123 protein-coding genes, 1 tRNA gene and 1 pseudogene (2 of these 125 running past the window's edge) are annotated in these 108797 nt (G+C 56.1%); 52 read left to right on the forward strand and 73 right to left on the reverse strand.

Translation table 11 applies throughout. The annotated features are described in order from the left end of the window. The 3 genes from TAM4_RS03335 to TAM4_RS03345 all read right to left on the reverse strand — a co-directional run. Positions 1-746: the 5' portion of a glycoside hydrolase family 5 protein gene (locus TAM4_RS03335; RefSeq protein WP_014121827.1), read on the reverse strand. The gene continues 298 nt to the left of window position 1, outside the view; only the first 746 of its 1044 coding nucleotides appear in the window; it begins with the start codon at positions 744-746; the stop codon falls past the left edge of the window. A gap of 155 nt (positions 747-901) precedes the next feature. After that, positions 902-1009: transfer RNA gene (locus TAM4_RS03340), tRNA-Met, on the reverse strand. A gap of 57 nt (positions 1010-1066) precedes the next feature. Then, on the reverse strand, positions 1067-1813 hold the full coding sequence (locus TAM4_RS03345; RefSeq protein ID WP_014121828.1) for a cytochrome c biogenesis CcdA family protein: 747 nt from the start codon (positions 1811-1813) through the stop codon (positions 1067-1069). Between the two features lie 131 nt (positions 1814-1944). Between TAM4_RS03345 and TAM4_RS03350 the strand changes: the two genes are divergently transcribed. Further along, the gene (locus TAM4_RS03350) at positions 1945-2238 is read left to right on the forward strand and encodes a hypothetical protein (RefSeq protein WP_014121829.1); all 294 of its coding nucleotides are present in this window, start codon (positions 1945-1947) and stop codon (positions 2236-2238) included. After that, a complete protein-coding gene (locus TAM4_RS03355; RefSeq protein WP_014121830.1) occupies positions 2235-3434 on the forward strand; it encodes an aminotransferase class V-fold PLP-dependent enzyme in 1200 nt (399 codons plus the stop codon). The genes TAM4_RS03350 and TAM4_RS03355 overlap by 4 nt, the downstream gene beginning before the upstream one ends. On the opposite strand, the gene TAM4_RS03360 is transcribed toward TAM4_RS03355, so the two are convergent. Genes TAM4_RS03360 through TAM4_RS03370 form a run of 3 tightly spaced genes read right to left on the reverse strand, consistent with a single transcriptional unit; the run spans position 3431 to position 6661 of the window. Next, a complete protein-coding gene (locus TAM4_RS03360; RefSeq protein ID WP_014121831.1) occupies positions 3431-4327 on the reverse strand; it encodes a hypothetical protein in 897 nt (298 codons plus the stop codon). The genes TAM4_RS03355 and TAM4_RS03360 overlap by 4 nt on opposite strands. A 47-nt stretch (positions 4328-4374) precedes the next feature. Further along, positions 4375-5502, reverse strand: coding sequence for an ATP-NAD kinase family protein (locus TAM4_RS03365; protein ID WP_014121832.1), 1128 nt, complete (start codon positions 5500-5502; stop codon positions 4375-4377). 4 nt (positions 5503-5506) lie between these two features. Continuing rightward, the gene (locus TAM4_RS03370; RefSeq protein ID WP_014121833.1) at positions 5507-6661 is read right to left on the reverse strand and encodes a potassium channel family protein; all 1155 of its coding nucleotides are present in this window, start codon (positions 6659-6661) and stop codon (positions 5507-5509) included. A 42-nt stretch (positions 6662-6703) separates the two neighbouring features. Between TAM4_RS03370 and TAM4_RS11870 the strand changes: the two genes are divergently transcribed. Further along, positions 6704-6916: a hypothetical protein gene (locus TAM4_RS11870; protein WP_083820407.1), complete on the forward strand. Its 213-nt coding sequence runs from the start codon at positions 6704-6706 to the stop codon at positions 6914-6916. A 41-nt stretch (positions 6917-6957) separates the two neighbouring features. On the opposite strand, the gene TAM4_RS03375 is transcribed toward TAM4_RS11870, so the two are convergent. Beyond that, positions 6958-7491 carry a GNAT family N-acetyltransferase gene (locus tag TAM4_RS03375; protein ID WP_014121834.1) on the reverse strand — a complete coding sequence of 178 codons (534 nt, stop codon included), beginning with the start codon at positions 7489-7491 and terminating at the stop codon, positions 6958-6960. 46 nt (positions 7492-7537) lie between these two features. Between TAM4_RS03375 and TAM4_RS03380 the strand changes: the two genes are divergently transcribed. Further along, positions 7538-8491 carry a transcriptional regulator gene (locus TAM4_RS03380; RefSeq protein WP_014121835.1) on the forward strand — a complete coding sequence of 318 codons (954 nt, stop codon included), beginning with the start codon at positions 7538-7540 and terminating at the stop codon, positions 8489-8491. On the opposite strand, the gene TAM4_RS03385 is transcribed toward TAM4_RS03380, so the two are convergent. Together TAM4_RS03385 and TAM4_RS03390 are read right to left on the reverse strand one after the other, a co-directional pair. After that, positions 8488-9729 (reverse strand): HD domain-containing protein, encoded by a 1242-nt coding sequence (locus tag TAM4_RS03385; protein ID WP_014121836.1) that lies wholly within the window; start codon positions 9727-9729, stop codon positions 8488-8490. The genes TAM4_RS03380 and TAM4_RS03385 overlap by 4 nt on opposite strands. Positions 9730-9814: 85 nt before the next feature. Beyond that, complete coding sequence (locus tag TAM4_RS03390) at positions 9815-11938, reverse strand: restriction endonuclease (protein WP_014121837.1); 2124 nt, start codon at positions 11936-11938, stop codon at positions 9815-9817. A gap of 139 nt (positions 11939-12077) precedes the next feature. Here TAM4_RS03390 and TAM4_RS03395 point away from each other — a divergent pair, with 139 nt between their 5' ends. Continuing rightward, complete coding sequence (locus TAM4_RS03395) at positions 12078-13301, forward strand: phosphoglycerate kinase (protein ID WP_048150861.1); 1224 nt, start codon at positions 12078-12080, stop codon at positions 13299-13301. Here the strand turns inward: TAM4_RS03395 and TAM4_RS03400 are convergent. Beyond that, positions 13291-13683 (reverse strand): DUF3783 domain-containing protein, encoded by a 393-nt coding sequence (locus TAM4_RS03400; RefSeq protein ID WP_014121839.1) that lies wholly within the window; start codon positions 13681-13683, stop codon positions 13291-13293. The two genes, TAM4_RS03395 and TAM4_RS03400, sit on opposite strands and share 11 nt — an antisense overlap. Further along, entirely contained in the window at positions 13649-14437 is a 789-nt protein-coding gene (gene cobB / locus TAM4_RS03405) for an NAD-dependent protein deacetylase (RefSeq protein WP_014121840.1), read from the reverse strand. The genes TAM4_RS03400 and cobB overlap by 35 nt, the downstream gene beginning before the upstream one ends. 67 nt (positions 14438-14504) lie before the next feature. Between cobB and TAM4_RS11715 the strand changes: the two genes are divergently transcribed. The 4 genes from TAM4_RS11715 (at position 14505) to glyA (ending at position 18594) form a co-directional block, all read left to right on the forward strand. Continuing rightward, positions 14505-14681 carry a hypothetical protein gene (locus tag TAM4_RS11715; protein ID WP_014121841.1) on the forward strand — a complete coding sequence of 59 codons (177 nt, stop codon included), beginning with the start codon at positions 14505-14507 and terminating at the stop codon, positions 14679-14681. Continuing rightward, a complete protein-coding gene (gene lysA / locus TAM4_RS03410) occupies positions 14682-15920 on the forward strand; it encodes a diaminopimelate decarboxylase (RefSeq protein WP_014121842.1) in 1239 nt (412 codons plus the stop codon). It begins immediately after the preceding gene. A gap of 116 nt (positions 15921-16036) precedes the next feature. Then, positions 16037-17233: an aromatic amino acid transport family protein gene (locus TAM4_RS03415; protein WP_014121843.1), complete on the forward strand. Its 1197-nt coding sequence runs from the start codon at positions 16037-16039 to the stop codon at positions 17231-17233. Between the two features lie 77 nt (positions 17234-17310). Beyond that, a complete protein-coding gene (glyA, locus tag TAM4_RS03420; protein ID WP_014121844.1) occupies positions 17311-18594 on the forward strand; it encodes a serine hydroxymethyltransferase in 1284 nt (427 codons plus the stop codon). 134 nt (positions 18595-18728) lie between these two features. Here glyA and TAM4_RS03425 read toward each other — a convergent pair whose 3' ends face one another. The 6 genes from TAM4_RS03425 to TAM4_RS03450 all read right to left on the reverse strand — a co-directional run bounded on the left by TAM4_RS03425 (position 18729) and on the right by TAM4_RS03450 (position 22700). Continuing rightward, positions 18729-19376 (reverse strand): DUF257 family protein, encoded by a 648-nt coding sequence (locus TAM4_RS03425; protein ID WP_083820409.1) that lies wholly within the window; start codon positions 19374-19376, stop codon positions 18729-18731. 38 nt (positions 19377-19414) lie between these two features. Then, complete coding sequence (locus tag TAM4_RS03430) at positions 19415-20416, reverse strand: TIGR01177 family methyltransferase (RefSeq protein WP_014121846.1); 1002 nt, start codon at positions 20414-20416, stop codon at positions 19415-19417. A gap of 10 nt (positions 20417-20426) precedes the next feature. Continuing rightward, entirely contained in the window at positions 20427-21188 is a 762-nt protein-coding gene (locus TAM4_RS03435; RefSeq protein ID WP_014121847.1) for a 7-carboxy-7-deazaguanine synthase QueE, read from the reverse strand. Between the two features lie 95 nt (positions 21189-21283). Beyond that, complete coding sequence (locus tag TAM4_RS03440; RefSeq protein ID WP_014121848.1) at positions 21284-21793, reverse strand: hypothetical protein; 510 nt, start codon at positions 21791-21793, stop codon at positions 21284-21286. A gap of 96 nt (positions 21794-21889) precedes the next feature. Continuing rightward, on the reverse strand, positions 21890-22141 hold the full coding sequence (locus TAM4_RS03445) for a hypothetical protein (protein ID WP_014121849.1): 252 nt from the start codon (positions 22139-22141) through the stop codon (positions 21890-21892). A 58-nt stretch (positions 22142-22199) separates the two neighbouring features. Then, positions 22200-22700 (reverse strand): hypothetical protein, encoded by a 501-nt coding sequence (locus TAM4_RS03450; RefSeq protein ID WP_048149852.1) that lies wholly within the window; start codon positions 22698-22700, stop codon positions 22200-22202. A gap of 187 nt (positions 22701-22887) precedes the next feature. Between TAM4_RS03450 and TAM4_RS03455 the strand changes: the two genes are divergently transcribed. The 4 genes from TAM4_RS03455 to TAM4_RS03470 all read left to right on the forward strand — a co-directional run bounded on the left by TAM4_RS03455 (position 22888) and on the right by TAM4_RS03470 (position 26048). Beyond that, complete coding sequence (locus TAM4_RS03455; RefSeq protein WP_048149854.1) at positions 22888-23349, forward strand: DUF2284 domain-containing protein; 462 nt, start codon at positions 22888-22890, stop codon at positions 23347-23349. An 8-nt stretch (positions 23350-23357) separates the two neighbouring features. Next, a complete protein-coding gene (locus tag TAM4_RS03460; RefSeq protein WP_014121852.1) occupies positions 23358-23834 on the forward strand; it encodes a hypothetical protein in 477 nt (158 codons plus the stop codon). Beyond that, positions 23815-24789 carry a hypothetical protein gene (locus TAM4_RS03465; RefSeq protein WP_014121853.1) on the forward strand — a complete coding sequence of 325 codons (975 nt, stop codon included), beginning with the start codon at positions 23815-23817 and terminating at the stop codon, positions 24787-24789. Before TAM4_RS03460 ends, TAM4_RS03465 begins: the two co-directional genes overlap by 20 nt. An 89-nt stretch (positions 24790-24878) precedes the next feature. Then, entirely contained in the window at positions 24879-26048 is a 1170-nt protein-coding gene (locus tag TAM4_RS03470) for a pyridoxal phosphate-dependent aminotransferase (protein ID WP_014121854.1), read from the forward strand. Here TAM4_RS03470 and TAM4_RS03475 read toward each other — a convergent pair. The 6 genes from TAM4_RS03475 to TAM4_RS03500 all read right to left on the reverse strand — a co-directional run bounded on the left by TAM4_RS03475 (position 26045) and on the right by TAM4_RS03500 (position 32662). After that, positions 26045-26440, reverse strand: a complete 396-nt coding sequence (locus TAM4_RS03475) for a PaaI family thioesterase (protein ID WP_014121855.1) — start codon at positions 26438-26440, stop codon at positions 26045-26047. The genes TAM4_RS03470 and TAM4_RS03475 overlap by 4 nt on opposite strands. Positions 26441-26452: 12 nt before the next feature. Further along, complete coding sequence (locus TAM4_RS03480) at positions 26453-28198, reverse strand: radical SAM protein (RefSeq protein ID WP_014121856.1); 1746 nt, start codon at positions 28196-28198, stop codon at positions 26453-26455. A 38-nt stretch (positions 28199-28236) separates the two neighbouring features. Then, a complete protein-coding gene (locus TAM4_RS03485; RefSeq protein WP_014121857.1) occupies positions 28237-29163 on the reverse strand; it encodes a calcium/sodium antiporter in 927 nt (308 codons plus the stop codon). A 5-nt stretch (positions 29164-29168) separates the two neighbouring features. Then, positions 29169-29666, reverse strand: coding sequence for a TIGR00288 family NYN domain-containing protein (locus TAM4_RS03490; RefSeq protein WP_014121858.1), 498 nt, complete (start codon positions 29664-29666; stop codon positions 29169-29171). Further along, positions 29656-30165: a TIGR00288 family NYN domain-containing protein gene (locus TAM4_RS03495; protein ID WP_014121859.1), complete on the reverse strand. Its 510-nt coding sequence runs from the start codon at positions 30163-30165 to the stop codon at positions 29656-29658. Before TAM4_RS03495 ends, TAM4_RS03490 begins: the two co-directional genes overlap by 11 nt. A gap of 61 nt (positions 30166-30226) precedes the next feature. After that, positions 30227-32662 (reverse strand): tRNA(Met) cytidine acetyltransferase TmcA, encoded by a 2436-nt coding sequence (locus TAM4_RS03500; RefSeq protein WP_014121860.1) that lies wholly within the window; start codon positions 32660-32662, stop codon positions 30227-30229. 80 nt (positions 32663-32742) lie between these two features. Here TAM4_RS03500 and TAM4_RS03505 point away from each other — a divergent pair, with 80 nt between their 5' ends. Further along, positions 32743-33084, forward strand: a complete 342-nt coding sequence (locus TAM4_RS03505; RefSeq protein ID WP_014121861.1) for a cupin domain-containing protein — start codon at positions 32743-32745, stop codon at positions 33082-33084. On the opposite strand, the gene TAM4_RS03510 is transcribed toward TAM4_RS03505, so the two are convergent. Next, positions 33081-33362, reverse strand: coding sequence for a type II toxin-antitoxin system RelE/ParE family toxin (locus tag TAM4_RS03510; RefSeq protein ID WP_014121862.1), 282 nt, complete (start codon positions 33360-33362; stop codon positions 33081-33083). The two genes, TAM4_RS03505 and TAM4_RS03510, sit on opposite strands and share 4 nt — an antisense overlap. A gap of 9 nt (positions 33363-33371) precedes the next feature. Next, positions 33372-33593, reverse strand: coding sequence for a hypothetical protein (locus TAM4_RS03515; protein WP_048149865.1), 222 nt, complete (start codon positions 33591-33593; stop codon positions 33372-33374). Positions 33594-33683: 90 nt separating this feature from the next. On the opposite strand from TAM4_RS03515, the gene TAM4_RS03520 reads away from it, so the two are divergent. Further along, complete coding sequence (locus TAM4_RS03520) at positions 33684-34388, forward strand: aspartate racemase (RefSeq protein WP_014121864.1); 705 nt, start codon at positions 33684-33686, stop codon at positions 34386-34388. On the opposite strand, the gene TAM4_RS03525 is transcribed toward TAM4_RS03520, so the two are convergent. Genes TAM4_RS03525 through TAM4_RS03540 form a run of 4 tightly spaced genes read right to left on the reverse strand, consistent with a single transcriptional unit; the run spans position 34375 to position 37463 of the window. Further along, complete coding sequence (locus TAM4_RS03525; protein WP_014121865.1) at positions 34375-35193, reverse strand: MBL fold metallo-hydrolase; 819 nt, start codon at positions 35191-35193, stop codon at positions 34375-34377. The genes TAM4_RS03520 and TAM4_RS03525 overlap by 14 nt on opposite strands. A gap of 39 nt (positions 35194-35232) precedes the next feature. Next, a complete protein-coding gene (locus TAM4_RS03530) occupies positions 35233-36741 on the reverse strand; it encodes an amylopullulanase (protein ID WP_237702130.1) in 1509 nt (502 codons plus the stop codon). Between the two features lie 38 nt (positions 36742-36779). Then, the gene (locus TAM4_RS03535; RefSeq protein ID WP_014121867.1) at positions 36780-37166 is read right to left on the reverse strand and encodes a DUF555 domain-containing protein; all 387 of its coding nucleotides are present in this window, start codon (positions 37164-37166) and stop codon (positions 36780-36782) included. A gap of 9 nt (positions 37167-37175) precedes the next feature. After that, positions 37176-37463 (reverse strand): DUF357 domain-containing protein, encoded by a 288-nt coding sequence (locus tag TAM4_RS03540; protein ID WP_014121868.1) that lies wholly within the window; start codon positions 37461-37463, stop codon positions 37176-37178. A 96-nt stretch (positions 37464-37559) separates the two neighbouring features. On the opposite strand from TAM4_RS03540, the gene TAM4_RS03545 reads away from it, so the two are divergent. From TAM4_RS03545 to TAM4_RS03560, 4 genes are read left to right on the forward strand one after another with little or no spacing between them, the layout of a single operon-like run. After that, positions 37560-38288, forward strand: a complete 729-nt coding sequence (locus tag TAM4_RS03545; protein WP_048149869.1) for a TIGR02253 family HAD-type hydrolase — start codon at positions 37560-37562, stop codon at positions 38286-38288. Next, positions 38245-38826 carry an ASCH domain-containing protein gene (locus TAM4_RS03550; protein WP_048149872.1) on the forward strand — a complete coding sequence of 194 codons (582 nt, stop codon included), beginning with the start codon at positions 38245-38247 and terminating at the stop codon, positions 38824-38826. Before TAM4_RS03545 ends, TAM4_RS03550 begins: the two co-directional genes overlap by 44 nt. A 34-nt stretch (positions 38827-38860) precedes the next feature. Then, positions 38861-39439 (forward strand): phosphatase PAP2 family protein, encoded by a 579-nt coding sequence (locus tag TAM4_RS03555; protein WP_014121871.1) that lies wholly within the window; start codon positions 38861-38863, stop codon positions 39437-39439. Beyond that, the gene (locus tag TAM4_RS03560) at positions 39436-39897 is read left to right on the forward strand and encodes a COG2426 family protein (RefSeq protein ID WP_048149876.1); all 462 of its coding nucleotides are present in this window, start codon (positions 39436-39438) and stop codon (positions 39895-39897) included. Before TAM4_RS03555 ends, TAM4_RS03560 begins: the two co-directional genes overlap by 4 nt. Here the strand turns inward: TAM4_RS03560 and TAM4_RS03565 are convergent. Further along, a complete protein-coding gene (locus TAM4_RS03565) occupies positions 39832-41286 on the reverse strand; it encodes an ATP-binding protein (RefSeq protein WP_014121872.1) in 1455 nt (484 codons plus the stop codon). The genes TAM4_RS03560 and TAM4_RS03565 overlap by 66 nt on opposite strands. Positions 41287-41332: 46 nt before the next feature. Beyond that, positions 41333-42677 (reverse strand): annotated as a pseudogene (locus TAM4_RS03570) (ATP-binding protein). A gap of 113 nt (positions 42678-42790) precedes the next feature. Between TAM4_RS03570 and TAM4_RS03575 the strand changes: the two are divergent. Together TAM4_RS03575 and TAM4_RS03580 are read left to right on the forward strand one after the other, a co-directional pair. Further along, the gene (locus TAM4_RS03575; RefSeq protein WP_014121875.1) at positions 42791-42979 is read left to right on the forward strand and encodes a hypothetical protein; all 189 of its coding nucleotides are present in this window, start codon (positions 42791-42793) and stop codon (positions 42977-42979) included. Positions 42980-43034: 55 nt separating this feature from the next. Continuing rightward, the gene (locus TAM4_RS03580) at positions 43035-44897 is read left to right on the forward strand and encodes a hypothetical protein (RefSeq protein WP_014121876.1); all 1863 of its coding nucleotides are present in this window, start codon (positions 43035-43037) and stop codon (positions 44895-44897) included. Positions 44898-45045: 148 nt separating this feature from the next. Here the strand turns inward: TAM4_RS03580 and TAM4_RS03585 are convergent, their stop codons facing one another. The 4 genes from TAM4_RS03585 to TAM4_RS03600 all read right to left on the reverse strand — a co-directional run bounded on the left by TAM4_RS03585 (position 45046) and on the right by TAM4_RS03600 (position 49087). Next, entirely contained in the window at positions 45046-46368 is a 1323-nt protein-coding gene (locus TAM4_RS03585; RefSeq protein ID WP_014121877.1) for a TldD/PmbA family protein, read from the reverse strand. Positions 46369-46378: 10 nt separating this feature from the next. Beyond that, a complete protein-coding gene (locus TAM4_RS03590; RefSeq protein ID WP_014121878.1) occupies positions 46379-47797 on the reverse strand; it encodes a TldD/PmbA family protein in 1419 nt (472 codons plus the stop codon). A 276-nt stretch (positions 47798-48073) separates the two neighbouring features. Next, positions 48074-48367, reverse strand: coding sequence for a MazG nucleotide pyrophosphohydrolase domain-containing protein (locus TAM4_RS03595; RefSeq protein ID WP_014121879.1), 294 nt, complete (start codon positions 48365-48367; stop codon positions 48074-48076). 39 nt (positions 48368-48406) lie between these two features. Next, positions 48407-49087 carry an aspartate/glutamate racemase family protein gene (locus TAM4_RS03600; protein WP_014121880.1) on the reverse strand — a complete coding sequence of 227 codons (681 nt, stop codon included), beginning with the start codon at positions 49085-49087 and terminating at the stop codon, positions 48407-48409. Between the two features lie 130 nt (positions 49088-49217). Here TAM4_RS03600 and TAM4_RS03605 point away from each other — a divergent pair, with 130 nt between their 5' ends. Continuing rightward, entirely contained in the window at positions 49218-49733 is a 516-nt protein-coding gene (locus TAM4_RS03605) for a cob(I)yrinic acid a,c-diamide adenosyltransferase (protein ID WP_014121881.1), read from the forward strand. Here TAM4_RS03605 and TAM4_RS03610 read toward each other — a convergent pair. The 8 genes from TAM4_RS03610 to TAM4_RS03645 form a co-directional block, all read right to left on the reverse strand. After that, complete coding sequence (locus tag TAM4_RS03610; RefSeq protein ID WP_014121882.1) at positions 49726-50085, reverse strand: hypothetical protein; 360 nt, start codon at positions 50083-50085, stop codon at positions 49726-49728. The genes TAM4_RS03605 and TAM4_RS03610 overlap by 8 nt on opposite strands. A gap of 10 nt (positions 50086-50095) precedes the next feature. Beyond that, a complete protein-coding gene (locus TAM4_RS03615; protein ID WP_014121883.1) occupies positions 50096-50464 on the reverse strand; it encodes a roadblock/LC7 domain-containing protein in 369 nt (122 codons plus the stop codon). A gap of 53 nt (positions 50465-50517) precedes the next feature. Next, positions 50518-51780: an MFS transporter gene (locus tag TAM4_RS03620; protein WP_014121884.1), complete on the reverse strand. Its 1263-nt coding sequence runs from the start codon at positions 51778-51780 to the stop codon at positions 50518-50520. 61 nt (positions 51781-51841) lie between these two features. Then, positions 51842-52498, reverse strand: coding sequence for a DUF4097 family beta strand repeat-containing protein (locus TAM4_RS03625; protein WP_048149881.1), 657 nt, complete (start codon positions 52496-52498; stop codon positions 51842-51844). Beyond that, complete coding sequence (locus tag TAM4_RS03630; protein ID WP_148258598.1) at positions 52488-52895, reverse strand: hypothetical protein; 408 nt, start codon at positions 52893-52895, stop codon at positions 52488-52490. The genes TAM4_RS03625 and TAM4_RS03630 overlap by 11 nt, the downstream gene beginning before the upstream one ends. Before the next feature lie 363 nt (positions 52896-53258). Beyond that, entirely contained in the window at positions 53259-54545 is a 1287-nt protein-coding gene (locus tag TAM4_RS03635) for a hypothetical protein (RefSeq protein WP_014121889.1), read from the reverse strand. Then, positions 54542-54952 carry a helix-turn-helix transcriptional regulator gene (locus TAM4_RS03640; protein ID WP_014121890.1) on the reverse strand — a complete coding sequence of 137 codons (411 nt, stop codon included), beginning with the start codon at positions 54950-54952 and terminating at the stop codon, positions 54542-54544. The genes TAM4_RS03635 and TAM4_RS03640 overlap by 4 nt, the downstream gene beginning before the upstream one ends. A gap of 101 nt (positions 54953-55053) precedes the next feature. Beyond that, complete coding sequence (locus TAM4_RS03645) at positions 55054-55548, reverse strand: PadR family transcriptional regulator (RefSeq protein ID WP_048149889.1); 495 nt, start codon at positions 55546-55548, stop codon at positions 55054-55056. 100 nt (positions 55549-55648) lie between these two features. On the opposite strand from TAM4_RS03645, the gene TAM4_RS03650 reads away from it, so the two are divergent. The 8 genes from TAM4_RS03650 (at position 55649) to TAM4_RS03685 (ending at position 66964) form a co-directional block, all read left to right on the forward strand. Then, entirely contained in the window at positions 55649-59704 is a 4056-nt protein-coding gene (locus tag TAM4_RS03650) for an MMPL family transporter (RefSeq protein ID WP_014121892.1), read from the forward strand. A 115-nt stretch (positions 59705-59819) separates the two neighbouring features. Next, positions 59820-59993, forward strand: a complete 174-nt coding sequence (locus tag TAM4_RS11720) for a hypothetical protein (protein ID WP_014121893.1) — start codon at positions 59820-59822, stop codon at positions 59991-59993. A 78-nt stretch (positions 59994-60071) separates the two neighbouring features. Further along, a complete protein-coding gene (locus TAM4_RS03660; protein WP_014121894.1) occupies positions 60072-60959 on the forward strand; it encodes an AEC family transporter in 888 nt (295 codons plus the stop codon). Positions 60960-61134: 175 nt separating this feature from the next. Further along, positions 61135-63594 (forward strand): hypothetical protein, encoded by a 2460-nt coding sequence (locus tag TAM4_RS03665; protein WP_014121895.1) that lies wholly within the window; start codon positions 61135-61137, stop codon positions 63592-63594. Between the two features lie 36 nt (positions 63595-63630). Then, a complete protein-coding gene (locus tag TAM4_RS03670) occupies positions 63631-64080 on the forward strand; it encodes a hypothetical protein (protein WP_014121896.1) in 450 nt (149 codons plus the stop codon). A gap of 18 nt (positions 64081-64098) precedes the next feature. Further along, positions 64099-65544 (forward strand): hypothetical protein, encoded by a 1446-nt coding sequence (locus TAM4_RS03675; protein WP_014121897.1) that lies wholly within the window; start codon positions 64099-64101, stop codon positions 65542-65544. A gap of 50 nt (positions 65545-65594) precedes the next feature. After that, positions 65595-66611: a M42 family metallopeptidase gene (locus TAM4_RS03680; RefSeq protein ID WP_014121898.1), complete on the forward strand. Its 1017-nt coding sequence runs from the start codon at positions 65595-65597 to the stop codon at positions 66609-66611. Positions 66612-66616: 5 nt separating this feature from the next. Beyond that, a complete protein-coding gene (locus TAM4_RS03685) occupies positions 66617-66964 on the forward strand; it encodes a 6-carboxytetrahydropterin synthase (protein WP_014121899.1) in 348 nt (115 codons plus the stop codon). On the opposite strand, the gene TAM4_RS03690 is transcribed toward TAM4_RS03685, so the two are convergent. The 4 genes from TAM4_RS03690 to TAM4_RS03705 form a co-directional block, all read right to left on the reverse strand. After that, complete coding sequence (locus tag TAM4_RS03690) at positions 66961-67569, reverse strand: ATP-binding cassette domain-containing protein (RefSeq protein WP_014121900.1); 609 nt, start codon at positions 67567-67569, stop codon at positions 66961-66963. The genes TAM4_RS03685 and TAM4_RS03690 overlap by 4 nt on opposite strands. After that, positions 67554-68594, reverse strand: coding sequence for an ABC transporter permease (locus TAM4_RS03695; protein WP_014121901.1), 1041 nt, complete (start codon positions 68592-68594; stop codon positions 67554-67556). The genes TAM4_RS03690 and TAM4_RS03695 overlap by 16 nt, the downstream gene beginning before the upstream one ends. Before the next feature lie 4 nt (positions 68595-68598). Then, positions 68599-69576, reverse strand: coding sequence for a hypothetical protein (locus tag TAM4_RS03700; RefSeq protein WP_048149897.1), 978 nt, complete (start codon positions 69574-69576; stop codon positions 68599-68601). 62 nt (positions 69577-69638) lie between these two features. Then, positions 69639-70112: a DUF192 domain-containing protein gene (locus TAM4_RS03705; RefSeq protein ID WP_014121903.1), complete on the reverse strand. Its 474-nt coding sequence runs from the start codon at positions 70110-70112 to the stop codon at positions 69639-69641. Positions 70113-70212: 100 nt separating this feature from the next. On the opposite strand from TAM4_RS03705, the gene pfdA reads away from it, so the two are divergent. Both pfdA and TAM4_RS03715 read left to right on the forward strand, forming a co-directional pair. Further along, on the forward strand, positions 70213-70644 hold the full coding sequence (gene pfdA, locus TAM4_RS03710) for a prefoldin subunit alpha (protein WP_237702122.1): 432 nt from the start codon (positions 70213-70215) through the stop codon (positions 70642-70644). Positions 70645-70681: 37 nt separating this feature from the next. Further along, on the forward strand, positions 70682-70972 hold the full coding sequence (locus TAM4_RS03715; protein ID WP_014121905.1) for a prefoldin subunit: 291 nt from the start codon (positions 70682-70684) through the stop codon (positions 70970-70972). Here the strand turns inward: TAM4_RS03715 and TAM4_RS03720 are convergent. The 12 genes from TAM4_RS03720 to TAM4_RS03775 all read right to left on the reverse strand — a co-directional run bounded on the left by TAM4_RS03720 (position 70962) and on the right by TAM4_RS03775 (position 78617). Further along, positions 70962-71513: a 2-oxoacid:ferredoxin oxidoreductase subunit gamma gene (locus TAM4_RS03720; RefSeq protein ID WP_014121906.1), complete on the reverse strand. Its 552-nt coding sequence runs from the start codon at positions 71511-71513 to the stop codon at positions 70962-70964. The two genes, TAM4_RS03715 and TAM4_RS03720, sit on opposite strands and share 11 nt — an antisense overlap. Then, a complete protein-coding gene (locus TAM4_RS03725) occupies positions 71510-72355 on the reverse strand; it encodes a 2-oxoacid:ferredoxin oxidoreductase subunit beta (protein WP_014121907.1) in 846 nt (281 codons plus the stop codon). The genes TAM4_RS03720 and TAM4_RS03725 overlap by 4 nt, the downstream gene beginning before the upstream one ends. Beyond that, the gene (locus TAM4_RS03730; RefSeq protein ID WP_014121908.1) at positions 72355-73503 is read right to left on the reverse strand and encodes a 2-oxoacid:acceptor oxidoreductase subunit alpha; all 1149 of its coding nucleotides are present in this window, start codon (positions 73501-73503) and stop codon (positions 72355-72357) included. The genes TAM4_RS03725 and TAM4_RS03730 overlap by 1 nt, the downstream gene beginning before the upstream one ends. Further along, positions 73500-73706, reverse strand: coding sequence for a DUF2283 domain-containing protein (locus TAM4_RS03735; protein WP_014121909.1), 207 nt, complete (start codon positions 73704-73706; stop codon positions 73500-73502). The genes TAM4_RS03730 and TAM4_RS03735 overlap by 4 nt, the downstream gene beginning before the upstream one ends. After that, a complete protein-coding gene (locus TAM4_RS03740) occupies positions 73678-74022 on the reverse strand; it encodes a DUF4258 domain-containing protein (protein WP_048149902.1) in 345 nt (114 codons plus the stop codon). Before TAM4_RS03740 ends, TAM4_RS03735 begins: the two co-directional genes overlap by 29 nt. After that, the gene (locus TAM4_RS03745; protein WP_014121910.1) at positions 74019-74531 is read right to left on the reverse strand and encodes a 2-oxoacid:ferredoxin oxidoreductase subunit gamma; all 513 of its coding nucleotides are present in this window, start codon (positions 74529-74531) and stop codon (positions 74019-74021) included. The genes TAM4_RS03740 and TAM4_RS03745 overlap by 4 nt, the downstream gene beginning before the upstream one ends. Before the next feature lie 3 nt (positions 74532-74534). Next, the gene (locus tag TAM4_RS03750) at positions 74535-74912 is read right to left on the reverse strand and encodes a HEPN domain-containing protein (RefSeq protein WP_014121911.1); all 378 of its coding nucleotides are present in this window, start codon (positions 74910-74912) and stop codon (positions 74535-74537) included. Next, the gene (locus TAM4_RS03755) at positions 74909-75184 is read right to left on the reverse strand and encodes a nucleotidyltransferase family protein (protein WP_014121912.1); all 276 of its coding nucleotides are present in this window, start codon (positions 75182-75184) and stop codon (positions 74909-74911) included. Before TAM4_RS03755 ends, TAM4_RS03750 begins: the two co-directional genes overlap by 4 nt. Next, a complete protein-coding gene (locus TAM4_RS03760; protein WP_014121913.1) occupies positions 75177-76037 on the reverse strand; it encodes a 2-oxoacid:ferredoxin oxidoreductase subunit beta in 861 nt (286 codons plus the stop codon). The genes TAM4_RS03755 and TAM4_RS03760 overlap by 8 nt, the downstream gene beginning before the upstream one ends. Beyond that, entirely contained in the window at positions 76037-77227 is a 1191-nt protein-coding gene (locus tag TAM4_RS03765; protein WP_014121914.1) for a 2-oxoacid:acceptor oxidoreductase subunit alpha, read from the reverse strand. The genes TAM4_RS03760 and TAM4_RS03765 overlap by 1 nt, the downstream gene beginning before the upstream one ends. 2 nt (positions 77228-77229) lie before the next feature. Further along, complete coding sequence (locus TAM4_RS03770; protein WP_014121915.1) at positions 77230-77499, reverse strand: 2-oxoglutarate ferredoxin oxidoreductase subunit delta; 270 nt, start codon at positions 77497-77499, stop codon at positions 77230-77232. Positions 77500-77642: 143 nt separating this feature from the next. Next, on the reverse strand, positions 77643-78617 hold the full coding sequence (locus tag TAM4_RS03775) for an archaeosine biosynthesis radical SAM protein RaSEA (protein WP_014121916.1): 975 nt from the start codon (positions 78615-78617) through the stop codon (positions 77643-77645). A 96-nt stretch (positions 78618-78713) separates the two neighbouring features. Here TAM4_RS03775 and TAM4_RS03780 point away from each other — a divergent pair, with 96 nt between their 5' ends. From TAM4_RS03780 to TAM4_RS03805, 6 genes are all read left to right on the forward strand, one after another. Beyond that, positions 78714-78932 carry an AbrB/MazE/SpoVT family DNA-binding domain-containing protein gene (locus tag TAM4_RS03780; protein ID WP_014121917.1) on the forward strand — a complete coding sequence of 73 codons (219 nt, stop codon included), beginning with the start codon at positions 78714-78716 and terminating at the stop codon, positions 78930-78932. After that, entirely contained in the window at positions 78929-79306 is a 378-nt protein-coding gene (locus TAM4_RS03785) for a type II toxin-antitoxin system VapC family toxin (RefSeq protein ID WP_014121918.1), read from the forward strand. Before TAM4_RS03780 ends, TAM4_RS03785 begins: the two co-directional genes overlap by 4 nt. 73 nt (positions 79307-79379) lie before the next feature. Further along, complete coding sequence (locus TAM4_RS03790) at positions 79380-79574, forward strand: hypothetical protein (protein WP_014121919.1); 195 nt, start codon at positions 79380-79382, stop codon at positions 79572-79574. Then, positions 79555-80019: a type II toxin-antitoxin system VapC family toxin gene (locus tag TAM4_RS03795; RefSeq protein WP_014121920.1), complete on the forward strand. Its 465-nt coding sequence runs from the start codon at positions 79555-79557 to the stop codon at positions 80017-80019. Before TAM4_RS03790 ends, TAM4_RS03795 begins: the two co-directional genes overlap by 20 nt. A gap of 2 nt (positions 80020-80021) precedes the next feature. Continuing rightward, on the forward strand, positions 80022-80804 hold the full coding sequence (surE, locus tag TAM4_RS03800) for a 5'/3'-nucleotidase SurE (protein WP_014121921.1): 783 nt from the start codon (positions 80022-80024) through the stop codon (positions 80802-80804). A 242-nt stretch (positions 80805-81046) separates the two neighbouring features. Continuing rightward, the gene (locus tag TAM4_RS03805; RefSeq protein WP_014121922.1) at positions 81047-83362 is read left to right on the forward strand and encodes a glucodextranase DOMON-like domain-containing protein; all 2316 of its coding nucleotides are present in this window, start codon (positions 81047-81049) and stop codon (positions 83360-83362) included. A gap of 38 nt (positions 83363-83400) precedes the next feature. Here TAM4_RS03805 and TAM4_RS03810 read toward each other — a convergent pair whose 3' ends face one another. The 4 genes from TAM4_RS03810 to TAM4_RS03825 form a co-directional block, all read right to left on the reverse strand. Further along, positions 83401-84042, reverse strand: coding sequence for a hypothetical protein (locus TAM4_RS03810; protein ID WP_014121923.1), 642 nt, complete (start codon positions 84040-84042; stop codon positions 83401-83403). Positions 84043-84105: 63 nt separating this feature from the next. Beyond that, the gene (locus TAM4_RS03815; protein WP_014121924.1) at positions 84106-84486 is read right to left on the reverse strand and encodes a hypothetical protein; all 381 of its coding nucleotides are present in this window, start codon (positions 84484-84486) and stop codon (positions 84106-84108) included. A 49-nt stretch (positions 84487-84535) separates the two neighbouring features. After that, positions 84536-85672, reverse strand: a complete 1137-nt coding sequence (locus TAM4_RS03820; protein WP_014121925.1) for a tRNA (guanine(10)-N(2))-dimethyltransferase — start codon at positions 85670-85672, stop codon at positions 84536-84538. A gap of 32 nt (positions 85673-85704) precedes the next feature. Continuing rightward, positions 85705-85971 (reverse strand): 50S ribosomal protein L35ae, encoded by a 267-nt coding sequence (locus TAM4_RS03825; protein WP_014121926.1) that lies wholly within the window; start codon positions 85969-85971, stop codon positions 85705-85707. 96 nt (positions 85972-86067) lie between these two features. Between TAM4_RS03825 and TAM4_RS03830 the strand changes: the two genes are divergently transcribed. The 4 genes from TAM4_RS03830 (at position 86068) to TAM4_RS03845 (ending at position 88818) form a co-directional block, all read left to right on the forward strand. Further along, positions 86068-86505, forward strand: a complete 438-nt coding sequence (locus tag TAM4_RS03830; protein ID WP_048149909.1) for a hypothetical protein — start codon at positions 86068-86070, stop codon at positions 86503-86505. Positions 86506-86600: 95 nt separating this feature from the next. Beyond that, positions 86601-87245, forward strand: coding sequence for a hypothetical protein (locus tag TAM4_RS03835; protein ID WP_048149913.1), 645 nt, complete (start codon positions 86601-86603; stop codon positions 87243-87245). A gap of 8 nt (positions 87246-87253) precedes the next feature. After that, positions 87254-87826, forward strand: coding sequence for a metallophosphoesterase (locus TAM4_RS03840; protein ID WP_014121929.1), 573 nt, complete (start codon positions 87254-87256; stop codon positions 87824-87826). Then, entirely contained in the window at positions 87826-88818 is a 993-nt protein-coding gene (locus TAM4_RS03845) for a hypothetical protein (RefSeq protein WP_014121930.1), read from the forward strand. Before TAM4_RS03840 ends, TAM4_RS03845 begins: the two co-directional genes overlap by 1 nt. On the opposite strand, the gene TAM4_RS03850 is transcribed toward TAM4_RS03845, so the two are convergent. From TAM4_RS03850 to TAM4_RS03880, 7 genes are all read right to left on the reverse strand, one after another. Further along, positions 88805-89734, reverse strand: coding sequence for an RsmB/NOP family class I SAM-dependent RNA methyltransferase (locus TAM4_RS03850; protein ID WP_048149916.1), 930 nt, complete (start codon positions 89732-89734; stop codon positions 88805-88807). The genes TAM4_RS03845 and TAM4_RS03850 overlap by 14 nt on opposite strands. A 94-nt stretch (positions 89735-89828) precedes the next feature. Next, positions 89829-92027, reverse strand: a complete 2199-nt coding sequence (locus tag TAM4_RS03855) for an elongation factor EF-2 (RefSeq protein WP_014121932.1) — start codon at positions 92025-92027, stop codon at positions 89829-89831. A gap of 93 nt (positions 92028-92120) precedes the next feature. Then, the gene (locus TAM4_RS03860; RefSeq protein WP_014121933.1) at positions 92121-93200 is read right to left on the reverse strand and encodes an HD domain-containing protein; all 1080 of its coding nucleotides are present in this window, start codon (positions 93198-93200) and stop codon (positions 92121-92123) included. A gap of 9 nt (positions 93201-93209) precedes the next feature. Beyond that, complete coding sequence (locus TAM4_RS03865) at positions 93210-93473, reverse strand: type II toxin-antitoxin system RelE/ParE family toxin (protein ID WP_014121934.1); 264 nt, start codon at positions 93471-93473, stop codon at positions 93210-93212. Beyond that, complete coding sequence (locus TAM4_RS03870) at positions 93463-93645, reverse strand: hypothetical protein (protein WP_014121935.1); 183 nt, start codon at positions 93643-93645, stop codon at positions 93463-93465. Before TAM4_RS03870 ends, TAM4_RS03865 begins: the two co-directional genes overlap by 11 nt. A 36-nt stretch (positions 93646-93681) precedes the next feature. After that, positions 93682-94110, reverse strand: coding sequence for a UPF0179 family protein (locus TAM4_RS03875; protein ID WP_014121936.1), 429 nt, complete (start codon positions 94108-94110; stop codon positions 93682-93684). Positions 94111-94143: 33 nt separating this feature from the next. Next, complete coding sequence (locus TAM4_RS03880) at positions 94144-95184, reverse strand: NAD(P)-dependent glycerol-1-phosphate dehydrogenase (RefSeq protein WP_014121937.1); 1041 nt, start codon at positions 95182-95184, stop codon at positions 94144-94146. Positions 95185-95348: 164 nt separating this feature from the next. Here TAM4_RS03880 and TAM4_RS11875 point away from each other — a divergent pair, with 164 nt between their 5' ends. The 8 genes from TAM4_RS11875 to TAM4_RS03925 all read left to right on the forward strand — a co-directional run bounded on the left by TAM4_RS11875 (position 95349) and on the right by TAM4_RS03925 (position 104912). After that, complete coding sequence (locus TAM4_RS11875; RefSeq protein WP_237702131.1) at positions 95349-98492, forward strand: protein kinase; 3144 nt, start codon at positions 95349-95351, stop codon at positions 98490-98492. A gap of 94 nt (positions 98493-98586) precedes the next feature. Beyond that, complete coding sequence (locus TAM4_RS03895; protein ID WP_014121939.1) at positions 98587-99843, forward strand: ATP-binding protein; 1257 nt, start codon at positions 98587-98589, stop codon at positions 99841-99843. Positions 99844-99875: 32 nt separating this feature from the next. Then, positions 99876-100694, forward strand: a complete 819-nt coding sequence (locus TAM4_RS03900) for a DUF63 family protein (RefSeq protein WP_014121940.1) — start codon at positions 99876-99878, stop codon at positions 100692-100694. Then, complete coding sequence (locus TAM4_RS03905) at positions 100691-101476, forward strand: bifunctional fructose-bisphosphatase/inositol-phosphate phosphatase (RefSeq protein WP_014121941.1); 786 nt, start codon at positions 100691-100693, stop codon at positions 101474-101476. Before TAM4_RS03900 ends, TAM4_RS03905 begins: the two co-directional genes overlap by 4 nt. Further along, positions 101463-102089 (forward strand): rhomboid family intramembrane serine protease, encoded by a 627-nt coding sequence (locus TAM4_RS03910; RefSeq protein WP_237702123.1) that lies wholly within the window; start codon positions 101463-101465, stop codon positions 102087-102089. The genes TAM4_RS03905 and TAM4_RS03910 overlap by 14 nt, the downstream gene beginning before the upstream one ends. Positions 102090-102098: 9 nt before the next feature. Then, positions 102099-102770: a uracil phosphoribosyltransferase gene (gene upp, locus TAM4_RS03915; RefSeq protein ID WP_014121943.1), complete on the forward strand. Its 672-nt coding sequence runs from the start codon at positions 102099-102101 to the stop codon at positions 102768-102770. Between the two features lie 135 nt (positions 102771-102905). Next, positions 102906-103646: a CRISPR-associated endoribonuclease Cas6 gene (cas6, locus tag TAM4_RS03920; protein ID WP_014121944.1), complete on the forward strand. Its 741-nt coding sequence runs from the start codon at positions 102906-102908 to the stop codon at positions 103644-103646. 72 nt (positions 103647-103718) lie between these two features. Beyond that, positions 103719-104912 carry a proteasome-activating nucleotidase gene (locus TAM4_RS03925; RefSeq protein WP_014121945.1) on the forward strand — a complete coding sequence of 398 codons (1194 nt, stop codon included), beginning with the start codon at positions 103719-103721 and terminating at the stop codon, positions 104910-104912. Here TAM4_RS03925 and TAM4_RS03930 read toward each other — a convergent pair. Next, complete coding sequence (locus tag TAM4_RS03930) at positions 104899-106005, reverse strand: MFS transporter (protein WP_014121946.1); 1107 nt, start codon at positions 106003-106005, stop codon at positions 104899-104901. The two genes, TAM4_RS03925 and TAM4_RS03930, sit on opposite strands and share 14 nt — an antisense overlap. Before the next feature lie 101 nt (positions 106006-106106). On the opposite strand from TAM4_RS03930, the gene TAM4_RS03935 reads away from it, so the two are divergent. Together TAM4_RS03935 and TAM4_RS03940 are read left to right on the forward strand one after the other, a co-directional pair. Beyond that, positions 106107-107039 (forward strand): serine/threonine-protein kinase RIO2, encoded by a 933-nt coding sequence (locus tag TAM4_RS03935; protein WP_014121947.1) that lies wholly within the window; start codon positions 106107-106109, stop codon positions 107037-107039. Beyond that, positions 107029-107526, forward strand: a complete 498-nt coding sequence (locus TAM4_RS03940) for a hypothetical protein (protein ID WP_014121948.1) — start codon at positions 107029-107031, stop codon at positions 107524-107526. Before TAM4_RS03935 ends, TAM4_RS03940 begins: the two co-directional genes overlap by 11 nt. Here the strand turns inward: TAM4_RS03940 and TAM4_RS03945 are convergent. After that, positions 107498-108430, reverse strand: a complete 933-nt coding sequence (locus TAM4_RS03945) for a radical SAM protein (RefSeq protein WP_014121949.1) — start codon at positions 108428-108430, stop codon at positions 107498-107500. The genes TAM4_RS03940 and TAM4_RS03945 overlap by 29 nt on opposite strands. Continuing rightward, positions 108420-108797, reverse strand: partial view of an MFS transporter gene (locus tag TAM4_RS03950; RefSeq protein ID WP_014121950.1) — the end only. 783 nt of this gene lie beyond the right edge of the window; the window shows 378 of its 1161 coding nt (coding positions 784-1161); the start codon falls outside the window, past its right edge — the gene reads right to left on this strand; it ends in the stop codon at positions 108420-108422. Before TAM4_RS03950 ends, TAM4_RS03945 begins: the two co-directional genes overlap by 11 nt.

Consider the following 108797-nt stretch of genomic DNA (forward strand, 5'->3'; position numbering starts at 1 on the left):
TTGTAGGTGCAGTGCTTTGGGCCACCCGCGTATATGTGCCACTCGGCGAGGGTGTAGCCGTCGTTGGTAACGTTGAGGTACTTGAGGTAGAAGGGACTTGAGACTCGCGCCGGGGTCACGAAGACGAGCCGGTAGGGGTCGATTTTTCTGATTTCGGCTATCGTCTGGGCGTAAACCTTGTTGAGAACGTCGGGATAGCTCTTTATCGGGCCGCTCGACTCGATGAGGAGGTCGTAGGAGAGGAGGTATGAGGTCCCCCTAAAGTACTCGGCGACGGTCTTCCACCAGAGGACGAAGTGCTCCTGGGCCTTCTCGCTCGTCGGGTCGTTCCTCAGCTCCGGTGCCGTGTAAGTGATGATTGGAATAAGGCCAGCGCTGAGGGTGTCGTTGACTATCTCGCCGAGCTGTATCAGAGCAGTTCTGTTGTTCACGACGTCAGCTTCCACCCTTATCCGGACGTTGGAGAAGCCAGCTTTCTTGAAGTACTCCGGTATGTTAACTCCTTTCGAGCGCCAGTAGAAGTAGTAGCGGTGAACCCTCGCGAAGCTCATCCAATCAACGTCGATTCCAACGCCGAGGAGCTTCTCGTACTGCTGAGCCATTATGGGCTCTTTTCCAAGGAAATAAAGGGACTGATTGGCTGCAGGAGCAGCGGTGTGAGTAGGGGTCTGGTTTTTGATGATTCTCGTGTGCATACCCCACAACACGAGGAGGAGCAGGACGAGCGCGAGACCGAGCCTCTTCATGAGGAAAAGGACGAGCTGGAACAGTTAAGCCTTTTGGTTCAACTATGGGTCAGAGATGTTCTCGGGGTTAAACGCTCTGAAATTAAACCCAATTGATACCTCAAGAAAGAGTTACGAACCTTGGTCAAACTTCGCCTGCGCGAAGTTTGCTAGAATGGTGCCGGGGCGGGGCTTTGAACCCCGGACCTCTCGGTTTCTCAGGCTCCCCCGAAGGGGAGCGGCCCTATGAGCCGAGCGCTCTGACCAGGCTAAGCTACCCCGGCACTGCCCGAGCGCTCGACCTATACCTTTCGGAGGAGCTTTTTAAATCTTTCGATGCCCTAAAGCCTGAAAAGACCGAGGATCCAGAGGCCTATCGCGATGAGCAAAAGCCCGGCAACAACCGAGAGCTCGGCGGAGTGCCTCACCATGGCCCTCGAGAACTCCTTGCTCTCCCTTAAGCTTCCCATCGCGAACAGTATCGTGAGCAGGGGAAGGATGAATATGAGGTTGTAGAGAGCCAGGAGGAGGAACACCATCGCGGTCGAGGCCCTGGCTATAACGGCCGCGTAGACGAGGTAGGGTCCGGCGGAGCACGGAAGTAGGGTTGTTGAAACGCTTATTCCGAGTATGAGCGCCCCTATGACCGTTGTCTCGGCCGAGAACATCTTCCTGCGGAGGGCCCTTTTGTCACCGGTCCTCGAACGCTCGGCCAGGCCGGTGAGAATCGTGTAGAGGCCAAAGGCTATTGCGAAGTAGCCGGCCCACCTCAGGGGAATTCTGCCGGCTATGAGCGTTAGGCCCAGCCCGAGGGTGTAGTAGGAGATGTAAACAGCGACGACGAAGGAGAGACCGACGATGTAGAGCCTCTTCTTGTCAACTCCCTTCACCGAGAGCGCGATGAGGAAGAGCGTGTAAACCGCGAAGGTGCAGGGGTTCACCGAGTCCGTCAGGGCCAGCGTCAGGAACTGCGGTATGAAGTAGGACATGCCCAGCAGGGAGAGAACGGCCGCGCTTATCCCGAAGGACAGGAGAATTATCAGGAGCAGGTACCTGAACTCCCTCTGGTGCAGGATTTTCTCCGACATGATACCGGCTAAGGGCCGGCGGATATTAGGTTTTCCTAAACCGATGGTTCTCAACCTTGGGAGCGGAGGCTTTAACCTAAGGTTTGGGAAACCCATAAAATCTGGCCGGCGGAGAATCAAACGGTGGGATCATGATCATCTCGAAACCCTGCGTCACGATGAAGGGCGTCGTTATAGGGGCCTACTCGTGGGAGAAGAGGATAAAGCTCGACCTGACGAAAACGGCCCAGTGTTTGAAGGGGCGGGGCTACACGGTAAAAAAGCTCCTGCCCGGAATGATGCTAATCCTGGAGATGGAGGGCTACGAGGTCAGCGTTTACCCGAGCGGGAAGATAATCGTCAAACTCTTGGAGGATGCGAAGAAAGGTGAGGAAATCGCGAGGATTGTTTACGACTGCGCCGGGGTTCTGGAGGTGGTATCGTGAGGATTCCGGAGGATGTTAGGAAGGACATACCGCTGACGGGCGAGGTTATCTACTTCGACAACACGGCAACCTCGTTAACGCCGAAGCCGGTCGTTGAGGCCATGGACGAGTACTACCTCAGATACCGCGCCAACGTCCACCGCGGTGTGCACAGGCTCTCCCAGATGGCGACGCACAAGTACGAGGAGAGCAGGAAAGTGGTTGCAGACTTCATCAACGCGAAGTTCGAGGAGATAGCGTTCACCAAGAACACGAGCGAGAGCCTCAACCTTGTCGCCCTCGGCCTTGAGGACGTCTTCAAGCCGGGGGACAAGATAGTCACGACCCCGTACGAGCACCACTCGGATTTACTTCCCTGGCAGAGGTTGGCTAAAAAGCTCAACCTCAGGCTCGAGTTCATTGACGGGGACGACGAGGGCAACCTCGATTTGAGCGATGCGGAAAAGAAGATTAAGGGAGCCAAGCTCGTCGCGGTTCAGCACGTTTCAAATGCGCTCGGTGTTATCCACGAGGTCGAGGAGCTCGGAAAGATGGCAGAGGAGGAAGGAGCGATATTCGTCGTCGATGCGGCACAGAGCGCCGGGCACATGGAGGTTGACGTTAGGAAACTACACGCGGACTTCCTGGCCTTTTCCGGCCACAAGGGGCCGATGGGACCGACGGGAATAGGCGTCCTTTACATTAACGAGGAGTTCTTTGACGTCTTCGAGCCGCCGCTAATCGGCGGTGGGACGATTGAGGACGTTGATTTGGATTCCTACAAGCTGACCGAGCCACCGGAGCGGTTCGAGGCCGGAACACCGAACATAGGCGGTGCGATAGGACTGGCTGCAGGAATAAGGTACATTGAGAGGATTGGGTTAGACAGAATCGAGAGGCAGGAGAGGAAGCTCGTTAAGCGCACTACGGAAGGCCTTGACGAGCTTGAGATTCCCTGGTACGGGCCGAGAAACCTCAAAAAGCACGCCGGAGTGGTTAGCTTCAACGTCCCGCCGCTTCACCCGCACGACGTCGCGGCGATACTCGACGAGAACAACATAATGGTTCGCTCCGGTCACCACTGCGCCCTGCCGGTGATGAAAAAGCTGGGGATAAACGGAACGGTGAGGGCTTCGTTCCACGTCTACAACAGCCTTGAGGAGGTCGAGACGTTCCTCGGCGTTCTTGAGGAGCTGGTTAAGGGGCTGAGGGCCTAAAAGGGCACCTCCCCCCACTCCACGTTTATCGTCTCGGGCGTGCGGTATACGAAGGCTCCCTCGTCCTTCTGAACGTACCTCCTCATCGGACCCGGAGGAACGCCGTTGGCCTCGTAGATAACGCTCTGAGTGTCCGGCTCGTGGTACAGGACGAGGGTCGGCCCGGACAGGTTCATTATGGAATCGACGACGTAGTTCGTTCCCAGAACGGTTACGCGGCCCCTCAGCGGTTTCGTTATCAGGGGGACCGCCGCGCTCCCTATCTCGGTGTATGCGAGAACGGCGGCGTCATTTACGGCGACGACAGTTTTTCTCCTGTGCCTCACCACCGCGCTGACTATGAGGAAGGCCAGACTCGCCACCGTTATGCTGTACGCCCCTCCAAGATCGACGAGGACGTTCCTCCCGAACTCAGGCGCATCCCCCGAAAACAGAGCCTCGTCGAGGGGAGTGTAACTTTCGGCAATTACCTCGGCGTATTTCTCGCCGGAGGAGAGTGCCTCTGGAACGCTCCTGACCTTTCCCCGCATGAAATCGGCGTAGAGCCTCTCGGTCAGAACCCTGTCCAGACCGTAAGCCGTCTGAACTATCGTGGCGGCGGTGTAGCCATCGAGTACTCCCCGGGATGCGAGGGTTATGGGATCCAGTCCGGCCGGTGAGCCGTCCCGAACCTCGATTATGGTATCAAATCCCTCCCGGGGAAAGCTTCCTTCGGTGTCGAAGACGATGGTCCCGTAGTCCAGCTTTCTGTATGCCGAAACAACGTACTCCAGTGCTTTCGCCGGCCAGTCATCCATACCGAAAACCTTCAGCGTTCTGCCGTGGAAAACCGGGTCGTAGAAAACCGGCTCCTCGGCATCGATAATCTTTATCGCGATTCGGCTGTGCTTCATGAAAACCACCGGAAGAAATAGGGCGAGGTACTATAAACGGCTTCCGCTCAGGCCACCTTCACGAGCTTCTCCATCCAGGGACTCACGCGGACCCGCAGGTAGCCCCTGAACTTCCCATCAACCTCCGGGTCACCGGTGTAAACGCGAATCGGACCGGTCAGCTTGTCCGGCGTTGCAACGACGATTACGTTCTCCCTCGGAATTCTCCTGAGGACTTCGGCCGAGAACTGCTGGTTGCCCCTGCCGAAGAGGAAGTTGGCCCCCCCAACGACGGTGACGACCACTCTGGGATTTCTATCGACGAACCGGAGCAGGTCTTTCTCCGTCGCGTCCTTGACGAGGAGCTTGGCCTTGCCGTCCTTCACCTCAACGATATCGACGCCGAGGAGCGTCCCGTCTATGCCGAGATTGTCCTTTATCCTCTTCACCGTCGAGCCCGAGCCGAGGAAATAAATCCCCTCGCTTTCAAGGATTTCCTCAGCCAGAGCCTCCGCCAGGGTCTCAAGCTCCTCGCTCTCGTCGGCCTTGATAGCTTCCTTGCTCCCCTGCACGAGGTTCTCGACGACTGGAACGAGGGCCTTTCCGTAGGTTTTAGCTCTAATCTCGTCCCTTCTGAAAGCCTCTTCGTCGATGTCCCTGATTTCTCTCTCCTCGAGTTTAGCTTCCCCGCGCAGGAACCTAACGAGGACTTCCGCGGCCTTCTCCGGCGAAACCGCGAAGACGCCGGAGTACATCTTGACCCCGGTTGGAATCCCGAGGATTGGAACCTTCCTACCGACCACGCTGACGATGTCGCGGGCGGTTCCGTCGCCGCCGGCGAAGACTATGAGCTTAACTTTATCGGCCATCTCTCGGGCGAGCCTCCTGGTGTGCTCCGAGCTCGTGTCAGGAATCCTAACGCCGTTGATCTCGCGGTGGTGGAACTCGAGGGGAATAACCTCAAAGCGGAAGCCGAACTCCCGAAGGTAGTCCTCGCCGAGCGGGCCGGGGCCGGTGAGGAAGGTTATCGAGCGGGCCTCGGGATAGTGGGACAGCTCCTTCAAAAAGAGCCTGACGAGGTCCGGAGAAACCGGCCTGGCACCCCGCCTGATGGCCTCCTCAACCACCCCATCGGTGCCCTTGAGGGCCACTCGCCCGCCCATTCCGGCTATGGGGTTCACTATTAGCCCTATCACGCTCTCACCTCATGTACTTCCTCGCGAACACCGTCAGGAAGACCGCCCACATGAACATTCCGAAGAGGGCCTCTATTGAGGCTATTACCCTGCCGACGCCTATCGGGTGGTAGTCGCCGTAGCCGAGGGTCGTCGCCGTGACGACGCTGAAGTACTCGTAATCGAGGAGGGTCATTCTGCTGGATAGGCCCTGGACGCTTCCAGTCGCGAGGAAGAGGATCGGAAAGAGGACGTTGACCGCGAACAGCCATATCATGATCGGTCTCTTCCAGTCCGTTCCGTACTTGCAGGTTAGATCCGCGAAGAGCCACTCGAAGAGTATCTCCATCTTTCTGAGGAGCTTTTTCCATCCCCTTCTTCTCGCGGAGGCCCTTATCTTCCTCTTGGCGAGCATTTCAAGGTAGTAGTACTCGTCGGCCTTTTCAAAGTCCCCGCTCCTTTCCCAGCTCGTTCTGGCCAGGCGGTAGAAGACCTCCTCGGCGTAGGGACTGTTGAAGGAGCACTCCTCCACGATGACGAAGCCCTCAACGTTGAGCTCCAGCGGCAGGGTCGGCAGGACGGTAAGGTTCCATGTCGGCGAGACCACCACCGTTGACCTGCGCAGGATGAAGTTGCTCTCGATGCGGACGTGAACGAACTCAGGCGAGAGCAGCCTGCTCTGTCTCACCTCAACGTGGCCAAAGACCTCGAGGTTCTCAAGGGTCAGCCTGCCCGAGAAGCCCCTAACGGTAAGCCTGACCTGCCTCTTGAACCTCGGGGCTGTGTCGAAGCTTATGTCCCTCAGAACCAGCTCCCTCGCCCTGACCATCCGGGCCTTGCCCTCTGAGACGCTGACGCCGTGCTCCTCCAGGATCTTCCTGAGGAGGGGATAGCGGGTGTTTATGCCGATCTTCCTCACGTTCTCAAGGCCTGAAACCTCTATAACTCCGAGGATCTCCTTTTTCTCCCCGTATGCCGCTTCCTCGCCTTCCTCCCCACCGCCCACGTAGCGGGTGGAGTTTATCATGAGGTACTTAACGTCGGAATCGCGGACGGCTATGTGGCCGCTGAAATCAACGCGGAGTATGTTGAGACCGAATATCTTCGAGTCCTTGAAGAGGAGAACCTCAAGTTTCGTATCGAAGACGATGACCCTCTCCACCGTCGAGCCGACTATCACGAGCCCCTTAACGGACGAGCCATCAACTATCAGGTTCTTGATGTGGGAGTTCTTGAAAACCAGAACCCTCTCGGAGGTGAAGTCCTTTATCGCAACGTCGTACAGGTAAACCCCTTCAAAGTAGCTCTGGCCTGTTTTGAGCCTTTCCGCGAACTTCTCCGCTTTAATCCGCTTTATCTCCTCTCCGAGGAGCTTTTCGCCCTCATCGTAGGGTATGTGCAGGGGACAGTACTTCGACCCCTCGACGGGCTTTAGCCTGCACTTCCTTCCGTTGCTGTAGACGTACTCACACAGCGCTACTCCCCCCTGAAGAGCTCGTATATCAGAACGTCCACGAAACCCTCACCCGGGACGTACTGGTGTTTCCTCAACCGGCCGGCAAGCTCGAATCCGTTCTTTTCGAGAACGCGGGCCGAGGCGGCGTTTGAGCTGAACACACGGGCGTAGAGCTTCCTGAGGTTGAGCCACTCGAAGGCGTAGGTCACCGCGAGAGAAACGGCCTCGGTCGCGTAGCCCTTCCCCCAGTGCTCCGGCCCGAGAAAGTAGCCGAGCTCGGCGTTCCCGCTGTGGAGGTCAACGTTGTGAAGACCGATGAGGCCGATGAGGGTTTTCCCCTCGTTCTTTACGATGGCAAAAACCTTCTCCCTCGCCTTCTCCCGCCTAACCGCTTCGTACCACTCCATCTCATCCTCGAAGAAAAAGATCTCGTGGGGTTTGGTGAGGTACCTCCTGACGGTTCTGTCGTTGTACCATCTCCACAGGGTGTGAACGTCCTCCCTCATCGGGACGGCGAGGCTAACCTTCCTTCCCTCCAGTATGATCGGCCTCATCTCAAGCACCTTAAACTTAAAAGGATCGTCCCGTATTTAAAGCTTGATGGAGAGGGAGAGACTCATAGATGTCGTCGCGAGGATACTTCAGAGGTCCGGCCTCAAGGTTGCGAGGGTCGAGCTTAGGGGAGGGTGTTTTGACCTCGTCGCGAGCGGGCTCTTCACGCTCCTCTTCATAAAGGTAGTCACCAACATCGACACGGTTACCCAGGAGCAGGCCGAGGATCTGAAGAGGCTGGCCAAGCTCTTCAAGGCGACGCCGATGATAGTCGGGATCAGAACCAAGAACTCGGAGATAGAGGAAGGTGTGATCTACGAGCGCTTTGGGATCTACGCCCTCAACCCCGCAACGCTCTACCGGGTTCTCGTCGAGGGTGAGTTTCCAGCGATATTCGCGGAACGCGGCGGCCTCTACGTCCGGATCAACGGCGAGCTTTTGAGGAAGCTTCGCGAGAAGCACGGCTACTCCGTGGGCGAGCTTGCCTCCCTTCTGGGGGTTTCGAGGAAGAGCCTCCTTAACTACGAGCGGAACGAGCAGGCGGTTTCCCTTGAAGTCGCGCTCCGCATGGAGGAGCTCTTCGACGAGCCCATAGCCGAGCCCATAGACGTCCTGAGGGCGAAGGTTGACGTCGAGCTCAAGCCCGCTGAACCGGAAACGCCCCTCGAGCGGGACGTCTTTGAAAAGCTCAAGGAACTGGGCATGGGCGTGGTCAAGGTGAAGAGGGCTCCCTTCAACGCCCTGTCCCGGGAGGAGGAGGTCACGATTCTTACCGGCATAGACGAGAGGAAGACCCGCTCAACGGTTAAGAGGGCCGAGATGGTCGCCGAGGTGGGGCGGATAATCAACACGGGCGGCCTCTTCGTCCTGGAGAAGTCCAAGATGGAGGTCGTTTCCGAGGTCCCGCTGATCCCCAAGGAGAGCCTGAAGGAGATAAAGGACGTTGACGAGCTCATCGAACTCATCGAGGGGCTCAAAAAGGAGATAAAGAAGAGCGTTTAGGAGAAGAGAACCTTTCTCCACACCTCCCGGAGCTTCTCCACGTACTCCGCAGGCGATGCTATGAGAACCGCCCATCTGGGCGTCTGCCTCCTTTTGAGGGCATTCGCGAGAGGCGTAACCCGGGTCAGGGGTTCGAGCTCACCGTTCTCCATGAGCACGTTTATCTCCGTCGCCTTGAGCCTCGGCTCGCTGAGCATGAGATCCGCTATGCTGAACTCGAGGATCACCTCCCCCTCCCTGGCGCCGACTTCACTCGCGAGCTTCCTCTCGAGCTCCTGTCTCTTCTTCACGTTGCGATAGGCCGCCAAAAGTTCCCTCTTCTCCTCCGAGCTGAGCTCCCCAGCCCCGGCCAGAACGGCGGCCTTGTAGAGGTTCCTGTACTTCACCCTCTTCCCCATCTCCGAGGGGAAGCCCTCAAGATCCTCCAGCTCGACCATAACCCGGCAGTCTATCATCTTCCAGAAGTCCCAGAGGTGGCCTTCCTCAAGGGCGAACTCCAAAGCCCTCGTCAGCATCCCCTCTGCTATCTTGACCGTGTGGTGGAAGTAAACCCTCGAGTACATGAGTGAGCGCGCCACCATCATGCCCTCTACCGCCTCAACGCCCTTCTCCTCGACCACCAGCTCATCGTCGTGAATCGTCAGGACCTTCAGCAGTCTCTCCATGTCTATTATCCCGTGGGCGACGCCCGTGTAGTGGGCATCCCTTATGAGGTAGTCTATCTGATCGACGTCCACGTCGCCGTGAAGGGCCTGGCCGAGGTACCTCTTCTCGTGCTTTCCGAGGATGAGGTCGGCGACGGCTTTGGGATCGATGCCCCACCTCTCGAGTATCTCGGGGATAGTCCCCCCACCGTTCCCGTCGGTTATGTCTATCTTGCCGAGGATGATCCTCTGGCCGAGGCGCATGTGGTCGTATTCCTTCGTGTAGTGCTTGTAGATGCTCTCAAACGTGTGGCTGAAGGGGCCGTGGCCTATATCGTGGAGCAAAGCGGCCGTTTCAAGGAGAAGCGCCTCCTCCTCAGGCAGGCCGAGCTCGGCCGAGAGTCTTCTCGCCACGTTCCAAGCTCCCAGCGAGTGTTCAAAGCGGGAGTGGTTGGCACCGGGATAGACAAGAAACGCCAGACCGAGCTGTCTGATGTGCCTGAGCCTCTGGAACTCGGGGGTTTTAACCACGTCGAGGACAACGCCGTCTATCTTCATGCTCCCGTGTATGGCGTCGTGTATGACCTTTGCCATTCGCACCACCTGAGAACAGTTGCCAACGGGTTTAAAATAGTTTTCCGCAGAAGGACAAAAGATCAAGGGGAAAATAGGACGAAATTCACCGGTACTCGCGCTCCAGCTGCATCTGTTTGAGCTTGGCTGTAAAGCCCTTCAGCGGTGCGGTGTCCTCCTTCAGGATCTTCCCGGTCCTGGAATCTATCCTCGCATAGTAGAGCCCCCTGCTTCCGGAGAGCTTTATGTGGACGTAACCCCTGTCCTTGTAATGCGTCAGCCTCTCAGTTCTGAGCTCGCCCTCCCCGTACTTCTCCTTCACGTGCTTCCTGTACATCTCCTCTATGGCCCTCTCCGTGAAGTTCACCCTCTTCTCGATGACCCCGCCGGTGGCCCTGTGGAGAACCAGCTCCCCGACCTTTGAGACCCCCGTGAAGCGAACCACCCAGTTCTCGGCCAGTTCGATGCCCTCGACCTTGGCCTCCGGGTCGATCTCCCTGACCCTCTCCTCCGCCATCTTCTCCGCCAGCTTTCTCCTCAGAACCCGGTCCACTTCCTCGATTACCTTTCCGTCCTTGCTCAGGCGAACCCTGATCTCGTGGGTTTCCCCTTCGGCGTCCACCAGGTACTCGTCCTTTTCGGCTATAACTGAAACGACGCTGTAACCGGGGTACCTCTCGGCGACGAGTTCTCCGGCTCTCTTCTCGGTGATCTCAAGGTAGTAGTCGAGCATGTCGCCGGTGGAGCCGTCTATCTTGACCCTCGCCCTTCCATCCTCTCCCTCAAGCTCGAGTTCGAGGTACTTATGGCCTGTGACGCGGAAGGACGAAAGCTCCAGCCCCTTAACCGGGAAGTTGCTCTCGATGACCTCTTTGGCCTTTTTGATCGCGCCGTCGAGCGGCGGGAACTTCGCCAGCTCCTCCATCTTCCCGTTCCTGAGGTCGATCCTAACTGCCAGGACCGTTCCGTTCACCAGAACGTCCGCCACGGCACTCTTTTTGTTGAGCTCTATCCCGAGTATCTCGCTTCCGGGATAGCTGGACTCTATGAGCTTCCTCACGGCATCATCGCTCATCCTCGTGTCGAGGTGGAGCAGCTTTCCGGTGTAGGGGTTGAAGGACGCCTCAAAGGAAAACCTCTCCGTTTTGCCCCTGACGGTTATCTTGCGCTCCTTCTGGATGACCTCAACGGCTCTGACTTCCTCCCCCGTCTCCTTTGAAACGGCCTTCACAGTCCGCTCTATGAAGTACTTCTCGGGGAGTGCTCTGAGCTCGACCTCAACCTTTCCATCGGGGAGTTCCACAAGGGCCTTTCCCCTGTTGGAGCCAACCCTGAACTCAACTTCGGCACGCCTGGGTATGTAGACCTTCCGCCTGTCAATGATCCTGACCTGGTTTTCGGTGACCCCGAACTCCCTGGCGGCCCGCTCCTTGAGCAGAACCACCGCCTCACCCGGACTGAGGGGGGTGTTTATCGTCCGCTCGGTCGCCTGAATAACGGCCGGAGAGTCCAGCTTGACCTTTCTGAGCTGGTTGGCCAACTTGGGATCGCTTTCAGCGTTGAGTATCATCTCGTCCCCGGAAAGAACCAGCGCCTCGCCGCGCTTTCCTTCCTCGACCGACCAGGAGACTATATAAGCTGTGTCGAGGTCTACCCTCAGGGATGCCAGCTCCACCTCGTCGGCCTTTACCGGGAAGCGCGAGGAAACGATCTTCGCGACCCTCTCAAGTACTTTGTCGGGCGAGAAATCGTAGAGAAGGGGAGCGTCGAGGTGGTACTCGTTGAGAACTGCTTTTTCTTCCTTTTCCTCTCTCTCAGCCACCTTCAGGTCATCGGGGACTGGGATCGAGTAGTTGTTGAGCAGGGAGGCAAGCTTCTCCCCGTCCCAGGGAACGATCCTTCCGCGGTATTCCCTCGAAAGGAGCAGCTTGGCGTCCTTCGTGAAGCCGGCCGGAGAGACGAGTATCCCCTTGTCCGCCTTCTGGGAGTTGATGATGTCGGCGAAGACGTTAACGTCCCTCGACGATGCCAGTCCCTTCTCGTGGACGGCTATGACTATCTTCTCGGTCCCGGCGATGGGGTCGCTCCTCAGGGCCACGATGTCGAGGCCCCACTCGCCCCTCCTCGCAACCTTCTCGTACTCCCTGAAGCCCATCCTCTTGAGTAACTCAACGATGAGATCCACGAGCCTTTCACGGGTCACCGACATGATCGTTTCAACTGTCCACATCGCTGTCACCACCACACTGTGAGAGTTTGTCGGAGGCCATATAAATCTCTTTCTTCTCCCTGTTTATCACCCGCAGTGTGCGGAACGTTTTTTAACACCGGTGGGGCAAGATACGACCGGGGGGCGATGAATGGAAGGCATATTCCGGCTCACCGACTTCAACTTTTACAACAAAACGGTGTTCCTGAGGGTCGATCTTAACTCACCCGTCAAGGACGGCAGGATAATAAGCGACGCCCGGTTCAGGGCGGTTCTCCCGACCGTGAGGAAGCTCCTCGAGGACGGCGCCAAGGTCGTGGTCGCGACGCACCAGAGCAAGCCCTACAAGAGCGACTACGTAGCCACCGAAGAGCACGCTGAAATACTCGGAAGGCTCCTCGGCGTTGGGGTTGAATACGTCGAGGACATCTTCGGAAAGCTCGCAAGGGAGAGGATAAGGTCCCTCAAACCGGGCGAGATCTTAATGCTCGAGAACCTCCGCTTTTCGGCCGAGGAGGTCTTCTACCGGCCGCTCGAGGAGTGCGAGAGGACGCACTTCGTCAGAAAACTCGCCCCTCTCTTTGACTACGCCGTGAACGACGCCTTCGCCGCCGCCCACAGGAGCCAGCCTTCCCTGGTGGGCTTTGCCCGACTCGTGCCAACTGCCGCCGGCTTTCTCATGGAGAAGGAACTCAATGCCCTAGAGAAGGCCTACGAACACGGTGAGAGGCCCAGGGTTTACGTGCTCGGCGGGGCCAAGGTTGACGACTCGCTCAAGGTCGCGGAAAACGTTCTGAGGAAGGAGAAGGCCGACCTCATTCTGACCGGTGGCCTGGTGGGTCACGTCTTCACGCTCGCCAAGGGCTTCAACCTCGGCGACGCAAACATCATGTTCCTCGAAAGGAAAGGCCTCCTCGAGCTTGTGGACTGGGCCGAGAGGATACTCGATGAGTTCTACCCCTACGTCAGGACGCCCGTGGACTTCGCGGTGGACGTGAACGGCGAGCGCGTTGAGGTTGACCTCCTGAGCGAGGAGAAGGAGCTCTTCGACCGCTATCCCATACTAGACATAGGCTCGAGAACCGTTGAGAAGTACCGCGAGATCCTCCTGAAGGCCGGAACGATAGTTGCCAACGGCCCGATGGGAGTTTTCGAGCGCGAGGAGTTCGCCCTTGGAACGGTGGGTGTCTTCAGGGCGATAGGGGAGAGCAGGGCCTTCAGCGTCGTCGGCGGGGGCCACTCGATAGCGAGCATCTACCGCTACAACATAAAGGGGATAAGCCACGTCTCGACTGGCGGGGGAGCCATGCTGAGCTACTTCGCCGGCGAAAGCCTTCCCGTCATCGAGGCCCTCAGGGAGAGCTACCGGCTCTTCAGGGCTTGAAGTCGAGGAAGGGGCCTTTCTTCACGTTCTTCTTTGCCCAGCTCAGGGCCCTGAAGTAGTCGTCCTCCTCAACCAGTTCTTTCAGCAGTTCGTCGAGCGTCCACTTCATCGAAACCTCCGTGGGGGCCGCGAAGATCACCCTGCCCAGGCCCAGCTTTTTGACCTTCCCGATTATCTCCCTGATGGCCCTTCCATCGACGTCCGCCATCAGGACGAACTTCCTCTCGTGCCAGGGGCACTCGTCGCCCTTAGCACTCTCAAAGACCTCTGAGACCGGCATCTGGAGGCAATCCCTCGAAACGCACTCCACCGGAACTTCCAGGGTCTTCCGCAGGAGGTCGAGCTCCTCACGGCTGAAGCCTATTGCCAGAACCTTTGGCACCGAGAAACACCTCCACCGCCTTGAGGATTCTCTCCATCCCCTCCCCAGCGGGCTTGGGAATAAAAACATCGGCTATCGGCGTTATCCCGCTCCTCTTCGGGTTTATCTCTATCACCCTTCCGCCGTGCTCCTTAACGACGTATGGGATGTACGCGGCCGGATAAACGACCCCGCTCGTGCCTATGACGAGAACGACGTCGGCGCGCGAGGCCAGCTCAAAGGCCCTCTCAAGTGCATCCTGCGGGAGCGGCTCGCCGAACCACACCACGTCCGGCCGGAGGAGGGAGTTGCAGCGGGGGCACCTCGGAAGATCCCTTGAGGAAAGGAACTCCTCAAGCCTTCCGCTCTCCTTCAGGTTCTCGCGGTAGGTGCATGAAGTGCAGCGGACCCGGAAGATGTTGCCGTGAAGCTCGATGAGATTCTTCGTCCCGGCCTCGCGGTGTAAATCATCGACGTTCTGGGTTATCACCGCCTTGAGGATACCCATCTCCTCGAGCCTCGCGAGGGCGAGATGGGCCTTATTCGGCCTGGCCTTCGCTATGAGCTGCATCCGCCACTTGTAGAACTCCCACACCAGTTGGGGATTCCTCCTGAAGGCCTCGGGGGTTGCCAGCTCCTCCGGCCTGTAGTTTCTCCACAGCCCGTTGGCGTCTCTAAAGGTTGGAACGCCGCTTTCTGCGCTTATTCCCGCCCCGGTGAAGGCTATTGCAAACTTCGCCTTTGCCAGAATCCTCCCGGCTTCCTCGCAGAGCATGATCCCCTTTGGGAGGCAAAACTTAAATCTTTAACTGACCAGTTCTAAACGTTAAGATGGCATTCGAGTGGGTGTCGCCGATGGCTCCGATGGAAAAGGGGCTATTCTTCTGGGGCTGCACATAACGTCCTTCTACGAGTTCCTGAGGGAGAACATCACCGCGTACTACGTTCTCTCGGCGATGCTCCTCACGACAATCGGAGCCATCACCATCATGTCCATACGGAAGGAGGAGGTGGGATGAATGTGGTGGGAGAAACCCGGTCATCTGCGAGCTGTTGGTAACAGGCTTTTCATCGGGGAGCACGACGTCGTTGAGCTCGCCGAAAAACACGGAACGCCCGTTTACATTTACAACTTGAGCAGAATACGGGACAACTACCTCAGAATGGCCGATGCCCTCAAGAAAGCCGGGTTCAGGGAATGGAGGATACACTACGCGATGAAGGCGAACAACAACAAAGAAGTCCTCGGATTGATCAGAGAGCTCGGCGGTGGGATAGATGCCACCTCGCCAGGAGAGGTCAAGCTCGCGAGGGAGATCGGCTTCAAGGATGAGGACATAATATTCACTGGAACATCCCTCAGCAACGGTGACCTTGAATTCCTCGCCAAAACGAACGTGCTCATAAACTTCGACTCCGTCTCCTCTCTGAGACGCTTCAACGGCGAGGAAGGGCGAAAGGTCGGCCTCAGGATAAACACCGGCGTCGGGATCGGCAGGGTTGAGAAGACCACAACCGGCGGGCTCGAGGTAGGGAGCATTCCCGTCAAGTTCGGAATCTCCGGAAAGGCCATTGACCGGGCCTTTGATCTGATAGAGGAGAAGGGCCTCGAGCTTCACTGCCTGCACCACCACGTTGGCTCGGACTGGGTTGGGGAGAAGATCGCCAGATACTTCCAGGCGCTGGACAACCTCCTCAAGGTGGCCGAAAAGGCAGAGGCCCGCTTCGGCGGATCCCTTAAGGTTATCGACCTCGGAGGAGGTTACGGAGTTCCCCACAGTGCCGAAGAGGAAGAGTTCCCCGTTTACGAGTTCTTCCAGCGGGTTAAAGAGCACATGGAGGAGTACGGCTTCGGCGACCTCAAAGTCATCGTGGAGCCCGGAACCTACCTTGTGAGCGACGCCGGCATTCTGGTGGCCCAGGTCAACACCGTTGAGGAGAAGAACGGGAGGATTTTCGTGGGCGTTGACGCGGGTTTAAACGTCTTCAACTCGCCCGCCCTCTACAACTACTATCATGAAATCGTGGTCTGCAACAGGGTCTCCAGCGAGGAGAAGATGGTCGCCACCGTTGTCGGGAACATCTGCGAGAGCGGAGACATATTTGCGGTAGACAGGGAGCTGCCGAAGATAGAGGAAGGGGACTACATAGCCATACTGAACGCCGGGGCCTACGGATACGTCATGGCCAACAACTACAACCTCCGCCCCAAGGGAAAAGAAGTCGTCGTTGGCGGTCCAGTTCGATTCCCTGATTGATCTCCCCCATTCCGTTCGGAGAGTTCCGGCATCTTCGAACGTTTTTTGAATTTTCTTTCAGATTTTCGTGGGAGGGTTTAAATTGTGTTCATCCGTACATTGGACTGGTGAGAGAGATGCCGGTCTCGGAGGGTGTTGAGAGGAGAAAGGTTACCACGTCACACGGTCGCTATTACTCGGCGAGAATAGCCGCGCAGAGGCGGAAAAAGCTCATAGTGATCCAGAACATCAGGCGGAGGAAGTGCATCCGGGGGTTGAGGGTAAGCACGATCCGCGTCGAGAAGAGGCGCATAACCCAAGGAGAGGCCCTGGCAATCCTCGTGGGGACGCAGATAGGCGCTGGAGTTCTCGGCCTGCCCTACGCAGCGAGCAAGGTCGGCCTCATACCTGCCCTTGCAGTGCTCATCGGCGTGATGTTCCTCATGCTCTGGACGGGCCTCATAGTTCTCAAATTCTCCGCCGGAATGGGCGGGGCGCAGATGAGCACCATAGCCCAGCGCGTCCTCGGAAAGGCCGGCGGCTGGCTGATGTACGTCAGCATCTTCATCATGAGCTTCGGGGCCATCTTAGCTTACATAGCGGGAATGGGAAGCGTCTTCGCAAGCCTCTTCGGGATAAGCGAAACGGCGGGAGCTTTCATATTCTGGGTTCTCGCCTCGATAGTCGTCTACCGCGGCCTTGAAGCGAGCGGAAAGACCGAGCTTGCGATGAGCTACGTCATGCTGGCGCTCTTCATAGCGGTTACGCTCATGCTCGTTCCCCACGCGAAGCTGAGCAACGGCCTCTACACCGACCTCTCGGGAATCCTCAGCATAACCGGTGTCGCAATATTCGCCCTCGGCTGCCACACTGTAATTCCCGACGTCTACAAGGGCCTCGGGAGCTACGAGGAGACCAGGAAGGTCCTCGTCTGGGCCTTTATAATCCCCACGGCCATCTACGCGATATTCATGGTGGCTTTCCTCCTCGCCTTCGGCAGGAACACGCCCCAGATAGCCACGCAGGGCCTTGAGCTCCTCTACGGGCACATCGGAAGAATCGTCGGCAACCTCATCCCGCTCCTGGCAATAACCACGAGCTACATCGGAATCGCCCTCGCACAGCAGAGCAACAACGAGGAGTTCGTCAGGCTCAAGAGGCCGATGGCGTGGGGCCTGACGGTCATTCCGCCCGCAATTGTATACTTCGCCGGCGTAAAGAACTTTGCCGACGTCTTGGCCTTCGCCGGTGACACCGGGGACATGATGGCCTTCATAATCCTGCCGATACTCATCTGGCTCGTTGACGGGCTGAGGAGGAAACGGCCCCATTAATGTACTTTTTTGTGCGCGTGGACAGCTGTGGTAAGGTTTATATCCACGTCGTCCAAAGCACAATCGAGGTGTTTCCCATGAGCTACCGTGAGTACCGCGACAGGGTTCTGAACTTTATTGAGGACCACGAGCACTGGAGGGCCCACACGATAAACCTCATAGCGAGCGAAAACGTGACTTCTCCGACGGTCACAAGGGCCGTCGCGAGCGGTTTCATGCACAAGTACGCCGAGGGCTGGCCGAGGCAGAGATACTACCAGGGCTGTAAGTACGTGGACGAGGTCGAGCTCATCGGCGTCGAGCTCTTCACCAAGCTCTTCCAGAGCGATTTTGCCGATTTGAGACCGATCTCCGGAACAAACGCCAACCAGGCGGTCTTCTTCGGTCTGACTCAGCCGGGCGACAAGGCGATAGTCCTTCACACCAGCCACGGCGGGCATATAAGCCACATGCCCTTCGGAGCGGCTGGAATGAGGGGTTTAGAGGTTCACACCTGGCCCTTCGACAACGAGGCCTTTAACATCGACGTTGACAAGGCCGAGAAGCTTATCCGCGAGCTCGAGCCCAAGATAGTCGTCTTCGGCGGCTCGCTCTTCCCGTTCCCGCACCCGGTCAAGGAGCTCGCGCCCGTTGCCAAGGAAGTTGGAGCGTACGTCATGTACGATGCCGCCCACGTCCTCGGACTCATAGCAGGAAAGCAGTTCCAGGACCCGCTCCGCGAGGGCGTTGACGTCATGACCGCCTCGACCCACAAGACCTTCCCCGGACCGCAGGGTGGTGTCATAATCTACAAGCGCTTCGGCGAGACCGAGGAGATAGCCAAGCTCCAGTGGGCCATCTTCCCTGGAGTTCTTAGCAACCACCACCTCCACCACATGGCCGGAAAGACCCTAACCGCGGCCGAGATGCTCGAGTACGGTGAGAAGTACGCCGCCCAGATAGTCAAGAACGCGAAGGCCTTAGCTGAGGCCTTAGCTGAGGAGGGCTTCAAGGTCATCGGCGAGGACAGGGGCTACACCGAGAGCCACCAGGTCATCGTCGATGTTTCAGACCTCCACCCCGCTGCCGGAGGCTGGGCGGCACCGCTCCTTGAAGAGGCCGGCATAATCCTCAACAAGAACCTCCTGCCCTGGGACCCGCTTGAGAAGGTCAACGAGCCGAGCGGTCTGCGCATAGGCGTCCAGGAGATGACGAGGGTTGGAATGTTCGAGGACGACATGAAGGAGATTGCCAGGTTCATCCGCCGCGTCCTCATCGACAAGGAGGACCCGGCCAAGGTCAAGAGGGACGTCTACGGCTTCCGCGCCGAGTTCCAGAAGGTCTACTACTCCTTCGACCACGGTCTCCCGCTCAGGGAGTGAGGCTTTTCCTTCTTTCCCCTTCTTGGACCGAAAAACGTTATAAGTTTCAGGAGCGTAGTCTCTTCTCGTGCGGTGCCCGGCCTTCGTCAGCCATGCACCCCCTGGTGGTTGAACGGCCGGGTGCCGCACAACCCTCAGAACACTACCTCGGCCCCGTATTCTTCGATGTCCAGCGACTTCAGAACCCTCAAGCGGGACTTTCCATCGAAGGTCAGGCTCAGAACCCTCGTGCAGTGCTCCCTCAGCTCGTTTAGGGTTCTCTCGGAGATCAGGTCCCTGTTCACGAAGTAGACGGTTACCCTCTCGGGGTTTCCGAGGTGGGGGCGGACGAGATAGCCGAAGATGCGCTCCTTCTCGCGGGGGTCGTTCTCGTAGCTGGCGAGCACCTTTTCAAACCCCACTATGAGCCGGAAGCCCTTCTCCTCGCCGATCCCGGCCAGTATGGCCTCGTAGTGCTTCTTTCTGACGGGAGGTTCTTTGGCCAAGTCAACCTTTCCGACGACAGAGCCGGTCTCTATTATCCCGCCCATCTTCACTACCTTGGCGTTGTCGATAACGCCAGCGTCAAGCCCCATTATTCCGAGGTGAGTCCTGAGAACGTGGAGCTGATCGAGCTCATCGAGGATCATGAAGGGCCTTCCAATGTCATTGAGGGTCCTGAGGAACCGGTAGAAAAGGATGTGAACCGGCGCCGTCGAGGAGTACTCGACGAGAACGTCTTCACCGGGCTTCAAGCCCTCTATAAACTCGCCGAGGGATACTTCGAGTTTCGTCAAGGACATCACCTGTAGGGGTTACGGTTTTCGGCGTAAAAAGCTTTCTAAGTTCGTTTTTCAAACACGTAGAAGTACCTCTCAAGGCTCTTGTGAACCCTCTGGTAGTACCTCCCGAGCGTTTTGAAGCCGAGCCTTTCAGCTTCTTCCCTGCCATCAAAGCTCACGGGGAACGCTATCGCGAGCCGTCCTCCGGGCCTCAGAACGCGGTAAACGCTCTCCAGCACCTTCCTGTAAAGCTCTTCCCTCTTCCTCCCCGCGAGCGTCGCAGCGGTTCCGTAGGGCGGGTCTGTTGCTACCGCCTCGAACTCCTTTCCGGGGAAGAGCTCCTCAAGCCTCGTCGCGTCGCCGAGCCTGAGCTCGAAATCCTTCACGCCGTAGTGCCTGAGGTTCATCTCGGCCCCTTCGACCATCTCCGGCTTTATATCGACGCCGTAAACCTTGAGCCCGAGCAGGCCCGCCTCGATCAGTATTCCGCCGGCGCCCATCATTGGATCGAGGAGCTCTTTCCTCGCCTTCGTCAGGTTCACCAGCGCGCGCGAGACCCTCGGGTGGAGTGAAATAGGCCGGAAAAAGGGCCTGTGGTGGGCCTTTCTCCTCTCGAAGTCCTTGGGGTCAAAGAAGCGGAGCCTTATTCCAGCGTAGAGCCTCTCGCCGCAGTAAACCCTCACGACTGTGTCGGGCCTCGACAGGTTCACGCGAAAGCCCTGGGAGTGAATCACCGCCCCGAGCTTCCTCGGGAGGTCGAGAACGTTAAAGCGGCAGTTGGCCATCGTTTCAGTATCGACCTTGAAAGAACCGCGAATCGGCCACTCGATCTCACAGGCCTTCTTCAGGAGATCCTCAACGGAATTAGCCTCCACCAAAAGCCGACCGTACTCGTGGGCGAGGCCGAGGCGGTTGAGGAACGGAAAGGCCCTCTCGGAAGCGTCAACCTTCAGGAAGAGGTAGTCCTGGCCGATTACCTTCCCTTCCCCGAGTTCGAGCATGGCCCTTACCTCGTCCCTCGCCATCTTCGGCAGGTTGCCCAGTATCTCAACGTAGAGCAAAGCCACCACCTCACAGGACGTTCAGGTACTTGTGAACCTGGAAGCTCAGCCCGACGTTCTTCCGACCGAGGATCAAAGCGGCCTCGCGGTAGAGCTCCATAAGCTTTTCCTGGCCGATCTCGATCGGCTCCCTCGGCTGGATTACGAGCGGGGCGAGGCCCCTTAACAGCTCGGCGTACCAGCGGACGTTTTCGAGCTTTGTCTCCGACGTAACGACCAGCTTGGCGTAAACTTTGGCCCCGGCTTCCTTCAGAATCCTTATGCTCTCGACCTCGCGGAGAACCAGGGAGCGCCAGTCCTCGGTAGCTTTAGCGGTCTCGTCCTTTATATCAACGCTCGCGTAATCGGTGAGATGAGCCACTTCCCTGATGAGTTCAGGCAAACCCCCGTGGGTTTCGAGGAAGTTGTCGAAGCCGAGGCTTTTCATCTCTTCCATGAGAGCCTTGAGCGGCTTCACCTGGAGGGTCGGCTCTCCCCCGGTGTAGCTTATCGAGTGTATATCGCCCGTGTCGAGGCGAGTAACGGCTTCAACGACCTCATCGAGCGAAGCGGGGTTTGGCCTGTACTCGAACTTCCCCGTGAAGGGCTCCACCTCATACCTCCAGCGGGAAACGCGGGAGGCATCGATGTACTCGCGGGAGTCGCACCAGGCACAGTTAAGGTCGCAACCGGCAAATCTAATAAAAATCTGCCTCCTCCCGAAGGCAGAGCCTTCAACGCTCCCCCCTTCGCCCTGCCAGCTGTTGAAGACCTCGGCCATTATGACTCTCATGGATTGAACTACCCGACCGGGGTTTTAAGGATTTGGCTCCGGCTCTCGCGGACTTGTTGGAGTCATCGGGCGAGAAATAAAAAACTGGAAATCCACTATACCGAAACCGTTAGAGGCTCTGACCATATCTTGAACGAGTCCCTGTAATGGGCATCAAAGGACAGCTCGGCAAACGCCCGTATCCTGTACTCCCCTCCGGGCAGTTTCAACTTAACCCTCTCCCTGTGGATCCTACCCGGGCCCAGCGTTGCCCTTATGAGAACATCAACCACGATGTTGGGGTATATCCCCAGCTGAGTGCCGTTGGCGTCTCTGACTTCAACGAACAGCATCGGCTCCCCGCAGTAAAATGTCACGGGTTCGGAGCCTTCGTTTTTTACGTAAACCTCGACGAGTATTCCGTCGCTTTCCTTTGTTACGTTCCCTACGTACACCTTTAGCGCCGTCCAGTTGCCTCCGATCGGGGGCATCTCAAGGTTCCCGGGATCCGCCGCGTTTGAAGCCGTGTCTTCCGCATGGGACGGCATCACGTGACCCAGTGCAGCGGAACCCAGAAGGAGCAGCATCAAAAGGCCCGCTATGAATGGCCCCCTCCCAAAACCCATTCTTACACCGCCACAGATCTTTATGACGGTGCCGATATTTAAGACTTCCCGTGCAATTACGGGCAAAATTTGAAAAAAGACGCCCACTCAAAGGTCTCAGAGTTCAATGCCCTTCACCTTCTCGCTCACGTAGCCCTCGAGGATCTCAACCCTGACTTCCCTCTCCTCGCCCGTGAAATCCGCCATGAGCCGAACCGCCCTCGCGTAGTCCCAGAGCCTTCTTTTCGCCCCGGGCGTGACCGCTTCGGCCATCACTATGAGCTCCCTCTCCTCCGGATGGGCGCTCATCCACTCGATCACTTTTCTCGCGTCCTCCTCCGTGAAGGTTCCGCGCTTCTTGAAGAGCACCACGATCACCTCATTATGTGATTGCATAATAACTCAATTGCCGAATTGTGCGATTATGTCAGAGGTACTTGAGGAGCAGGCCAACCGCTTCCTCGAAGACCTCCCGGTCCTTCCCCTCAAGGACGCCCTCCAGGTAGTTGAGCGAGACGAGGTTCAGTATGATGTAGGCCGTGCCCCTGTCGAGCCCGAGGGAGTAGGCGTCGTAGTAAACCCTCTCCTCACCAAGGGCCCCGTTCATGAGGTCGACGTAGTTCGCTATATCCTCCACGCTCAGCTCGGCCCACTTGGACTCCATCTCGTCGAAATACCTCTCGAGGATCCGTAGTCTCTCAAGGTCGAGCTTGAGCAGGCCCTCCACGAAGGGGAACTCGCCGACGCGGAAGACCTTCATTCCCTCGTCGTCCCTTATCCCGAGCTGGTCCCAGAGGACGACGCCCTCGATGGGGTTGTGGCCGTATTTGCTGGCCAGGTATGAGAACGCCTCCAGCGCGAGGTCGAGATCGTTTATGAAGGTTTCCTCGTCATCGAAACGGACTATTCTGCTCACGGTACCAACCATCTCGCGCACCGATTCCTGGAGCGGTGAACGGGTTATAAGGGTTTGGTAGGAAAGGCTTTTATCGGGAAAATCCAAGTTTCAGTGCCCGACGAGTATTGGGTTGCGATGACGTCGGGACCCCCAGGGGGGCGACAGCCCAAACGCCCCCCTTCTGAAAGGTTAAAAAGCCGTCACCGTTTCTTTAATTATGCGGGTGCTCTGGGAGAGGGAAGTTCCAGCTAAAGACATAAGGGTCTCACCGCGGCCGGTGTGGAAGTGTAAAGCCTGCCCGATGTACGGTAAAAGGCCGAGCTGTCCCCCGCACGTACCCGATTGGAGGGAAGCGAGGGACTGGATAGGAGCCTTCGAGCGCGCCATCCTCGTGAAGTTCGAGATCGACATGAAGGATTTCGAGAACGAGAAGAGAAGGGCCATCCTCTGGCTTCTCGACAGAGAGCGGGAGCTCTTCCGGCAGGGAAAGCTATACGCGATGGCCCTCTTCCCCGGAAACTGCAACCTCTGCCCGGATTGTCCCTTCGAGAGGGGCGAACCCTGCAGGATGCCCGAGAAGGTCAGGCCCAGCGTAGACGCCATCGGCGTGGAGCTGAGCTCCCTCGTCGAGATAGACTTCTCGGAGAGCGTTCTCTACGGCCTGATAATGGTTGAGTAGGTGGTGTTATGACCGTCCACGTGGCTTTGCTCGGAAGAACGCCCTGGGCCCTCGTGAACACCTACTACGCCTCGGTCATGAGGGGTGAGCGGCCGAGGGCCGTTTACGTTGTGACGGAGAGGAGGTACTCTCGCCACCTCCCGAAGATAGTCGAGGCCCTGAGGGAGATCTCAAGGGCTTACGGCTTCGAGCCGGCGATAGAGACGAGGGTTATAGAGGACGACGACTTCCTGATGGCGGAGAGGGTTTTCCGCGAGCTCTTCTCAAGGATAAACGGCGAAGACGTGATCCTCAACATGACCTCCGGAAGGAAGGCCCTCGTCGCGGCGGCGATAGTCCAGAGCAGAAACTGCAACCTGAGGGAGATCCTCTACATGGCGCTGCTCGACGTGGCCTTTCCGAACAGGCCCTACATGATGCTGCCGCTTCACATGCAGAGGCTCAAGAACTTCCTCGGTGATGGCGATGATCGAGGTCGTGATTGAGAAGCCCGAGCTCCAGATACTGATAAACCTCCTTCAGAAAAACGGGATCACCGTGAGCTATCCCCTTTACGAGATACCCCTCTTCTCCGCCAGAGAGAGCGAAAAAGGCTACACCCTCAGCGTCCTCGCGGGGAGGCACGACTTCAGGGGCAGGCACCCGGAGCTTCCCACGTACTCGGACTTCTACGAAACGTTCATCTCGTCGGGCATCGTGACATACGACAACATAGAGGAGTTCGCCCACATGCTCGAGGTGTACCGCGTTCTGCGCAAGGGCGTTTCCTTCGCCCCCGACACGAACCTCTTCTACCACCGCTTCATATCCTCCTACCGGCCGCTCGATGGTTACCAGATCGTCGTTGCAGAGGACGTCAAGAACGAGATCGAGGCCGCGATGAACTATAAGTACAGGCACCAGCAGCTCATCGAGATCTCGCGCGAGGTGAAGAACGGCCACCTCCTCCGGGAGCTCTCCAACAGAAGGACCAAGAAGGCCAGAAAAGCTGCCTACATAGCCCTCAAGGAGTTCGAGGCCCTGAGGGACAGGATAATAATCGCCGAGAGGTACGGGAGCGGCCACAACAACGACGAGGTTATCGTGAAGACCCTCAAGCACTTCGACGAGATGAGTCCCTCTCTGCTCGTCTTCCTGACGGCGGATCTGGCGATAACGGACGTTGCCCGGATGGAGGGCCTCGAGTACTTCCTCTTCGAATACCCCACGGGGCCCCTTGGAACGCACGAGGTCTCGGCGTACCAGCTGAGGACGCTCATCTTCAACCTGGCGGCTGTTTTTGGCGTTATAGACCTCAACGGGACGATAGTGTACGGCGAGTTTGGTGGAAAGAGGAAGCTCAACGAGCTCAAGCTCCTGTTCCGGGATGATGAGCTTTTCCAGAGATTCCTGTTCCACCTGAACCTCTGCAGGAAACTCGAGGCGATAATGAGAGGGTGAGCCCTGAGGTACATAAAAGCACTTCGATGTTCATCTTTTCGGTGAGGTAAGATTATAAACATCGCCGCGAAGGTAGAGCGGTGATGCTCATGGCGCTGAGCGACAGACTCGAGCTGGTTAACCCTTCTGAGATCAGGAAGCTCTTCGACCTGGCCGCGGGTATGGAAGATGTCATTTCTCTCGGAATCGGCGAACCGGACTTTGACACGCCCGGGCACATAAAGGAGTACGCCAAGGAGGCCCTCGATAAGGGCTATACCCATTACGGTCCGAACGCGGGCCTGCCGATGCTGAGGAAGGCCGTTGCGAGGAAGCTCAAAAGGCAGAACGGCATCGAGGCCGATCCAAAGGACGAGATAATGATCCTCGTTGGGGCGAATCAGGCCTTCCTGATGGGCCTGGCGACCTTTCTAAGGGACGGTGAGGAAGTCCTCATCCCGGGCCCGATGTTCGTTAGCTACGCCCCGGCCGTTATTCTCGCCGGCGGAAAGCCGGTTGAGGTCCCGACCTACGAGGAGAACGAGTTCCGCCTTTCCGTTGACGACCTCGAGAAGCACGTGAGCGACAGAACGAGGGCGCTCATCATAAACACCCCCAACAACCCGACCGGTGCGGTTCTGACCAAGAAGGACCTTGAGGAGATCGCGGACTTCGCGGTCGAGCACGACCTCATCGTCTTCAGCGACGAGGTTTACGAGCACTTCGTCTACGATGGCGCGAGGAACCACAGCATAGCCTCGCTCGACGGCATGTTCGAGAGGACGATAACGATAAACGGCTTCTCCAAGACCTTCGCCATGACCGGCTGGCGTCTCGGCTTCGTCGCGGCTCCAGCGTGGATAATCGAGAAGATGACCCGCTTCCAGATGTACAACGCCACCTGTCCGGTTACGTTCATCCAGTATGCGGCTGCCAAGGCCCTCGAGGACGAGAGGAGCTGGAAAGCCGTTGAGGAAATGAGAACCGAGTACGACAGGAGGAGGAACCTCGTCTGGAAGCGCCTCAACGAGATGGGCCTCCCAACGGTGAAGCCCAAGGGGGCATTCTACATCTTCCCGAGGATCAGGGACACGGGCTTAACCGACAAAGAGTTCAGCGAGCTCATGCTTAAGGAGGCGAAGGTTGCCGTCGTTCCGGGCTCGGCCTTCGGAAAGGCCGGCGAGGGCTACATAAGGATAAGCTATGCAACGGCCTACGAGAAGCTTGAAGAAGCGATGGACAGGATGGAAAAGGTTTTGAGGGAGAGGAACCTTGTTTAGTTTCCCCTTTCCAGGACGTGCCTCTCAAGAACGTAGCAGTGGAAGGTACCCTCTAAGACCCTCTCTCCCCTCTCGTTCAGAACCTCCGCCCTCACGATCTTTTTTCTCCCGAGATCCTCGGCAACCTCGGCCCTCGCGATCAGCTTTTCACCGGCCTTAACGGGCTTGAGGAACCTCACCTCGGCTTTTCCAAGCACGACGGTGGGCTCGTTGACCGCGAGCATGGCCGCGTAGTCGGCCAGACCAAAGGTGAAACCGCCGTGAACGAGGCCGTACTCGTCAACCGCTATCTCGTCGGTCGTTAAAAGCTCGACCTCGGCTTTCCCGGGCTCGATCTTCAGGGGCCTCCCAACGAGCCTCTCCGATGCAAGCTCGTGAGTCCTCTGCTCCATCGCGATCACCGGTTAGAGTTCCACGAGATCCTTTAAAACTTCCCTCACTCCCGGACCAACGGCCTCAAAGAACTCTTCCCTGCTCCTGAAGGGCCTTTTCGCGAGTATCCTTACGGCGGTTTTCCTGCTAATCCCGGGGATGAGGCCCAGAACCTTCGGACTCTCGCGGTTCACGTTTATCGGAACCGGAACCCCGGTTATGCTCCTGAAGCCGTGGTCCACTATGAGGACGTCGTAGAATCGGTTGAGGGGAATTTCCTTGGGAATGCCCACGATGAGTGGATAGCTGCCTATCTGCCTCCCGTAGGTCAGCCCGTTGTCGAAGACCTCCGCTCGAACATCCCTCAGCACCGTCCCAACGGGGACGACCCTCTTGAGCATGGGCAGATCGATCTCGTGCCTTATCTTGTGCCTGTAGTGCTGGATTAAGCGCTTGTGCTTTTCCGTCTTGACCTTGCTCCTCATGTGCCAGAGCGGCGTTCCCGGAAAGACCACCACCTGACGGATGTTTATCCTCCTGACCATCAGCCCATCGTCGAGGAGTCTCTTGAGGAACTGGAAGGTTATCTCGTAGCTTTTCTTCGTCTCGCCCGGCAGGCCGAAGATAATGTTTATTCCGGGCAAAAGCCACGGCATGCCGTTGTAGCCCCTCCTCGCGCCGACCTCGTTGAGGATTTTCACTGCCTCGTAGGTTTCCTCGGCGGTTGCGTTCAGGTTGTTCAGCTTTGCCACCTTCGGATCCGCGCTCTCGAGGCCGAAAGCAACGACGTTGCCCGGCGTTCCGTACTTTATGAGCGCCTTCGCGATTCTCACGCTCTCTTCCGGGTAGTTCGCTATGACGGCCGGATTCGCGTTGTCCACGTGGAGCGTTTTTACTTCCGGCGCAACAGAGCGGATTCCAGCGAAGAGCCTCTCTATTGCCTCGGGGTTGGGAACCGGCACGCGACCGTTCGGCCTCGCCATGTAGGAGAATATGCAGCTCTGCCTTCCAACGCGGAAGTGTCTCACGCCAAGCCCGTATAGGGCCTTCACCTCGGCCACGACGTCCTCAACCGGCCGGTCTTCAACTTTTCGGTACCTCACCGGCTCGGTGCAGAAGGAACAGCCGCCTATGCCCATCGCCTTCGGACAGCCGCGCTGGGTTTCAACTTCGACGATGACGAAGTCAGGGAAGTCGGGAAACTGTTTCACGACCTCCGCTCCGAGGATTGCGTAATCCCTCAGCTCCGCATAGGTCCTGAAGCGGAAGGGGTCGGCGTCCTTTGGGCTGGTCAGGTAGTCGAAGAGGAAAGCCTCCAGATCGCCGTAGACGACGTGATCGAAAACGCTCTCGGCAAGCTGGAGTTCCTTGCTCGTGATCTTAACGCCGCCCATCGAGGCCGAGCCCATGAAGGCCGGTCCGCCGAGGATTTTGGTGGCTTTCAAATCCCTTATGAAGCGCGCCACCTCTTCAACGCTCCCCGGGACGGCGGAGAGGTATTTTCCGGGCGTGTGGAGGCCGCCGATGTAAACCAGCAAATCCGCCCTCTCCAGGATCTCCCTGACCCTTGGAAAGTTCGGAGTTTTGTTCCTCGTCTCTATTCCCCTCTCACCGAGAAAAGTTGCCCTCAGGTCGTCTATCGTTAGGTAGAACACCCGAGCGTCCTTCTTGGCTTTTTTTATCGCACCGTAGGCGTATCTCGGATAGATCCCGAGGTATGGCGGAACGCCCAGACCGGCAGGCTCGTCGGTGTAACCGTCAACGAGAACTACCCTCATGGCCTCCGACTGGGAGGGGGAATTTAAAAGGGTAGCGTTCAGCCCGAGAAGGAGATGTAGAGGAAGATCGCGTAGATCGTCAGGAAGACGAGGCCGGTCTTTCTTCCAACGCGGTTGTTCCTTCTCAAGGAAAAGGTCAGGATTAGCATCACGAGGAGGGTCAGCGGGACCGTTCTGTGGAGGATCTCGGGATCGACCTTTATCGGCCTTATGAGCGAGGCTATGCCTATAACCATGAGGATGTCCAGTATGTCGGCGCCGATTATGTTGCCCACGCTTATGTTGGGGAGACGCTTTATGGCTGCCATAACCGCGTTCGTGAACTCGGGCAGGGAGGTTCCGATGGAAACGAGGGTCAGGCCTATGACGACCTCTGAAATCCCCGCGGCCCTGGCTATCTCGACGGCGCTGTTGACGACGAGCTTCGCGCCGACGACGACGAGCAGGCCAGAGCCAAGGAGTATGAGGACGTCCCTCTTTGGATTGCCCCTCTCCGCTTCGATGGCCTCAAGGCTCATGTGCTCGCGGTAGAGGTAGTAGAGGAAGCCGAAGTAGATGAGGATGAGGCTCAGACCGTCGAGCCTTCCGATCGTGCCGTCGAGCATGAGGAGTGAAACGTACGCCGTTATCGCCACCAGGAAAACGGAGTGCTTCCACGAGGTTTCATCCACGTCGAGGGGGAGTATCATCGAGGCGACGCCGAGGATGAGGGCTATATTGGCGAGAGCACTCCCGATGGCGTTGCCCAGGGCTATGTCGCTGCTCCCCCTGAGGGCGGCTAAAGCCGAGACCGTGACCTCTGGCAGGGTGGTGGCGACGCTCGCGAGGACGAGGGCTATTATGAACTCGCTCACGCCAAAGCCCTTCGCAACCCTCGCAGCGGCCTCTATGAAGAGGTCGCTCCCCTTTATCAGGAGAACCAGGCCTACCGCAAAGGCTCCGAGAACGACGATCATTGATTCCATTGTCATCACCGGGCTTCCTCGTTTTCGGTCTTCCGCGAGGGCGTCATCTTGATGACGTAATCGGCGGCGTTCTGGAGGGCAACGGAAAAGCCGGGCTCAACGCCTATAACCACGGTCTCCTTTCCGCGCCTCTTCGCCTCTATTATGAGGGGCAGAAAATCCGCGTCGCGGGAGGCGAGGGCTATGACGTCCACGTCGGCGGTGTAGATCATCTCCATCGTCTCGATCGCGACCCTGACGTCGGTGTCGCCGGCAACGATGACCGGCTCGAGCCCCTGGTTCACTATCGCCTCAACGAGCCCCTGGGGGGCGTACTGGTTCAGTATCACCTTGGCTATCCTGACGCTCCCGATCCTGTTGAGGGCCTCGATTATGTCCTCGAGCTTTATGCCGAACTCCTTTCGCAGTATGTTGGGGCCGTCTATGATGAGGCCGATCCTCTTCTTGGGCTGTTCCTCCTCCTTCTCGCCCCTCTTGAGTATCCTGAAGAGGCTATTCCTCATCCTCCTCACCGCCGAGAACTATGGCGTAGTCTGCCGCGTGCTTCAGAGCAACCGAAAAGCCGGGCTCAACGCCTATAACAACCGTTTCCTTGCCCTTCTCCTTGGCCTTGAGTATGACGGGCAGGAACTCAGCGTTCCTCGTGGCTATGGCTATGACGTCGATGTGGGGGTTGTAGATCTCCTTCATCGCCTCGACAGCTAACTTAACTCCCGTCTCGCCCGAGACTATCATCGGCTCGAAACCCTGATTTGAAACGGCCTCTATGAGCCCCTGAGGGGCGTACTGGTTGAGAACGACCTTCGCAACGCGGATGTCCCCGATCTCGGAGAGGACTTCCACGAGATCCTCGAGCTTGACGCCGAGTTCTTTCCTCAGCATGTTGGGGCCGTCTATCAGGAGGGCTATTCTCTTGCCGCGCGATATCTTGCTCTTCATCTGGCCGATGATCCTTATGCCGCTCTTCGTCATCGATACTATCTTCTCCCACTTGCCGCTCATGGGGAACACCGGGGACACCGCTGTTACACGGGGAATAGAGGGAAGGGAGTTAAAAAGCTATTCATGCCTTCAGCAGGCGCTTGTAGTAGTACCAGAGGCCCCTTATGATGTCGCGCACCTCAATCATTGTGAAGGTCTCGGTTCTGTCTATGAGCTTCGCCGTCTCCTCCCAGCTGTGGGCCTGGAGAACGCGGTAGATGAGGAGCCTTATCTGCCTCTCGTCGAGGTAGGGCTTCATCCAGCCGTCGAGGAAGTAGAGCTTCACTATCGGCTTCACCGCATCGACCACGGTATCGTAGGTCAGGACCTTGCCCGTGAAGGCATCAAGCCTCTTCTTCTGAATCTCCGTGAGGTGAACCGGATAATCAACGGCCTCGCCGAAGGGCGTCTCAAAGAGCCAGCGCGCTATCTCTGGCTCGAGCTCCCTGTGCGTGTCTCCGAGCCACTCGGTGAGCCTTATCCTGAACTCGTCGTTGGCCTTCTTGATTAGCTTCTTGGCCCTCTCGCTTATCGGCTTGAGGACTATAGCGGTGAACTCACCGCTGACCGGGTTCCTCGCGGGGCTGAGGTGAACCACCGCGAAGCCGTTCCTGACCCAGAAGCGGACGAGTTCCTCACTCGCGCCAAATCCCGAACCAATCCAGTCGAGGCCCTTTTCGCGAGCCTCCTTCTCAAGGAGCTCCAGTGCCTTGCTTCCCAGGCCTCTGTCCATCGCGTCCGGGTGGGTTGCTATCCTCACTATCCTGTAACCCTTCAGCTTCGCGAACTCCTTCAAATAATGGTGCTTGACCATCATGTCCGGGATTATGTTTCCGCGAGGCTTGTAGCCCTTGGCCATCTTCTCTATTACTTTCTTCGGGATTCCTCCTTCCTTGGCAATCTGTATCGCCGTCACTATCTTGCCGTTCTTGAGCCTGAGCACGCGGGCCTCGTGGTGTGGAGCATCAGCGAGTAAAGCCACGTCGCTCGGCCTGTTGCGGTAGTGCGCTAAGATATAGATTCCAACGAAGTTTCTGAGGTCCTCCCGGTCGTTCTCGAACCAGTCGTCGAGGTCGGGCTCTTCCAGATAGACCTCCTTCTTCTCAATCAGCTCGAAGTCCTCCTCGGTGAGCTCCACAGGCTCGGCATCGAGCAGGAGAACGTCGAAGAGCCACCGTTCAATCGGGTCGTTTTCCGCATAGCGAATCGGCTCGTCCATGTGGAGCTCCTTAAACTCCCTCTTCTCCCTCGCCCTCTTGAGGAACTTCACCGAGAAGCCCCTTCCCGCTCCCTCGTAGCCGTGAATCGTTGAGGAGTAAACGACGCGCTCCTTGTTGAGGTACTTGTGGAGTATCGGGACGTGGATTCCTGCCGCTTCGTCGAGAATGTAGAGGTCTGCGCTCTTCTTGTAACCATCGGCCGGCGGGTAATAGCGGAGGCCGATTTTCCTCGCGTAGAGCTCCTTTATCAGCCCGCGCTCTTCAACGACGTAGGGCTTGAAGCCGAGCCTTTCCAAAGCCCTCTTGGCGAAGCGGAACAGGGCCTGAACGTTCTCAAGCTCGGGGGCGGTAACGACGATTCTCGTCCTCTTCTTTAGGGCCAAAGCTAAACCTATCGCGCCGATTCCGACGGAAACGCTCTTGCCCCTTCCCCTATCTGCCGTCAGAACGAGCATTCCGCCCTCGACCAGCTCCTCGAAGGCCTTCAAAACCTCGACCTGGCCCTCGGTTAGGGCCATCTCGTAGAGCTCCTTCGGGAAGAGAGTCTCCTCCGGGATAGGAACTCCCTTTCTCGCTTTAATCCTCGCCTGGCTCTTGCTCCTCTTCGGCTTTTTCCTGGCCTTTCCGCCCTCGGTGATGATGTAAATTCCATCGTGCTCCGTGAACTTCCTGATGAGCCTTCTATTGAAGCGCTTCTTGACGTCGTCTATGGTGTAGGGGGGCGTTACAAGGCTCTTGTGAAAGCCCGTCCACATGTTCTTCCACTTCTCGAAGGGGTGAGCCAGTATGAAAATCAGCCCTCCACCACGAACGGTCTCGATAATCCTTCCGAGGTCGTTCGGCGAGTAGTCGTAGCTCATATCGAGGATGAGCAAATCGTAGGTCCTTCCGAGGATGTCGCGGGTGTGCTTGAAGGTAACGGCCTTTACCTCGACGTTTGAGCCAGCCAAGACGTCGAAGTGCTTCCTGAAGGCCTCGTAGCGCTTTCTGCCGAAGGTCTCCTCGCCGAGCGCGTCGGTGGCGTAGAGGACCTCTATTTTATCCTCGCTCTCGTCGCGGAGGCGCTTCTTCATGAGCTCTTCCAAAATTCCGCTCAGAACCCTCGCGGAGGCCCCCGCGAGTATTCCGGCCAACTCGGCCTTCCTCAGTGTATCGCCCTCGATTACAATCATTCTCCTGTGGAAGTTCTCAAGGGCCTGGGCTAAAGCCGTCTCGGTGAGCTTTAAGATTGAGTCCTTAACCTTCTCGCCCTTCGCGTAGTCTCTCACTTCCTTGTCAAAGCGGACCTTCACGGTCATAGCGACCCCCCGCTAAAGGGGAGAAAGTTGGCTTAAAAAGGTAGCTCAAACCTTTTAATCTCCACCGCGTAGCTTTGTGCATGAAGGCCGAGATCAAAAACCTCATAGACAGGGGGACGTACAGGAAGCTGCCCCTCTTTGAGGGAGAACTGCCCGAGAACAGCTACGCCCAGATAGTGGAGATCAAGCCCGGGCAGACGGTCGGGAGGCACTACCACCTGCACCAGTACGAGCTGTTCTGCATACTGAGCGGCGAGGCAAGGCTCGGCATCGGCGATGAGGAGTACCTCGCGAGGCCGGGCGATATATTCCTCGTCAAGCCGAGAACTGTTCACTGGGTGATCAACGAGCGCGACGAGCCCTTCAGGCTCTTCGTGGTTAAGCTGAACTACCGCGGAGACGACTCGGTGTGGCTGGATTAACGATAGGCACTTTCCCGGGGTCTTAGGTCCGTTACCACTATCACTTTTTCCTCCCAGTAGACCGTGTAGAAAAGGCGGTAGTCCCCAATCCGAAACCGATACGTATTGGTGTGACGGCTTTTGGTTCCTTTCACTGGCTTTACATCAAAGGGAGGTTTGGGAAAAGGGTTGTGCTCCAGAACCCTTAAGAACTCCGAGAGCTTTTTCCTCTGGCTCTCTTTCAGGTATTTCTTGGCGTTCCTGATGACATTCCTGTCCACCACAACCTGAAAGGGCATTCAATCACCTCATGCCTCAAGCTCCCTGAGGGCCTCCTCAAGGCTCATGCCTTTCTCTGGGTTTTTCCTAAGTTCCTCTGCTTTCCTGAGGAGTTCCTCGTAAAGTTCCTCGTTCACGATCTCAGGCTCCTCAGACTCGGCTATTAGCCTCAGAAGCTCCTCTTCAATTTCATCGAGCTTCTTCCGCATCTCTCTGATATCATTGAGAAGCCTGATGACACTCACTCCCATGATACCACCGTGTTCCGTACGCTATGGAGTTAAAAAGGGTTTTGGAAAAGCTTAATTTCTCCCGGCGCAATCCACATTGGTGGGACGAAAATGGAGAGAACGATCGGCATCCTCGGCGGCATGGGCCCGCTCGCGACTGCGGAACTCTTCCGGAGGATAGTGGTGAAAACGCCTGCAAAGCGGGATCAGGACCATCCGAGGATCATCATCTACAACAACCCGAAGATACCCGACAGAACCGCCTTCATCCTCGGTAAAGGCCCGGATCCAAGGCCCGAGCTCATCGACAGCGCGAAAAAGCTCGAGAGCTGGGGCGCGGACTTTATCATAATGCCCTGCAACACGGCACATTTCTTCGCAGAAACGATCCAGAGGGCGATAAGAATTCCCCTCGTGAGCATGGTCGAGGAAACGGCTGAGCGCGTGAAGGAGATGGGCCTCAGGAAGGTGGGCCTCCTCGCGACGGACGGAACGGTTAAGGGCCTGGTCTACCACCGTGCCCTTTTGAAGAGGGGAATAAGCATAGCCGTGCCCGGGAAGAACGATCAGAGGCTCGTCATGAGGGGCATCTACGAGGGGGTAAAGGCCGGAAACCTCGAACTGGGCCGGGAACTGCTCCTGAAGGTCGCGAAGAAGCTCGAAAAGAGGGTGGAGGGGATAATAGCCGGCTGTACTGAGGTCAGCGTTGCGCTCAGGCCAGAGGATTTGAGCGTTCCCCTAATCGACCCCATGGACGTCATAGCGGAAAAGGCGGTGAAGTTAGCCCTCGGCCTTGAGGAGCTCAGAGCTCGATGACCATTCCGGAGTGGAGCCTGTGGAAGCGCTCGCCGTAGGCCTCAAGGAAGGCTGCCTCGGCTCTTAAACCTGTGCAGTGGCCTGTGTAGACCTCCTCAATGCCGAGCCTCTGGAACTCCTTTACGGTTCTCTTTATCCTTTCCCCGCTCGCCTCAATCAGGTGAAAGCCACCTATAACGGCCCTAATCCGCTCCTCCCCCGTTAATCGTGTCGCGTGCTTCACTATGCTCACTATTCCCGCGTGACTGCAGCCGCTCACAACCACGAGGCCTTTCGGCGTTTTGGCAACGAGGCTCATGTCGTCCCTCAGTTCGTCCCTAACGACCCTTCCGTTCTCGATTGTGTAGACCTCGAGCTCGGCCCTCTCGAAGTTTTCTCTCTCCGCTATCTCGCCGGTTGAGAGGACGTTTTCCGTTATCGGGAGCGGGTCGGCGGTGAGGTAGAGCTCAGCGAGTTCTTCAACTTCCTCCCGCCTGAAGGGAACGCCGACCTCGCGGAGGTATGGCCTCGTGATGAAGTGCCTCCTGAAAATCGAGGGATGCGCTATCACCGGAACGCGCCTTCCGATGGCCCTTAAAATTCCCAAGAGCCCGCCGGTGTGGTCGTAGTGGCAGTGGCTCAGGAAGACATAGTCTATCGAGGAGGGCTCTATTCCGAGGAGCTTCATGTTGTAAAGCACTGGCTCGGCGCTCTGGCCGGCATCGAAGAGGATTCTCTTTCCATCTGCCTCGATGAGGAAGCTCACCCCGTGCTGGGCCAAGAAGGGGCTCTCGTAGCCGGAGTAGTCCTCGACGAGTACGTACACCTTCAAGCGGCTCACCACAATAAAATAGGGAAAGGGCGTTTATGCCTTTCGCCTCCACAGGAACGCCGTGAGAAGGGGCAGTGCAATCAAAAGCCCGGGCCCGCAGAGCTTCCAGCCGCCCTTTGAGGAGGTAGTGGTTGTTGTGGTTGTGGTAGCGGCGGTCGTGGTTGTTGTCGTTGTAGTTGTGGTGCTTGTAGTTGCTGTAGTGGTCGTGGAGCCCGAGCCCCCGGATGAAGTGGTCGTTGTGGTCGGGTTTTCAGAGGGACAGAGGGCCTTAAGGCCGTCCCTGATCGTCTTGACCCGGGGAGTAACTTCCTGAACTGAGACGCTCGCGGGGACGGGCTTTCCTCCGGAGCGGACCCACGTTTTGGGATTGACGCCCTCGACCGGAAAGTCGAGCCTCTGAACCGTGACGCGGCAGTTAGTAAAGCTCCCGTTTTGTGAGAAAATCCCCAGGAAGAAACTCGACTTCGCTAAGCTCCCCGTACCGAGGCTCGTTCCGTTCAGTCCGCCCGCGAAGACTATCTCACCAGAAGGGAGGGGCTTGAGGGCCCTTATCCAGTCAATACCCCTGCTCCCGAGGAGAACGGACTCCCCAACGGTTCCGTGTTCGTCCATGAAGAGAAGCCACGCCTGTGGGGTCGGGGCGGAGTATGTTATGCCGCTGAGGACCAGCTTTCCATCGGGAAGGAGCGAAACCGCGTTTGCCCAGTCCTCGCGCGGACCCCCGATGAGCCGGGCCCAGAGGAGCCTTCCGTCGGGGTTCGTCCTGATCACGAGCAGGTTGACGTTGGTCCTGTTGTTGGAGATGGTACTGTAACCTACGAGCGTTACTCCTTTAGCATCGACTTCCAGGTCGTAAAGCCTGTCCATACCTCTGAAGCCGTAAGTCCTCTCCCAGAGCAGCTTTCCGTCTGCATCTACCTTCGCCAGCCAGAAGTCAGGTGAGCCGGTGGCGTTGGACTGGGCGATTCCCGCTATGTAAATCCCCTGGCCCGGAAAAACCCTCATCGTGACGGGGACGACCCTGAGGCTGGTGTTGATGATGTAAGCACTCTCCACGAGCCCCTCTGAATTCAGCCTGAGCAGGAGGGGCTTCTCGCTGGCGGAGGAGAGGGCGAGAATTCCACCTCCGTAGGGAACGGCGGAGTAGATCATCTCGGTGTTGTATACCCTGCTCCACTTCACGTTCCCTTCCTTATCAACCAGAAAGATCCAGCCCCCCCGGAAGGAGGCGCTTCCGCCGGCGATGAGTATTGAGCCGTCCGGGAGCACTTTAACGCTCGAGACGAGATCCCTGCCGGTCCCGCCGTAGGCCTTCTCCCAGAGAACCTTTCCGTCTTCCCTGAATGAGACGAGTACAACGTCGAAGTCGCCGATGCCGGTTCCGTTGGAGATCCCTGCGGCGACTATGGCGTTTCCACCAGCGTCCACCGCGATAAAAGAGCCGAGTCCAGGGGTGGTTCCCTCCATCATGACGGCCCCTCTGGCAAAGCCAGCCGTTAGCAGAAGGATGAGCACGAGTAACCTGACCTTCAATCCCTTCACCCGGAGTGGAATCGAGGGGGATAATAAAAAGTTGCCGCTCACTCGAACTCGTCCGAAACCTCAAGGCCGTTGCCGTTCTCCTCTTCCAGCTCCCTTATTTCAAAAACCTTGAGTGGAACCCTCTTGAGGGCCTTCCCCACCACGGCCTTCGCTATCCTCTCGGCGTGCTCTATACTCTGGGCGTTGAAGACCTTGAGCGTGAGGTATATTCCAACCAGCCCGACGGAACCTATCACGAAGGCGCTCTCGAAATGGGCGCCGCAGACGGGACACTGGGAGTAGCCGATCTCGACCCTCACGAAGTCGAGGTTCTCCTTGTTGAGGGCCTTCGCAACCTTGCTCACCGCGACGTTTATCGCGTCCTCGCTCGTTTCCACGTCCTTGACGATTATCGGGGCCTCGAGCACAACGACGTAGTCCCCCATGGTCTCACCTCACCCGAAGGCAAAGAGCCTGTCGTCTTCACCCCTGAAGACGCCGAGCCTCACACCGGCGTCGATAAAACCGTGGGCGTAGTTCAGCGCCGCGAAGGCGGTCACGTAATCACCCCTCTCGTAGTAGTATTTGGCGTCCTCAAAATAGCTCCTCGCCATCGTCAAAAAATCCTCGGCAACTCTGTGGAGGAGGCTTTTCTCGTGAACTGCAACTTCGAGGGCCTTGAGCGCCTCCTCGGTTATTCTAAAATACCTCTCGAGCTTCTCCTCGGTGATCTCTCGCCCCACCGGTCTCGCCTCGCTGAGGGTTGGGCCGCGGTTTTATAAACCTTGCCCACCATCACCGTTAAATATCCGAACCCCGTAACTCCAAGGGGTGAGGCCATGATAAAGGTCGTCTTCTTCGACCTTGACGACACGCTCATCGACACGAGCAAGCTGGCGGAGATCGCGAGGCGAAACGCGATAGAGAACATGATAAGGGCCGGCATGCCCGTCGATTTTGGAATAGCCTACCACGAGCTCCTCGAGCTCATAAACGAGTACGGGAGCAACTTCAGCAGACACTTCGACTACCTCCTGAGGCGCCTCGACCTCCCCCACAACCCCCGCTGGATCGCCGCAGGGGTTATAGCCTACCACAACACGAAGATCTCCCATCTCAAAACAGTTCGGGGGGTTAAGAGAACCCTCCTCCGCCTCAAGGAGATGGGTCTCAGGCTTGGGGTGATCACGGACGGAAACCCCATCAAACAGTGGGAGAAGATCCTCAGGACGGAGATAGAGGACTACTTCGATGCCGTTCTCATCTCAGACTTCGTGGGCGTCAAGAAGCCCCACAGGAAGATCTTTGAGAAGGCTCTCCGGAAGTTCGAGGTCCAGCCGGCCGAAGCCCTAATGGTCGGGGACAGGCTTTACTCCGACATATACGGGGCCAAGAGGGTTGGGATGCACACGGTCTGGTTCAAATACGGGAAGTACGCCAACAGGGAGCTCGAATACCTCGAATACGCCGACTTCGTTATCAGGTCTCTTGAAGAAGTGCCGAAGATCGTGAGGGGACTCGACGATGAGGAGAAAGAGCGTGCAGATTCGGAAGTTCATGCTGATTGACTCCGCCTACAAGTCGAGGATCCTGCGGGGAGACAAGGTTACAACCATACGCTACGGCAGCTACGAGGCGAAGCCGGGGAGCGAGGTCTACCTCGTGGTAACGCCGAGCGACACTGCCATAGCGAAGGTCAGAATCACGAAGGTCGAGCGGAAGAAGGTTAGGGAGCTCACCAACGAAGATGCAAAGCTCGACGGCTTCTCTGACGTTAGAGAGCTCCTCCGCGAGCTGAACAAAATATATGGAGACCTCTACGGGGACGACGAGGTCACGGTGATAGGCTTCGAGGTCGTCAAGACCTTCAAGGACGGAATCCCGCTGAAATGGCTCAAGGGTCTCAACTACCGCGAGCCGGAGGAGATAGCGCGCCTTTACCTCGAAAACCAGGAAAAGTTAAACTTCAACCGCGAAACGGACTTCATAATGCGCAGGATTTACAACGAAGGTCTCGGAAAGGCCGTCAGAACCTTCGGGCCGAAGAGGGTCCAGCAGGCGCTCCTCAAGGTTTACCACGGGCTTTACAACGAGGGGCTGATTTAGAAAAGCTTTTGAGGAACTCTCACTTTCTCCAAACATGCCCGATGAACCCCTCAAGGACTGGAAGTTCCTGCTTAACACGGCACTACTGGCTCTCGTTCTTACCCTCCAGCTTGTGGGAGCGTTCAAAGGAATAAACGAGACCGTTAATTCGGTCATTCCCCTCATCGAGGCCCCCTGGACGAGGTTCCTAACGGCACTCGGGAGCGATTACTTCTTCCTTCCCCTCTTAGCTCTCCTTGTTTTCTTTGACTGGAGGAAAAACGGGCCTTCGCGGAAAACTCTGGCCTTTCTGATCGCCGCTTTCATGGGGCTTGGAATCGTTGCGGCGATGAAGGTAATCCTCGCCGAACCCAGGCCAAGACCCCTACCCGGCTCAGATTTCCTCAGTTCTGGAGCGTTTCCCTCGGGCCACACCTTCAGGGCGGCAATAATAGCGACCTATGTTTCAGACCGCTGGGGGAAGCTGGCCCCGCTTGCATGGGCTTATGCGATTGGAATAGGTCTCACAAGGCTTCTCCTGCACTATCACTGGCTCAGCGACGTACTCTTCAGCCTTCTCCTTGCCCCCTGGCTTTACAGCGTTGCCAAAGCCGCTGTTGGGGTGAGAGGATGAACCCCCTGATTGAGGTTTTCGTTCTCTCGCTGGTTCCCACGTTCGAGGGTCGCTACGCGATAGTCTACGGCATAGGACGGGGTTATCCCCTCTGGGAGACCCTATTGAGTGCCTCCCTCGGCGTTCTGCTCCTCTCACTCCTCCTGCCGGCGGTGTTGCCTTACATAGACCGGATAATGCTCTGGCTCGAAAAAACTCCCCTCAGAAAGGTAGCACACCTCTACCTCTACTACGTCGAGCGCGTGAGGAAAAAGGCGCACCCCTACGTGGAAAAGTGGGGCTTCATCGGCCTCACAATCTTCGTTGCCATCCCACTGCCCGGGACGGGGATATGGACAGGGGCTTTGGCCGCTTACCTCCTCGGAATCGAGAAAAAGCAGACGGTTCCGGCCTTAATCCTCGGCGGGCTTCTCAGCATGGCGATAACGGTCCTGCCGGCGCTGGGGCTGTTGGGATAGCAACCCCTGGAAATCTCTCAGGTCCCATATAAACCAGCCTTCTTTCCTCAGCTCCCCTTTTCCTTCAACTCTCTTGGCAACCAGCCCGTAGCTCTTCTTCCAGCCATCAAGCCCCACAAGCTCGGCCTTTCTCTTTAAATCTTTCAAAATCCCCCGAGCTTCCCTTTCACTCAAATCCTTCCACTTCACCTCAACGAAGAGCCCCTTCTTCTCCCGCTCGTTCAGCGCTATGAGGTCAATTTCCTCACTCTTACGCCACCACCTGCCGATTTTTGTAAAGCGGAAGCCCGTCAGCTTAAGAAACACCTCCGGATCCCTTACCAGCCTTTCGAAGACCGAGCCGAGGTAGAGGTTAAAGTCCCCCGCCGAGCGTTTCCAGACCTCCTCCGCAAGGCCCGCTTCAAGGTAACTCTTGTTCGGCAGAACGTAGCGGAACCAGAAGGCGAAGTAGCTGTCGGCTATCGAGTAGAGGCCCCTCTTGCTTGCCTCTTTCACGGTCGCCGTAACCGGCACTTCGCGCTCAACCACACCGAGCCTCTGGAGAACGGCTAAATACTTGGACACGAGACTCTTGTCGAGGCCAGTAGCGTTCACTATCTCCCCGAACCTGCTCCTTCCGCTCGCTACCGCCTGCAGTATCGCGAAGTAGTTCGCCGGTTCGCGTAGTTCTTCCCTGAGAAGGAACTCCGCCTCCTCGTAGAGGAAGGAACCCTTCGAGAGCACCCTCTCAACTACGTTCTCGTCAAAGTTTTTCTCCGGGCTGAACTGGAGCAGGTAAGCCGGGATACCTCCAGTAACGCCCCAGACCTTCACGAGGTCTTCAACGGTGTAGCCGGGCAGAAACTCCCCGATGTGGAAGAAGGGAATCTCGGTCAAACGCCACTGGCCCGTTCTCCTCCCGTAGAGCGGGCTCTTGTAGGCCAGAACCTCGCTTTCCATCGCCGAGACGCTTGAACCGCAGAGGACGAGCATTATCTTCGTCTTCGAGAGCTTTAAATCCCAAGCCCTCTGGAGGAGCGAGAGGACCGGGCGGTGGTGCTCGGCCAGCAGTGGGAACTCGTCGATTATCAGGATCACCCTTTTATCGCCTATCCTCTCGGCGAAGGCCATTAAGAGTTCATCGATTTCCTCAAAGGAAATCCTCTCAAAGAGCGTATCCCCTAAAAACTCGGCCAGAAGTCTCTGAAGCTCCCTCAGGTTATCATGGTATGGTTTCTCCGTTGCGAGAAAGTAGACGTGAGGCTTATCCCTTGCGAAGTGAAGGAGCAACTCGGTCTTGCCGATTCTTCGCCGGCCGTAGATTACAAGGAATTCGGCCCTATCGCTGTTGTAGGCCCTCTCAAGAAACTCCAGTTCGCGCCTTCTGTTTATGAACTTTTGTCTACTCATGAGTATAATACCCACGCTTCAACTATTTAAACGTTTCTACCAACCGTCAGAGCATGGCGTCGAAGTCCTCCAAGTCCCAAACGAACCAGCCCTCTTTTCTCAGCCCTTCCTTTCCCCTAACACTCTTCGCAACGAGACCGTAGCTTTTCTCCCACCCGTCAAGCCCAACGAGCTCAGCCTTCCGCTCCAAGTCCTTCAAAATTCCCCGCGCTTCCCTCTCGCTCAGGCTCTTCCACTTCACCTCGATAAAAAGCACCCGCTTTTCCCGCTCGTTCAGAGCAACCAAATCAATCTCCTCACCCTTACGCCACCAGCGGCCAATTTTCGTAAACCTGAACGGCAGCTTTCCATCCCTGTTCAGCTCGATTAGAAACTGTCTGGCAACTTTCTCAAACACCGGGCCGAGGTAATGGTCGTAGTCCCGCTTAATCTCCCCGACGTCAAAGACCCCCCTCCTCGATGGCCGAGAGGTTTGGATATATGAAGCGGAACCAGAAGGCGAGGAAGTTGTCGGCCACGTGGTAGCGGCCCCTCTTCGAGTTCGGTTTTTCGGTTACCGGAACCTCCCTGAGGACGAGGCCGGTCTCGATTAGGTTTCTCAGGTAGGGGGTTACATCTGAGTGTCTCATTCCGATGAAGTCCCTTATCTCCTTCGGCGTCGTTCTGCCGAGGGCTATCGCCTCAAGGATTCGCCTGTAGGTCCTCGTCTCCGTGAACTCGTACCTCAGCAGGAAATCCACCTCGTCGCGGAAGAAGCTTACCGGGTTTCTCAGCTCCCCCTCAAGCCACTCCCAGAAGGGCAGCCTGACCTGCGCTACGTAGAACGGAATCCCGTTGGTCATGCCATAGACCTCCAAGAGCTCCTCCCAGCTTGCGCGGGGAAAGAACTCCCTCAGATGGAAGAACCTCAGGGGGTTGAGCTTCATTGAGCCCGTCCTTCTTCCATAGAGGGGACTTTTGTAGCTGAGCACCTTCTCCGTCATAATGCTCACAGAGGAGCCGAGGAGGATGAGCTTCGTTTTTGAGTTCAAAAGGTCGGTGTCAATTGCCCGCTGGAAGAGACTCAAAACAGATGGGTCTTCCTTAATCAGGTTGGGAAACTCGTCGATGATTATTATCCGGCCCTTGAGGGCGTGGAGCAAACTCTCCCAGTTCTCCCCGGCGTATTTCACCTCCGGAAAAACTCTGCTCGCAGTCTCTCGAAAGTGCCTCAGGTTGTCCCCCTCAACGGCCAGGTAGTAAACGTGGGGAACGTCTTTAACGGCTTCGAGAACGAGACGAGTCTTTCCGACGCGCCTCCGGCCGTAGATAACGATTAGCTCAAAGTTCTCGCCCGAGAGCCGTTCTCTCAGTGCCCTAAGCTCCTCCTCCCTGTCCACGAACCTGACCATGTGATAATCACCGTTATGATAATCTCAATTATCACTTTAAGCCTTTCGCCCGGCCGCAAGCCTTTTATAACTGCGGGACGTATTGAGGTCATCACGATGATGAAGTGGTAACAATGTTAAGACACCAGATGAGCGTTGGTCTGCTCTGTGCGGCAGCGGGCCAGGCAGTAGGTACACTGGCAGAGTGGAGCCATGTGAACCCCAACGCGGACAGGTACATCATGGTGGAAGGAAACCTGGCAGATGGGCTGAGTATAATTGCCAAGGCGGGAAGCCAGACGTGGACAATAAAGGTGGGGTGATCCCCTTCTTTTTTATACTACTGAAGTGTAGTTAAGAGTAGGTGAGGTGGAAGAAATGGTGCCGATACCGGACAAGGCGCATGAAAGAAGAATTGGGAGAACCAGCGAGCACAGCCACGAGTCGGCACTCCTTGCAACATGCTGTCCCGACTGGCACGGCCTCGTGCTCCCTCCGCTAAAGGAGGCAGCAAAGAAAGACTGGAGAGGCATATGGGGAGACGTCTATAAGCTAGACTACACAGCCGCGGAAGAAGAGCAGGACCGCTGGAGCTACGGCGCGCTGAACGTGATGATGCGCACGCTCCTGAAGAAGAAGTACGATCCGGGCAGCTGGGCATATTTGACACAGCCAGTTGAAGAAGCACTTAAGCACGTTACAAAGAAAGACAAGGAGATATACTCGGGGAAAACTTTCTGGGTGTACAAGGATTTTGACGAGATTGACGTGAAGAAGGCGCTCAGGGACGCAGAGGCGTGGATGAGGATAAACTCAGATAAATTCCCGCCAGAGGCTATAGAGGACTTTAAGAAGCTGTTCCCGGTGGCGGTAGAGGCGGCAAAACCCATTGGCAAGTTCATGAAGGTATTGGCAGAGAAGGCGCGGGAAGAGATGAAAAGAAGGGGCAATCCGCGCTATACTCCTGCAGACTACCTGAGGGACATGGTAAAGGAGCAGGGAATACCTCCGCAGCTGCACCTGCCCAACTACCTGACGCAGGAGGAGATAGAGAAGATACATCTGGCGCACAGGCTGTTGTACGAGCTCCTGGGGATGCATGCGAGGGTCATGTTTGAGAAGAAGAGCGGGATGGAGGAGCTGCTGGGAGAGGAGAGAGTCAGGGAATTGGAAGAGGAAGTGCAGCGGCTGAAGAGGGGAGAACACCTGAAGAAGATCTTCGGGGAGACACCCACGAGAAAAACCGCTGCAGTGCCAAGACCGCCTGTTGTGCAGAAGCGAACAGCGCCTCCACGTCGGGTTCAGGAAGAGAAACAAAAGACTACAACGCAGCAACCAGCGAAGAAGGTACCATTCACCATAGATGACGTGGATATGAGCAAGGTGGAGAAGCCACAAGTTACCGGTAGAATCGTGGCGATATTCGAAGAAAGAACGTTTGCCGAAGAATTCGCATCACTCAAGGGGGGCAAAGTGATTCAGACACCCGAAGGGAAATACGCTGTTGTACTGGAAGACCGTGCAAAGCAGCAGATGTCCGGGAAACAATCTGCCCCAAAACCATCGGAGGGCCTAAAAGGAAGGGATACAGCGGAGAAAGAAACGCACACACCAGCGAAGCCTAAAAGGCACTGGGTTGAAGAGGTGTTGGGAGTTCCAAAGGGACTGATAAAGAGGCATCCCGAGACCGGCTATGAATACGTGGAGAAGGGTGGGAAGATTATCGTGCTGCCAACTAAGGACCCCAGGGAGCTGGGAATGAAGGGGCCAGATCCCGCCAAGTCTGCGATTTTTAAGATAGTCCTGCCCTCAATTGTCGCGCACAGCAAAAAGCCTGCCGAAGAAATTCTGGAGCTTGCTAAGATATACAAAGAACTGGAAGAGGAAATACGGGCGGGAAAAATAAAATCAGAGAATGAGGTGAAAGAACAAACGAAGAAAAAAATCAAAGAGCTTGAACAAAAAGGTTACACCACGGCCAGCGTACAGGCAGGATTCCTCACGCAATCTGTTTGGAGCGGACTTGAAAAAAGTATAGAAATGGAGCACGTTGCGGGGGAATACAGATATATCGCGCTAGTGCTGTACGACGCAGCGAAACTTGTTGATGATATGCTCAAAAATCCGGAGAAGTACGGCCTGAAAAAGAGAAACCTAGAAAAGGCACTATACAGAGGCTCGGCGTCAGAGAAGATATTCAAGAAATACATAGTCGGTAGATACCTCAGATTCCACGGATAAAACAACTTCCTCCGGAGCTCGGACAGTAGGCGAAAGCCGCCCTTACCTTTGGCTCGAAGAACAGCACGGGTTCCATGATACCACCATGACGGGTAGGTAGAAGGATAAAAAACATTTCCCTACAAAAAAAGGAAATTGACGGCGAAGCTCACTTCGTCGCCCTCGTTATGCCGACGTCCTTGACGAGGACGTAGGGCGTGATTACGGGCCTCGAAACCTCCCACCAGTGCACCTGGAACGGCTCGTTGCCTATCGCCACGACGTTGCTCAGAATCCTCTGGAGGTTGTCGCTCACCCTAATGTTCCGTATCGGCTTGAACTCGCCGTTCTCAATCAGGAAGATTCCGTCGCGCGGTATCGTCGAGAAATCCCCTGTAACGTAGTTCTGGAAGCGCGTGTACCAGACGTTGGTGATGTAGATGCCCCGCTTAACCTCGCTGAACAGCTCGGCCTTGGAGTAGTCGCCCGGTTCGAGAACGAGGTTCCAGGGCCTCGGCATTATCAAGCCGGCGTTGGCGGTTGTCTCCGTTCCGTACTTCTTGGCGAGGCTCGTGTTGAGGAGGAACGTCTTGAATGTCCCGTTCTCTATGACGGTGGTTTCCCTCGTCGGAACGCCCTCGTCGTCGAACTTCCTCGTGCCGTAGCCGTTGGGCAGGTTTCCAACGTCCTTGAGCGTTACCAGCTCGCTCGCGACCTTCTGGCCGAGCTTTCCGGCCAGGAACGAGAAGCCCGCCTCGGCCGCGTAGGCTGAGAGCATGAAGCCCATGTAGCTGAGCAGGTTCGCGAAGGCGAGCGGGTCGAAGATGACGTCGAACCTTCCCTCGGGCCCCTGAACAGGGTCTTTCGCCATGTGGGCAATCTCGCCGGCCTTCCTTCCGGCAAGCTCGGGGTCGAACTTCTTGAGAACCCTCGCGGAGCAGGTTCCATGTCCGCTCTCAAGGTCGCCCACAAAAGCGCGAACGCTTATCTCTATCCCCGTGCCCTCGTCGAAGGCCTCCACCCCGTTGCTCGTGGTCAGGTAAAGCCTGTTGTGGTCGGTGTAGAGAACCCCTGCCACGCGCTTGGCACCTTCGCTCAGGGCGGTGTTTATGGCAATCTCGACGTAGTCGTTCGGCTCGTCGAGCTCAACTATCGCCTTATCAAAGGTCTCTGGGATGTCTTTATACTGGAACGGCCCCTCGGCGATGCCGTAGTAGTCCTCCTTGGGCGAGAGGTTCTCGATGTTCTTCTTGAGGGTCTTCAGAACCCGCTCGACGTTCTCCTCGCTCAGCTCGGTTACCGTTGTGCTCGCTATCCTCTTGTCCTTCTCCACGAAGAGTTCAACCTTCCTCTCGTGCCAGTGCTTGGCGACCGTTATCTCGTTGTTCGCAAAGCGCACCTGTCTTCTGTTCGTTTCATAGCTCAGAACGACGACGTCGCCGAAGCCCAGCTCTTCGGCCTTCTTGAGTATGAACTCGTTAAGCTCGAACATCGCCACCACCTCACGGCCTCCTCAGGGGTATGTCCCTAAGCCTCGCGTGCGCTCCACCCATCCAGACGGGGACGCCCTGCCCCGGCTCACCCTTGCCACAGGTTCCGGGGTAGAACTCAACGTCTTTGCCTACGGCGTCAACACTGCTCCAAAGGGCTCTCGTGGTTATCTCAAGGATTGGCCTCCTGACAGGGTGCTTTATCTCGCCGTTCTCGATGAGGTAGGCTTCCCTGCCGATGTACCTCTGCTGGTAGCGCCTGTCGTCTATGTTCCACTCGTTGAAGGACACCATGTAGACGCCGAGCTTTACGTCCTCAATCAGCTCTTCGAAGGAGTGGTCACCGGGGGCTAAGTAGGTGTTGGCCATCCTCACTATCGGCTCGCGGTTGTAGTTTATCGCCCTCGCGGCCGCGTTCGAGCGCTGGCCGAGCTTTGCCGCGTACTCCCTGTTGGTTAGGAACTCGGTTATGATTCCGTTCCTAATCAGGTAGCGCGGTCTCGCCTTCACGCCCTCGTCGTCATACAGATAGAAGCCCCAGCTGTTCGGAATCGTCGGGTCGTCTATGACAGTGACTACCTCGCTCCCGATTCTCTCGCCGAACATATCGGGCTTGACGAAGCTCTCCCCTGCCTGAGCGGCTTCCCTGCCGAAAATCCTGTCGGACTCGTAGGGGTGGCCGACGCTCTCGTGAACCGCTATACCAGCAACTTCCGGGCTTATGACGAGGTCAACCCTTCCCTCCGGTGGCTTCTTGCCCTCCGTGATGAGCCTCTTCAGGGCTTTGACGTCCTTCACCGCCCAGTTCCAAGGCTCGTCCTTCTCAATTAGCTCGAAACCGCCGGAGAAGGCCCTCTGGACGAAGGGCGCCTGCTCCATCTGGCCGTTCTCGAAGACGACGAGATTGTAAACCACGGAAACGCGCGGGATTTTGCTCTTCACGTAGGCACCTTCACTGTTGACGAAGACCTTCTTCCAGAGCTGGTCGGAGTACATTAAATAGCGCATCGGCACGTTGACACCGGTGGCCTTGACTTCCTCCTCGATTTTCCGGAGGATTTCGAGCTTCTCCTCAGGGGAAATGTCGCGGAAGTCCTTCTTCATCTTGACCTTGTAGGAAACGCGGTGGAAGTCCTCATCGCTGAACTCAATCGGCTCGTTTCTGACCTGGGAAGCGGCCTTCGCCAGCTTGACGGCCCTCTTAACGGCCTCGGCGACGCTTTCCTTAGTTAGGACGTTCGTGCTCGCGAATCCCATTCCGCCGTTGGCGAGGACCCTTATCCCTATTCCCCTGTCGGCCTCGATGCCCATTCCCTCGGGAGAACCGTTCTTCATGGCCAGGTGAGTCCCGCTCTTCTCCTCGTAGCGGGCCTCGGCGTAGGAAGCGCCAAGCTCAAGGGCCTTCTCGACCGCGAACTCCAAAAGCTCCATGCACATCACCTCGGATTACTGCATAGAATAGTTCACGGGGGAGTATAAAAGTCTTTTCGCTCAGATGACAGTCGAAAGGAGAGGAAGGCTTAAGCCTAATCTGAAATTAAAGGGGAGATGGTGAGACAATGGACGGAGCTGTGAGTCTGAAACAAAGAAGCTCGCTGAAGAGGAGGTTAGTGAAGAAGAGCTTAGAGAACTTGGAAGACTCTCGAAGGAAACGCTGGAAAACGGGATTCCCTGGGAAGAGGCTAAGAAAGAGCTGGGACTAAAAGATTAAAACTTCTCCTCGCACTCACAGGGCCTCTTCCCGCAGTAGGGGCAGACTCCGGGATATTTTTTCTTTGCGGCCTCCTCCAGGTCAACGCCAAGCAGGTTTGCAAGGCTCGCGAGCCACGCCAGAACGTCGGCAAATTCTTCCTCCATCGCCTCGCGGTCGTTCTTCCTTATCGCCTCGCTCAGCTCTCCCACTTCCTCGACGAACCAGAGGAAGGTTTTCTCCACTCCTCTCTTAGAGTCCTTGTGGAAGTAAATCTCCCGAATCATCTCCTGGAATTCCCTGATTTCCATTCTCTCACCCGAGGAAAGGGAAGAAGAGGGCCTTAAAAATCACTCGCTCGCGACTTCAATCAGTTTGCGCATGTGAATCTCCGCCGTGTCAAAGACCTCAACGGGGACGTCGCCGGGCCTTATCGCGAGGGGAAGCTCTGTGCAGCCGAGGATTACGCCTTCAATCCCCCTCTCCTCCCGGTACCTCTCCACCAAGGACAGGAGGTAGGGCTTGCTCCTGAGATCTTCGAAAGCTAACTCCTCGAAGATTATCCTGTTCACTTCTTCGATCTCATCCCCCTCAGGCACAACTACTTCGAATCCCGCCTTGAGAAGTGCCTCCCGGTAAAAATCAGCGGTCATAGTTGTCTTCGTCCCGAGAAGGAGAACCTTCCGCACTCCCCTCCGCTTCATCTCCTCGATGAGGGCGTCGATTATGCTGACCATTGGAACGCTTACAGCCCTCTGGACGTCGGGAAAGACTATGTGAGGCGTGTTCGCGGTGAGCGCTATTACCTCAGCCCCCGCCCTCTCGAGGGCCCTTGCGGCGTTTATTAGAATTCTCTTTCTTCCCTCCCAGCCATCGGGGGCGTTGAGGAACTCATCGAAGTTTATCGAGTAGACTATCAGCTCGGGGAAGGTGAAGGGGCCGAACTTTTCCCGGCTCAAGCGGATGTAGTTCCTGTAGTAGTAACACGTCGACTCAGGCGTCGTCCCACCGATGAGCCCGATCCTCTTCATGAGCATCACCGAAGGGGATACGCCGGCCCCGATATGAACCTTTTGGTTCAAAACGAAAGGTTTTAGTCAGGGGCAACTAACGGAATAAGGGTTTAAACCGGAAAAACGAAAAGTCTTTCGAGGTGAGAACATGCCCGTGACGACCAAGACCGGCGATAAGGGATTAACCGGCCTCTTCACCGGCGAGAGGATCGTTAAGCACTCCATGATAATGGAGGCAAACGGGACGATTGACGAGCTCGACAGCTTCATCGGCGAGGCAAAGCACTACGTGCCTGAGGAGATGAGAGAAATCCTCGAAAAGGTCCAGGTCCAGCTCTACGACCTCATGGCAGAACTCGCGAGCAAGGGAAAGTACGCGAAGGTCGGGGATAATGAGATTCGCTGGCTCGAAGAGCTTACGAGGAAGTACGAGGACGAGCTCCAGCTCAGGGCCTTCGTCCTGCCTGGCTCAACGGTGGCGAGTGCGAAGCTCGACGTCTGCAGAGCGATAGCGCGAAGGGCCGAGCGGAAGGTCGCGAAGCTCTACCTTGAGGTCGGCATAGGAGAGAAGGCGCTCGTCTACCTCAACAGGCTCAGCGATTTGCTCTTCGTGATGGCGAGGCTCATAGAAAAGCGCGAGAGGAAGCTGAAGGAGGTCAAATAGAGCGCCGGTACTCCTCCATTGCCTCCTCGTAGCGGTCGCTGAGGAGTTCGTTTGCCCTGCTTTCCACGTCTTTCAATGCCTTCTCGGCCTCTTCAAGGCTCGGGCTGACGACGGCAACTCCGAGCCCGCCGATTCGCTTTATCGCTATCACCTTCTTCCCGTTGCGGATGAAGACCTCTACGCTCCCCTCAAGGCCCAGCTCTCCAGCCTTCTTCTCGATGTAGTGCAGAACGTCCTCTATGTGCGCCCCGAGCCTCTCGTTGCCCTCAAGGCTGAGGCCGTCCTGAGTGATGACCATCTCGTAGATTTCCGGCTTGTCCCTCCACAAAAATGAAAGAATGCGAATGGGCATGGCGACCACCTCAGTAGAGCATCTCCTCGAGCTTCGGAAGGACCTTCCTGAGCTCAAGCTTCATCCTGCCGAGGTTGAGGTCGGCGTCGCCGATGACTATCAGGTAGTAGTCGCTTCCTATCGGGTTGGTGAACATCCTGGCGTTCTTGAACTCGAGAATGGCCTCCCTGAGCTCCCCTGCCCCGAACTGGTCGCCCATCAGCTTTATGGCAGAAACGAGCTCGTGGAGGACCCCGGCGATGGCCTCGCGGTCGAGGTTCTTCTTCATCGCCGACTCGATGACGAGGCCGTCCTTGTCGACCACTATCGTTCCTATGACCCCGTCGATTTCCAGCATGTCCGTGAGTATTTTACCCATCACGAGGTCCACCGCGCTCATTCTACCACCCCCACGAGCTCGTCAACTAAAGTTACAAAAAGTATTTAAAAGTTTTACGGACCAGAATTGGTCAATGAAGGTTTAGAATCCGTTACTACCTCGTTAATGAGGATTTCACGGTGTTTAATCCAGTAGTAAATCACCACGACCGCCATTCCGACCCAGATGCCCAGGGTAACGAGCCACGCGGGGCAGTGGTTCAGCAGCGGGCCGACGAGCACGAGACCGAGGGGCGTGGCAACCCTCGTGAGGATCCCAAGGGCGGAGAAGACCCTGCCGCGAACCTCGCTAGGAACGGCGCGCTGAATCTTCGACTGTATCGGAATGTCTATGAAGGCCTCGGTTATCCCCCAGAGAAGGGCCACCGCGCTGAGGAGCAGAAACGCCTCTCTCCTCTCAAGCCCCGCCAGCGGGGAGATGAGCCAGATGAATACCAGCATGATGATGCCGTTGACGAACATCGCCCTGAAGAGAAAACGCCCGGCCTTCTTCCCGAACTTCACCGCTATGAGAACGTTTCCCAGCAAGGCCCCACCCATGAAGAAGCTTTCCATGAGGCCGAACTGGACGCTCGTGAACCTGAGCACTTCCCTCATCGCGTAGGGGAGAAGCACTGCTCCGAAGGGCGCCCCGAAGATTCCCATGAATATCGCGAAGGTCATCAGGGTCTTAAGGTAGCTGTGTCTGAAAATGAAGCGGACGCCCTCCTTTATGTCGCTCAACACCTGACCGATGCCCTCAATCGGCTTCGCCTTCCATTCGTACCGTATGAGCATCTCAAACAGGCCCGAGCCGAAGAAGCTTACCGCGTTTATCAGCATCGCGAGCTTAATCCCGCCGATTCCGTAGATTAAACCGCCAAGGGCCGGCCCAAGGAGGCGCGCTATTATGGTCAGCGAGGCGACCGTCGAGTTGGCCTTTTCAAGGAGCTCCTTATCCACCAAATCCGGGAACATGGCCCCGGTTCCAGCGGAGAAGAACGAGCCAAGGATTGCCATGACGACCTGAACGGCGAGGAGCTGGGAGATGCCGAGGAAGTTGAGGGCTATGACGCCGAAGAGGAGAACTCCCCTGAGCAGATCGAAGCCGACCATGAGCCACTTTCTGTTGTAGCGGTCGCCGACGACGCCGGCGAAGGGCATGACGATAATTGAGGGAATTATCTCGGCGAGAATGAAGAGCGTCATCATCGAACCGCTGTGGGTCTGGTCGAGCACGTAGAGTGGCAATGCGACGTCCTGAACCGCCCAGCCGAGCTGGGAGATGAAGCGACCGATGGCGAAGAGCCAGAAGTTCCTGCCGAGGCCTTCTCCCATACTGATCACCGTGTTCTTTAATTCTTTAGTTGGCGAATTAAGTGATTAAACAATTAAATGATCAAACCAGCTCAACCCGGACGTCGCCGTTCACGGTCTTCACCCGGATCAGGAAGTCCCCTGTTCCGATAACGCCGTCGGGAATCCCGACCAGCTCCACGTCGCCGTTGACCCTCTTCGCCTCAACCCTCGCGTCGCAGAACTCCGTTAGCCGAAGGGTTATGTCGCCGTTGACACAGCTCACCGAGACGTCCCCTTCAAGTCCCTCCATGACCACCGTTATGTCCCCGTTCACGGTGGAGACCTCCAGCTGACCGGCAACGGGAAGGTGTGCCTCTATCTCGCCGTTCACGCTCTTTATGATTTCTGCCTCGCAGTCCCTCAGCTTTATCTCCCCGTTCACCGTGGTTACCTTCGTGAAGCGAACTCCCTCAGCTATGAGCTCCCCGTTGACGTTTTTGGCCTTCACAGGGACCCCCTTTGGAACCTTGAGCTCCATCTCGACCCAGCCTTCCTCGGCCTTGACGATGCCCACGAATTTGAACCTTCTCTTCGGCTCCTCCCTTATGACGAGCTTCCCTCTCTCGTTCTCGATTATCACATCCACCTCGCCGTGCTTGACGTAGTTCACCTCAACGTGGTCGTTTTCCCAGCCCTCAATCTCAATCCGGCCGTTGGTGGCCTTCAAATCCACTTCCCGGACGTTTTCAAACATCATCGAACTCACCCCAAGTATCAACCACAATGACACCTTTCACGCTTGAGAGCTGAATCCTGTGCTCGCCACTCCCGAGGAGCCGTCCCGAATTCAGGATGACCCCGTCAGCGTTCCCCGCGACCTCCACAGTCGCATCACAGTCTTCGGGCAGGAACAGTTTGAGGGAACCCATGACGACCGAAACGTCGATTGGAGCCTCCAGTTCAAGCACCTTGAGCTCCAGGCTCCCCATGGAGACCGCTATCTCAGTTTTCTCCAGGACGTAAAGGGAGCCTCTGAGCCTCGCAGGGCCAACCGCGAGATTTCCGACTGAGCAACCTGCGAGCTCTACGGTGGCCTCTCCAATCGCAAGGGAGCCGAAGCTAGCCCCTTCGGCGTGTAGGGACACTCTTTTCATCCCTCCAGATATTTCCACACCTTTTGGAACCCTCACGACCAGCCGGGCGCGTTCTTTGGCTTTCCTCGGAAGGTTTCTGAGCTTCCAGCCGGTGGACGTCAAGATGCTGAGCTCTTCGGAGTGCTCCTTCAGGAAAACGCCGACTCCGGCTCGGCTTCAACGTGAACCGTTCCGTCGGGCGAAGGCAGTACCTCCACATCTGCATCAACGAGTTTCATCCAGACCCTTTCGACGCCGCTGAACTTCATAGCCAGCCCCCCACGAGCTCAAAATCAAAGAGAGGAACCTCCGGGCCACTCCTCCCTTCCAGCCCTTCGCTTTCCTCTGCCGGGGCCTCCGTCCCAGCTCCCTTCTTCACTAACCTCACCCCACGTAGTTCATCAGCTCGTCGAGGAGTTCCTTGACGCGCCGGGTTAGCCTTGCCCTGTCAACTCCGAGGCCCTCGATGAGGCCGGCGCTCTGCTCGTCCACTATTTCCTTCGCCTTCTTTATCACGAGGCGGTAGGCTTCCTCGCTCTCGATCGTATGGGTCCTTCCGCCTGCCCGGATCTTAACCACCCCGTCCCTGGCCGAGATGACAACGTCCTCGATGCGTATCTTGGCCCGCCCCCTGCCAACGGTAACCGAGATATCCCCCGAGCGGAGCGAGACGGCTTCGCCGAGGCTGAGCGTTTCGTTTCCGCTCCTGTAAACGACCCTGTTTCCGTCTACCTCTATGGAGAACTCCTCCGTCTCTATCTTCAACCGGTCGCCGACCTTGGTGAGCTGGAAGCCGTTGCGGAGTTCCCTGATTGTGAGCATGCCTTCCGGCTTCCTCGGCTTCCCCTCGCGGATTTTGAAGGGACCGATTTTCACCTCCTCGCCGTGGGGCGTCTCTATGACCTCGATGAAGGGAACCTTGACGTACTCAAAATCCTCTCCCTCGTAGACCTTGATGATTCCGAGATCCACAACGCTCTCCCCCTTCTTCCTGTAGAGCCTGTCCGGGTTTATGAGCCGGTTGGCCTCTTTGACGAAGTTTTCGTCCGCTTTCGTTTTCCTTCCAACGCTCAGCTCGCCCCACACAGCTACCGGGCTCGAGAGGGCTTTCCGTATAACCCCGAGGGGAGTTTCGGCCTCAACCTCAAGTTCCCCATCGATCACCCAGCCAACGCGCTTTCCGCCGACCTTTACGGGGTAAGCTCTGCCGTTTCCCTTCAGCTTTACCTCGCCGAAGTCAGCCCCCTCGAACTCGTAGGCCTTCTTCTCGACCCTCCACTCAAAGCTCCTCCTCTCCCCCCGACCGATGAGGAGCCCCGCTATGGCGAGAACGACGGAGTAAGCGAAGGCCCTCCCGGCGAGGGCGTGGAGACTGTAGGGCATGCCGAGCCACTTGCCCACGTAGAGGAACAGGCTCGTCCAGAGCGAGGCCTTGGCAAGGGCAAAGAGGATCCCGCTGATCGTTACGCCCAGCCATCTGCCAACGCTAAGCAGCTCAAAGGCGAAGATCAGCGCTATTATCGCGTAAACGAGGTAGCGGTTGTAGTCCTCAAGGCCGAGGCTGTCTCTGAAGAGCCAGATGATCAGAAGAACCGCCGTAAGCTTCTTGAGGTACTCGGCAACCCTAAAGCGAGGACTCTCATCAACGAACGGGACGTAGCGATAGCTCATTCTTCCACCTCCTCCAGAGCGGTTATAATCTCAAGCAGGCGCAAAAACAAACGTCCATCGGGCGAGATCTCATACTTGTCGCCTTTCCTCACCATCCTCGTCCTGAGGAGGAGCTTGAGATGGTGCGAAACTGTCGGGCTTTCGACGCCGAGGGCCTCTTTAATCTCCTTGAAGCCCATCGGCCGTTTGGACAGCATCTTGAGGATCCTAATCCTGTCCGGGTTTGCCAGAGCTTTTAGGGTCTTTGCTGCCTTCTCCTCGTCGAGTTCCGGAAGCTGGCCGTCGCTCAGCTTCTTCCTGAGCCTCTCCTTTATGGAGAGCATTACCTCGTCAACTGGATCAACGCTCTCCTCAAGCAGGGCCAGCTTCCTCCTCAGCTCCTCAAGCTGGGCCTTCAGCTCGTCCATGCTACCACCAGGTACAGACTTTTGTAGTACAATTTTCTGTACTTAATTAGCGCGGTAGGTATATAAAAGTTTATCGGTCCGGGAAATGGGAAAGAAAAGGATCAGCCAAGCCGGGTTTCCAGGGTCTTTATCTCCTCGTCGAGCAGATCCCTGATCTGCCTGAGGAGGTCAAGGTACTCCCTCAATGTTTCCTTGTCTATCTTCCTGTCCCTGCCCATCTCCTCGATCTTCTTCTTGAGCCTCTCGTGGTAGCTTATCGCGGTGTAAAGCGAGCGGAGGGCGAGCTCGTTGGACGTTCTGAGGTACTCCCAGCCCTTGTCGGTGAGTCGGTACTTCACCCGCCTCAGTTTGCCGCGGTATTCCTCCCTCGGTTCGAGGAGGCCCTCCTCAACCATCTTGTTGAGGAGCGTGTAGAGGTTGCTGTGGCTCGGCTTCCAGATCCCAACGGTGAACTTCTCGAGCTCCTTGAGTATCTCGTAGCCGTGGGTCTCGCCCTTGAGACCAACGATGACGAGGATGATGTTCTTCAGCGGGACCGTGAACAGGCCCTTGATGATTCTCCTCTCCACGTCTGTCGTCGGGATCACCCCTAACATGGAGATGACCAAAAACCTTTATAAACTATTCCCCATCATGACATGTCGGAAATAGACATGTTTAAAAACGAAGTGTTAAAGTGCAACATAGGTGGTGGCAATGGCGTGGAACGACTGGATAGTTAAACACGCAAAGCTCATCGTCGCGGCATGGATAGTTATCATAATCCTCGCGACGCCGCTGGCGATGAAGCTGAGCAGCGTTACCAACTACAGCATGAGCCAGTTCATGCCCAAGCACGTTGAAAGCGTTGAAGTGCAGAACAACATGAGCAAGTACTTCCCGAGCTTCGCCCAGAACGACAACATGACATACATCATCATAACGGGCATCAACGTGAACAGTCCCGAGGCAAAGGCCGCCTACGAGCGCTTCAAGGTTGAGGCGAGGCAATACGGGAGCAACTTCACCTCATACTACGACGCTATAGAGCTCCTCCACAACCAGTCCTACGCGATCGCCCTGAACCTAACGAAAACGACCGCCAACCTGACGGGCGTTCTCTACACCTCCGCCCTCAACGCGAGCAACGCCTACGGAATGACCCTGAACCAGATCAAAAACCTCAGCGAGCAGGTTAAGACCCTCAACGCAACGATTCCCCAGCTCGCGCAGGCTTATCTGGCGCTCAAAGCCAACCTGACCGAGCTTTACAACCGGAGCGTCACGCTCAGAAACGCGCTCAACCAGACGGATTTGGCCTACGTCGAGCTTCACAGGAACCTAACCCGGGCGAGCGAACAGCTGAAGGTCCTGAACTCGACCATAGCGAGCCTTAACGTCGGCCTCTACAACCTGAGCGATGCCTACGCCAAGACATACCTCGGCGTTCTCGGAACCTACGGGGCGCTCGTCCAGGCAGGGGCTTACGAAAGGGGCCTCGACAACGTGACGGCAGGAGCGATAGCGGCCAGGCTTGGCGTTCCGGTTGAGTTCGTATACGCGGTATACAACGCGACTTACCCTGCTTACTCCGCCTACGGGGCAACGGCCATAACCGACGCTTTCCTGGCCAACGTTACGAAGTTTATGGTTCTGAATCAGATAAGCGACCCGATGGAGAAGAACCTCGCGGAGGCTTACTCTGTTGCGTTCTACCGGGGAGTTCTGGCCTTTGACGGACAGGCAGGCAATAACTACGCCCTCATTGGGCTCGGCGAGAACGCGGTCAGGCCCGTTGAGGAGATAGCGAGCAACGCGCTCGGGAACCTGCCGGCGGTCATCGAGATGGCCGGCGGGAACTACACGGTTCCGGGCTTCGGTGAGGTTCCGGCCCAAACCCTCGCCTACATCGTCAACGTCTCGATAGGCCTCGGAAGGGAGCCGGGCGCTTTAGCGGTTGAGAACGCCACCATAGAGGTCGCGAAGGCAATCCTGACCGGCAGTCCTCTCCTTCAGATGCCCAACGCCGACGAGATACTGAGGACGCTCCTCGTCTACGGCCCGACCAAGGAGCTCGAAACAAATCTCCTCACGAACGCCCTGAAGGAGAAGCTTCCGGCCGAACAGAGACCGTTAGCGGAGCCCATCGTGAAGACAGTCCTTACCTTCGATTCCAACGCCACCGGCGTTCTGGCGAAGAACCCCGCTTTACTGAAGAAGGCAACGGTTTCACTGCTCGTTGAGTTCATGAAGGAGAAAGGCGTTGAGCTTCCGGAGAGCGTCATAGACGAGGTCTACGACTCCAACGGAAACGTTGCGCCGATAGCGAAAGGGCTGCTCATCCAGAAGACCGCCGAAAAGCTGGGGGACGAGAAGATAGCCGAGGCAATCGTGAACGTCGTGCTCAAGAACCCTGAGGGACTCGCGAAGGGGGCCGGCGTGAAAGAGGCCGTTGAGGAGATCATCGCGGGGATGGCAGGAAACGCGCCGGTCGACCTTAAGAGGGTTGTTGATGAGATCTACGCAGGAAAGAGCCCGGACGAGATAGCCTACGAGCTCTTTGGGGAGGGGGTTAACGAGAAGCTCGCCAACGTGACGGCCCCGGAGGACGTCAAAGAGGCCCTGAAGGAGATAATGCTCACCGTTGCCAGGGACTATCCGATGAGCGATTCCCAGATCGAAGCCCTCGTCAAGGAGAAGACTGTGAAGCTCGTCGAGAAGTTCGTGAAGGAGATAAACCTCGGGGTCGAGCTCAACATAAACGCCACCAGGCTCGTTGATATAGCCTTCCGGTTCAGGGACGACCCGAGCAAGATAACAAGGGAGGACGTCAAGCCGATAGAGGAGGAGATATACCCATCGCTGTACGAGATAGCCAAGAGCTACATTGGCATGCTCAAGAGCCCGGACAACACGACGATGCTCATAACGATGATGCCCAAGAGGATCAACGCAACCGACCTCGAGAAGAGGACGAAGTTCCAGTACGACAACACCCTCAAGGCCAAGGAAGTTCTCCTCAAGGAGATGAGGAAGCACTTCCTCAACGCCAAAGCCTACATCAGCGGAACGCCCGTTCAGACCTACGAGATGATCCACTACGGCAAGGAGGACAACGCAAAGACCACCAAGTTCAGCTTCATCGGAGCCCTGATAGTGCTCCTCATAATCCTTGGAGTTGCCCTCCTGGCGACGCTCCTGCCCTTCACCGGTGTCGCGACGGCAACGCTAACAGCTCTCGGAATCCTCTACCTCCTCGCCAAGGGAGACGTGCTAAACATTGGAAGCTGGGCCCAGATGATAACGGTGACGACTGCCCTGGGTCTCGGAATAGACTACTCGACCTACTACCTCTACCGCTTCAAGGAGTACCTGGCCGAAGGCTACGAGCACACCAAGGCGGCGAGTGAGGCTTTGAAGAGGGCGAAGGACGCGGTTTTGGCGAGCGCCTCGACCGACATCATAGCCTTCGCCAGCTTCATCTTAGCGTGGGAGTTCCCGATCTTCAAGCAGATGGGCATGGTGGCGCCGATAGCGGTCATAGTTGTGCTCGTCGCGAGCCTGACGTTCATTCCGGCAATCACAGTGCTCATCGGCGACAAGCCGATATTCTGGTGGCCGAGGCACATAAGGCACGTCAGGGAGGAAGACCTCCATGAGGAGAGCAGGATCGCCAAGTGGTCCATAAAGCACGCGAAAGCGGTACTCCTCATCTTCCTGCTCCTGCTCGCGCCGGCAGTCTACGCCTTCGCCAACTTCAACGGCACCCACGACGTCAAGCTCTTCCTGCCCAAGGACAGCGAGACTTACCACTTCCTTGAGATAAGCCAGAGCAAGCTCGGGGCCGATGTAATGGGCGCCACCTACATCATCGTCAAGTTCGACCACAACGTTACCGATAAGGACCTCGCGACCATCAACGAGATCGTGAGCGACATAGAAAAGATCGACGGCGTCAAGTACGTCTACACCGTGACACAGCCCTTTGGAAAGCCCATAAACGCGAGCCTTGAGCGGCTGAAGGTCATAGGCGCCGACAAGTACATCTCGACCACCGGAAACATGGTGCTCATCGAGGTCGTCAGCAAGTACGAGGCAACGACGAAGCCCGCCCACAGGATGGTCGAGCGGATCAGGGACCTCATGAAGGGCTACGAATCCAGCGGAAAGATCGTTAAGGGCATGGTCGGCGGCGGGGCCGCTTTGGACCTCGACCTCAGCAACCTCATCAACAACATATTCTGGCACAGGATCCTTCCAGTTGCGCTGATACTGATGTTCCTCTCGCTGATTCCGACCCTCAGGGGCCTGCCGGCGGTCGTCTCGACGATGGCCACCATCGGCACAGGAGTGCTCCTCAGCATAGCGATCTCGACCTGGCTCTTCCAGAAGGTCTTTGGCCAGGAAATCATGTGGTTCCTGCCGCTGATGGTCTTCGTCGTGCTCATGGGAGTCGGCATAGACTACAACAGCTTCTACCTCGTCAAGGCCAGGGACGAGTTCGAGCGCCGCTCGCCGGAGGAAGCCCTCATAGTTGCGGCCGGAACTATGGATCTTGTGGTCATCGGCCTGGCTCTCGTGCTCGCGACGACCTACGGGGCACTGGTGACCAGCTCCACCTGGGGAACGAGGGAGATAGGCTTCGCCTTAGCGGCGGGCGTCTTACTGACGGCAACGTTCGCGGTCTACTTCCTCGGGCCAGCAATGATGAGCCTCTTCGGCGAGAAAGCCTGGTGGCCACTCCACAAGTCCGGGAAGAAGGAGAAGAAGTGACCAACCTCTTTTCTTTTTGATTTTGTTCATTCCGTTTCTCGTTTTGTTTCGTGAGTAGGTGCTTGGCAGGAACTCAGTCGAAGGGTTTATTATCATCGGCGGATTACTCCTCCATATGAGCGAGATAGTTGTGAAGATACCTGAGGGAGTAGATGAAAGGCTCGCGAAACTCGCCATAGAACGGGCACTGAAAAGGCTGAAGGTTGCCAACGAAACTTTTGGAACGCTCAAACCGAGGAGAGACACCGATGAGCTTATTACCGAGGCCGATGAGACATGGACCGCGTGATGCTCGATTCTAACATGGGCTTTATCTTCAAAGTTACTGCTTCGACACCCTTTTAAACGCTGAGCTTTAGTTCTAACCATGAACATCGCCGAGATGCTCGCGCTCATAGCTTTAGGCTACGTCCTCAAGCGATTGATTAAATCGGAGGAGCCCTTCGATTACCTTCGGATTCTGGTGAACGATATCCTCCTCGCCCTGTTCATCTTCGGCAACGTCGCGAGCAAAGATTTGGCCTATCTCCTCAGCATTAAGACGGTCTTCCTCTACGTCTTTATCATAATAGGAATAAGTCTCTCAACCTCGTACCTCTACGGCCGCTTCAAGCTCAAGAACGACCCCTGGGCCGGGGCCCTGATGGTGCTCTCGGTTTACCCCAACACGGCCGCCCTGGGCTTTCCAATCGCGAGCCTCTTCCTCAGCGACATAACGCCGGCGATACTCTACTCGACGACCAACTCGATGATAGTCATTCCGATTGTGACGTTCATAGCGGCCCACTACTCCAGCGGGGGCGCGAGCGTCAGGGAGAGCTTTCTGAAGGCACTCAAGTTCCCGCCGACGCTGGCCAATTTAATCGCTTTGGCACTCGTTATCGCGGGAGTAAAGCTTCCCGCCGGAATCATCGGGCCGGTAAAGACAATCGGCTGGCTCAGCATACCTCTCCTCCTCATCTACTTCGGCTCGAGGATAACGCTGAGGGCCTTCGACGTCAGAAAGCTCCTTGAGGTCGGAACCTTCAGGATTGCGATTCCCTTCGCCTTCGTCTTCCTCACCCTCCGCTGGGAGAGGCCCGAGGTTTTCTACTCCGTCCTCGTCGAGGCGAGCATGCCCCCGGCAATAGCGGCCAACGCGATTCTGGCCCAGTACAAGCTCAAGGCGGAGGAAGCGATAAGCGTGACCTTCGTGTTAACCCTTCTCACAATTGCACTCTTCGTTGCACTCCGGCTCATCCTTGGGCTTGGATGAAGTTTTCTGACGATTTTCCGGGTTTTTGGCATTTATCTCGAAATTATTTCGAAAATTTTTGCAAAACGCTCGGCATCAGTGCGAAAACATCGCCCATTAGGTTTACCTAAGGAAAGGATAATAAGGACGTGTGACGTAACCCCATCACAAGATTTCCCTGTACGGAGGTGGTAGGTTGAGGAAGGTACTGCTCGGGGGACTGCTCGTGCTTTTGGTTTTTGTGGCTGGCTGTATTGGCGGCCAGTCCCCCGGAACCGAGGAGAAACCGTCCCAGACTGGAACCGCGTTTTCTTCAACGACCACCGAGAGTACTCCACCGCCTTCGGAAACGACGTCTTCAACCGAAACGACACCCAGACAGACCGAAACACAGGCACCTTCAGAAGACTGGGCGTATCAGGACCTGTCCCTTACCCCCGAAAACGAGCCAGAATACAGCCTTCACCGCGGTGCAATTTCGGACAGCGGCGCCAGCGTTGAGGTTCTTCTGATAAAGGGCCCCGCGAAGTTCGTGAAGACGAGCGCCAACTGGGAAGCCTCTTCCGGCGAATCAAGTGCCAACAACGTGGTCTTTCAGGTGGGTCATGACGTCTATTACTTCGAACTCGGTCCGAACGGCGTCTATTACGAGGGTGGCCGGGTTGTGGGGGATCTCTTCGACTTCGTGAGGTTCACGGAAGATAAGTACCTTGGATGGGAGAACGGTGTCGTTCGCGTTTACTCGAAGTCCCTCAACAAATACCGCGAGAAGAGGGGCGTCATGGCCTACGCGGCCACGCTGATAAACGGAAAGTTCGCGATCGTTACCTCAATCGAGGACAACCTCACGGTGACCACCTTCGTGAACGGCGAAGCAAGCAGCGAGGAGTACTCCTTCGACTGTCCGATTCTCTCGATGCATCCAGCTTTCACGGGAGACACAATCTCGGGCTTCTACATGGCCACGACCTGCGGCGTTTACTACGTCAGCCCGAACCTCGAGACCTATGACTCGGGTATAGGGGATTCCGCCTGGATAATCATCTCGAACGATCACGATGACTTCGGAACGATCGTAGTCTATTCAAAGGACCTCAACGAGGTCGTTGGTCCGCACTACAGCGCCGATCACGATTCAATACTCCACAGCAAGCCGCTCTCCGTGAGCTACCGCCCGGACGCGGCCTCGGTCAGCGGGCTCTACCTGGCCCTCGCAAGGGGCACGAAGTTATACCTCTATGAACTGGGCGAAGACGGCGCCTATCACGACTTTGGAGTTCTGAACTTCCCCTACCCGATTAGGGACGTCAAGATAAACCAGCTCTCCGGCAACCAGATTGAATTAGGCGTCGCGTGGAAGGAGGGCTTCGCCCACATAGTCGGAAAACCGGACGATTTCAGGGGAGAGCACTCCTTTAGCATTGGGGGAGAGATAACAACGACCGGAACTCAGACGTCTACACCCCCGGCACAGAACGAGCTCGGGGGGATACTTGACCTATTCACGATCGAAAAGGTCAGCTTCGGCGAACTGTGGGGGGCGAAGGTGCACCTCAAGAAGACCCCTGATTATCGCAACGTCCACGACTGGCTCCAGATCAAAGTCTACGAGCCGGCGGGTCTTCCCGATGCCTACTTTGCCTTCGGCAGGTACATGGTCCATGTGACCTCTTCCTTCAAGAACCTCGTCGAGTCGAGGAAAGACTTCACCAAGTACGACGTTACGGAGGTTTATGAGCTGCCGTCAACGCCCAAGGACTTCACCTTCGGCATCTACGACACGAGCGACATCTTCATGGCCGGCCGGGACGGAAAGCTGTACCTGATCTACGACGGCGAACGGACGAAGGAGCCCGTCGGAGACGAAGAGATAAGGCTCTGGAAGCCGAAGGCGTACGTTACATGGAACATCGATGCGGATGGCGTTAACGCGATGTCCAGGGGGGACAACAACTACTTCGTGGCCTGGAAGGGCGATAAGCTTTACGTCATTCGCTACACGGACGATCAGCTCTACAACGCCGAGGAAGAGGGCCTGCCCGAAGTCCAGCCGGAAACGGTGAGCTTTCCCGAGGCAATAGTGGCAGTCTACGCCCTCCACTACGGCAGGGGAATTCTCGTGAGGACCGAGACTGGCCTCTACCTCTACGACCCAACCGGCTACTACGACTACGGCCCAGGAAAGGTCTACACTCTGCTCCAGAACGTTCCCGGGAGGGCCGCTTTCCAGATCTACACGGATGACCTATACGTCTACGAAAACGGAAAGTTCCTCATGGTATCCATGACCTCCAAATACGATTCAAACGACAAACAGATCCCCGCCGTTGAGGTTTATCCGTCCACCGTCCAGATGCCGGGTGTTGTGGCCTTTTCCGGAATGTACAACACCTACGACACCCAGCTCGCCGTTGGGTTCGAGGGTAGGATAGCCCTCTACAACGTCACGGCCAACTATTACTACGACGAGAACGACAACAGGGTCTACTTCCTCAACCTGACCCTCGATCAGTCCTTCAGTGTCCCCTTCACCCCGGACTACGTGTACGGCGAGGACGAGTGCTACTGTCACGTCAGGTTCCACGCCGACTACTTCTACGCCTGGGCCGGCAACGACTACTACGTCCTCTTCGGCCCGAAGAACAGGAGGTGGTGAGCTTTCTTTTTTCCTTCCGCTTGAGGAGGTGCCGGTATGGGGTTTATGGATTCCCTGAAGAGTGCCGCTTCCAGCTTCGTCAAATCCATACGCCACAAGACCTTCAAGATACCGGCAGAGGAACTTGCCGAGAAGTGGGAGAGACTCAGGCCCTACGGGGTTGAGATAGAGGCAGACACGAAATACGGCGGGAAGTACAACACCTCGGCCTGGTTCGTCATCGAGGACGTTACCGTCAAGGAGGTAGAGGTAGGGATCTTCCGGAAGTCCCGGAAAAAGAAGATCACCGTGAAGTGCTACCGCGAGATTGAGCCCTACGATGAATACGAAGAGGAGGAAGAGGAGACAGACTGGTTCGATTTCTCAAGGGAAGAGGACACAATAGAGAGAAGGGAGCTCACGTTCTGGGAGGGAGACAAGGTCAAGATACGCATGACCGAGGCGGACTATGAAAAGATGGTTGAGCGGGAGGGGAACCTGCTCTGACGGACGGAGGTGGAGGTAGTGAAGAAAGCCCTGCTGGTTTTTGGATTGATACTGCTGCTCCTGGCGGCGGGTTACTTCACCGGGTTCATAGACAAGTCCACCGTTGACGACCTGCTCAAGAACCTCCAGAGGGGCTCGAATACCGGCACGACGGGGGAGAAAGAAGAGAGCCATAAATCGGAAACTCCATCGATGACGGAAACCTTTTCAGAAACCTCGACGGCTCCGGGAGAGAGTTCCAGCGAAACGACCAGTGCGGAATGGGATCAAACCGAGACATCAAGCCCGGGGCAGGGAACAACGCCAACAGAGGGTGAACTCAAGAACTTTTTCGATCACTCCTACTCCCTGGGAACGCTGAGCTTTACCGAGGGGGACTACGATTACAAGGGGATGAAGATCATCCCGGAGAAGGGAAGGCTCTACTACTTCCCGTACACCTCCAGCCTCGTCTATCTCGTGTCTGGCAAGATAATACTCGCCGTTTCCCCCTGGGACGATGACTTCCTCATGGGATCAAAGGCAACCCCCGAGATAGGCCAGTCGTCCAAGTTCCTGATCGTGCTTCCGATTGAGCCCGAGAAGCTCTCCATCCTCACGGGGGAGGGCACGATCCCGAGCATTATAGCGACGGACGGAGAGGGCAGGCTCCACATCTTCATAGACCCCCAGCAAGTTGAGGGGGACGAGATAAACTGGTACATCCCTGCTGGACACGTAGTCTACAACTTCGACGCGACCGGAGTTGGCATCGGGGAGTACGGCACCTACCGGGAGGACTACAACATCTACCTCGCGTGGAAGGGAAGGGAGCTGCGGGTGTACACATACTCACACAGAACCCTTGAGGACATCGAAGAGGGCAAAAACGTAACCGTCGAGCCCGCCGTGTACACCCTGCCCGAGGAGATCAGGGACGCGAACGCGATGCTCTACGATAACTTCATCCTCGTCCTCACCGAGGGAGGAACCTACCTGGTGCCGAGCCCCTACGGCCGCTACGCCAACGACACGAACGTTTACAGGATTGACGGCAGAGTGGACATGATTACCGGCTGTGGAACCTGGGGAGAGGCCTCGGCCGATCCGACCAACATGAGCTTCACGGTGTATTCCTCGGGCAGACTCTACGTCCTCAGAGTTCTTTACTCGGAGGAGGGACGGAAGGTCACCGTAACGAGGGAGGCATCCATGAACGCCCCCAACATCGTTGGGATATTCAGCCCCATGACGATAGACGGCTCCCAGATCGTTGCCGTTTCGGACTCGAGCGGGGCACTCAAGGTGTACCACGTTAACTGGAGCAAAGAAACCGGCAGAAAAGAATTCAACCTCCTCCAGCAGTTCAAGCCGGGCGTTCCCCTCGTGGAGTTCAGGTTCGGGAACTTCCTCGGGGCGATGGCGAACGGAGTCGGCAGGGACGGGGCGTTCTACATGATAGTAATGCGGCAGAGCAACACCTGACCGGCGATTTCTTTTTAACCCCTTCGATTTTTATTTTAACGGTGGTTGGAATGGAGCGCGTCGTTGAGGTTCTCAGGGAGATCCTGGAGATTCCGTCCCCGACCGGCTACACGAAGGAGGTTCTCGCGCACATTGAGAAAAAACTTGACGATGCCGGAATAAAGACGAGGTACACCAACAAGGGAGCGCTTTTGGCCTACAACCATCCCGAGCCGGAGCTCGTCATAGCGGGCCACGTTGACACGCTCGGCGCGATGGTCAAGGGAATTTTGCCGGACGGACACCTGAGCTTCACGAGAATCGGCGGGCTTCTCCTCCCGACCTTCGAGGGCGAATACTGCACGATAATAACCCGCTCCGGGAAGAGGTTCAGGGGAACGCTCCTCCTCAAGAACCCGAGCGTTCACGTCAACAAGGACGCCGGAAAGAAGGAGCGCAAGGAAGAGAACATGTACATCCGTCTCGACGAGCTCGTTGAGAAGAAAGAAGACACAGAAAAGCTTGGCATAAGGCCAGGGGACTTCATAGCCTTCGATCCAAAGTTCGAGTACGTGAACGGCTTCGTCAAGGCCCACTTTTTAGACGACAAGGCGAGCGTCGCGGTCATGATTGACCTCCTCCTTGATCTGGCGGACGAGCTCGAAAAGCTCCCGGTGGCGTTCTTCTTCTCGCCCTACGAGGAGGTCGGCCACGGCGGTTCCGCCGGTTACCCGCCAACGGCGAGAGAGCTCCTCGTGGTTGATATGGGCGTCGTGGGCGAGGGCGTTTACGGGAAGGAAACTGCCGTTTCGATAGCGGCGAAGGACTCAACCGGGCCCTACGACTACGAGATGACGACAAAGCTCATCGAGCTGGCGGAGAAGAAGGACATACCGCACGTCGTTGACGTCTTCCCCTACTACGGCTCCGACGGTTCCGCTGCTCTGAGGGCCGGCTGGGACTTTCGCGTCGCCCTCATCGGACCGGGCGTCCACGCAAGTCATGGCATGGAGCGGACGCACGTTAAGGGCCTGCTCGCGACGAAAGAGCTCATAAGGGCCTACATCGAGGAGCGATTCCGCCGGTGACGGTTATGAAGGCCAGAATCGTTGAGCGCTTCAAGTTCGAGGCGGCACATTCGGTGGTCGTCGAGGGAAAGCCGGAGGAGATCCACGGCCACACCTTCAGGCTGGAGATAGCTGTGGAAGGGCCGCTGAAGAACGGCTACGTCATGGACTTCATCCAACTCAGGAAGATCGTCGGCCGGGTTGTGGGGAAGCTGGACCACAGGAACCTCAACCACATCCTCGATAACCCCACCACCGAGAACCTCGCGCTCTGGATTGCAGGGGAGGTCTCGCGGGCCCTTCCGGGAGAAGTTCGACTCAAGCGGCTGACCCTCTGGGAGGGGGACGACAACGGCGTCGAGCTGGAGTTTTAGCCGATTCTCTTTAATTTGCCCCTCTCAAGGAGGTACACCGCGTCGCATTTCGGCTTCAGAAGCTCGATGAAATGGGTAACGCTCACGACCGTCTTTCCTTTCTCCCCGAAGAGATCGTAAACCGACAGCATAGCTTCTCTCGACTCGACATCGAGGGAAACCAGCGGCTCGTCGAGGAGGACGAGCTCCGGATTTCCGACGAGGGCGCACACAAGATCGAGCTTTTTCACGGTGCCGTGGGATAGTTTCTCAACGGGAACGTCCATGAACTCCCGGAGACCGAGCATGGAAACGAGGCCATCTATCCACTTCGGGTCAGCCCTCCCCGAGAGAGCCGAGAAGAGCTCGATATCGTCCCTGACGGTCAGCCGGGAGTAGAGGGCCGGCCGCTGGGCCACGAAGCCTATCCCCGAGACGTTGAGCTCAACCGTCCCCTCGAAGTCCGTCAAACCGGCGATGATCCTGAGGAGGGTGCTCTTTCCGCTTCCGTTCCTGCCAACTATGCACACCGAATCCCCCTTTCCCACCTCGAGATCGACGCCATCCAGCACCAGGTTCCCACCATAGCGCTTCCTGACGTTCCTGAGGATCACTGCACGCTCCATTTCAAAGCCCTCCCGTGAACGATTAAGACCGCTATCGAGAGGAGAACGACCGAGACGACGTTGATTGCGATGTAATCGATGTAAAGCGACGGATTAACGGGGCGGAACATGAAGGACCTCATTAAGACCGCGGAATAGTAAGTCGGCGTCAGTCTCGCGACCCTCTGAAGGGCTTCCGGGAAAAAGCCGACTGGATAGAAAAGGCCGGAGATGAAGATTATAAACCCCATCAACACGTGGAGGAACGTTTTGGCGTGGGGCTCAAACCTAAGGAGCATCGTGACGAGAAGGCCAAGGAGGGAAAAGAACAGCGTGTTCAGGAGCAGAATGGCCAGGGAAGGCCAGTTCAGGGGCATCTCGACCTTCATGACCCAGTAAACGGCCATGATTATCAGGCTCTGAAGAAGGACCAGGAGGAGCATGACGACGAGCCGCAGAAGGACGTTTCTGCCTGCAACGCCGTACAATTGAAGACGGGGAAGAACCGGCCTCTCGGAGATGCAGTTGTCGGCGACAAGCTCAAAGCCGATCAGCATGGCGACGAACAGAAGAACCCCCGGAAAGAAGAACTCGGGCAGGGAGACGGCCTCGTTGATCCCCACCGCCCTCACGCTAGAACTCCCCAGTTCAATCCGGAGCAGCCGAAGCAGGTTCTCAGAGAGCGATGCCACGGGGTTCATAGAGCGGTCGTAATAGACCACGTACTCCCCGTGTTCGAGGCCGTTGAAGCGCTTGACCTCGATTACGACGTAGTACTCCTCGCGCTGGAGTCCGTCGATGGCCCGGCTGAGGTTCGGCACGAGGTGGGGGTGCGAAAACGTCCGCGCGAGCTGCATGATGGCGTGAACCTGCTCAGGGCTTGCGTTCGCGGTTATCACTATCGCAACTGGAGTGTCCTCTGGTATAGCCGTTCTGTAAGTGCCCGAGACCGCACCTAGAAAAAGGGGTACGAAGAGAAGAAAGAACAGCACCGATTTCCTGCGGGCGATTAGTTTGATCTCCTTGAGCAGCAGTTCAAGCTGCATGTGCTCACCCCGGCGGGACCTCATTCAGGAACTTCCCGAAGGCCTCGAACCTCTCCTCATCGCTCCGTACGCGGATTAAAACCGCCCTTCCGTCGGAAATCACCGAAACGTCATCGCTCAAGAACCTTGAGGCCTCAGCGTTGCCCAGGGATCGCGCACTAGCCGAAAGCTGAAGGCGAAACGCCTCGTACACGTTTGCAAGATCCCTGGCTGTACGATCGTCCCTGGCCATCAAGCACACGACGATGCCAACGTTATCTCCACCAGCCCTATAGGAGAAACCGATGTAATCAACGCCCTCCGCTAGATCCCCTCCCGGGGAACCGGGTTCGGCATCGAGCCGGTTCAGCATCTTCCTAAAGTTGTACACGGCCGTTATTTCCCCCGTGCCAATTTTTTCCACGACCTTCCTGAACTCCCCGGCCCAGCCGTTTCCCCCGAGCTTGAGGTTCAGTATCTTCACCACCAGCCCAAGATCCCCCAGTATGAAGAAACCATCATCAACGACGAGGCCTGTCCTGTACCCATCCCTCTTTTTCCACCAGAGAACCGTAAAGCCCCTGTAGGTGAAGTTATACGGCCCCCTCCAGCGATCCTCCTTTGTGACGGCCAGTATTCTGCTCGTAATCCTGGCAGTATCGTTGAAGCCGCCCTCAACGTAGAGGGCCGCGATTATGGTCGGCTCGTAGTCCTTGACCACGAGCACCCCGTAATTCACACGCGAGTAGTCGATCCCAATCGAACGGTTGAGCTCGCCCATGAAAGATCCGTACCGATCGCCCCATCCAAATGAAGCGAGTATTCGCCGGGTTGAGTCATCGTGGAGTACCTGGCCATCAAAGTAAACCGCACCGAGGGAACCAGCCGGAACGAGTTTAAGCCATTCCCCCTCCTTGTACGAAACATCCCCAGAATAAAGGGTGCTCAGAAGGAGCACGACTACAAGCGGGAGTATCAACCACCGACCGAGCCCCCTCTCCATCCAGAGCCCTCCACAGTACGTTTTTCCGGAGGAACAAAAACATTGCGGTGCGTAACAGGAGCTCAGGTACCCTCGGTTTTAAGCTCGCTTACGCTCTCCACCAGCGCCACGCTGCCCTTTCCGTTTTCAAACGAAACCTTTCCAGGGAGGGAAACCTTAACAGGCACGGATTTCTCCTTCCGTTCCGTAACCTGCCAGCTTATCAGATCGCCCTCTCCAACGTCGAGGGCCCGGATTAGGCCGACCGGCCCCTCGATGATGTACCTGGCTGATTTTTTCGGGGTGTAAACGCGCCACTTCCTGGCCGTCGTGAAATCCACAACGCGTCTCGTTGAATCGAGCCAGATCACGTCGATGTCGCTCAGCATAAAAAACATGTGAATCGAGGCGTTGAGCCTGCTTTCAACCGGGAGGACGAAAACGAGGGCGTAGTTCACGTTGCCAACGAGCATTAGCCCTTTGAATCGCTTGAGGAATGTATCCGCCAGCTCAACCCGACCGTGCCATGCCCTGCCCTTGGTTTCGTTGATTATCATGTCATAGGGTTGTTCCCGCCCCTTAATAAGCCTTGTGAGGCGAAAAGCTTTTAAATACAAAAGGTAACTAAAATATGGGGGCGAAAAAGGGAAGGGGGTGATGGGAATGGCCGAGGAGAAGAAGGTTAGGACCCTTGAGCAGATTCAGGACGAGATCAGAAGCTACCTCGGTGAGATTGAGTACCTCAGGAGCCAGATTGGAGCAATCGACGCTACCATCGCCGACCTCAGGATAGTCGACGCGACCCTCGCCTACATCAAGGAGAAGGGCAAGGGCAAGGCAATCTACATCCCGCTCGGGAGCGGCATAGCGATAAAGGGCAAGATTGAGAACCCCGACGACGTCATCATGGACGTTGGAGCCGGAATCCTCGTCGGGGCAACAATCGACGAGGCCAGGGAGAACATCGAGAAGAGGATTAACGCCCTCATGAACCTCCGCCTGGCCCTGCTGAGGAAGATTGAGGAGGACACCAGGAAGGTCAACGAGCTCCTCAAGGAGCTCCAAGAGATGCAGCCCGAGAAGAAGTGATCCCTCCTCGGTCATTCTTTTTTATGGGGGTGAGAGCGTGGAGGCAGTGAAGGCTTACGAGCTCGAACTTGAGCTCAGGCAGGTTAGGGAGCTCAGGAAGGCGATAGAGCTCAAGATGAAGGAACTTGAATACGCTGAGGGGATTATAACGGCAACCAAGGCCGAGAGGAAGCTCTACAGGGCCTTCGCGGACCTGCTCGTTGAGGTAACGAAGGACGAGGCAATCGAGCACATCGAGAGAATGCGCCTTGCCTACAAGAGGGAACTCGAAAGGCTCAAGGAGAAGGAAAAGGAGATAATAGAGAAGCTCTCCAAGCTCAGGACTTGAGCTCTTTCGCTATCTCAAAGCCCTTCTTGAGGGCCTTGACGTTTATTTCCTCGGTCCCCCTTGGAACGGCGTCGCGGACGGCCTTCTCTATCGCTTCCCTGCTCACTATCCCTGTCACGCCGACGAGTATGCCGAGGGTTAGAATGTTCATCGTCAGGCTTAGCCCGGTGGTTTCCTCGGCTATCTCGGTCAGGGGCAAAGCGATGACGTTGAGCCTCTTCTCGAACTCCTCATCGCGGTGGGGAACGAGGTCTTTCTCAACTATTACCGTTGCTCCTTCCTTCACCGTGTGAAGGTACTTGCTGTAGGCCTCCTGCGAGAAGAAGACGGCGTAGTCTGGGTGGAGCGTCTTGGGGTAGTCAATCGGCTCGTCGCTTATAACCACCTCGGCCCTGCTCGCACCGCCCCTCGATTCCGGCCCGTAGCTCTGAGTCTGGACCGCATAGAGGTTCTCGTAGACAGCGGCGGCCCTTCCAAGGATAACGCTCGCCAGAATGACACCCTGGCCGCCGAACCCGCTGAAGAGAACTTCCTTCCTCATTGCTCCCACCCCATCATCTTCTTGGCCCTCTTTATGTACTCCTGATACTCCCTCACGAGGCCGGGCCTGTCCCTGTCCGCGAACTCGCCGATGACTATCTTGCCCTCAAGCTCCTCCTCGCTCATCTTCTTAGCTTTGGCGAGCGGGACGGTTATCTTCTGGTACCAGCGGATTAGCTCTGGTGCCGTCTTCATCCTGTTCCTCCTTCCGAAGCTTATCGGACAGGGCGAAAGGAACTCAACGAGCGTGAAGCCCTCCTTCTGGAGAGCCTTCTTTATGCTGTTGATTCCCTGGAGGTAGTTGAAAACCGTCCAGCGAGCGACATAGTTCGCCCCGGCGGAAACCGCCAGGTTGGCTATGTCGAAGGGGTTCTCGAACTGGCCGTAGGGAGCGGTAGTCCCGCGCAGGCCCTTTAGAGCGGTCGGGGCGACCTGTCCGCCGGTCATTCCGTAGGTGAAGTTGTTGATGAGGATTACCGTGACGTCAAGGTTCCTCCTGATGGCGTGGATGAAGTGGTTTCCGCCTATTGCCGCGGCATCTCCATCGCCCATGAAGGCGATTATCTTCAAATCGGGGTTGGCGAGCTTTATGCCCGTGGCAAAGGCCAAGGCCCTCCCATGGGTCGTGTGAAGGCCGTCGAAGTTGACGAAGCCCGGAACGCGGGAGGAACAGCCTATTCCGCTCACCCAGACTATCTCGTCCTGGTTGAGGCCGAGGTCGTCTATGGCCCTTAGTGTGAACTGGAGAACGCTACCGATTCCACAGCCCGGACAGAAGATAGTGGGCAACATGTCCTTTCTCAGGTACTTGTCGCGGATTTCGTAAGCGGACTTCAGGTACATCATCCCACCACCCTTTCGACTATCTCCATCGGCGTGTGCACCTCACCGCCTATCTTGACTATCAGCTCGACCTCCGCCTTTCCGTTGGCGCCTTCCCTGACGAGGTGGTAGAGCTGTCCGAGGTTCATCTCCGGCACGTATATCTTTCTCACGCGCGCTGCCAGCTCCTCGATGTAGTCGAAGTCGAAGGGCCATATCGTGTTGAGCTTCAGCAGGCCGGCCTTGACTCCCTTCTCGCGGAGTATCTTGACGGCCCTCACTGCGGAGCGCGAAACTATTCCGGTCGTGACTATCGCGATTTCCGCGTCTTCGAGCATGAACTCCTCCCTGCTGATTATCTCGTCCTTGTGGTCGAGTACCTTTCTGAAAATCCTCTTTATGAGCCTCTCGTGGATTTCCGCCTCAACCGTCCTCGGCCTTCCGCGCTCGTCGTGCGTTAGGCCCGTAACGTAGGTTCTGTAACCCTTCCCGAAAATCGGCATCGGTGGAACGCCGTCGCCATGAGGGTCGCCGAAGGGGAGCTTCGCTTCCTCATCGTTCTGGGGAAGCTTGCGGTAAACGGTCTCAATCTCCTCCGGCTTCGGAATGTAAACGCGCTCGCGCATGTGGGCTATCTCGGCATCGGTGAGCAGAACGACCGGCGTCCTGTACTTTTCAGCCAAGTTGAAGGCCCTAATCGTGAAGTCAAAGGCTTCCTGAACGGTTGACGGGGAGAGAACTATCAGCATGTGGTCGCCGTGCGTTCCCCAGATGGACTGCATTATGTCGCCCTGAGCCGGTAAAGTTGGCTGGCCCGTTGAAGGCCCACCGCGCTGGACGTCAACGACAACAATCGGCGTTTCAGTCATCACGGCGTAGCCGAGGTTTTCCTGCATCAGCGAGAAGCCGGGACCGCTCGTTGCGGTCATCGCTTTCGCTCCCGCCCAGGAAGCGCCTATTATCGCCGCTATGCTCGCTATCTCGTCCTCCATCTGTATGCTAACTCCATCGACGAGGGGCATGTAGAGGGCCATCGCCTCGAATATCTCGCTCGCGGGGGTTATCGGGTAGCCAGCGTAGAAGCGACAGCCGGCCAGTATAGCCGCCCTCGCTATGGCCTCATCGCCCTGGATGAAGTCGGACTTGCCGACCGGAAACGGGTACCTCATGCTACCACCCCGCTCGGAATCCTGAGGACAAGCTCCCTGAAGTCAACGGACTTAGACGCGTCGAGGATTTCTATTTCCACGACTTCCCCTTTTTCGTTCAGGTGCGCGATAACGCCCTCGCCGAGGTCAACCGAATCGACGACTTCGTCATCCCTGAGCCGGATAACCAAGACGTCAGCATCTTGCGAGTACTCTATCTTCATAAACACCACCACCCATGAAGTAACGCTCTTTACGCGGTCTATACACCGTCACAACTATGGGAACGCCATTCTCATACTCGTAGATAACCCTGATAATATGGTCATTCTCTGCTTTATGTGCTATAAACCTGTCGTGGTGCCCCGTTAGGACCTCTTCAGGATACAGTATCGCTTCCACGAGCTTTTCAAGCGAGAGTTTCCAGTGCCTTGCGCGGGAAAGTGCGTGGTGTGTTATTAGGATTTGGCACTCTTCCTCATTCGTCTGAATTACTATGATTCTGCCTTTGGGGTGGTCTCTCTCCTCAACAACCTTCACTTCAGCCCCTCCTCATAACCGGCCCTGAAGGCCTTGATGTTTATCTCCTCGGTTCCCTTCGGAACGCGCCTTCTAATCGCTTCCTCAACGCTTTCTTTCTTCACAACGCCCGTCTTCGCCACGAGGTAGCCGAGCGCGACCATGTTGACCGTCAGGGCAAGCCCGGTTGTCTCTTCGGCGATTCTGGTGAAGGGCGCGCCGACGTAGTCCCTATCGGGCTTTACAAGGTCGGTCTCGATGATTAGAAGCCCGTCCTCCTTCAGCGAGTCCTTGACGGTGTCGTAGCCGAGCTGGTGAAGCGCGACGAGAACGTCCGCCCTAGTGACCATTACGTCGTAAATAGGCTCCTTTGAGATTATGACGTCCGCTATGGAGTGGCCTCCCCTGCTCGCGGAGCTGTAGTCCTGGGTCTGAAGGACGTTCAAGCCCTCAATCGCGGCGGCCTCGCCGAGGATTACTCCGGCCAAAACAACTCCCTGACCGCCGATTCCGGCGAGCCTAATCTGCATCCCTCACACCTCCAGATACTCCTTCGTGAACTCCAAAAACTCCTCCGCGCCTTTCAAAACGTCCCGGGCGTCTTCCTCGGTGTACTCGACGAAAACGTCATAATCGGCCGTATGCCTCATGTTCAGGGCCTTTGAATACGCTGTGTAGAGCTTAGCCGGAAGTATCCCAGTCTTCACGAACTCCTTTCCGAGCTGGGCATGAACCCCCGCGTGGCTCTTGGGATTGACTCCCTTTGAGAGCAGAAGCGCCCTGGCGCAGTAGAACATCGAGTAGTACGCGCTTGAGATTGCGAAACCGTAGTAGCCCTTGGAGTAAAGCTCCCAGGAAGCTTTGAGCCTCTCCTCGGCCCTTCTGATGAGTGCCCCGATTTCCTCGTTCATACCGCTATGCCCTCCCTCACGGCGGTCTCGTAGAGGCTGTCCTTTCTCGTGTGAAGGACAATCATGACCGAAATCCCCAACTCAAGCGTTAGCCCGGCGCTGAGCTCTCCTGCCCTGTCCCAGTCCTCAGGCTCTATCTTATCAAGCACCACGAGGACGTCGAGGTCGCTCTCGGGTTTAGCGTCACCCCTCGCCCGGGAACCGAAGATTACAACTTCCTCAACCCTGTCCCCAAAGGCTTCCTTCACTTTCTTCCCAACGGTCTCAAACATCATCGCCACCCTTAAGGCCAAAGTGCTCCTGAACCTCGTCAATCAGCTTGTTGAGCTCCTCTGTGAACTCGGGCCTCTGCCTGTTGACGAACTCTCCGATGACGAACTTGCCTTCAAGCTCCTCAGGCGACATCTTCCTGGCCTTGCTTATCGGAACGCTGTTCTTCAGGAACCAGCGGAGCATTTCGGCGGGCTCTTTCATCCTGTTCCTCCTTCCGAACTGAACGGGACACTGCGAGATGACCTCGACGAGCGAGAAACCCTTAACAGTTAGGGCCTTCTTGATGCTCTCGATGAGCTGGTAAACGTGGGCTGTGGTCCATCTGGCTACATAGCTCGCCCCTGCCGCCGCTATCGTCTCGGAAATCTGGAGCGGGTGCTCGATGTTGCGGTAGGGTGTTGTCGTCGTTTTTGCCCCGAAGGGCGTCGTCGGAGCGACCTGTCCGCCGGTCATTCCGTAGATGAAGTTGTTGACGAGAATCACCGTTATGTCGATGTTCCTTCTGGCTGCATGAAGCAGGTGGTTTCCGCCTATACTAGCTAAATCGCCGTCTCCGCTTATGACGACGACCTTCTTGTCCGGCAAACCGACCTTAACTCCCGTAGCGAAGGCTATCGCCCTTCCGTGCGTCGTGTGGAGGGTATCTGCCAAGAAGTAGGGGGAGGCTATCCACGCGGAACAGCCTATTCCGCTCACGACAACCAAATCCCTCGGGTCGAGCTTGAGCTGGTCAACCGCGTTGGCGAAGGCGTTCAGAACCGTTCCACCGCCACAGCCGGGACATAGAGCGGTTGGCAGGGCCTCCTTGCGGAGGTACTTAACCATCGGGTACTTAGAATAAATCTCGGGCATCAGGCAACACCCCTTATCTCGCGCAGGATTTCCTCAACGGTTAAGGGAACGCCACCAATCTTGTTCACGCCCTTGAGCAGGACGTCGTCGTTGACGTAGCGCTGGACCTCGAGAATCATCTGGCCGAGGTTCATCTCCGGGACGAGTATAGCCCTAACGCGCTTTCCGAGCTCCTTCATCCTCTCTCCGGGGAACGGGTGGACAGTCTTCGGCACGAAGAGGCCGACCTTTATTCCTTCCTCCCTTGCCTTCAGAACGGCTCCGAGGGCAGGTCTTGCCGTTACTCCCCAGCTGACGACGAGTATTTCGGCATCGTCGGTGAAGTGCTCCTCGTACTTCTCATAGACGTGCCGGTTCTTCTCTATCTTCCTGTGGAGCCTCCTCACGAGCCTGTCGTGGACTTCCGGCGTGTAAACATCGCGCAGGCCGTTCTCCTTGTGGGTTGAACCTGTTACATGGGTGAAGTAGCCGTGGCCGAAGAGGGGCATCGGCGGAACGCCATCTCCGTGCGGGTCGCCGAAGGGGAGCTTCGCTTCCTCCTCGTTGGCAGGAAGCTTGCGGTAGGTTATTTCAACCTCATCAACGTCGGGAATCTTGATGAGCTCCCTTGTGTGGGCGAGAACACCGTCGAAGAGGAACACCACTGGAGTCCTGAGCCTCTCGGCGATGTTGAATGCCCTGATGATTTCCCAGAAGGCGTCTTGCCCGCTCGTCGGCGAAAGGGCTACAATCGGGTGGTCGCCGTGCGTTCCCCATCTGGCCTGGAAGAAGTCGCCCTGTGCTCCCTTCGTGGCCTGGCCCGTTGAAGGCCCGCTCCTCTGGACGTCAACCAGAACGAGCGGGGTCTCGGTCATTACTGCGTAGCCAAGGTTTTCCTGCATCAGCGAGAAACCCGGGCCAGCCGTTGCGGTCATGACCTTGAAGCCCGTCCAGGAGGCACCTACCATCGCCGCGATGCTTCCAATCTCGTCCTCCATCTGGAGGTAGTAGCCACCGAGCTTCGGAAGCTCCCTCGCCATCGTCTCCGCTATCTCGCTCGACGGAGTTATCGGGTAGCCAGCGTAGAATCGACAGCCGGCGAAGAGCGCACCGTAGGCAACTGCCTCGTTGCCCTGCATGAAGTAGTTGCCGGGCTTGTAGAGCTTCCTGAGGAGCCTAATCTGCTCCGGCTCGTCACCGCGGATTATCATGGTCACCACCTTACCGCGATGGCGAAGTCCGGGCAGAGGAGCTCACAGAGTTTGCACTTGACGCACTTCTCCGCGTGAACAGGGACCGGGTAGTGTACACCCTTCTCGCTGAGCTCCTTGCTCCACTCGAAGACCTTCCTCGGGCACATCTCGACACAAATTCCACAGCCCTTGCAGAGAAATGTATCAACGTCAATCTCAACGATTCCTTCCGCCTTTCCGACGACAAGATATCCGTTTTTTTCAACAACAGTATTCGCGTTTTCCGCCATAGGCCTCACCCCACCAACAGGCGCTTTTACGTTTGTCAACATTTAAAGCTTTCGTGGAGGGACATCGATGTCCAGAGAAAGTTCATCCGCGAACCCCAGTTTCATGGAGTAAAAGTTTTGGAGAACAGAGCTCCTCCAAAAAATCACCAGGTAACCAACTGCCAGTCAAGTAAACCGTTCTCGACGATGTAGCTCCACCGCTCCCTGCACTCCGGCTTGAGGTTTTCGATGTATTTCAAATCCTGCGTCGCCGAGAACTTCTTTATCGCCCTGCCGATAACCCTGTCGTAGTCTGTCAGGCAGTTGTGGGGGCCTCTCTTCGAGCCCGCTCCAACGGGATCGCTCAGGATTCTCTTGTTCGGAAACTTTTTCTTCGCCCAGATTAGAACCTCGACCGCGCTCCAGAGCCACGGCGGGCGGTACTCGTTCTTCTCCCAGAGCCTCTCGTAGAGGGTCCTCTTCTGAATGTCCGTGATGTTTATCGAGAAGGTGTCGGTGTAGGGCTCGGCCCTGATTATGCTCTCCTTGACGTCCTCGATGGCCGTTCTCTCGCTCAGGAAAATCGGCTTCAGCAGGAGGTAGGTTTTGACCTTCGCTCCGGCCTTTCTCGTTATCTCTGAGGCCCTCACGAAGTCCTCGAAGGTGTTGCCCTTGTTTATCGAGACGTCGGCGACGTCGTCGTTGGCCGTTTCCAGCCCTATGGCAACCTCGAAGTGCTTGTCCGGGACTATCTCGGCCAGCTCTTTAACCGCGTCGTAGCGAACCAGCTCACTCCTGCTCTCGATGACGATTTCCTCAACGTTGTCCATCTCGGCTAAGAGCTCAAAGATTTTTCTCCTCGTTTCCGGTTTGAGCTCACCGTTGTCGAGGAAAGAACCCGATGTGAACATTCTCACCGCGAAAGGACCTTTTTTATCTCTGATTTTCTCCAGCGCTTCCTTCACGTAGTCAACTATCGCTTCCTGACTCCACTTCACCCTCGGCGCGGCCGTTGGATAGGCGCACATGTAGCAGGCCTTCCCTATTCTGAACCGGTAGCAACCTATCGTGGGCAGGATTATGAAGAGCGCCGTTCCCGGTTTGCCAGCGACGTTGTCCTCGCTCGTCCAGTAGGTCATGCTCTCACCTGAGGGGCGTTGGGACAGGGGTTTTTAAAGGTGAGCCATGTCAAAACGTATTTAAGGGTGGTAATAAAACCAAAAAATGGTGAGAATATGGAAGTAATGGTAAAACGCCTCGACTCCCAAGGCAGACTTCTCATTCCCCGTGAGATTAGGGAGAAGCTTGGCGACGAAGTCATAATAGTTGACCTTGGAGACAGGGTGGAGCTCCTTCCGAGGAAAAGGGTGGACCTGAAGAAGTTCTTCGACAGCGTTGAGATTGATGAGCTGAAGGAGTGGGAGGAGCTCAAGAAGGAGCTGTGGATGGAATGAGGTTTATTGATGCCAACGTCTTCATATACGCGTTTCTAAGGCCGAAGAGGGAGCCTTCGGAGAACGTTAAGGAAATCAAGGAGCGGGCCAAGGCAATACTCACAAGGGTGAGTGATGGCGAGCGTGTTGTAACTACGGTCGTCCATCTGAGCGAGGTGGCCAACGTCGTTGAAAGTAGGGGAGGAAAGAAGAAGGCCGTTGAGGTCATTCTGGCGGTTTTAACGGGTGAGAACATTGAAGTTCTTCCGGTCTCTCCCAGTGATTACTTGAAGGCAACTCTCATAGCCGAGGAGAAAAACCTCGGCGTGAACGACGCTTTGGCCTACGTTAATGATGAAAGAGCTCGACATAGGAGAGATTTATACATTCGATAGGAACTTTGAAAAGCTCGATGTCAGGGTGGTGAAGGTTTAAATCTCCTTGCGTCGAGAAATGGTTGGTGGGAAAATGGAGGAAGTTACCGAAGTCCACATTGTAATTAAAACATCTCAAAAAAACGTTGAACGGCTAAAGATTGAACTGGCGATGCTACAGGGAAAACTAAACGTGGAGGAGGCACTCAAACGCGCGAAGGGGATTATGAAGGGAGCAAAGCCCTGGCAGGAGCTGGAGGCAGAGATGTATGATGAGCTTGTTCCTTGATAGCAACGTGTTTATTGAGAACTTTCGTGGGAATAGTGTAGCCGAACAACTTGTCGAGAAGCTGTTCACGGGGAGATACTCCCTGTTTATAAACGACGTAGTTTACAATGAAGTTCTTTTTATGTATCTCAAGCACAGAACAGGTAAGGGATACTGGGGCTTAAAAAAGCATCCAGAGCTTGTTAAAAAGGCCGGCAATGAGTTTGTCGACTTTATATTGCCCCTTCTCGCGTTTCCGAAATTCCTGGATACAACGAATGAGATAATAGTTGAGGCGCTTACAATTGTCACCACCTATGGTCTCCTTCCAAGCGACGCTCTAATCCTTGCAACCGCCAAATACTACGGCCTCGACGGAATAGTGAGCCTTGATTCTGATCTGCTTACCGTTGCACCACGGGAAGGTCTTTTAGCGATTTCAAAAGTTGAGGACTTGGAGGTGTAGCCTTGAGAATCCTCCTCACCAACGATGATGGAATCTACTCCAATGGACTTCGTTCGGCGGTGAAAGCCCTTAGTGAGCTCGGCGAGGTCTACGTCGTTGCCCCCCTCTTCCAGAGGAGCGCGAGCGGTAGGGCCATGACGCTCCACAGGCCGATAAGGGCCAAGCGCCTCGATGTTCCCGGCGCGAAAGTGGCTTACGGAATAGACGGGACTCCAACGGATTGCGTGATTTTCGCTTTGGCTCGCTTCGGTGGCTTCGATTTAGCGGTCAGCGGGATTAACCTCGGCGAGAACCTGAGCACGGAGATAACAGTCTCAGGGACGGCCTCAGCAGCGATAGAGGCCTCAACTCACGGGATTCCGAGCATAGCGATTAGCCTCGAGGTGGAGTGGAAGAAAACCCTCGGCGAGGGTGAAGGGGTTGACTTCTCGGTCTCAGCGCACTTCCTCAGGAGAATAGCCGGTGCTGTCCTCGAGAGGAGCCTTCCGGAGGGCGTTGACATGCTCAACGTCAACGTTCCGAGCGACGCGACGGAGGAGACGGGGATAGCAATCACCAGACTCGCGAGAAAGCGCTACTCTCCGACGGTCGAAGAGCGCATTGACCCTAAGGGCAATCCCTACTACTGGATTGTCGGCAAACTTGTCCAAGACTTCGAGCCGGGGACAGATGCCTACGCCCTGAAGGTCGAGCGAAAGGTCAGCATCACGCCGATAAACATCGACATGACGGCGAGGGTGGAGTTTGGGAAATTAAAGGAGCTGTTCTTAACTCCCTCTGGATAGGGCTGGTGGGGGCATTTACTCTCTCGACCATCAGAAACTTTTGTGTTTTCTGAGTTGGACCGCTGGTTTTTTCCAAAGTCTCCAAGTCCAGCAACACCCCTAATCCCAGAACCTGAAACATGTTTGGTAATATGGACCCCCAACCGGAAATACTTTGCGATCCATAGGTTTTTCGCGATGTAAAACCTTTGGGATTCACAAAATTTATAACTTCCGTGAAGATATTCTAACCGGTGAACGCCATGAAGCGGCTAGCAACCATCATAGCGGCTTTCGTGTTGTTTAGCGTTTTCGGATTTGCCATGGCCAGCGCTACCACCGTTGCAGTGGACTTAAGTCACGGTGAGAATGCCAAGTATCTAGTTGACCCAGTCGTTGACAAGAACAATCAGAGCCACATTCTCGCGCCTTCAATCGTTGAAGGCGTCGGAGACATGCAGTGGGCCTACTTCGGAAGCCCCGACATGTTCCCCAACAACACCAAGATCAAGAACCTTGGAGACACCATAACCCCAGAGGCTCTCAAGGACGTTGACATACTCATCCTCGGCCAGCCAACAAGCCCATTCACACCCGATGAGATACAGGCCATCAGGGACTGGTTCGCCCAGGGCGGCAAAGTCCTCTGGGTAGCAGCTGACAGCGACTACGGAAGCGGCGTCCAGGCCCAGGACATAGCGGACAGCCTCCTCGAGCAGCTCGGATACGGAAACCTTAGAGTCGACCTCTGTTCAGTTGAAGACCCGAGCAGCAACGCCGGCGCAGGATACCGTGTTGTTGGTCACGTTAACCCCGATCCTGACACACCCTTCAGGGGAATGCTCACCGAGGGCTTCCTCCACGGTGGAAAGGTCCTCTACCACGGTCCTGGTGTTGTTGCCTGGGTTGACGAGAACGGAACCTGGCACCCGCTCAACGAGACCTCAAAGCCGCCACTCACCTACAGGATTGTGGTGACCAGCGAGAACGGTACGATCGTCGAGAACAACGACCCAATGGCCAACGCTTACCTCGCCGGTGACACTGGAGTGTTTACCCTTCTCGCGGCCCAGATCGTCCCGCTCAACGGTACCCAGAGCCTGCTCATCGTCAGCGGCGAGAGCCCGTACGGTGATTATGAGCCAACCTGGAGCCCGCTTTACCACGGGGTCGCGCTTGACGGTCCACAGTTCGTCAGCAACATACTCCACTGGGCGGCGGTAGTCGCCAAGTACGGTGCGCCCGAGAAGGTGTTCTCGATCTCGGATCCCGTTGGTGACGACCACGGTCCGGGAACCTACACATATCCAACCGACCCCGTCTTCAACAAGACCGGACTCTTCGACCTTACCGGTGTGGACATCCTCAAGGCCGGTGACAAGTACATATTCAGCTTCCACTTCAAGAACCTCGGAGGCAACCCGTGGAACGGACCGAACGGCTTCAGCCTGCAGATAATCGAAGCCTACTTCGACTTCAAGGACGGAGGCAACACCTCAGCAATAAAGATGGCCGACAATGGACCCGGAAGCAACGTTAACCTCGACCCGAACCACCCGTGGGACCTCGCCTTCAGGGTTTACGGATGGGGCAAGGCCCTCGTTCTTCCGAACGGAACCGTTCTTGACGACATCGACGTGTTCGCCGACCAGGGCCAGAACACCATCAACGTTGTCGTTCCGGCCAAGTACTTCGGCGACGGCCTCAAGGTTGAGGGCATCAAGTTCCCGAGGCTTGCCGTTCTCGTTGGCAGCCAGGACGGTTACGGTGTTGACCAGTGGCGTGATGTTCAGGTTAACGCTTCCCAGTGGAGGATTGGTGGTGGTGACGCTGACGCTATTATAGCTGGCGTTGCCCCGCGCGTCATGGACCTCCTCGTCCCAGACTGGTTCTCCCCAAGCCAGGAGGAGCAGCTCAGCAGCTACAACGCCAGCGCAGGAAAGAGGGCCACCGTTGACATGATCCCGGTCGTTCCAACCGGCTACCTCACGATAACCAGCGATCCGGTTAACGCCACCGTTACCATCGACGGAACCGTCGTCGGAAAGACCCCCATAGAGAAGCTTGAACTCCCGGCCGGACTTCACAACGTCGTCCTCAAGCTCGACGGCTACAAGGATGAGGAGTTCAGCGTCTCAATCCAGGCCGGAAAGACCCTCGAGGTTCCGGTGACCCTCTCAAAGCTCACCGGAATGCTTACCATAATCACCGACCCGAGCGGCGCCGAGGTCTACATCGACGGCAAGAAGGTTGGAGAGACCCCGCTCGAGCAGTACGTCCTTCCGATCGGAACCCACAAGGTCGTGATCAAGAAGGACGGCTACAAGGAGGAGAGCTTTGACGTCTCCATCCAGGCCAACAAGGAGCTGAAGTTCACCTACACCCTCAGCCCGATTCAGACAACTACTACCACGACCACTACCACGACCACCACAACAACTACAACTACCACCAGCACCACCGAGTCCACAACGACTACCACTACCACGACCACTACCGGTGGTGGCAAGGGCTTCTGCGGTCCGGCCGCCATAGTCGGCCTCGCAATAATCCCGCTCCTCCTCAGGAGGAGGAAGTGAACCCTTTCCTTTTGTTTTATTTTCCCGCGTTTCTGAGTTCAAAGGGCATTCAGAAGAGGGGCTATTTCTTTGTCGATTGGAACCGAATGCTCCCCGAGGAGACCAACCAGCTCTCCAGGCGCCCGCAGAAGGGATATGCCCAGACGATAGTGTCCCCTGTAGGAAGTGACCCGAGCGACCATGAGGTATTCAAACAGCTCCGGGAACTCAAAGTACCGCCTGAACTCGCCGAAGAGATCCAGTTCGTTGAGAACTAGAGGTGTATGAGTCAGAACCAGGGTTAAATCCCGCTCACTGGCTTTCTCAAGTACTTTTACAACAGCCGAGCCGTTTTTGCCGTCCAGCAGGGGAAACCCAGAGACCACCAGTGCCGAACCGGGCTCAACAAAATCCATGGCCCCGATTACATCCTGGAGGCGGTACGTTTTCCCAAAATGGAAGTTTCCTGTATCGCTCACGATCCTGCGGATCACCAGGGGAGAAAAACCACCGCCGACCTGAACGTGGTAAACCTTTCCCCCTTCAAGGAGGGCGGCCTCGAGGTAGGCGAGGAGAAAGACCTCCGAGAGTTCATCGGAGAATAGCATGGCAATGGAGCTACCCCTCTCTATCCCAAGGGGAAAACCCTCGAAGGGGATTATCTTCTCCCTTTCCTCCGGGACGGTGAAAATCAGCGCCATCACCCAGTGAAGGGCGTGAACCTATTTATACCTTGCGTTCCGTCCGGACAAAATAGAAGAGAGTCAAAGGACGGCCGAGATTGCGAACAGGATCACCGCGTTGATGACTATCGCAAGGATCACCGCGAGGAGCCACGCCACGAAGGCCCTGAGCCAGCCTGTGTTGAAGACGGTCTTAATGACCCAGAGGTACGCTATAAAGGCCAGGATGAAATTGATAACCGGCAGAAAAACGAATATTGCCCCGACTATCATCGCCAGGATTCCACCGCCGAGTATTGCGATCAGGCTTTTTCCGAGGGTAACGTTCTCTATTCCTGCGAGCTTTGCCCCCATCTCCATGAAGAACGCGGCGATGAGCAGGCTCAGCAGGGCGGAAACGAGTATTACGGTTATGCTGAAGCCGGCGAGGGTCAGTCCCTCCATACCACCGTGCACGGGCATCGCGATCACCGGGGCATATTAAGCCTTATAAAGTAATAAGTCTTGTCCCTCACTTTGCCATGCTCCGGAGCACGACCTCGAAGGGCGCGTTCGTCTTTATGGCTGTCGGGGAAAAGTGCGTTCTCGTTGCCTCAAAACCAAGGGAGCGGAGCCTCTCGATAACACTCGTAACCTTCATAACCTCAAGGCCGTTTCTCCTCGCAAGCGCGTGGGTGTCGTAATGAAACGGCACGTCGAGCTCCTCAGCCAGAAGTGATAGGAATTGGAGGGTTTTTCTGTGGGATATAGACTCCTCGGAGGTCTTGGCGAGTCTCAGGAGTTCCTCGATGAACGCCCCGTTCTTAAGCGATCCGAGCCACATCGGCCCGTACGCTCCCTCATTTCCGGGGAGGAATCCCCTCTCGTATCTGAACTCCCCCCGCTCATCCTGCCAGAGGTAGCCCAGTAGGTCAACGCTCTCATCGGCCTTTTTTGCCCCGCTCTTAAGCCGCAGAAATACCCGGAAGTAGTGGTCCCTGTAATAGGCAAGCAGAACCTCAACACCGAGATCGTATTTGGCCGCATACCTGACGATTGTGCCTATCAGGATCCTGAGGCCCGCTTCGTGGCAGAGCTCGCCGCGAATTGGCTCGGCGAGGTATTTTCTCAGACATGCCCTCCGGTAGGCCCCGCAGAGAACCCCTGTATCGGTCGCCGTGACACCGAGAAAGCCCCTTCTCTTCACGGAGCGGAGGGCCGAATCAAGGAATTCCACGGGCGATCCGAACGGATCCAGGTCTATAAAGTCGAAGTACCTGAAGTTCTCGGACATGATCCTATTTGCATCGCCAAGGGTTACAAAGAGACGTTTTTCCGGCAGCTTGAGCTCTGCCATACCCTCCATGACCTCGGGTGTCAATCCAAAGTTAAGTTCAAGGTTCTTGAGGATCAGGCGGAAGGCTTCTTCGTTAATATCGTTCATCCAGACTTCTCTCGCGGACGTTTCAAGGGAGTATCTGAGACCCCTGATTCCTGTTGCCGAGAGCGCATCGAGAACGCGCCCGGGAGAGAGAGCCTTCACGACCAGAACGCTGATGTCCCTGTTGAGCGCCATCACGGGATTGTAGAAAACCGGCGCGTCGTATATTCTCTCCGCCTTCGGAACCAGTACCCTCGCGAGTCCCTCTCTGATCTCCACAAGCTCCATTCTCCCACCGGAAAAAGAAATGATGGAGGGATTTAAAGGATTTCGACGTAATCACCGAGGGCCTGGCCCGGGAGGCCGGGCTTGAAGTAGGCCTTGACCTCCCCACGGTTGCCGTGGGCCCTGAGAATCTTTCCGAAAATTTTCCTGCCTGTTGGAGTTCTCCACACGACCTTCCTGCCGATGAGGGCGCTCGCCCCGGCCCTGTCTTCGACGCCGATCGGCTTGAGAATCATGTGGTGGTTGTGCCTGTGCTCGTGGGAACCGGCGTAGGCGAGGATCAGAGCCTTCCTCGTGCTCATGACCCTCACCCGGAAAGAGGTATGAACGTGGATTTTTAAAATTTGCCGACCTTGAAAAAACTTTTTAAAGAATACCAACTACTCACGGCGATTAAAATGAAGGCCAGGGCTATCCTTGGGGTTGCTCTCGGGCTATGGTTGGTCTTCCTGTTTGTACTTCCCTCAAGCGCGGGTGAGGTATCATCAGTACCCAAGGTCAACGCAACCTTGAACTGCTCCCCGATAAAGGTTACTGCAGTTAACACAGGTGGGGGAATTCATTTTATAGCCAACGGAACCTGCGAGGGATACATAATCAACCCCACCAAACTAAACCTGTCGCCGAGCCAGAGCGTTTACCACCTTGGCCACTGGAACGTTACAGGCCCGTTCCATCGCGATTACAGCATACTCCGCGTTCAGGAGAACGTTTACAGGCCGGGGGAGCTCATTCCGATCACGGTACATTTCAAGATGGGGTATAAGCCAAGAGACCTGCTCTGGTGGGCTTTAAGACACGATTCCATAAACGTGAGCCTCTACCAGTTCATCTAGTTCCATCCCATTGGTGAAAAAATTCCGACTACATAATAACTATCGACACGTACTGGAGAGGGACCCTCCCTGTCGAGATTGACTGGGCAAGTGTTTTGGGGGGATTACTTTTTAAAATCCCCATTCTCCTTGGGTTTGTAATCGCCCCCATAGTTGCGGTTACCGTTAAAGGAAAACGGCTTGGATACACCATCTGGAACGCGGGCTTTTTCTTCGGCTGGCTGGTCGCTCCTGCAATTGCCTCAACGAGTTTAAAAACACAGATTGGAAGCTTTATAGTCGTTCAGCTCTTGTTTATGGCAGTTTGGTTTTCCTCAGTAAACTACGCTTCACATATAACATTATCCAAGCCAGCAAAAACCCCTGGAAACGTTGCAGTCGCCCTTTATTTTATAACAGCCGCGTTTTCCTTCGCCTGGGCAATAAAAACAGAGGACAGTCTCTCCGCCCTTGGTCTATTCCTCCTGATCTGGATTTTTGGCGTTTTGCTCACGATGGGAATCCATAAGGGCCTCGATGAGCTCAAGGCCAATAAGGAAGAGATGAATCCAAGCTCCCTGGGTGTACTGCTTTTCATGGCGTACGTTCCATTCCTCTTTCTCTGGGGCGGTGTTATGAAGTCAGACCAGCTCACGCTTTTTGCCACCGTATTTTTCGGAGTCGCCCTGCTCGCAGGTGTGTTGATAACAAAACACTGCTGGGAAAAGAATAATATACACGAACCGCCCAACCTCTACTAGTGCTCCCCATGCTCGGCTTCCTGAGGAAGAGAAAGCTCAGAAAACTCAGGCAAAAGAGTAAAGAAACCCTCGTCATGCACATAGGGGACACGCCGGAGCGCGTTTACCCCTTTCTTGAAAGTCTCATCGAGGAGTTTCGGCCGGACGTTGTTATCCACACCGGGGACCTGGTCGACAACGTCAAGCTCGAACGGAGGCCCGACTTAAAACCGACCTATGAAGCCGGTCTGCGAAAGCTCGCGCGAATCCTCAAAGGTTCCGGCGCGAGGCTCTACATAGTTCCGGGCAACGAGGACGACCCGGAACTCTTACGGCGGTTCTTCGGGGAGAACTTGATTGAGCCGGGAAGCGTCGTCGAGATTGGCGGGAAGACCTTCGCCCTCGGCCACTGCTGGAGGGACGTTGCCGGTAAAGCTGCCGATTTCAAGCTCTACGGCCACAATTTCAAGGTCATTCCGAAGGGTTTGAACGCGATTCTCGGCGTCAACTTCATCTTCCTGCCGAGCGGGAGGGTCGTGAAGGTGGACTACCCCGTGGGAACCGACACCGCTCGCGGTTACAAGCTCAGGAGGGGATTGTGATGAGGTTGCTCCGCTTCGGTCCCTCCATCGTGTTCCTGAGGGGGGACGTTGAGAGACTGAAATCCGGAATCCGGGAGCTTTTTGGCGTTGAGGAGATTCCAACTGAGGAGGCAATAAGGGAGAGCAGCGAGTTCGAGACGATACTGCTCGTTACACCGCCGAAAGAGACCCGGACGATACCGCCGGAGACGGGCTTTCTGATAAGGAGGGGAGCGAAGGTTGTTCTCGCAGAGGTAGCGAACAGCAAGCTACCCGTTGAGAGGATAGAGATTGAGAGCACGATAATCCTCCTTCGCGTCCCTGAGAAGGTCGACGAGGCCCTGAAGCTGCTCGCCGAGAAGTTCGAAGGCGAGGTAATGACCCAGCTCGACGCCCTGAACCTCGGCGAGGCCTGCGATACCGTGATTTCCGTTACGAGGAAGAAACTGAGCTCGCCAATAGGGCCGGAAGATGTGGAAGGGGCAGTTCTCGTGAGGAAGGACTTCCTGAGCGTTTACCGGGAACTGCTAATTGACACCCCTCTGCTGCTATTTAAACTCCTGCCAGAGTGGAACGAGCTGACGATAAAGCTCTACGACACCGAGAGACGCTACGAAGAGAACATCGAAAGGTTGATCCTCGTCATAGAGGATCTCGACCTCGGCTTCATCGTCGGCGAGGGCTGGGACTGGGACTACCCGAGGCCATTCATGCGCGTTCCCGTTTACAAGCTCAAGCTCCTGACGTGGGAAAAACCGGAGCGCGTGAAGTTCCTGCTGAAGGGGCTCGAATACAGGGGCTACAAGAGGCTCTGCGACATAGACGTCTTCGTGGAGGGCAAGAAGATAGCCTGGGTAAAGCTCGGGAAGTTCAAGTCGAAGTTCGAGCTGGCCGAGAAGGCCAGGGAGGAACTCGAAAAGCTTCTGAGTGAAGACGTTCGGAAAAAGCTCCACGAGATCGAGGAGAAGCTCTTGGAGAGCTCCGGCAAAAAAGCTGAGACTAAAGCTTCCTGAGCTTCGCAACGAAGAAGCCGCTCGTTCCGTGTTTGTCAGGATAGAAGCGCCTCGCCTTCTTTATTTCCTCGCTCAGCTCGATTCCGAAGGGTTTAGTCAAAGCGGGCTCACCGTAGCGGAGGGGCAGCAGTTCAACGTCGAAGTTATCAAGAACCCACTGGATTACGAACTCGTTCTCCTCGGGCTCGAGGGAGCAGGTGGAGTAGACAAGGATTCCGCCCTTCCTGAGGACGCTTAAGGCCTTCTCAAGCATCTTCATCTGGAGGTTCTGGCAGAATTTGACGTCCTCCATAGTTCTGTTAGCTTTCCGCTCGGGGTTCTTGTGTATGGTTCCAGAGCCGGTGCAGGGGGCATCGAGGAGGATTTTATCGAACTCAACGCCGAGTTCATCTATGTAGAGCGAAGAGCGGTGGAAGAGGACGGTGTTCGTAACGCCAAGGCGCGAGAGGTTGAGCCGGGTCTCCTTTAATCTGTCCTCGCCGACGTCGAAGGCGTAGATAATGCCCTCGTTTTCCATTAGCTGGGCCAGATAGCTTGTCTTTCCGCCCGGGGCGGAAGCCATGTCCGCAACGGTTTCACCGGGCTTTGGTTCGAGGGCAACGGGCGGATACATCGAACTGGCCTCCTGAATGTAGAGGAGACCGCTCAGATACTCAGGCGTGGAGGTAATCGAGAACGGCTCGCGCGTGAGGCAGAAACCTTCCCTCGCCCAGGGGACGCGCCTGAACTGGAAGCCCTTCTTGTTGAGGAGCTTGGTGAGCTTTGGAACCTCTATCCTGAGCGTGTTTACGCGGAAGCACCTCGGCAGGGGCTTCTCCATCGCCTCGGCAATAGCTAAGGCCCTCTCGCCCCAGAGCTCGTAATAGCGCTCCGCGAATGTCTTAGAGTAGCCGAGGCTAAAGAGCTTTTCGAGCATGGTGAGGAATTGGGGAGGGGGTTTAAAATCCTTCGTTTGTGCATGGACCACTCCCACGAACTGAGAAAGGGAGAAAAGGGACAAAGCGAAAGGCTCACTGCTGCGGGCAGACGTCCTTCTCGGTCGGCGGGTTCGGGTCGAGGCCCTTCCTCTGGCGTATCTGCCTGATTATCTGCTGGGCGAGCTCGTTCGGAACCCTCTTGAAGCCCGCGTGCTCGGTTGTCCAGAGGGCCTTTCCGCTGGTGGCTCCACGGATGGCTCCGGCGAACCCGAACATCTCGGCAACCGGGGCCTCGCCGATTATGATCATGACCTCGCCCTCCTGCCTCATGTCGATGAGCTGACCGCGCCTCTGGTTGAGCTCCCTGCTGACGGCACCCATGTACTCGTAGGGTATGTTGATGATGACCTTCTGGTAGGGCTCGTAGAGGACCGGACCAGCCTTCATCATGGCGCAGTGGATGGCCGTCCTGATGGCCGGGTAGATCTGGGCCGGACCGCGGTGGACGTTGTCCTCATGGATCTTGGCGTCGTGGAGCCTGACGATGACCTTCATGACGGGCTCTTTAGCCAGTGGTCCCTCGTCCATCGCCATGTGGAAACCGTCAACCAGGAGGTCCATGACCTCGTTGAGGTACTGGATACCCTTGGTGTTGTCGAAGAACATGTTGCCGTTGTAGACGTCGACGATGCCCTTGGCAAGCTCGTAGTCCATGCCGAGCTCCGCCAACTTCTTGGCGACCTCCTTCGGGTTCTTGGGCCTGCCCTCGGGGATTATGCCCTCCCTTATTGCCTCGTAAATCTCGTCGGGCATCGGCTCGACGGTGATGTAGAACCTGTTGTGCTTGTTCGGGGACTTTCCTTCGACGATCGGGCTCTTCTTGGTTACGCTCTCGCGGTAGACGACGATCGGCGGTGAAACGTCAACGTCGAGCTTCCACTCGGTCTTGAGCCTGTAGAGCTTTACCTCGAGGTGGAGCTCACCCATACCGCTGAGGAGGTGCTGGCCGGTCTCCTCGTCGATCTTGACGTGAAGGGTCGGGTCCTCCTTGGCGAGCTGTCTCAGAGCCTCGATGAGCTTGGGCAGGTCCTTAACGTTCTTGGCCTCTATGGCCACGGTAACGACGGGCTCGCTGGTGTAGTGGAGAGCCTCGAAGGGCTCGATCTTCTCAACTGAGACCGTCTCACCGGCCATCGCATCGCGCAGTCCTGTGACGGCGACGATGTTTCCAGCGGGAACTGCTTCCATGTTGATCCTCTCGGGACCCATGTAGATACCGACCTGCTGGATTCTGGCCTTCCTCTTGCTGTTGATGAGGTAGACCTCCTGACCGGTCTTGACGGTACCGCTCCAGACGCGGCCGGTAGCAACCTCACCGGCGTGCTTGTCGAGGATGATCTTGGTGACGACCATGACCATCTTACCCTTCGGGTCACACTTGAGCATGGCCTGGCCGACGTCGCTGTTTATGTCTCCCCTCCAGAGGTGCGGGATCCTGTACTTCTGGGCCTCAAGCGGGTTCGGGAGGTGCCTGACGACCATATCGAGGACGACGACGTGAAGCGGGGCCTTCTGGCGGAGCCCCTTGAGGTCGCCCTTGTTGGTGAGCTCGACGATGTCCTTGAAGGAAACGCCGGTCTTCTTCATGAACGGGACGCTGAGGGCCCAGTTGTAGTAGGCCGAACCGAAGGCGACGCTACCGTCTTCAACTTTGACCATCCACTGGCTCTTGAACTCCTCGGGGGCGTAGCGCTTGATGAGCCTGTTGACGTCGGTGATTATCTTCGCGAACCTCTGGAGTATCTCGTTCGGGCCGAGCTTGAGCTCCTTGATGAGACGGTCAACCTTGTTGATGAAGAGAACCGGCTTGACGTACTCCCTGAGAGCCTGCCTGAGGACGGTCTCGGTCTGGGGCATAACTCCCTCAACGGCGTCCACAACTATAATCGCACCGTCGATGGCACGCATGGCCCTGGTAACGTCACCACCGAAGTCAACGTGACCCGGGGTGTCGATGAGGTTGATGAGGTAGTCCTGGCCCTCGTAGTTGTGGACCATCGAAACGTTGGCCGCGTTGATCGTAATACCCCTCGCCTGCTCCTGCTCGTCGAAGTCAAGGACGAGCTGCTTTCCGGCGAGCTCTTCGCTGATCATTCCTGCTCCGGCGAGCAGGTTATCGCTCAAAGTCGTCTTACCGTGGTCAATGTGAGCGGCGATACCCATGTTCCTGATTCTCTCAGGCTGGGTCATCAACTCCTTAATCTTCGCAATCATCTCTTCCCTTCTTCCCATAACGCACCACCTTTGGATGAGCTTGTCGGCTTAACTTAAAAGGCTCAGTTATAAAGCTTTTCCCCGAAAGCGGAAGGGTGTTTGGGAAGAGGATCAGAGACCGAGGAGTCCCCGAACTAACTTTTGAACCCTCTCAACCTCCGAACTCCTGGCGTAAACCCCCCACCTCCAGTGGGTGTCCTTCAGATCGAAGAGCGAGCGGACCAATGGAGAAACGTCGCTCAGCCTCTTCAGCTCTCCGCCCGCTAAAACGAAGGCGTTCTTCTCTTCGAACTTCGGCTTCGGCGGGTAATCGAGCAGCGCGAGGTGCCCGAACTCGGCTTCGAGCTCTTTCCTCAGCTCTTCAACGAGGTCCTTTTCAAGGGGTTCGGAGCTCCAGACGACGCGCTTGTAGAGTCTCCGTGAGTCTATTGCACGAACGAGCTCCCTAACCTCGGCCCTCTCACTCCTCCTAAGCCTGGCCACGAGGTCGATCTCGTCCATGAGGCGTATCTCGTCGAGCGGAATTCCCTCCAGCTTAACTGCCTCAACGAGCATTGCCCCCGCTATTCTGGAAACGTGGTGGAGGTAAACGGTCGGGTACATCATGCTCCTCGCCAGGAGAAGGTTCTGGGCTGCCATGATGCCCTTCTCCAGAACCACGAGCCTCTCCCCGTCCCAGCGGAGGTTCCTTATCAGTCTGTCAAGATCCACGAGGCCGTAGGCGACGCCGGTGTAATAAGCGTCCCTGACGAGGTAGTCCATTCTATCGGCGTCGATGTCGCCGCTGACGACGGGATGCTTTAGGAGCCGGAGAAACTCCCCGATGGAGTAGGATTCCTCGATGATATCCCTGATCTTACCGTTCTTGACGAACCACTCCGTGTTCCCCTCGTGCCTTGGATAGATGACCTCAAGGGTGTGGGAGAAGGGGTACTGGCCGAGATCGTGGAGCAGAGCGGCGTAGATAACCCCCTCATCAACATCGGGGTTGCGGTTCGCTATCTTCCCGGCGAGGTGAAACGTTCCGAGGGAGTGCTCGAAGCGGGTGTGCCTGGCGGTGGGATAGGCGAGAAACACGAAACCCAGCTGGGTTATCCTCCTGAGCCTCTGAAACTCCGGAGTATCGACGAGCTTAACCGCGAAATCGTCGAGCTCTATCGTCCCATGAACGGGGCCATGAACGAGCTTCATAGGGATCCCTCAGTAAACGTTCTCGCGCTTTCCAATTTTCAGAACCTTTATCACTTTTTCACGTTTCTGATACTCGAATATTATCCGGTATTCCCCCACCCTGAGACGGTATACGTTTTGGTATCCCCTAAGCTTTTGGACATCGAGCCTCGCAAGAGGAAAGAAAGCCAGTTTAGAAATGCGATCCTTAATTAACTCCCTTTCCTTTTCAGGAACATCTAAAAGCTCCTTAGCAGCCTTTCTGCTGATGAGGATCTTGTTCTCAAAGCTCATCCTTTACCACGTCCCAGCTAAGGAACTCGTCTTTCCTTCGTTCCTCAACGGCCTTCTTCTCCCATTCCTCCGGTTCAACTTCTTCTATAAGCTGGAGGTTGACCTCAATAAGCTCGCGGAGGAACCTCTCCAGCTCGTCAACCCTGTGGAGTATATCAGCAAGGGTGTTCATCACACCACCTCCGGGAATGGAAAAAGAAAGAAAACCTCAATCCTTCTCCCTGACGACGCGGACGAGCTTGTACCTCTTACCACCGCACTCGACGTCGTCGAGGATCTCAAGGATCTTTACGGTATCACCTTCAAAGAGTCCCTCCGGCTTTACGAGGTCTGCTTTCTCAGGATCCGGACAGTCCACGAACTTCAGCGTCACCTTTGAGCCCACTATGGCCGTCCTTGGATCAACGAGTAGCTCTATCGCCGGCTCGACGACCTCAACGACCCTGACCTTGCCCTCGTGCAACGGGCAGGAGTGCTCTATGTTCCTGACCTTGACTATCTTGTAGCGCCTTCCGGGTTCGAGGTTTCCAACGCAGACCCTTGCCAGCCTGCAGCTCTTGCACGGTTCAGCGGGCCCGTAATAGATGAACTCAACCCCGGGCTTTGCAAGCTTTTCCCCAACCAGTGTGATGACCACCTTAAACACCTCCCAGCTCTGAAGACATGACCGTTAGATGACTCCCGTGATTTTAGCGGCCTTCTCCGCTGCCTCCCACGTGAGGCCCTCCTTCCCGAGGATGGTGTAGCGTTCGGGCCTTATGGTGTGGGCTATCGTGAGGGCCTTGATTATAATCTCGGGATCGATTCCAAGCTCGTATGCGTTGGTAGGTGCGCCCACCCTCTTTAAGGTTTCCCTAACGCGCTCCCATTTGAGACCGTGAAGGTAGGCCATTATTATCGTCCCGACCCCGCACTGCTCCCCGTGGAGGGCCGGCTTTGGAGCGAGCATGTCGAGGGCGTGGCTGAAGAGGTGCTCCGCCCCGCTCGCCGGTCTTGAAGAACCCGCTATGCTCATCGCAACGCCGCTGCTTATGAGCCCCTTGATGACCTTCCTCACGCTCTCCTCGTTGCCGAGCCGGATTATATCGGCGTTCCTCATGACCATCTTGGCGCTCATGAGCGAGAGAGATGCCGCGTACTCGCTGTAGTACTCGCCGCGAATTCTATGGGCCAGCTGCCAGTCCTTGACTGCGGTTAAGTTGCTTATTATGTCCCCGACCCCGGCCGCGAGGTAGCGGTAGGGCGCGGTTTTTATGACCTTAACGTCCGCTATGACCGCTATCGGGGGCCTGGCCTTCACCGACGTTTTGGCCCCCAAGTCCCTTATTGAGGCGTTGGCGCTCGCTATTCCATCGTGCGAAGCGGTGGTTGGAAAGCTGACGAAAGGAATTCCCAGGCGGTAGGAGGAGAGCTTTGCGACGTCGATTATGCTGCCCCCTCCAACCGCGATCATCCAGTCGGCGGGGGTTTCCCGGGCTATTCTCATAATCCTTTCCACTTCATCCATCGTGGCCCCCTTGACGACGACACCAGAAACTTCAAACTCCCTGGAAAGGTTCTCCTCAACCTCCTCTCCCGCTATCTTTTTCGTTCTGGGGCCGTAGAGAACGAGAGCCCTCTCACCGAGCTTAAGCCTCTTCGCAACGCTCACGGTTTCTCCAGCCAAACTCTCGCCCAAGAGCACTTCCCGCGGAAGCTCCATCAGGTGCACTTTCTTCACCTCATTTAACTAAGGTACCTGGACTTAAAAATTGATTGGAGGTTAAAGTATCCCGTCCGGTGGGCACTTGAGGTGTTAGTGGCGCGAGGATATACGAAATCCATAAATATCATGACTTCCCACTTCTGATAGTTTTATACTCACAGGTGATGCTCATGGCGTACTGGGCTAAAACTTACGGGCCAGGCGAAGCTAAGGCTGTGGCTGTTGATAGGGACGGGGATATTATTGTTGTTGGGGAAAGGGAAGGAGACGGCTTCGTGGCTCGGCTTGACCGGGATGGAAATGTGAAGTGGTTTAAGACGTATGGAGGGGACAAAGACGATGTATTCAATGATGTGAAGATTGCTCCCAACGGAGATATAATCGTGGCGGGATACACTGAGAGTTTTGGAGTTGGGGGCAGGAGCGTTTGGGTTCTTAGACTTGATGAGGAGGGTAATGTGAAATGGCAGAAGACATATGGGGGGAAATACAGTGATGGGGCTTCTTCAGTTGCCATATCATCAAATGGGGATATTATTGTCGCTGGTTATACTTGGAGCTTCGGCGCTGGTTGGAGTGATTTTTGGGTTCTCCGTTTGGATGAGAATGGGAATCTCAAATGGCAAAAAACATATGGTGGAGAGTGGGATGAGAGAGCTGAGACAGTTGCTATTGCCCCAAATGGTGACATAATCGTAGCTGGTTATACTGAGAGTTTTGGGACTGAAGGTAGAAACGTTTGGGTTCTTCGTTTGGACGAGAATGGAAATGTCAAATGGCAAAGAATATACAAAGGAAACTATTATAGTGAAGCTTTAATGGTTTCCATAGCTAAAAATAACGATACAACTGTTGCGGGTTATACAAAAGGCCTCAACACTAGCAGTCATGACGTCTGGGTTCTCAAGCTTGATGAGAATGGAAATATCAAGTGGCAGAAAACATATAGCGGAAACAAGGATGATATAGCCAACGCAGTTACCATTGCAGAAAACGGTGACGTGATAGTGGCTGGAGGAACTAAAAGCTTTGGCATGGGCTCTTATGACGTTTGGGTTCTTCGTTTGGACGAGAATGGAAATGTCAAATGGCAAAAAACATATGGTGGAAGCAGTAGTGATCATGCTAACGCTGTTGCTATCGCTCCAAATGGGGACATTATTATCTCAGGTTGCACCAAAAGCTTTGGCATGGGTTCTTATGAGGTTTGGGTTCTTAGACTTCCCTCAAACGGAGAATTGCCTAACTGTGACTTCTGCATGGACTCAAACGCCCAAATTATCGAAACTAATGCTAAAGTTCTGGAAACTACATGCGAAGTTCTAAGTGGGGTTAAAAAGGGCCTTCTTGGTAAGCTTATTAAAAAAGAATTGGTAAGTAAATCATCAAGTGCGAGGATCAATGAAATCTCAGTAAAACCACAGATTCAGTATTATCTCGACCTAGAGCTCAAACATAGCCTTCAAGACTTTCTCACACTCTCAATCCCCCAGCTCATAGAAGGCACTGATTCAATCATTAAGTTCTCGGTCAAAAACGACTTTACGAACTCCCTCAAACTCACCCTCGACCTCTCGGAAAACGACTTCCTTGACTTTGAAACGACTTCTCTCGAATTTCCAGAGTTAAAGAAGGATCAAGAAGTTTCCAAGAGCCTTACCGTAACCCCCAAACATGCGGGAAACTTTGACTTTAGAATCAAGGTTAGAGCAATAGTAGACGGCATCGAGCTTGAAACTGAAAAGGTAATTCCAATAAAAATCAAAGAGCACCCAGCCAAGAGAAGACTCAAAGAATGCGTTGAACTCTCAACCTCGGATCTAATAGAAGAGATCCCCTCCACCATAGAGGCACAGGTGGACAACACCGTTGCCGGCACCCTCAAACTCATCCTTGACTTCTCCGATAATGACTTCTTCGATTTTGAAACCACCACCTTGGAGTTCCCAGAGCTGAAAAAGGGCCAAAAGATCTCGAAGAGCCTCGCGGTAACGCCGAAATACGCTGGCAGTTTTGACTTCCGCGTCAAAATTAAAGCTATAGCAGATGGCATCGAGTTTGAGACTGAAAAGGTCATTCCGGTTGAAGTCGCCGAAAAGACGACAACACCAGCTCATCCCACGCCCCGGACTCCAGCAACACCAGTCACCCCAGTTACTCCAACGCTCCAGGCAGTAACTCCAACTCCAGCACTCCAGCCGGCAACACCGATAACTCCCTCCCCCTCCTATCCGGTCCTCAGATCTTTCCCGGCCGAACTGTTGAGCATTTATGAGCCGTTGGAAGAGCTCGGCAGAGGAGGATTTGCCAGAGTCTTTAAGGCCAAACGCAAGAAGGACGGTGAGATCGTTGCCGTGAAAGTTCCCCTCAGCTTAGACCCGGTGACGGGCAAATCCTTCCTCCGCGAGATAGAGAACTGGGTTCACCTAAAACATCCAAATATTGTGAAAGTTTACGACTACAACATTCTGCCGGTTCCGTTCTTCGAGATGGAGTACTGCGAGAGCTCGCTGGAAAGACTTCCAGTGCCGATAAACCCAAAAGAAGCCGCTTTGCTCGTCTTCAACATCGCCGAGGGCCTCAAGTATGCACACTCAAAGGGCATCATCCACCGCGACCTAAAGCCGAGCAACATTCTCCTGAAGCAGGGAATACCCAAAATAAGCGACTGGGGGCTAAGCAAGGTTCTCGGTAAGAGCGGGACGACGACAACGAGCTTTACAGCCCTTTACGCGGCCCCTGAACAGTTCAGCAGGTCGAGGTTTGGGCCGACGGACGAGAGAACCGACATCTGGCAGCTGGGAGTAATCTTCTACCAGCTCGTTACCGGAAAGTTGCCCTTTGACAGTGAGGATCCCTTCGAGCTTATGTTCCTGATAATGAACGAGGAACCCCTCAAGCCGAGCGAACTGAACCCGGAAGCCAAGGAGGTCGAGCCGATAATCCTCAGGATGATAGCAAAGCGCAAGGAGGACAGGTACGAGAGCGCAGTAGAGCTCCAGAGTGACCTTGCCAGCTACCTCGGAATAGAGTTCAGGCGCGAGCTGAAAAGGAGCAGAACGATGGGGGATAAGCGTTTGGTGGTATACTACCTCGGGAACCTCCTGATAATGAGCGTCAAGATGGGGAACCTGAGCGGTGCCTACAAGTACGCGAGCGATTTTGCGATGCTGACGAGTGGAGAGCTTAAGGAGGAGTTTGAATCTCTGGCGAGCCAGTTCAAGCTCCGCCTTGAGGAGGGACTTGAGATTCCGGTCGAGCTGATTGAGAAAACAGACGTGCTCGTGCACAGGGCGATGGTTCTGGCTCGCTGACTTTCATTGTTTCCTCTCATACAGGGAAATATTTAGGGAATGTTTCCCGACATAGAGGGAAATATTTAAATGATGTTTCCTCCTATGAGAGACCATGCTTGAGAAAGACCTTGTCCTTCAGTATCTGGTGGATTTTCAGGAGAAGGAGCTCCCCGACTTCATCGAGAGGGAACTGAGGGTTCCCTTAAAAAAGGACTACGTGATAGCCGTAATCGGACCGAGGAGGAGCGGAAAAACCTTCTACTTCTATCAGCTGATGAGAGACCTCCCGAGGGAGGAGACCCTGTACCTCAACTTCGAGCATCCGATATTCGAGGGTTTTGAGACAAAGGACATCGTTGAAGTCCTAAAGCTCCACCGCGAGGCCTTTGGAGAGCCAAAATACGTTTTCCTTGACGAGGTTCAGAACGTTCATGGCTGGGAGAGAATGGCCCGCTACCTCAACGATGAGGGGTATCACACCTTTCTCACGGGTTCCTCCTCAAAGCTCCTCAGCGGGGAGATAGCCACATCTATGAGGGGAAGATCCCTGACGTATACCCTCCTCCCATTCAGCTTTCGGGAGTTCCTGAGGGCTAAAGGTGTCCATCCCAAGAAACCACTGAGCTCAAAGAAAGAGGCCATGGTTAAATCCATGCTCACGGAGTATCTGAACTGGGGGGGCTTTCCTCAGGTCGTGCTTGAGACAAACGAGACAGTACGGGAGAAGCTCCTCTCCGAGTACCTTGATATGGTGGTTTACAAGGACATAGTGGAGAGGTACGGTGTCAGAAACCTCCACGTCATGAAAATGCTCATCCGTTCCCTCATGCGCTCCTTTGCCAAAGAGTTCAGCGTCCATGCGTTCTACAACACTCTAAAGTCTCAGGGGATGAAGGTGGGCAAGGGGGTTTTGTACGAGTACCTCAGCTACGTGGAGGACTCGATGAGCGTTTTTCTCCTCAAGAAGTTCAGCTATTCACTGAAGGTCTCGGAACTGTCAATCCCGAAGGTCTACCCAGTGGATGCAGGCTTCACGAGGATGTTCTCCTTCAGTCCCGACATCGGGAGGCTGATGGAACTGGCCGTGTTCCTCGAACTCAAAAGGAAAGGACGGGAGGTTTACTATTACAAGAACCATCGGGAGGTGGATTTCGTCATCGTTGAGAGAGGCATGCCTATAGAGCTGATACAGGTAACCTACGCGTTTGACCGGAGCGACATAAAGCCAAGGGAAGTGGAGGGTTTAAAGAAAGCCGGAGAGAAACTGAAAGTCGACAGAAAGCTCGTGATCACGTGGGACTACTCGGATGAGAAGGAGGGAGTAGAATTCGTCCCCCTGTGGAAGTGGCTCCTGAGAGGAAACCTTTAAGTGCCCCGCCCCGACTCTTACACGGTGGTCGGATGGGCATTCAGGAGTTCTTCCAGCGGTACTTCGTGGATCCAATAAAGTACAACCAGGGCTACAACCCCGTGAACACGCTCGTGTACGCGATAATTCTCGGAATCGCGGTTCTGCTGCTCTACCGGTTCCTAAAGCGTCTTGGAGTGAAGGTGGACGAGAGGTTCTTTGTGGCGCTGATGCCCTACATCTTCCTCGGTCCGCTGATGAGGGCCATGACCGACGTAGGAATGCTCCCGAGGACCTACCTCACCGTGAGCCCAGGCGGCTACTTCGTGATAGCTGCCTTCGCGATAGCTTCCCTTCTCATCGTGTGGAGGCACGTTGGTGCAGGGGAGAAGCTGTATCCCCTCTACCGCGACGTTGGTTTTCTCCTCCTCGCCGGTCTCGTCTTCATCCTGATAATAAACCTCGACAAGGTGAACTTTCGGTGGGATTACTTCAAGTACTTCATCCCATCTCTCCTCGCGGCCGAGGCCTTCATATGGGCCCTCTCCCGGAAGTTCGAGCTCGTGAGGAACAACAGGCTGCTTTTCTACACCCACTTCTACGACGCGACGACGACCTTCGTGGGAATACAGTTCTTCGGCTACTGGGAGCAGCACGTCCTGGCGAGGACGCTGATAAACCTTACGGGAACTGCGGCGGTGATGTACCTCGAAAAACTGCTCATCCTCCTTCCAATAGTCTGGATCCTGGACGTCGAGATGAAGGACGAAGACCCGGATCTGATAAACTTCGTTAAGCTGGCCATGTTCATACTCGGCTTCGGGCCGGGGACGAGAAACCTGTTAATAACGCTCATGGGGGTGGGAAGATGAACGATCCCTCCGCTGTTATGTGGAACGAGGTTGTCTTTTCCCTCGCGAAGGATGTTGAAAAGGCAGTTATGCCTATATTCGGAAAACCCAAGGCGGGAAAGACCGTCGGAACGAACGTCAGCGGGGACGTAACAAAGTACGTGGACAAAGTCGCCGAGGAAATGGTTCTTGAGAGGCTGAAGGTTCTCGGGATAAACGTCGTTAGCGAGGAAGTTGGCTCCATTGACGTTGGAAGCGATTATACAGCAGTCGTCGATCCAATCGACGGATCCTACAACTTCGCCGCTGGCATACCGATCTTCGCCTTCAGCTTCGCCCTGTTCCGGAAGGAAAAGCCCGTTTACGCAGCCCTCTACGAGTTCGCCACAGGAAACTACTACGAGGCGATCCCCGGCAACGGGGCGTTTCTGAACGGGAGGCCGATCAAAGTCCAGCGGGTTCCGGCATCGAGGGCGGCGATAAGCTTCTACACCCGGGGGAGGGGAGTTGGGCTTATAGGCCGCGTTAAGAGGATTCGGGTTCTTGGGGCGATAGCCGTGGAACTTGCCTACCTCGCGAGGGGCACGCTCCAGGGCGTGGTGGACATAAGGAACTACGTGAGGCCGACGGACGTTGCTGCCGGGGTCGTGCTCGTGCGTGAGGCGGGCGGAGTTGTCGTCGACGACACGGGAAAGGAGGTAAGCGTGCACCTGAGCGCCGAAGAAAAGATGAACCTCATAGCGGCGAGCGACCGGGAACTGCTCGAAATAATCTTGGAAGAGGTGAACGATGGTGGGCGTTGAGGACCTCGCAAGGGCCGTCAAACACGCGTGGCTCACCTACACGATAGCCTTCATCAACGTTGCGGTTTACCTCTACGAGCTCTACTTGAGCGGCTCAATAGCGGGGCCGTCCCTCTACGCCCTCCTGAAGCTCGCGCTCGTGAACGTCCTCGTAACCCAGTACCACGAGTGGTGGAGGCTCTTCACGGCGATGTTCGTCCACCTGAGCTGGATTCACTTAGCTATGAACACGTTCTTCCTGATCTACCTTGGAAGCCAGCTCGAGCTCTTCGTGGGCAGGTGGAGGTACCTCGTCCTCTACATAACGGCCGGCCTGTTCGGCAACGTCCTGAGCGTTGCCCTTATGGACCCGTACACGATAAGCGGGGGAGCGAGCGGGGCCCTCTTCGGCATAGCGGGGGCCCTGATAATGATAGAGGGCATACTGAAGAAGAACATCCAGAGCGCACTCGCCAACGCCTTCTTCCTCTTTTTGATAAACAGCTGGATGCCCCACGTCAACGCTATAGCCCATCTGGGCGGGCTGATCGTTGGAATAGCCCTCGGCTATATCTATGGCAACTACGTCAAGGAGAGAATGGCCCGGATGCTCTACTGGGAGGAATTCTACTGAGGTGGTGGTATGAAACGGGACGAAAAGTGGGATGGGGTTTACTCCTTTGAGGACTCGCCCTTCATAATGGAGGTGCTGACCGAGCTTAGGAACAAGAACACCGACAGCATAGCCTTCAGGAAGGGCCTCGTAAAGCTTGGAAGGTACATGGGGTACGAGCTGACGAAGACGATGGACGTTGAGGAGATCGAAGTCGAAACGCCCCTGGAAAAAACGACGGGAATCCTCGTAAAGGACAGGAGAAACGTCGTCATCATAACCGTCCTCAGGGCGGCGATACCCCTGATGGAGGGCCTGATTAAGGTCTTCGAGCACGCGAGGGTCGGCATAGTCTCGGCCTCGCGCGGGAAAGCCCCGAAGTTCGAGATCGAGATGAACTACATCAAGATACCGAACGTAAGGTCAGAGGACACAGTCATAGTGGCTGACCCCATGATAGCCACTGGCTCGACGCTGATCAGGGTTCTCGGGGAGGTGTCCAAGTACGGAAAGCCGAAGAGGCTCATAGTTCTCGGAGTGCTGGCGGCTCCGGAGGGGATAGACAGAATCAAGGAGGCCTTCCCGGAGGCGGAGATATTCGTCGCCAAGATAGACAGGGGGCTGAACGAGAAGGGCTACATCCTGCCGGGCCTTGGAGATGCCGGTGACAGGGCCTTTGGGGCGCCTCTGAAGAACCCCTGACCGGTTCGTTCTTCTTATTCTTGGAATTTCGGGATGACGTTGGGGAGTACTTTAAGTCCAAGGGTGCGTTACGAAAACCTTATTAGCATCGGACTCAAAAATCAACTGTCTACAACCCAACCCGGAGGGGCTAAAATGAGAATCGAAATCAGGCTCAGGCCCGTTGGGGATGATCCAATCCTGCCCTTCAACTACAACTACGAGGTGTACCGCCAGATCGTGGAGAAGATCTCGCTGATCTCACCGCCATTGGCCCAGGAAGTTGAGGTCAGCCACGTTGACCACTTCACCTTCTCCCGCATACTGGTGAGGAAGAGGGAGCTGATACCCGAGAGCGGCATAAGGATTCTCTCCGATACCGTCTCGCTGTACGTTTCGTCTCATTCTCCAGAGGTTATAGGGGCCATAGTCGAGGGATTCATGGCCAGCCCCTCCATAAGGATCGGCGAGACCGACTTCGTTGCTGAGGACGTTAAACCCCTCAAGGAGCCCAAGATAAAGGACGGAACCCTTTTCTCAACCCTGAGCCCGATAATAGTTCGCACCGTTAAGATCTCCAACAACAGGATGAAGATATGGGACCTCTATCCCAACGAGCCCACCTTCTTCGACAAGCTCCGAAAGGTCATGCTCCTCAGGTATTCGGAACTCTACGGGAGCACGCCGGAGGACTCAACCTTCAAGATCGAGGTCATCAAGTTCAAACCCGTGAGGATCCTCGTGGCTGACACCTACTACCGCGGGTCGCTCATGATCTTCCGCTACTGGGGTTCAAGGGAGATAGCACAGTTCGGCTACGACCTGGGCTTCGGGGAGAAGACCAAGTACGGTTTCGGCATGGTCAAGGTCATCGACGAGAGCACCGAGGAAAGGTAGTCCCTTCTTCGAACTTTTTCCGAAAGGATAGAGTTAAAAAGGCAGTTCTCGGTAGTATAGTCGGGTGAGAGAATGGGAAGTTTCGACGAGGTAAGCCGCGATACGGGTTACGATGATTACATCACTTTCCTCAAGAGGAGGATAAGGCAGCTCGAACTCCAGGTCAGGACCCTGGAGGCGGACAAAGAGAGACTGGAGAGAGAGCTCTCAAGGCTTAGGACGGAGATGTCAAGGCTAAGGCAGCCGCCGGCCTTCGCGGGCAACGTCATAGAGGTTCTCGACGATGACAGGGCGATAGTCCAGAACTACAACGGACCGCGCTTCGTCGTCAGAATCGCCCCGTGGATAGAGAGGGACAAGCTGAAGCCGGGCTCAAGGGTAGCTTTAGACCAGAGGACGATGGCGATAGTCGAGCTCCTCCCAACGGAGAAAGACCCCAGCGTCCTCGGTTTCGAGGTCATAGAGAAACCCAGGGTCACCTATCAGGACATAGGTGGTCTTGACAGACAGTTAGCTGAGCTCAGAGAGGCCGTGGAGCTTCCCCTCAAGCACCCGGAGCTCTTTGAAGAGGTTGGAATCGAGCCCCCGAAGGGTGTCCTCCTCTACGGGCCACCTGGCTGTGGAAAGACACTCATGGCCAAGGCCGTGGCGAACCACGTAAACGCCACCTTCATCCGCGTCGTTGGGAGCGAACTGGTTAGGAAGTTCATCGGCGAGGGGGCAAGGCTGGTTCACGAGCTCTTCGAGCTTGCGAAGGAGAAGGCTCCAACGATAATCTTCATCGACGAGATCGACGCAATAGGCGCGAAGAGGATGGACGAGACGACCGGCGGCGAGAGGGAAGTCAACAGAACGCTCATGCAGCTCCTGGCCGAGATGGACGGCTTCGATCCAAGGGGAAACGTCAAGGTCATAGCGGCAACCAACAGGCCCGACATACTCGACCCGGCCCTGCTTAGGCCAGGGCGCTTCGACAGGTTGATTGAAGTCCCGCTTCCGGACTTCCGCGGAAGGCTCGAGATACTCAAGGTCCACACGAGGAGGATGAACCTCAGGAACGTCGATCTCAGCATCATAGCCGATATAACTGAAGGTGCCAGCGGTGCGGATCTGAAGGCGATAGCGACGGAAGCCGGAATGTTCGCGATAAGGGACAGGAGAACATACGTAACGCAGGAGGACTTCCTCAAGGCGGTTGATAAGGTCCTGGGAGCTGAGAAAAGGCTTGCCCAGGCAATAGCGATGCACGAGGTCATGTACGGCTGACCTTTTCTGTCCCCTTTATTACCCCCCACGCCAGGGCGTAGAGAACCGCTATGGCGAAGAATGCCTCTCTATAACCGAGCCTGTCTATAAGCCAGCCCGTGAAGTACGGCCCGACAGTTGCCCCGAAGAAACCCACCATGTTAACGAAGCCCATAACCGGTCCGAGGTTGTCCTTTCTTGCAGTTTCGGCGGTGAAGGCTGTAACCATCGGACCGACCGAGTAGAAAGTCAGGCCGAGGGCGAGGGCGGAGATGAAGCCGGGTTTCAAGACGAGGAGAACGATTAGGAGCGCGTTTGAAAGGAAGGCGAGTTCAAGGGCCTTTCTTCCGAGCCGGTCGTAGAGAACTCCACCGGTGAGGGAACCCACTATGCCGACCAGCGAGAGGAGGGAGAAGAGGTAAGAAGCCGTTTCAACGCCCATTCCCGTCGAGGTCAGGAAGGCGACGAGGAATGTCAGAACGCCGAAGAAGGCCATCAGTGCGAGGAAGTTCGCAATCGCTAAGTTCACCGAGCCGACCTCGATTGAGAGCCTCGCCTTACCGCTTCTTTCCTCAAGAGTTCTGAGGGAGATTACGAGCAGAACTCCAACGACAGAGCTCATAACGGCCAGAATCGGGAAGGCGTAGCGCCAGCCGAGGTTCAAAGCCACAGGCACGACAAGGAGAGGAACTATCCCGGAACCGACGGGCGGGCCGAGCATGAAGACGCCGAGGGCGGAGCCCTTCCTCGTTCCATAGGTTTCGGCTATCAGTGCCGTTGCGGGGGCGTAGTAAAGGCCGGAGAAGAAGCCGTAGAGCGCTCTGAAGGCCAGGACTTCCCAGTACTGGGAAGCGAAGAAGAGCATCGCGGAGGAAATTGAGTAGCCGAATATGCTCAGAGCGAGGAGCCTCTTCCTCCCGAAGCGGTCGCCGAGGTAACCTGCCGGAACCTGAATGAGCGCGTAGGGGAGGAGCAGGGCAGTCATGAGAAGTCCCGCCTGAGCGTTGCTCAGATGGAACTCTGCCTTTATCATCGGAAGGAGCGGGGAAACGGCCATCCTATGGGCGTAGTTGAATATCCAGCCCAGGGTTATCAGGATAAGCGGAACGAGCATGGTTTCGATGAGGAATTGAGCGCTTAAAAGTTTGTTGGACAAAGGTGGCCGACGAAAGTTTATAAGAATCCGGGCGGTAGTAACGGGGGAGGAGAGAGCGAATGGTCAGCAAGCTGTTGGCGCTCGAGGCTTATCCGAGCCTCCGCGACCTGGACTTCAGAATCCTCAGGGGAGTAGAGCTCAACATGAGGCACCACAAGTGGGTGCCGTTAGAGGACATAGCGCGCTTCGCCAGGGTGGACGTTGAAACAGCCTCGTTCAGGCTCGGCAAGCTCGACGACATGTCCCTCGTCAGGAGGAGGAGCGACATAGGCTACATCGGATACCAGCTCACGATACACGGCTACGACGTTTTGGCCATAAGGGCCCTCGCGAGGAAGGGAGTCGTAGAGGCGATAAGCACGACGCAGATTGGCGTTGGGAAGGACGCGGACGTTTACGTCGGAATAACGCCAGCCGGCGAGAAAGTTGCCGTTAAGTTCAACAGGATAGGAGGCAGAACGGCTTCGCGGAGGGCTACCTACCACTCCCACGTCTTCGCCGATAAACACCACACGAGCTGGCTCTACGTTTCAAGGCTCATCGCGAAGAAGGAATACGACGCGCTGGTTCTGCTCAGCCCGATTGCGAGGGTTCCGAAGCCAATAGCCTGGAACAGGCACGTCCTCGTCATGGAGTTCGTTGAGGGAACCGAGCTGGCGGAGCTGAGGGACGACGAGCTGACGAGGGAGGAAGCCAGGGAAGTCCTCGACAGAATCCTCGAGGAGTACCTCAAGATAGTGCGCTTTGGTATAGTCCACTCGGATTTAAGCGAGTTCAACGTCGTTTTAACGGGCGACGACATCCTGATAATCGACTGGGCCCAGCACCTGACCACCGCCTATCCGGATAGCTACGAGCTGTTGAAGAGGGATTTAACGGTCATAATCAACGCCTTCAGGCGGAGGTGGCGGGTTGAGAGGAGCTTTGATGAAATCTGGCCGGCCTTCGAGAGGGCCTGGCACGAGAGCAGGGGTGAGAAGTATGGTGATTAAGTACGAGCCCCTTAACAGGCGCGAGAGAATCCTTAAGCTCTTCCGCGAGGCAATCGAGGCCGAGAACAGGAAGGACCTCGAAACCGCGAAGAAAAAGCTCGACGAGATACTTCACGAGAGCCTCGACGTTGAGCCGGAGTTCTACTTCGAGGCCTGCTTCCGCCTGGCGGAGATCTTCCTCCAGGAGGACAACTACCGGGGAGCGGTTAAGTGCGCGATACGTGGGACGGCGAGGGCTCCGAACGGGAACCTGTACCGGCTCGGTGTGAAGAGGCTCGGGGATATTCTGGCCGTCATAAAGGAAGCCGGGAAGCTGGATGATCTCCTGGACGATCCCGAAAGCTTCATAAGACAGGCTGGGGAAGATGAGGAGCTCAGAACGTTTGTGAGGGCAGTCTTAAACGCGATCCAGGGGAAGAAAGTCGATGAGAAGTTTTCCCTGAAGGAGATGGAGGAGGTCATCTCCGCCCTTGAAAGCTCGAGATGATCCTCCCCACGTACTCTTTTTCCGGCGGGAACGGGAAGTTGTAGGGCTCTTTCTTTGGCCTCTCGTTGTAGTAGGGTCTGTTGCAGGCGGGACAGCCGTGCGTTGCGAAAACCGCCGGCGGAACCTCGATGCCAGCTAAATCGAAGCCCTCTATGGAGTCCCCGTCGAAAATTATCCTGTCACCCAAGCCTTTTTCGACGAGCCACCTCGCCAGCTGGATTTTACGGTAGCGCTCGATGCTCGGCGGTTCAAGGTTCTCAAGCCCCGTTCCCCTCAGGGGGGTGAATGCGAAGAGTGAAACGTCAGCCCCAATCGCGTAGGCCCTCTCGAAGACCTCTACCAGCTCCCTGTCTGTTTCGCCGAGGCCGACTATGACGTGGATTAAAGCTTTCCCCGGGCCGAGGACGTCAACTATTCTCGCGGTGAAGTCCCACATCTCGTCCCACTCAAAGTCGGGTTTTATTTCGCCAAAGAGTCTCTCGCTCGCAACGTCAAGGCCAACCCCAACGTAGTCAACGCCGAGTTCCTTAAACTCCTCAAGCGTTTCCCTCGAAACGGGCGTTATCGAGACTGATACCGGCAAGCCGAGGGGCTTGAACGCCCCCAGAAGTGCCAGAACGTCGTCGAGCATTCCGGGATAGTCTATCGTCTGGAGGCATATCCTCCCGAAACGGCCGTTGGGGAGAGCTTGAACGACTTTTTCGAGCTCAAAGGCCGGCCAGGTGATGCGAGAGAGCCTGTCGAGGTTCGCCCTGCTGGAGCGGGCCTGGGCGCAGAAGGCGCAGTCGTTGGCGCACTTGCCGGGCCAGTAGGTCATCAGATACGCGGTCGTCGGCCTGGCCAGGAGCTTCGCCCTGATTAAGCCCATCGCTATCGCCGTTCCGTAGGAGACCCTAACGAGCATTGGCCTTCCCCCAGATGACGGGCGCGTAGAGGGTTATAAACCCGACCCCCAGGATGAGCGGGAGGAGAGGAAAGACTCCAGCGTAACCCCTGAGCTGGGCGACGTAGCCGAGGCTGACCTGACCGGCGAGCGTTCCGAGGTCGAAGAACATCGTGTAGATTCCCGAACCCATCGTCCTGATTCTCCTCGGAAGGTTGCCGAGGGCCATCAGCTGCATAGCCGGAACCGCCAAGCCAAAGCCGGCCCCGATTAGGGCGGCGCTGACGTAGGAGCGGGGCGGGAGGGTGTAGAGGTTGAGCAGGACGTAGCCGAGGAGGAGCAGGGTGAGGCCGAGGGTTATCACGGGAAGGGGCCCGCGTTTGTCGGC

This window comes from Thermococcus sp. AM4 (genome assembly GCF_000151205.2).
In the GTDB taxonomy this organism is placed as follows: domain Archaea; phylum Methanobacteriota_B; class Thermococci; order Thermococcales; family Thermococcaceae; genus Thermococcus.

What these genes read in the sequence shown, in the direction of transcription:
- TAM4_RS03805 (WP_014121922.1), top strand. Translation starts at nt 81,047, where the DNA reads ATGAAGCGGCTAGCAACCATCATAGCGGCTTTCGTGTTGTTTAGCGTT.
- TAM4_RS03760 (WP_014121913.1), bottom strand. Translation starts at nt 76,037, where the DNA reads ATGCCCGAGATTTATTCTAAGTACCCGATGGTTAAGTACCTCCGCAAG.
- TAM4_RS03640 (WP_014121890.1), bottom strand. Translation starts at nt 54,952, where the DNA reads ATGGACGAGCTGAAGGCCCAGCTTGAGGAGCTGAGGAGGAAGCTGGCC.
- TAM4_RS03660 (WP_014121894.1), top strand. Translation starts at nt 60,072, where the DNA reads ATGAACATCGCCGAGATGCTCGCGCTCATAGCTTTAGGCTACGTCCTC.
- TAM4_RS03440 (WP_014121848.1), bottom strand. Translation starts at nt 21,793, where the DNA reads ATGGGTTTTGGGAGGGGGCCATTCATAGCGGGCCTTTTGATGCTGCTC.
- TAM4_RS03480 (WP_014121856.1), bottom strand. Translation starts at nt 28,198, where the DNA reads ATGAGGGTAGTTCTCGTTGACGGTTACACCGACGAGCCTGCCGGTCTG.
- TAM4_RS03735 (WP_014121909.1), bottom strand. Translation starts at nt 73,706, where the DNA reads ATGAAGATAGAGTACTCGCAAGATGCTGACGTCTTGGTTATCCGGCTC.
- TAM4_RS03465 (WP_014121853.1), top strand. Translation starts at nt 23,815, where the DNA reads ATGATCGAGGTCGTGATTGAGAAGCCCGAGCTCCAGATACTGATAAAC.
- TAM4_RS03650 (WP_014121892.1), top strand. Translation starts at nt 55,649, where the DNA reads ATGGCGTGGAACGACTGGATAGTTAAACACGCAAAGCTCATCGTCGCG.
- TAM4_RS03700 (WP_048149897.1), bottom strand. Translation starts at nt 69,576, where the DNA reads ATGGAGAGGGGGCTCGGTCGGTGGTTGATACTCCCGCTTGTAGTCGTG.
- TAM4_RS03555 (WP_014121871.1), top strand. Translation starts at nt 38,861, where the DNA reads ATGCCCGATGAACCCCTCAAGGACTGGAAGTTCCTGCTTAACACGGCA.
- TAM4_RS03695 (WP_014121901.1), bottom strand. Translation starts at nt 68,594, where the DNA reads ATGCAGCTTGAACTGCTGCTCAAGGAGATCAAACTAATCGCCCGCAGG.
- TAM4_RS03685 (WP_014121899.1), top strand. Translation starts at nt 66,617, where the DNA reads ATGAAGGCCAGAATCGTTGAGCGCTTCAAGTTCGAGGCGGCACATTCG.
- TAM4_RS03820 (WP_014121925.1), bottom strand. Translation starts at nt 85,672, where the DNA reads ATGGAGCTTGTGGAGATCAGAGAGGGACTCGCGAGGGTACTGGTTCCG.
- TAM4_RS03385 (WP_014121836.1), bottom strand. Translation starts at nt 9,729, where the DNA reads ATGGCAAAGGTCATACACGACGCCATACACGGGAGCATGAAGATAGAC.
- TAM4_RS03460 (WP_014121852.1), top strand. Translation starts at nt 23,358, where the DNA reads ATGACCGTCCACGTGGCTTTGCTCGGAAGAACGCCCTGGGCCCTCGTG.
- TAM4_RS03765 (WP_014121914.1), bottom strand. Translation starts at nt 77,227, where the DNA reads ATGATAATCCGCGGTGACGAGCCGGAGCAGATTAGGCTCCTCAGGAAG.
- TAM4_RS03580 (WP_014121876.1), top strand. Translation starts at nt 43,035, where the DNA reads ATGGTGCCGATACCGGACAAGGCGCATGAAAGAAGAATTGGGAGAACC.
- TAM4_RS03775 (WP_014121916.1), bottom strand. Translation starts at nt 78,617, where the DNA reads ATGACCTACTGGACGAGCGAGGACAACGTCGCTGGCAAACCGGGAACG.
- TAM4_RS03350 (WP_014121829.1), top strand. Translation starts at nt 1,945, where the DNA reads ATGATCATCTCGAAACCCTGCGTCACGATGAAGGGCGTCGTTATAGGG.
- TAM4_RS03810 (WP_014121923.1), bottom strand. Translation starts at nt 84,042, where the DNA reads ATGGCGCTGATTTTCACCGTCCCGGAGGAAAGGGAGAAGATAATCCCC.
- TAM4_RS03485 (WP_014121857.1), bottom strand. Translation starts at nt 29,163, where the DNA reads ATGGAATCAATGATCGTCGTTCTCGGAGCCTTTGCGGTAGGCCTGGTT.
- TAM4_RS03635 (WP_014121889.1), bottom strand. Translation starts at nt 54,545, where the DNA reads ATGAGCTATCGCTACGTCCCGTTCGTTGATGAGAGTCCTCGCTTTAGG.
- TAM4_RS03930 (WP_014121946.1), bottom strand. Translation starts at nt 106,005, where the DNA reads ATGCTCGTTCCGCTTATCCTGATAACCCTGGGCTGGATATTCAACTAC.
- TAM4_RS03940 (WP_014121948.1), top strand. Translation starts at nt 107,029, where the DNA reads ATGGTGATTAAGTACGAGCCCCTTAACAGGCGCGAGAGAATCCTTAAG.
- TAM4_RS03550 (WP_048149872.1), top strand. Translation starts at nt 38,245, where the DNA reads ATGAGGAGAAAGAGCGTGCAGATTCGGAAGTTCATGCTGATTGACTCC.
- TAM4_RS03945 (WP_014121949.1), bottom strand. Translation starts at nt 108,430, where the DNA reads ATGCTCGTTAGGGTCTCCTACGGAACGGCGATAGCGATGGGCTTAATC.
- TAM4_RS03795 (WP_014121920.1), top strand. Translation starts at nt 79,555, where the DNA reads ATGATGAGCTTGTTCCTTGATAGCAACGTGTTTATTGAGAACTTTCGT.
- TAM4_RS03755 (WP_014121912.1), bottom strand. Translation starts at nt 75,184, where the DNA reads ATGTTTGAGACCGTTGGGAAGAAAGTGAAGGAAGCCTTTGGGGACAGG.
- TAM4_RS03415 (WP_014121843.1), top strand. Translation starts at nt 16,037, where the DNA reads ATGCCGGTCTCGGAGGGTGTTGAGAGGAGAAAGGTTACCACGTCACAC.
- TAM4_RS11720 (WP_014121893.1), top strand. Translation starts at nt 59,820, where the DNA reads ATGAGCGAGATAGTTGTGAAGATACCTGAGGGAGTAGATGAAAGGCTC.
- cas6 (WP_014121944.1), top strand. Translation starts at nt 102,906, where the DNA reads ATGAGAATCGAAATCAGGCTCAGGCCCGTTGGGGATGATCCAATCCTG.
- pfdA (WP_237702122.1), top strand. Translation starts at nt 70,213, where the DNA reads ATGGGAATGGCCGAGGAGAAGAAGGTTAGGACCCTTGAGCAGATTCAG.
- TAM4_RS03935 (WP_014121947.1), top strand. Translation starts at nt 106,107, where the DNA reads ATGGTCAGCAAGCTGTTGGCGCTCGAGGCTTATCCGAGCCTCCGCGAC.
- TAM4_RS03535 (WP_014121867.1), bottom strand. Translation starts at nt 37,166, where the DNA reads ATGGGGGACTACGTCGTTGTGCTCGAGGCCCCGATAATCGTCAAGGAC.
- TAM4_RS03705 (WP_014121903.1), bottom strand. Translation starts at nt 70,112, where the DNA reads ATGATAATCAACGAAACCAAGGGCAGGGCATGGCACGGTCGGGTTGAG.
- TAM4_RS03380 (WP_014121835.1), top strand. Translation starts at nt 7,538, where the DNA reads ATGGAGAGGGAGAGACTCATAGATGTCGTCGCGAGGATACTTCAGAGG.
- TAM4_RS03455 (WP_048149854.1), top strand. Translation starts at nt 22,888, where the DNA reads ATGCGGGTGCTCTGGGAGAGGGAAGTTCCAGCTAAAGACATAAGGGTC.
- TAM4_RS03595 (WP_014121879.1), bottom strand. Translation starts at nt 48,367, where the DNA reads ATGGAAATCAGGGAATTCCAGGAGATGATTCGGGAGATTTACTTCCAC.
- TAM4_RS03495 (WP_014121859.1), bottom strand. Translation starts at nt 30,165, where the DNA reads ATGAGCGGCAAGTGGGAGAAGATAGTATCGATGACGAAGAGCGGCATA.
- cobB (WP_014121840.1), bottom strand. Translation starts at nt 14,437, where the DNA reads ATGCTCTGCGAGGAAGCCGGGAGGATTCTGGCAAAGGCGAAGTTTGCA.
- TAM4_RS03560 (WP_048149876.1), top strand. Translation starts at nt 39,436, where the DNA reads ATGAACCCCCTGATTGAGGTTTTCGTTCTCTCGCTGGTTCCCACGTTC.
- TAM4_RS03780 (WP_014121917.1), top strand. Translation starts at nt 78,714, where the DNA reads ATGGAAGTAATGGTAAAACGCCTCGACTCCCAAGGCAGACTTCTCATT.
- TAM4_RS03360 (WP_014121831.1), bottom strand. Translation starts at nt 4,327, where the DNA reads ATGAAGCACAGCCGAATCGCGATAAAGATTATCGATGCCGAGGAGCCG.
- TAM4_RS03680 (WP_014121898.1), top strand. Translation starts at nt 65,595, where the DNA reads ATGGAGCGCGTCGTTGAGGTTCTCAGGGAGATCCTGGAGATTCCGTCC.
- TAM4_RS03490 (WP_014121858.1), bottom strand. Translation starts at nt 29,666, where the DNA reads ATGAGGAATAGCCTCTTCAGGATACTCAAGAGGGGCGAGAAGGAGGAG.
- TAM4_RS03470 (WP_014121854.1), top strand. Translation starts at nt 24,879, where the DNA reads ATGGCGCTGAGCGACAGACTCGAGCTGGTTAACCCTTCTGAGATCAGG.
- TAM4_RS03520 (WP_014121864.1), top strand. Translation starts at nt 33,684, where the DNA reads ATGGAGAGAACGATCGGCATCCTCGGCGGCATGGGCCCGCTCGCGACT.
- TAM4_RS03450 (WP_048149852.1), bottom strand. Translation starts at nt 22,700, where the DNA reads ATGGTTGGTACCGTGAGCAGAATAGTCCGTTTCGATGACGAGGAAACC.
- TAM4_RS03785 (WP_014121918.1), top strand. Translation starts at nt 78,929, where the DNA reads ATGAGGTTTATTGATGCCAACGTCTTCATATACGCGTTTCTAAGGCCG.
- TAM4_RS03505 (WP_014121861.1), top strand. Translation starts at nt 32,743, where the DNA reads ATGAAGGCCGAGATCAAAAACCTCATAGACAGGGGGACGTACAGGAAG.
- TAM4_RS03860 (WP_014121933.1), bottom strand. Translation starts at nt 93,200, where the DNA reads ATGAAGCTCGTTCATGGCCCCGTTCATGGGACGATAGAGCTCGACGAT.
- TAM4_RS03745 (WP_014121910.1), bottom strand. Translation starts at nt 74,531, where the DNA reads ATGCAGATTAGGCTCGCCGGAATCGGCGGTCAGGGAGTTGTTTTGGCC.
- TAM4_RS03790 (WP_014121919.1), top strand. Translation starts at nt 79,380, where the DNA reads ATGGAGGAAGTTACCGAAGTCCACATTGTAATTAAAACATCTCAAAAA.
- TAM4_RS03615 (WP_014121883.1), bottom strand. Translation starts at nt 50,464, where the DNA reads ATGAGCGCGGTGGACCTCGTGATGGGTAAAATACTCACGGACATGCTG.
- upp (WP_014121943.1), top strand. Translation starts at nt 102,099, where the DNA reads ATGAAACGGGACGAAAAGTGGGATGGGGTTTACTCCTTTGAGGACTCG.
- TAM4_RS03825 (WP_014121926.1), bottom strand. Translation starts at nt 85,971, where the DNA reads ATGAGCACGAGGAAGGCTCTGATCCTCGCCTACGCCGGTTCCCACGAG.
- TAM4_RS03670 (WP_014121896.1), top strand. Translation starts at nt 63,631, where the DNA reads ATGGGGTTTATGGATTCCCTGAAGAGTGCCGCTTCCAGCTTCGTCAAA.
- TAM4_RS03390 (WP_014121837.1), bottom strand. Translation starts at nt 11,938, where the DNA reads ATGTGGACAGTTGAAACGATCATGTCGGTGACCCGTGAAAGGCTCGTG.
- TAM4_RS03515 (WP_048149865.1), bottom strand. Translation starts at nt 33,593, where the DNA reads ATGGGAGTGAGTGTCATCAGGCTTCTCAATGATATCAGAGAGATGCGG.
- TAM4_RS03585 (WP_014121877.1), bottom strand. Translation starts at nt 46,368, where the DNA reads ATGTTCGAGCTTAACGAGTTCATACTCAAGAAGGCCGAAGAGCTGGGC.
- TAM4_RS03905 (WP_014121941.1), top strand. Translation starts at nt 100,691, where the DNA reads ATGAACGATCCCTCCGCTGTTATGTGGAACGAGGTTGTCTTTTCCCTC.
- TAM4_RS03590 (WP_014121878.1), bottom strand. Translation starts at nt 47,797, where the DNA reads ATGGAGCTTTTGGAGTTCGCGGTCGAGAAGGCCCTTGAGCTTGGCGCT.
- TAM4_RS03830 (WP_048149909.1), top strand. Translation starts at nt 86,068, where the DNA reads ATGAAGGCCAGGGCTATCCTTGGGGTTGCTCTCGGGCTATGGTTGGTC.
- TAM4_RS03425 (WP_083820409.1), bottom strand. Translation starts at nt 19,376, where the DNA reads ATGTCCTTGACGAAACTCGAAGTATCCCTCGGCGAGTTTATAGAGGGC.
- TAM4_RS03600 (WP_014121880.1), bottom strand. Translation starts at nt 49,087, where the DNA reads ATGAAGAGGATCGGGCTCATCGGTGGGACGACGCCTGAGTCGACGTGT.
- TAM4_RS03345 (WP_014121828.1), bottom strand. Translation starts at nt 1,813, where the DNA reads ATGTCGGAGAAAATCCTGCACCAGAGGGAGTTCAGGTACCTGCTCCTG.
- TAM4_RS03625 (WP_048149881.1), bottom strand. Translation starts at nt 52,498, where the DNA reads ATGATGTTTGAAAACGTCCGGGAAGTGGATTTGAAGGCCACCAACGGC.
- TAM4_RS03645 (WP_048149889.1), bottom strand. Translation starts at nt 55,548, where the DNA reads ATGTTAGGGGTGATCCCGACGACAGACGTGGAGAGGAGAATCATCAAG.
- TAM4_RS03545 (WP_048149869.1), top strand. Translation starts at nt 37,560, where the DNA reads ATGATAAAGGTCGTCTTCTTCGACCTTGACGACACGCTCATCGACACG.
- lysA (WP_014121842.1), top strand. Translation starts at nt 14,682, where the DNA reads ATGTGGTGGGAGAAACCCGGTCATCTGCGAGCTGTTGGTAACAGGCTT.
- TAM4_RS03845 (WP_014121930.1), top strand. Translation starts at nt 87,826, where the DNA reads ATGAGGTTGCTCCGCTTCGGTCCCTCCATCGTGTTCCTGAGGGGGGAC.
- TAM4_RS03565 (WP_014121872.1), bottom strand. Translation starts at nt 41,286, where the DNA reads ATGAGTAGACAAAAGTTCATAAACAGAAGGCGCGAACTGGAGTTTCTT.
- TAM4_RS03925 (WP_014121945.1), top strand. Translation starts at nt 103,719, where the DNA reads ATGGGAAGTTTCGACGAGGTAAGCCGCGATACGGGTTACGATGATTAC.
- TAM4_RS03910 (WP_237702123.1), top strand. Translation starts at nt 101,463, where the DNA reads ATGGTGGGCGTTGAGGACCTCGCAAGGGCCGTCAAACACGCGTGGCTC.
- TAM4_RS03630 (WP_148258598.1), bottom strand. Translation starts at nt 52,895, where the DNA reads ATGAAAAGAGTGTCCCTACACGCCGAAGGGGCTAGCTTCGGCTCCCTT.
- TAM4_RS03575 (WP_014121875.1), top strand. Translation starts at nt 42,791, where the DNA reads ATGTTAAGACACCAGATGAGCGTTGGTCTGCTCTGTGCGGCAGCGGGC.
- TAM4_RS03725 (WP_014121907.1), bottom strand. Translation starts at nt 72,355, where the DNA reads ATGTACCTGAAGTCCGCTTACGAAATCCGCGACAAGTACCTGAGAAAG.
- TAM4_RS11875 (WP_237702131.1), top strand. Translation starts at nt 95,349, where the DNA reads ATGGCGTACTGGGCTAAAACTTACGGGCCAGGCGAAGCTAAGGCTGTG.
- TAM4_RS03870 (WP_014121935.1), bottom strand. Translation starts at nt 93,645, where the DNA reads ATGAACACCCTTGCTGATATACTCCACAGGGTTGACGAGCTGGAGAGG.
- TAM4_RS03690 (WP_014121900.1), bottom strand. Translation starts at nt 67,569, where the DNA reads ATGGAGCGTGCAGTGATCCTCAGGAACGTCAGGAAGCGCTATGGTGGG.
- TAM4_RS03750 (WP_014121911.1), bottom strand. Translation starts at nt 74,912, where the DNA reads ATGAACGAGGAAATCGGGGCACTCATCAGAAGGGCCGAGGAGAGGCTC.
- TAM4_RS03850 (WP_048149916.1), bottom strand. Translation starts at nt 89,734, where the DNA reads ATGCTCGAAAAGCTCTTTAGCCTCGGCTACTCTAAGACATTCGCGGAG.
- TAM4_RS03610 (WP_014121882.1), bottom strand. Translation starts at nt 50,085, where the DNA reads ATGCCCATTCGCATTCTTTCATTTTTGTGGAGGGACAAGCCGGAAATC.
- TAM4_RS03375 (WP_014121834.1), bottom strand. Translation starts at nt 7,491, where the DNA reads ATGAGGCCGATCATACTGGAGGGAAGGAAGGTTAGCCTCGCCGTCCCG.
- glyA (WP_014121844.1), top strand. Translation starts at nt 17,311, where the DNA reads ATGAGCTACCGTGAGTACCGCGACAGGGTTCTGAACTTTATTGAGGAC.
- TAM4_RS03900 (WP_014121940.1), top strand. Translation starts at nt 99,876, where the DNA reads ATGGGCATTCAGGAGTTCTTCCAGCGGTACTTCGTGGATCCAATAAAG.
- TAM4_RS03510 (WP_014121862.1), bottom strand. Translation starts at nt 33,362, where the DNA reads ATGCCCTTTCAGGTTGTGGTGGACAGGAATGTCATCAGGAACGCCAAG.
- TAM4_RS03720 (WP_014121906.1), bottom strand. Translation starts at nt 71,513, where the DNA reads ATGAGGAAGGAAGTTCTCTTCAGCGGGTTCGGCGGCCAGGGTGTCATT.
- TAM4_RS03770 (WP_014121915.1), bottom strand. Translation starts at nt 77,499, where the DNA reads ATGGCGGAAAACGCGAATACTGTTGTTGAAAAAAACGGATATCTTGTC.
- TAM4_RS03895 (WP_014121939.1), top strand. Translation starts at nt 98,587, where the DNA reads ATGCTTGAGAAAGACCTTGTCCTTCAGTATCTGGTGGATTTTCAGGAG.
- TAM4_RS03605 (WP_014121881.1), top strand. Translation starts at nt 49,218, where the DNA reads ATGCCCGTGACGACCAAGACCGGCGATAAGGGATTAACCGGCCTCTTC.
- TAM4_RS03815 (WP_014121924.1), bottom strand. Translation starts at nt 84,486, where the DNA reads ATGCCCGTGCACGGTGGTATGGAGGGACTGACCCTCGCCGGCTTCAGC.
- TAM4_RS03730 (WP_014121908.1), bottom strand. Translation starts at nt 73,503, where the DNA reads ATGAGGTACCCGTTTCCGGTCGGCAAGTCCGACTTCATCCAGGGCGAT.
- TAM4_RS03435 (WP_014121847.1), bottom strand. Translation starts at nt 21,188, where the DNA reads ATGAGAGTCATAATGGCCGAGGTCTTCAACAGCTGGCAGGGCGAAGGG.
- TAM4_RS03855 (WP_014121932.1), bottom strand. Translation starts at nt 92,027, where the DNA reads ATGGGAAGAAGGGAAGAGATGATTGCGAAGATTAAGGAGTTGATGACC.
- TAM4_RS03500 (WP_014121860.1), bottom strand. Translation starts at nt 32,662, where the DNA reads ATGACCGTGAAGGTCCGCTTTGACAAGGAAGTGAGAGACTACGCGAAG.
- TAM4_RS03620 (WP_014121884.1), bottom strand. Translation starts at nt 51,780, where the DNA reads ATGGGAGAAGGCCTCGGCAGGAACTTCTGGCTCTTCGCCATCGGTCGC.
- TAM4_RS03840 (WP_014121929.1), top strand. Translation starts at nt 87,254, where the DNA reads ATGCTCGGCTTCCTGAGGAAGAGAAAGCTCAGAAAACTCAGGCAAAAG.
- TAM4_RS03475 (WP_014121855.1), bottom strand. Translation starts at nt 26,440, where the DNA reads ATGGAGCAGAGGACTCACGAGCTTGCATCGGAGAGGCTCGTTGGGAGG.
- TAM4_RS03865 (WP_014121934.1), bottom strand. Translation starts at nt 93,473, where the DNA reads ATGAGCTTTGAGAACAAGATCCTCATCAGCAGAAAGGCTGCTAAGGAG.